Source organism: Paenibacillus sp. P36, assembly GCF_045866505.1.
Classification (GTDB): domain Bacteria; phylum Bacillota; class Bacilli; order Paenibacillales; family NBRC-103111; genus Paenibacillus_E; species Paenibacillus_E chondroitinus.
Genome location: NZ_AP038372.1, coordinates 626314 through 741656 on the forward strand (window position 1 = coordinate 626314; position 115343 = coordinate 741656).

80 protein-coding genes and 3 pseudogenes (2 of these 83 only partly in view) are annotated in these 115343 nt (G+C 44.2%); 65 read left to right on the top strand and 18 right to left on the bottom strand.

Annotation, left to right across the window (positions count from 1 at the left end):
* From purN to purD, 3 genes are all read left to right on the top strand, one after another.
* Nucleotides 1-299, top strand: the end of a protein-coding gene (gene purN, locus ACKTT9_RS02895; protein WP_407870420.1) for a phosphoribosylglycinamide formyltransferase. 319 nt of this gene lie to the left of the window's left edge; 299 of the gene's 618 nt are visible here — the last part of the coding sequence; the start codon falls outside the window, past its left edge; its stop codon occupies nucleotides 297-299.
* Nucleotides 300-333: 34 nt separating this feature from the next.
* Entirely contained in the window at nucleotides 334-1881 is a 1548-nt protein-coding gene (gene purH / locus ACKTT9_RS02900) for a bifunctional phosphoribosylaminoimidazolecarboxamide formyltransferase/IMP cyclohydrolase (RefSeq protein WP_127455587.1), read from the top strand.
* A 70-nt stretch (nucleotides 1882-1951) separates the two neighbouring features.
* Nucleotides 1952-3211, top strand: coding sequence for a phosphoribosylamine--glycine ligase (purD, locus tag ACKTT9_RS02905; protein ID WP_407870421.1), 1260 nt, complete (start codon nucleotides 1952-1954; stop codon nucleotides 3209-3211).
* 63 nt (nucleotides 3212-3274) lie between these two features.
* On the opposite strand, the gene ACKTT9_RS02910 is transcribed toward purD, so the two are convergent.
* The gene (locus tag ACKTT9_RS02910; RefSeq protein ID WP_407870422.1) at nucleotides 3275-3400 is read right to left on the bottom strand and encodes a hypothetical protein; all 126 of its coding nucleotides are present in this window, start codon (nucleotides 3398-3400) and stop codon (nucleotides 3275-3277) included.
* Nucleotides 3401-3492: 92 nt separating this feature from the next.
* Between ACKTT9_RS02910 and ACKTT9_RS02915 the strand changes: the two genes are divergently transcribed.
* Both ACKTT9_RS02915 and ACKTT9_RS02920 read left to right on the top strand, forming a co-directional pair.
* A complete protein-coding gene (locus tag ACKTT9_RS02915) occupies nucleotides 3493-4416 on the top strand; it encodes an N-acetylmuramoyl-L-alanine amidase (protein ID WP_407872947.1) in 924 nt (307 codons plus the stop codon).
* 414 nt (nucleotides 4417-4830) lie between these two features.
* Nucleotides 4831-5631: a DODA-type extradiol aromatic ring-opening family dioxygenase gene (locus ACKTT9_RS02920; protein WP_407870423.1), complete on the top strand. Its 801-nt coding sequence runs from the start codon at nucleotides 4831-4833 to the stop codon at nucleotides 5629-5631.
* Between the two features lie 20 nt (nucleotides 5632-5651).
* Here the strand turns inward: ACKTT9_RS02920 and ACKTT9_RS02925 are convergent, their stop codons facing one another.
* A complete protein-coding gene (locus ACKTT9_RS02925; RefSeq protein WP_407870424.1) occupies nucleotides 5652-6065 on the bottom strand; it encodes a thiol-disulfide oxidoreductase DCC family protein in 414 nt (137 codons plus the stop codon).
* Nucleotides 6066-6367: 302 nt separating this feature from the next.
* On the opposite strand from ACKTT9_RS02925, the gene ACKTT9_RS02930 reads away from it, so the two are divergent.
* Together ACKTT9_RS02930 and ACKTT9_RS02935 are read left to right on the top strand one after the other, a co-directional pair.
* A complete protein-coding gene (locus ACKTT9_RS02930) occupies nucleotides 6368-7453 on the top strand; it encodes a DUF3048 domain-containing protein (RefSeq protein ID WP_407870425.1) in 1086 nt (361 codons plus the stop codon).
* A 93-nt stretch (nucleotides 7454-7546) separates the two neighbouring features.
* Nucleotides 7547-8938, top strand: a complete 1392-nt coding sequence (locus ACKTT9_RS02935) for an ABC transporter substrate-binding protein (protein WP_407870426.1) — start codon at nucleotides 7547-7549, stop codon at nucleotides 8936-8938.
* 35 nt (nucleotides 8939-8973) lie between these two features.
* On the opposite strand, the gene ACKTT9_RS02940 is transcribed toward ACKTT9_RS02935, so the two are convergent.
* On the bottom strand, nucleotides 8974-11127 hold the full coding sequence (locus tag ACKTT9_RS02940; RefSeq protein WP_407870427.1) for a helix-turn-helix domain-containing protein: 2154 nt from the start codon (nucleotides 11125-11127) through the stop codon (nucleotides 8974-8976).
* A 315-nt stretch (nucleotides 11128-11442) separates the two neighbouring features.
* On the opposite strand from ACKTT9_RS02940, the gene ACKTT9_RS02945 reads away from it, so the two are divergent.
* Both ACKTT9_RS02945 and ACKTT9_RS02950 read left to right on the top strand, forming a co-directional pair.
* Nucleotides 11443-12627 carry a HupE/UreJ family protein gene (locus ACKTT9_RS02945; RefSeq protein WP_407870428.1) on the top strand — a complete coding sequence of 395 codons (1185 nt, stop codon included), beginning with the start codon at nucleotides 11443-11445 and terminating at the stop codon, nucleotides 12625-12627.
* Nucleotides 12628-12657: 30 nt separating this feature from the next.
* A complete protein-coding gene (locus ACKTT9_RS02950; RefSeq protein WP_407870429.1) occupies nucleotides 12658-18093 on the top strand; it encodes an S-layer homology domain-containing protein in 5436 nt (1811 codons plus the stop codon).
* 268 nt (nucleotides 18094-18361) lie between these two features.
* Here ACKTT9_RS02950 and ACKTT9_RS02955 read toward each other — a convergent pair whose 3' ends face one another.
* On the bottom strand, nucleotides 18362-19042 hold the full coding sequence (locus ACKTT9_RS02955; RefSeq protein ID WP_407870430.1) for an aminotransferase: 681 nt from the start codon (nucleotides 19040-19042) through the stop codon (nucleotides 18362-18364).
* A gap of 235 nt (nucleotides 19043-19277) precedes the next feature.
* Here ACKTT9_RS02955 and ACKTT9_RS02960 point away from each other — a divergent pair, with 235 nt between their 5' ends.
* From ACKTT9_RS02960 to rlmD, 4 genes are all read left to right on the top strand, one after another.
* Nucleotides 19278-19568, top strand: coding sequence for a YerC/YecD family TrpR-related protein (locus ACKTT9_RS02960; RefSeq protein ID WP_079414635.1), 291 nt, complete (start codon nucleotides 19278-19280; stop codon nucleotides 19566-19568).
* Nucleotides 19569-19715: 147 nt separating this feature from the next.
* A complete protein-coding gene (locus ACKTT9_RS02965) occupies nucleotides 19716-20483 on the top strand; it encodes a sirohydrochlorin chelatase (RefSeq protein WP_407870431.1) in 768 nt (255 codons plus the stop codon).
* A gap of 17 nt (nucleotides 20484-20500) precedes the next feature.
* Entirely contained in the window at nucleotides 20501-21505 is a 1005-nt protein-coding gene (locus ACKTT9_RS02970; RefSeq protein WP_157317282.1) for a diacylglycerol kinase, read from the top strand.
* 51 nt (nucleotides 21506-21556) lie between these two features.
* Nucleotides 21557-23122, top strand: a complete 1566-nt coding sequence (gene rlmD / locus ACKTT9_RS02975) for a 23S rRNA (uracil(1939)-C(5))-methyltransferase RlmD (protein ID WP_407870432.1) — start codon at nucleotides 21557-21559, stop codon at nucleotides 23120-23122.
* A 34-nt stretch (nucleotides 23123-23156) separates the two neighbouring features.
* Here the strand turns inward: rlmD and xerC are convergent, their stop codons facing one another.
* Nucleotides 23157-24512 carry a tyrosine recombinase XerC gene (gene xerC / locus ACKTT9_RS02980; RefSeq protein WP_407870433.1) on the bottom strand — a complete coding sequence of 452 codons (1356 nt, stop codon included), beginning with the start codon at nucleotides 24510-24512 and terminating at the stop codon, nucleotides 23157-23159.
* A 168-nt stretch (nucleotides 24513-24680) separates the two neighbouring features.
* On the opposite strand from xerC, the gene ACKTT9_RS02985 reads away from it, so the two are divergent.
* From ACKTT9_RS02985 to ACKTT9_RS03110, 26 genes are all read left to right on the top strand, one after another.
* Nucleotides 24681-24836: a hypothetical protein gene (locus ACKTT9_RS02985; RefSeq protein ID WP_407870434.1), complete on the top strand. Its 156-nt coding sequence runs from the start codon at nucleotides 24681-24683 to the stop codon at nucleotides 24834-24836.
* Between the two features lie 940 nt (nucleotides 24837-25776).
* Complete coding sequence (locus tag ACKTT9_RS02990) at nucleotides 25777-27483, top strand: type I restriction-modification system subunit M (protein ID WP_407870435.1); 1707 nt, start codon at nucleotides 25777-25779, stop codon at nucleotides 27481-27483.
* Nucleotides 27473-28879, top strand: a complete 1407-nt coding sequence (locus ACKTT9_RS02995) for a restriction endonuclease subunit S (RefSeq protein ID WP_407870436.1) — start codon at nucleotides 27473-27475, stop codon at nucleotides 28877-28879. Before ACKTT9_RS02990 ends, ACKTT9_RS02995 begins: the two co-directional genes overlap by 11 nt.
* Nucleotides 28880-28881: 2 nt before the next feature.
* Nucleotides 28882-29895: an SIR2 family protein gene (locus ACKTT9_RS03000; protein ID WP_407870437.1), complete on the top strand. Its 1014-nt coding sequence runs from the start codon at nucleotides 28882-28884 to the stop codon at nucleotides 29893-29895.
* Nucleotide 29896: 1 nt separating this feature from the next.
* Nucleotides 29897-33052 carry a type I restriction endonuclease subunit R gene (locus ACKTT9_RS03005; protein WP_407870438.1) on the top strand — a complete coding sequence of 1052 codons (3156 nt, stop codon included), beginning with the start codon at nucleotides 29897-29899 and terminating at the stop codon, nucleotides 33050-33052.
* 222 nt (nucleotides 33053-33274) lie between these two features.
* Nucleotides 33275-33625, top strand: a complete 351-nt coding sequence (locus ACKTT9_RS03010) for a DUF2357 domain-containing protein (RefSeq protein ID WP_407870439.1) — start codon at nucleotides 33275-33277, stop codon at nucleotides 33623-33625.
* 50 nt (nucleotides 33626-33675) lie between these two features.
* Nucleotides 33676-34176 carry a nuclease domain-containing protein gene (locus tag ACKTT9_RS03015; RefSeq protein WP_407872948.1) on the top strand — a complete coding sequence of 167 codons (501 nt, stop codon included), beginning with the start codon at nucleotides 33676-33678 and terminating at the stop codon, nucleotides 34174-34176.
* A 1052-nt stretch (nucleotides 34177-35228) separates the two neighbouring features.
* Nucleotides 35229-36875, top strand: a complete 1647-nt coding sequence (locus tag ACKTT9_RS03020; protein WP_407870440.1) for a patatin-like phospholipase family protein — start codon at nucleotides 35229-35231, stop codon at nucleotides 36873-36875.
* A 925-nt stretch (nucleotides 36876-37800) separates the two neighbouring features.
* The gene (locus ACKTT9_RS03025) at nucleotides 37801-38673 is read left to right on the top strand and encodes a dsDNA nuclease domain-containing protein (protein WP_407870441.1); all 873 of its coding nucleotides are present in this window, start codon (nucleotides 37801-37803) and stop codon (nucleotides 38671-38673) included.
* A complete protein-coding gene (locus tag ACKTT9_RS03030; protein WP_407870442.1) occupies nucleotides 38633-43744 on the top strand; it encodes a hypothetical protein in 5112 nt (1703 codons plus the stop codon). The genes ACKTT9_RS03025 and ACKTT9_RS03030 overlap by 41 nt, the downstream gene beginning before the upstream one ends.
* 1063 nt (nucleotides 43745-44807) lie before the next feature.
* Complete coding sequence (locus ACKTT9_RS03035) at nucleotides 44808-47036, top strand: hypothetical protein (RefSeq protein WP_407870443.1); 2229 nt, start codon at nucleotides 44808-44810, stop codon at nucleotides 47034-47036.
* Nucleotides 47037-47067: 31 nt separating this feature from the next.
* Nucleotides 47068-48237 carry a HEAT repeat domain-containing protein gene (locus ACKTT9_RS03040; protein ID WP_407870444.1) on the top strand — a complete coding sequence of 390 codons (1170 nt, stop codon included), beginning with the start codon at nucleotides 47068-47070 and terminating at the stop codon, nucleotides 48235-48237.
* Nucleotides 48238-48252: 15 nt separating this feature from the next.
* Complete coding sequence (locus ACKTT9_RS03045; protein WP_407870445.1) at nucleotides 48253-49701, top strand: glycosyltransferase family 2 protein; 1449 nt, start codon at nucleotides 48253-48255, stop codon at nucleotides 49699-49701.
* Between the two features lie 33 nt (nucleotides 49702-49734).
* A complete protein-coding gene (locus ACKTT9_RS03050; RefSeq protein WP_407870446.1) occupies nucleotides 49735-50550 on the top strand; it encodes a PleD family two-component system response regulator in 816 nt (271 codons plus the stop codon).
* Between the two features lie 31 nt (nucleotides 50551-50581).
* The gene (locus tag ACKTT9_RS03055) at nucleotides 50582-51937 is read left to right on the top strand and encodes a nucleotide sugar dehydrogenase (protein WP_407870447.1); all 1356 of its coding nucleotides are present in this window, start codon (nucleotides 50582-50584) and stop codon (nucleotides 51935-51937) included.
* Between the two features lie 32 nt (nucleotides 51938-51969).
* The gene (glmS, locus tag ACKTT9_RS03060) at nucleotides 51970-53799 is read left to right on the top strand and encodes a glutamine--fructose-6-phosphate transaminase (isomerizing) (RefSeq protein WP_407870448.1); all 1830 of its coding nucleotides are present in this window, start codon (nucleotides 51970-51972) and stop codon (nucleotides 53797-53799) included.
* Nucleotides 53800-53823: 24 nt separating this feature from the next.
* Nucleotides 53824-54585 (top strand): NTP transferase domain-containing protein, encoded by a 762-nt coding sequence (locus ACKTT9_RS03065; RefSeq protein WP_407870449.1) that lies wholly within the window; start codon nucleotides 53824-53826, stop codon nucleotides 54583-54585.
* Between the two features lie 24 nt (nucleotides 54586-54609).
* Nucleotides 54610-55968: a phosphoglucosamine mutase gene (gene glmM, locus ACKTT9_RS03070; protein ID WP_407870450.1), complete on the top strand. Its 1359-nt coding sequence runs from the start codon at nucleotides 54610-54612 to the stop codon at nucleotides 55966-55968.
* Entirely contained in the window at nucleotides 55949-57232 is a 1284-nt protein-coding gene (locus ACKTT9_RS03075) for a copper amine oxidase N-terminal domain-containing protein (protein ID WP_407870451.1), read from the top strand. Before glmM ends, ACKTT9_RS03075 begins: the two co-directional genes overlap by 20 nt.
* A gap of 35 nt (nucleotides 57233-57267) precedes the next feature.
* The gene (locus ACKTT9_RS03080; RefSeq protein ID WP_407870452.1) at nucleotides 57268-58146 is read left to right on the top strand and encodes a hypothetical protein; all 879 of its coding nucleotides are present in this window, start codon (nucleotides 57268-57270) and stop codon (nucleotides 58144-58146) included.
* 263 nt (nucleotides 58147-58409) lie between these two features.
* On the top strand, nucleotides 58410-59159 hold the full coding sequence (locus ACKTT9_RS03085) for a response regulator transcription factor (protein ID WP_407870453.1): 750 nt from the start codon (nucleotides 58410-58412) through the stop codon (nucleotides 59157-59159).
* Nucleotides 59150-60628 (top strand): ATP-binding protein, encoded by a 1479-nt coding sequence (locus ACKTT9_RS03090; RefSeq protein ID WP_407870454.1) that lies wholly within the window; start codon nucleotides 59150-59152, stop codon nucleotides 60626-60628. Before ACKTT9_RS03085 ends, ACKTT9_RS03090 begins: the two co-directional genes overlap by 10 nt.
* Before the next feature lie 333 nt (nucleotides 60629-60961).
* On the top strand, nucleotides 60962-61921 hold the full coding sequence (locus ACKTT9_RS03095) for a tRNA dihydrouridine synthase (RefSeq protein WP_407870455.1): 960 nt from the start codon (nucleotides 60962-60964) through the stop codon (nucleotides 61919-61921).
* A 302-nt stretch (nucleotides 61922-62223) separates the two neighbouring features.
* Complete coding sequence (locus ACKTT9_RS03100; protein WP_407870456.1) at nucleotides 62224-62829, top strand: hypothetical protein; 606 nt, start codon at nucleotides 62224-62226, stop codon at nucleotides 62827-62829.
* A gap of 79 nt (nucleotides 62830-62908) precedes the next feature.
* Nucleotides 62909-63268 carry a hypothetical protein gene (locus tag ACKTT9_RS03105; RefSeq protein ID WP_407870457.1) on the top strand — a complete coding sequence of 120 codons (360 nt, stop codon included), beginning with the start codon at nucleotides 62909-62911 and terminating at the stop codon, nucleotides 63266-63268.
* A gap of 338 nt (nucleotides 63269-63606) precedes the next feature.
* On the top strand, nucleotides 63607-64335 hold the full coding sequence (locus tag ACKTT9_RS03110) for an ATP-grasp domain-containing protein (RefSeq protein ID WP_407870458.1): 729 nt from the start codon (nucleotides 63607-63609) through the stop codon (nucleotides 64333-64335).
* Between the two features lie 250 nt (nucleotides 64336-64585).
* On the opposite strand, the gene hxlB is transcribed toward ACKTT9_RS03110, so the two are convergent.
* The 3 genes from hxlB to ACKTT9_RS03125 form a co-directional block, all read right to left on the bottom strand.
* Nucleotides 64586-65137, bottom strand: coding sequence for a 6-phospho-3-hexuloisomerase (gene hxlB / locus ACKTT9_RS03115; protein WP_407870459.1), 552 nt, complete (start codon nucleotides 65135-65137; stop codon nucleotides 64586-64588).
* Between the two features lie 5 nt (nucleotides 65138-65142).
* Nucleotides 65143-65775: a 3-hexulose-6-phosphate synthase gene (hxlA, locus tag ACKTT9_RS03120; RefSeq protein WP_407870460.1), complete on the bottom strand. Its 633-nt coding sequence runs from the start codon at nucleotides 65773-65775 to the stop codon at nucleotides 65143-65145.
* A gap of 178 nt (nucleotides 65776-65953) precedes the next feature.
* On the bottom strand, nucleotides 65954-66349 hold the full coding sequence (locus tag ACKTT9_RS03125; protein WP_127455617.1) for a helix-turn-helix domain-containing protein: 396 nt from the start codon (nucleotides 66347-66349) through the stop codon (nucleotides 65954-65956).
* A gap of 321 nt (nucleotides 66350-66670) precedes the next feature.
* On the opposite strand from ACKTT9_RS03125, the gene ACKTT9_RS03130 reads away from it, so the two are divergent.
* The 12 genes and pseudogenes from ACKTT9_RS03130 to ACKTT9_RS03185 form a co-directional block, all read left to right on the top strand.
* The gene (locus ACKTT9_RS03130) at nucleotides 66671-70960 is read left to right on the top strand and encodes a cadherin-like beta sandwich domain-containing protein (protein ID WP_407870461.1); all 4290 of its coding nucleotides are present in this window, start codon (nucleotides 66671-66673) and stop codon (nucleotides 70958-70960) included.
* A 138-nt stretch (nucleotides 70961-71098) separates the two neighbouring features.
* Nucleotides 71099-72004 (top strand): NUDIX hydrolase, encoded by a 906-nt coding sequence (locus ACKTT9_RS03135; RefSeq protein WP_407870462.1) that lies wholly within the window; start codon nucleotides 71099-71101, stop codon nucleotides 72002-72004.
* Nucleotides 72005-72025: 21 nt separating this feature from the next.
* A pseudogene (locus ACKTT9_RS03140) lies at nucleotides 72026-72436 on the top strand (NADAR family protein); the annotation flags it as partial.
* Between the two features lie 94 nt (nucleotides 72437-72530).
* On the top strand, nucleotides 72531-72995 hold the full coding sequence (locus ACKTT9_RS03145; RefSeq protein WP_407870463.1) for a macro domain-containing protein: 465 nt from the start codon (nucleotides 72531-72533) through the stop codon (nucleotides 72993-72995).
* A 42-nt stretch (nucleotides 72996-73037) separates the two neighbouring features.
* Nucleotides 73038-73917 (top strand): annotated as a pseudogene (locus tag ACKTT9_RS03150) (TIGR02452 family protein).
* Nucleotides 73904-74782: an ADP-ribosylglycohydrolase family protein gene (locus ACKTT9_RS03155; protein WP_407870464.1), complete on the top strand. Its 879-nt coding sequence runs from the start codon at nucleotides 73904-73906 to the stop codon at nucleotides 74780-74782. The pseudogene ACKTT9_RS03150 and the gene ACKTT9_RS03155 overlap by 14 nt, the downstream one beginning before the upstream one ends.
* A 793-nt stretch (nucleotides 74783-75575) precedes the next feature.
* On the top strand, nucleotides 75576-77297 hold the full coding sequence (locus ACKTT9_RS03160; protein WP_407870465.1) for an ATP-dependent nuclease: 1722 nt from the start codon (nucleotides 75576-75578) through the stop codon (nucleotides 77295-77297).
* A 375-nt stretch (nucleotides 77298-77672) separates the two neighbouring features.
* Nucleotides 77673-78740, top strand: a complete 1068-nt coding sequence (locus ACKTT9_RS03165; RefSeq protein WP_407870466.1) for a type I restriction endonuclease — start codon at nucleotides 77673-77675, stop codon at nucleotides 78738-78740.
* Between the two features lie 156 nt (nucleotides 78741-78896).
* Nucleotides 78897-81647 (top strand): MrcB family domain-containing protein, encoded by a 2751-nt coding sequence (locus tag ACKTT9_RS03170; RefSeq protein WP_407870467.1) that lies wholly within the window; start codon nucleotides 78897-78899, stop codon nucleotides 81645-81647.
* Nucleotides 81619-84024 (top strand): DUF2357 domain-containing protein, encoded by a 2406-nt coding sequence (locus tag ACKTT9_RS03175; RefSeq protein WP_407870468.1) that lies wholly within the window; start codon nucleotides 81619-81621, stop codon nucleotides 84022-84024. Before ACKTT9_RS03170 ends, ACKTT9_RS03175 begins: the two co-directional genes overlap by 29 nt.
* A gap of 19 nt (nucleotides 84025-84043) precedes the next feature.
* Nucleotides 84044-84925: a restriction endonuclease gene (locus ACKTT9_RS03180; RefSeq protein ID WP_407870469.1), complete on the top strand. Its 882-nt coding sequence runs from the start codon at nucleotides 84044-84046 to the stop codon at nucleotides 84923-84925.
* A 12-nt stretch (nucleotides 84926-84937) separates the two neighbouring features.
* Nucleotides 84938-85024, top strand: a pseudogene (locus tag ACKTT9_RS03185) (topoisomerase DNA-binding C4 zinc finger domain-containing protein); the annotation flags it as partial.
* A 48-nt stretch (nucleotides 85025-85072) separates the two neighbouring features.
* On the opposite strand, the gene ACKTT9_RS03190 reads toward ACKTT9_RS03185, so the two are convergent.
* A complete protein-coding gene (locus ACKTT9_RS03190; RefSeq protein ID WP_407870470.1) occupies nucleotides 85073-85294 on the bottom strand; it encodes a helix-turn-helix domain-containing protein in 222 nt (73 codons plus the stop codon).
* A 112-nt stretch (nucleotides 85295-85406) separates the two neighbouring features.
* Between ACKTT9_RS03190 and ACKTT9_RS03195 the strand changes: the two genes are divergently transcribed.
* Both ACKTT9_RS03195 and ACKTT9_RS03200 read left to right on the top strand, forming a co-directional pair.
* Nucleotides 85407-85679: a hypothetical protein gene (locus ACKTT9_RS03195; protein ID WP_407870471.1), complete on the top strand. Its 273-nt coding sequence runs from the start codon at nucleotides 85407-85409 to the stop codon at nucleotides 85677-85679.
* A gap of 664 nt (nucleotides 85680-86343) precedes the next feature.
* Nucleotides 86344-87465 carry a hypothetical protein gene (locus ACKTT9_RS03200; RefSeq protein WP_407870472.1) on the top strand — a complete coding sequence of 374 codons (1122 nt, stop codon included), beginning with the start codon at nucleotides 86344-86346 and terminating at the stop codon, nucleotides 87463-87465.
* A gap of 94 nt (nucleotides 87466-87559) precedes the next feature.
* Here the strand turns inward: ACKTT9_RS03200 and ACKTT9_RS03205 are convergent, their stop codons facing one another.
* Nucleotides 87560-87982, bottom strand: coding sequence for a hypothetical protein (locus tag ACKTT9_RS03205; RefSeq protein WP_407870473.1), 423 nt, complete (start codon nucleotides 87980-87982; stop codon nucleotides 87560-87562).
* A 54-nt stretch (nucleotides 87983-88036) separates the two neighbouring features.
* Entirely contained in the window at nucleotides 88037-88468 is a 432-nt protein-coding gene (locus tag ACKTT9_RS03210) for a hypothetical protein (protein WP_407870474.1), read from the bottom strand.
* Nucleotides 88469-88566: 98 nt separating this feature from the next.
* Here ACKTT9_RS03210 and ACKTT9_RS03215 point away from each other — a divergent pair, with 98 nt between their 5' ends.
* Both ACKTT9_RS03215 and ACKTT9_RS03220 read left to right on the top strand, forming a co-directional pair.
* Complete coding sequence (locus tag ACKTT9_RS03215; RefSeq protein WP_407870475.1) at nucleotides 88567-89055, top strand: DUF6843 domain-containing protein; 489 nt, start codon at nucleotides 88567-88569, stop codon at nucleotides 89053-89055.
* A 274-nt stretch (nucleotides 89056-89329) separates the two neighbouring features.
* On the top strand, nucleotides 89330-89989 hold the full coding sequence (locus tag ACKTT9_RS03220) for a CPBP family intramembrane glutamic endopeptidase (RefSeq protein ID WP_407870476.1): 660 nt from the start codon (nucleotides 89330-89332) through the stop codon (nucleotides 89987-89989).
* A gap of 358 nt (nucleotides 89990-90347) precedes the next feature.
* On the opposite strand, the gene cntE is transcribed toward ACKTT9_RS03220, so the two are convergent.
* The 6 genes from cntE to nikA are packed head-to-tail and all read right to left on the bottom strand — an operon-like array spanning nucleotide 90348 to nucleotide 96744.
* Nucleotides 90348-91679, bottom strand: a complete 1332-nt coding sequence (gene cntE, locus ACKTT9_RS03225; protein ID WP_407870477.1) for a staphylopine family metallophore export MFS transporter CntE — start codon at nucleotides 91677-91679, stop codon at nucleotides 90348-90350.
* Nucleotides 91676-92506, bottom strand: a complete 831-nt coding sequence (gene nikE / locus ACKTT9_RS03230) for a nickel import ATP-binding protein NikE (protein WP_407872949.1) — start codon at nucleotides 92504-92506, stop codon at nucleotides 91676-91678. Before nikE ends, cntE begins: the two co-directional genes overlap by 4 nt.
* 5 nt (nucleotides 92507-92511) lie before the next feature.
* On the bottom strand, nucleotides 92512-93342 hold the full coding sequence (locus ACKTT9_RS03235; protein ID WP_407870478.1) for an ABC transporter ATP-binding protein: 831 nt from the start codon (nucleotides 93340-93342) through the stop codon (nucleotides 92512-92514).
* An 18-nt stretch (nucleotides 93343-93360) separates the two neighbouring features.
* Nucleotides 93361-94182, bottom strand: coding sequence for a nickel ABC transporter permease subunit NikC (gene nikC / locus ACKTT9_RS03240; protein WP_407872950.1), 822 nt, complete (start codon nucleotides 94180-94182; stop codon nucleotides 93361-93363).
* Nucleotides 94183-94190: 8 nt separating this feature from the next.
* Nucleotides 94191-95141, bottom strand: coding sequence for a nickel ABC transporter permease subunit NikB (gene nikB / locus ACKTT9_RS03245; protein WP_407870479.1), 951 nt, complete (start codon nucleotides 95139-95141; stop codon nucleotides 94191-94193).
* Nucleotides 95128-96744, bottom strand: coding sequence for a nickel ABC transporter substrate-binding protein (gene nikA, locus ACKTT9_RS03250; RefSeq protein ID WP_407870480.1), 1617 nt, complete (start codon nucleotides 96742-96744; stop codon nucleotides 95128-95130). The genes nikB and nikA overlap by 14 nt, the downstream gene beginning before the upstream one ends.
* 167 nt (nucleotides 96745-96911) lie before the next feature.
* On the opposite strand from nikA, the gene ACKTT9_RS03255 reads away from it, so the two are divergent.
* The 7 genes from ACKTT9_RS03255 (at nucleotide 96912) to ACKTT9_RS03285 (ending at nucleotide 108026) form a co-directional block, all read left to right on the top strand.
* Complete coding sequence (locus tag ACKTT9_RS03255) at nucleotides 96912-98528, top strand: helix-turn-helix domain-containing protein (RefSeq protein ID WP_407870481.1); 1617 nt, start codon at nucleotides 96912-96914, stop codon at nucleotides 98526-98528.
* A gap of 71 nt (nucleotides 98529-98599) precedes the next feature.
* A complete protein-coding gene (locus ACKTT9_RS03260; RefSeq protein WP_407870482.1) occupies nucleotides 98600-99427 on the top strand; it encodes a protein-glutamine gamma-glutamyltransferase in 828 nt (275 codons plus the stop codon).
* An 81-nt stretch (nucleotides 99428-99508) separates the two neighbouring features.
* Nucleotides 99509-100135, top strand: a complete 627-nt coding sequence (locus ACKTT9_RS03265) for a hypothetical protein (RefSeq protein WP_407870483.1) — start codon at nucleotides 99509-99511, stop codon at nucleotides 100133-100135.
* Nucleotides 100136-100356: 221 nt separating this feature from the next.
* Nucleotides 100357-101268: a sulfate adenylyltransferase subunit CysD gene (cysD, locus tag ACKTT9_RS03270; protein WP_397371103.1), complete on the top strand. Its 912-nt coding sequence runs from the start codon at nucleotides 100357-100359 to the stop codon at nucleotides 101266-101268.
* Nucleotide 101269: 1 nt separating this feature from the next.
* A complete protein-coding gene (locus ACKTT9_RS03275) occupies nucleotides 101270-102898 on the top strand; it encodes a GTP-binding protein (RefSeq protein WP_407870484.1) in 1629 nt (542 codons plus the stop codon).
* 336 nt (nucleotides 102899-103234) lie between these two features.
* Nucleotides 103235-107245, top strand: coding sequence for an S-layer homology domain-containing protein (locus tag ACKTT9_RS03280; RefSeq protein WP_407870485.1), 4011 nt, complete (start codon nucleotides 103235-103237; stop codon nucleotides 107243-107245).
* A gap of 439 nt (nucleotides 107246-107684) precedes the next feature.
* Nucleotides 107685-108026: a DUF805 domain-containing protein gene (locus ACKTT9_RS03285; protein WP_407870486.1), complete on the top strand. Its 342-nt coding sequence runs from the start codon at nucleotides 107685-107687 to the stop codon at nucleotides 108024-108026.
* Between the two features lie 528 nt (nucleotides 108027-108554).
* Here the strand turns inward: ACKTT9_RS03285 and ACKTT9_RS03290 are convergent.
* Complete coding sequence (locus tag ACKTT9_RS03290) at nucleotides 108555-109250, bottom strand: YHYH domain-containing protein (RefSeq protein ID WP_407870487.1); 696 nt, start codon at nucleotides 109248-109250, stop codon at nucleotides 108555-108557.
* A gap of 396 nt (nucleotides 109251-109646) precedes the next feature.
* Between ACKTT9_RS03290 and ACKTT9_RS03295 the strand changes: the two genes are divergently transcribed.
* From ACKTT9_RS03295 to ACKTT9_RS03305, 3 genes are all read left to right on the top strand, one after another.
* Entirely contained in the window at nucleotides 109647-111737 is a 2091-nt protein-coding gene (locus ACKTT9_RS03295; RefSeq protein ID WP_407870488.1) for a TerD family protein, read from the top strand.
* 303 nt (nucleotides 111738-112040) lie between these two features.
* On the top strand, nucleotides 112041-113306 hold the full coding sequence (locus ACKTT9_RS03300; RefSeq protein ID WP_407870489.1) for a class I SAM-dependent methyltransferase: 1266 nt from the start codon (nucleotides 112041-112043) through the stop codon (nucleotides 113304-113306).
* A gap of 3 nt (nucleotides 113307-113309) precedes the next feature.
* Nucleotides 113310-115343, top strand: the 5' portion of a protein-coding gene (locus ACKTT9_RS03305) for a metallophosphoesterase (protein WP_407870490.1). The gene runs 552 nt beyond the window's last position; only the first 2034 of its 2586 coding nucleotides appear in the window; its start codon is at nucleotides 113310-113312; its stop codon lies off the right edge, out of view.

Genomic DNA, 115343 nt, shown 5'->3' on the forward strand with positions numbered 1-115343 from the left:
TGATTAACATCCATCCATCGCTGCTGCCGTCCTTTCCGGGCGTGCGCGCGATTGAGCAAGCCGTCGAGTACGGCGTGAAGCAAACCGGCGTCACCGTGCACTTCGTGGACGGCGGGCTGGACTCCGGTCCGATCATCGCGCAGCGTGCCGTGGAGATCCACGAGCATGAGACGGCGGAATCGCTCGCGGAGCGGATTCATGCGGCTGAGCACGTGCTGCTGCCGCAGGTCATTCGATGGCTGCGCGAGGGCCGCGTGAGCATGGATGGCCGCAGGGTGGCATTCGGTTGTAGGTTTTAATATATATAAAATTAATTTTCTGGGAGGAAGAACCGTGGCAATCAAAAGAGCACTGATCAGCGTGTCCGATAAAACGGGGATCGTTGAGTTCGCAAGCGAATTGGCGAAGCTGGGCGTTGAGATTATTTCTACTGGCGGTACGCAAAGTTTGTTGAAGGATAAAGGGGTTCCGGTTATCGGGATTTCCGAGGTTACAGGCTTCCCTGAGATTATGGATGGCCGCGTCAAAACGCTGCATCCGGCTGTTCACAGCGGTCTGTTGGCAGTTCGTGACAACGAAGAGCACCAAGCGAGCATGAAGAAGCTAGGGCTGGATTATATTGATCTGGTTGTCGTGAATTTGTATCCTTTTGCTGAGACGATTGCGAAGCCGAATGTCTCTTACGAAGACGCTATCGAGAACATCGATATCGGCGGTCCGACTATGCTACGTTCAGCGGCAAAGAACCATGCATTCGTATCTGTTGTTGTCGATGCAGCGGACTACGCCAAAGTGCTTGAAGAGGTCCAAGAGACTGGCGATACAACACTTGAAACGCGCAAACGTCTTGCGGCCAAAGTATTCCGTCACACTGGCTCATACGATGCTTTGATTGCTGACTACTTGTCCAAACAAATGGGCGAGCCTTACCCAGAGCGTTACACAGTTACTTACGAGAAAATGCAAGAGCTTCGCTATGGAGAGAACCCGCATCAAAGCGCGGCTTTCTACCGCAAGCCGAATGCAGCTGCTGGCAACATTACAACGGCTGAACAGCTGCACGGCAAAGAGCTTTCTTACAATAACATCAATGACGCTAATACGGCGCTTCAAATCGTTAAGGAATTCAGCGAGCCTGCCGTTGTTGCAGTTAAGCACATGAATCCTTGTGGTGTAGGTATCGGTACGAATGTGCTGGAAGCTTATCAAAAAGCGTACGCCGCTGACCCTACGTCCATCTTCGGTGGTATCGTAGCTGCGAACCGTACGGTTGACGAAGCAACAGCGCAATTGCTGCATGAGATTTTCTTGGAAATCGTCATTGCGCCAGATTTTACACCAGAAGCACTTGATATCCTTTCTAAAAAGAAAAATATCCGTCTGCTGAAAGTAGTCGGCTTAGATACAGTTGCTGGCCGCAAGGCAGAGCCAGTTGTTACAACCGTTGAAGGCGGCATGCTCGTGCAAGACAGCGATGCTTACCAACTGACGGAAGCGGATCTGAAGGTTGTTTCCGAGCGTCAGCCGACAGAAGAAGAAATGAAGCAGCTACTTTTTGCATGGAAAGTAGTTAAGCACGTTAAATCTAACGCAATCGTACTTGTCGCTGATGACATGACGGTTGGTGTCGGTGCGGGGCAAATGAACCGTGTCGGTGCGGCTAAAATTGCGATCGAGCAAGCTGGGGACAAGTCGAAAGGCGCTGTTCTTTCCTCCGATGCTTTCTTCCCAATGGGCGACACGCTTGAAATGGCTGCGAAAGCAGGCATCACAGCGGTTATCCAACCGGGTGGATCGATCAAAGATGAAGAGTCCATTCGCGTAGCGAACGAGAACGGAATCGCGATGGTCATGACGGGCGTTCGTCACTTCAAACACTAAAACAACTGAGAATGCTCACGATTCGAGTGCGGACCGTGGGCATTCCCCATGAAAGGGACTGGTGGCATAGATGCGTGTATTAGTAATTGGACGAGGCGGGCGCGAGCATGCCATTGTATGGGCGCTGAGTAAAAGCCCGAAAATCAGCAAGCTTTTCTGCGCACCGGGGAACGGCGGCATTGCGGGGTTGGCGGAATGTGTGCCGATCACGGAACTGCAATTCGAAGAGATCAGCACATTTGCGAAAGAGCAAGCGATTGATCTGGTTATGGTAGCTCCTGACGATCCGCTCGCTGCCGGCCTTGTGGACCACTTGGAGTCCAAAGGGATTGAAGCGTTCGGTCCTCGCGCAAATGCGGCGATTATCGAAGGAAGCAAAGTATTTATGAAGGAGCTCCTGAAAAAATACAGCATTCCTACGGCGGCTTATGAAACTTTTGACGCGTACGAACCGGCACTCGCTTACTTGCGTTCGCAAAAAGCGCCAATCGTTATCAAAGCTGATGGATTAGCTGCTGGTAAAGGCGTAACTGTTGCGCAAACGATGGAAGAAGCGGAAGCGGCGCTTCGCGATATTATGGTGGATCAAGTATTCGGTAAATCCGGCGCGAGCGTCGTGATTGAGGAGTTCTTGACGGGGCAAGAGATGTCGCTGCTTGCTTTCGTGGATGGCTCAACGGTTCGTCTGATGGTGCCTTCGCAGGATCATAAGCCGGTCTTCGATAACGACAAAGGGCCGAATACGGGCGGAATGGGCACTTACTCACCGCTGCCGCATATCCCGGAGTCCATCGTGCAGGAAGCGCTTGTGAACATTGTCCAGCCGACGGCTGACGCGATGGTGAAAGAGGGCCGACCATTCAAGGGCGTGCTCTATGCGGGACTGATTTTGACTCCGAACGGTGTGAAAACAATCGAGTTCAACGCGCGTTTTGGCGATCCGGAGACGCAGGTCATTTTACCTCGCCTCAAAACAGATCTGCTGGATATTTTCCTTGCCATCAACAACGGAACGTTGGCTGAGCAGCCAATCGAGTGGAGCGAGGATGCAGCGGTTTGTGTGATCGTGGCTTCCGGCGGTTACCCAGGGCCATATCCGAAAGGATTGCCGATTACAGGGCTGGAGAACGTGCAGGACTCCTTGGTGTTCCACGCAGGAACGGCGTTGGAGAACGGTCAAATCGTGACGAACGGCGGACGCGTTCTGGGCATCACGGGCATCGGCAAAGACATCGTTGAAGCTCGTCAGAAAGCTTACGCGGATGCGGACCGGATCCATTTTGACGGGAAGCATTACCGGACGGATATTGCGATGAAAGCTTTGAAATAGAACAATGAAAAACACAGTGTCTTTCTTGCGGGAAAGGGCTGTGTTTTTGTTTTTTTATGGGTACTAATCCTTGCCGCCGCGGATGTATTTGTCTTTGTTTTTGTATTCGTACCAGATGGCGAGGATCACGCCGACGATGAGCGCTAGCGATATCCAGTGATCTACGATAAAGTTCCAGAGGGTGTTCATGCGATTGCCTCCTTGGGATGCCTTTCGACTAGTTTTGGCTGCCGCTCTGCGTTTCATGCATGGTTAGATAATAGATAGGAGAGAACGGTGTGATGATGGTGGGAAAAAGGGCGATGCCGTTGGTCGCCATGGGTATGATGTTCTTGGTAATTGGTTTGCTGGTTGCTTGTGGTGAGCGGGCAGGTGTTGAAGTGAATGACTTGCCGGCGGAGGAGACGCCGGCTGTAGGCACGAGGCCGACGCCTGAGCCGACGGCGGTTCAAGAGCCTGAACCAGTGTTAACGGTGCAGGGGAAGGAAGCGGTGCCGATACCTACGGAGCAAATGGCGGAAGCAGAAACAGATGCAGCGCCTGTGGAGTCGCTGGCTGTGGTGCGCAAGCTGGTGATGCTGGATCCGGGGCATCAGCGTCATGGCAACAACGCGCCCGAGGCCGTAGGCCCGGATACGCGAGAAGTGAAACCTAAGGTCAGCTCTGGCACCGTCGGCATTCGTACGAAGAAACCGGAATATGTACTAAACCTGGAGGTTTCGCAGTTGGTGAAGGCCGAGCTCGTGAAGCGCGGCATTGAAGTGGCAATGACTCGTGAGTCGCACGAGGTCGATATCTCTAATAAACAGCGCGCGGAGATGGCGAATGAGGCCGGCGCAGCGCTGGCCGTACGTATCCATGCGGATGGGGATAACTCGCCGAAAACGAGCGGATTTTCGGTTTTGTATCCGTCAGCTGCTTCGGCGGCGCTGAAGCCCATTGCAGCAGAAAGCCGGCAAGCTGCCGGTTTCATTGCCGAGCAGTTAAAGGCGGCGACAGGGACAGCCGGCAGAGGGCTGTCGGCGCGCAGCGACTTGTCCGGTTTTAACTGGTCCAAGGTGCCGGTTGTGCTGGTTGAGCTCGGTTTCATGACTAACCCTGAAGAAGATGAGCGGCTGTCGGAAGCGGAGTACCAGCAAAAGCTCGCCGCCGGGATTGCTGACGGGATTGAGCGGTTTTTGAATGCTGGGTCCCCAGCAAGGTAGGGCTGGTCCATCAGCCATTCTTGGCCACAAGCTCTCGGCACGCAGGCTACATCCACTGAGCCCAGTAACTTTCAGGCAACGATCAATCGGCCACCAGGCCTCCCAGCCATCCCGTTGGACAAAATCCAACAGAAAGACGGATTTAGCAGCTTAAATCCCTATTTCATTGGACGAAATCCAACGGGGTGGTCTTTTTTTGGCTCTAAAAGCCGATTTATCTAGACCCCATTGGAATTTGTCCAATGTAATGTAAGAGGAAAGCCTCAAATGTGCCCCTTCATTGGATTTCATCCAACGGGCACTCAACAAAACAGATCTTACGGATGACAATCCGCAGGTTTTATTTCGTTACACTGGAGAATACTGTAGAATATTGGTAAAATGTTTCCAATCCGGAAGAAGGGGTGATTCGTCATGCTGCCAGCCTTTTTTATCGCACATGGAACACCGAACTTGGCTATTGAGCAGCATGCATACACCGAGTTTTTACATAAACTGGCGAAGAGCATTCCGCGGCCCAAAGCGATTGTTGTATTCAGCGCGTATTGGGAGAGTCCTGTGCAGGCGATTAGCTCAGCGATTCATCCGGAGACGATGTATGATGTTTTGGGAGCATCAGATAAGGTTTATAGCATTAAATACCCAGCTAGAGGCGATTTGACGCTGAGCTTGCATATTCAGCAGCTGCTCCAAGAGGAAGGTATCCGCTGTGAGTTGGATGATGAGCGAGGATTGGATCATGGGGTGTGGGCTCCCTTGTACCTCATGTACCCGGAAGCGCAGATTCCCGTAGTGGCGCTCTCGGTGAATCCGAGACTGACGCCGGAAGAGCATTACCGCATCGGTGCGGCGCTCGGCACCTTGCGGGAGGAGGAAGTCCTCATCCTCGGAAGCGGCGGCACCGTGCACAATTTGGAACGGCTAGACCGGAATAATCCGGTGCCCCAGTTGTGGGCGGTAGAATTCGATGAGTGGCTGGCGGAGCAGCTCGAAACGTGGAATCTTGAGGCGCTCGTGAGGTACGACGAAAGAGCGCCACATGCGGCTGCGGCGGTGCCGACGCCGCAGCATTTTGCGCCATTGCTGCTCGCACTAGGTGCGGCAGACGGTGGACGCCGGGCGAAGCTGCTGCATCACAGCTTCCAAATGGGCACGCTCAGCCTGTGCTGCTGGATGTTCGGCGGCTTGAAAAAGCCTGAGCGCTTCCTGGATTAAGCGCGTGCTGTGTTGCAGCGCTATTCAAGGAAGCGCTGCTTGAACTCAGGCTTCGGCAGCATGCAATGCTCAGCCTTGCCGAACCAGCGATAGCGATTGCTCGCGATGTAGGCATAGCCGAGATTCCGCAGTGGAGGCGGAATGAGGATGGCCGCATACGCCAGCGGATAAGCGCCGCGCAGCCGCCGGGCAATGCGCAGCGCCGCCGTCGAGCGGGTGTAGGCGCGCCCGTTCTCGATCAGCACAATCGTGCTGATATTGTCCGTGGGCAGCCGCTGCTGCTCTAGCAGCTTTTGCCCGGCAGCCGACTGCAAGGACGCGAAGCGGAAATGGCCCTTCGGGTCGTTCCGCAGGATGAACTGCACAGCTCCGCTGCACAAATTGCAGACGCCGTCGAATAGAATGACGGCCTTGTCATCAGTTGGCTTGGTCATGGGCAACGCCTCCTTGGGGTGTGCATCGAAATTTACTGTATTTTTTACATGATGTTCGTCCGCAACTTACTGTCACCACATCGTTCTCCCTCTACTATATCTAATTACGTTGAAATCCTCCATCATGTAAAGTAAGAAGGGGGAGGAAGTAGATGTCTGATGAATTCCTCCGACATATGAAGCATGAAGGTTGTGAATAGTTCTCTGATACAACGCCCCCCACTCAAAAAGTCTTCTATTTCTCTCTTGCCTAGCATATACATTTTCATAGAACAATAGATGAAGAGAAGAGGTGCCTATTGATGAAATCATTGTCCCTATCCCGCCGCAAAAAAACGCTCAGCGCCTGGCTCGTCCTCGGCTGCTCGGTCATAACCCTTGTCGGCTGCAGCGATACGCCGGTTTCTCTGCCAACAACGACGCCGGATACCGCAGCAGTAACGCCATCAGCTTCAACGCAAGCCACGAAGCCCGCAAACACAGCCATAGAAACGGAGCTGCCCTACAAATTCCCGCTGACTGGTCTTCCTTCGGCCAAAGAAGTGAAGAGCCGTCCTTTCATGGTCATGGTCGAAAATGCTCCGCAAGCCAGGCCGCAAACCGGCCTTGATCAGGCTGACATCGTCTACGAAATTCTCGCAGAAGGGGAGATTACTAGATTTGTCTCCGTGTTCCAAAGCCACGAGGCCACAACGATCGGTCCAGTGCGCAGCATCCGGCCTTATTTTGTAGAGATCGGCGATGCGCTGGATGCCGTTATCGTTCATGCCGGTTGGAGCCAGGAGGCGATGGACATGATGGCCGGCCGCAAGCTGGCTCATCTTGATGAGGTCTACGGCGATGGCGCCTACTACTGGCGCTCTACGGACCGCAAAGCTCCTCACAATCTCTATACCTCTGTGGATAAAATGAAGAAGGGCGCCGAAGCGCGCAAATTCCGCTCGGAGTGGAATGGACCGCTGCTTACTTTTGCCAAGGATGATGGACAAAGTAAACTTACCGGCGCAGCCGTGCATTATATTCTTATTCCTTATCTCCAAGGGTATTTCGTTTCCTATGAATACAATCCTGCGGAAGGTGTGTACATGCGCAGCATGGAGGGCAAGCCGCATCTCGACAAGGAAAGTGGCAAGCAGCTGCAAGCCAAAAATCTGCTCGTGCTGGAGAGCAAGCACAAGATCGTAGACAAAGAAGGGCGCCGCGAGGTCGACGTGTTCGGCCCTAACAAAGGCGTCATCCTGCAAGAGGGCAAATCCCAGCAGATTACATGGGAACGCAAAAACGGGATGCTGCGCGCCTACGCGGAAGATGGCAAAGAAGTGCCGCTGTTGCCTGGCAATACATGGGTGCAGATCGTGCCCGAGGGAACCGCACTTAAGATGGAGTAGACGTAGTTCACAGATTTAACAATCTCTTAACATTCCAATAATCATGTTCATACATTGATCCCCTATGATTAAAAGTCATGGGGGGGGAATATCATGAATAAATTTCAACGTAAAGTTTCAGTACCCATTTATACGATGTTTATTTTGCTGCTGTTTGGCATTTTTGGAATTAGCTATACAATCTGGGGGAACCAAAGCGGTGTTAGAGGAGGCAAAGCTGGGGCTGCAGAAGCCGTCTCGGAGTCGACCGTTGGGGTTACGAAAATCGTCTGGTGGCACGCGATGAGCGGCGAGAACGGCAAAGTAGTGGACAAGCTCGTTTCTGCGTTCAATGCATCGCATAAAGATATGAAGGTAGAGGCCGTCTATCAGGGCTCTTATTATGATAGCCTGACGAAGTTGAAAGCGTCCATCGGTACAACAATTGCACCTACCATGGCACAGGTGTATGACATTGGCACCCGGTTTATGATTGATTCGAAAGCCATTACACCGATTCAGACGTTTATCGATCGGGAGAAGTACGACACATCTCAGATGGATGAAGCTATTATTAATTATTACACAGTGGATAATACGCTGTTTTCGATGCCTTTTAACGCATCCAATCCGATCTTATACTACAACAAAGATTTGTTCACGGCAGCAGGACTGAATCCTGATCAACCGCCCGTGTTGTATGAAGACGTTAAGAAAGCAGCAACTAAGCTGACAAAAGGCGGCGTAACGGGCGCTTATTTTGGCACACATAGCTGGTATATGGAACAGTTTGTCGCCAATCAAGGCGCAGAGTGGGTAAATAACGGGAATGGTCGCGATGGACTAGCTACCGCTTGGCAGTTAAACGGCGCAGAAGGCGTTAAGGCGCTTGCTTGGTGGAAGGAGCTTGTGGACAACAACGTAGCGATCTACTCGGCTGGTAAGGGTGATACCTCGAAGAAAGCGTTCGCCGAAGGTAAGGTTGCGATGATTTTTGATACAACGGCCGCATTGCGTGATATCCTGGACTCGGTTGATGGCAAGTTCGAAGTGGGGACAGGCTTCTTTCCGAAACCAGCTGAGACAGCGAGTGGTGGAGTAGGAGTTGGAGGCGGCAGCAACTGGATTCTGAACAGTAAGTCCGAGGAGGAACAGAAGGCTGCTTGGACGTTCATGAAGTTTTTGTCAGAGCCTGAACAACAAGCCATTTTTCATGTAAACACGGGCTATTTTCCAATCACGAAGAAAACCTATGAGCTGCCAATTGTGCAGGAAAACATGAAGAAATATCCACAGTTCAAGACAGCAATCGAACAACATCATGCTTCAAAATTAAATAAAGCGACGCTAGGCGGCGTTCTTGGCGTATATCCTGACGCAAGGAAGCTTACGGAGGAAGCCGTCAATCAGGCACTTAGCGGACAGCAGTCGCCGCAGGCCGCACTTGATGCGGCAGCAGCCGAAATTAACGCCAAAATAGCAGCGTATAATCAGGCATTACAGTAAACCTAAAAAAGCACCCCGATTCGGGATGCTTTTTTTTATAGCTTTGTTTTGCGGTATTCGCCTGGGGAGGAGCCTGTGCGGTTTTTGAACATCCGGTTAAACGAGGAGATGTTGCGATACCCCACTTGAATACTGATTTCTTGGATATTCAAATCGGTCGAGTGCAGTAATTCCTTCGCATTGCTTACTCTTCGATCATGCAGATGTTCCATGAAGTTGGCGCCCGTCTTCTCCTTAATATACGTCGAGAGGTAGGAGGTGCTTAAATTCAGCTGATCGGCTAGGACATCGAGCGAGAGATCCTCTGCGAATTGCTCATGAATCACGCGAAGAACACGGTCAACGATAGGGTCGTTGGCTTCTTTTTTCTCACGGATAATCTGAGTAACAGCTCGGAAATAAGCTTGGAAAGTGATTTCGTATTCCGCGAGTGTGCAGCATTCGTCCAGCTGAAGCAGAAGGGGTTTAAGCTGCCATAAGGCCTCTGTTTGGACTTTGTAATGCTCCAGCACCATCTTGGCCTTGTCCGTCACAGCAAGTGTCATATGCCTAAACACATCAACTGACGCTTCTTTGTGGTTAAGTTCTTGTAACCATGGGAGGAAGAGGTCCAGTGTTTCCTGCTCTTTGCCAGCCTTCAGTACGGCGGTTAATTCTTGCTCCTGCGAAAGCGTTAAAACATACGTAGAGCGGTCCGTGCGGAACTCGGTTATCGGTTGTGTTTCGTCCAGCAGTCTGGCTTGCATGGCCATTTCATTGACTTGGCGGTAGGCATAGCCAAACTGGATCGAATGTTCGAAAGCAGAACTTACGGCCGCCGTTACCAGACAGTAGCGTTTATCTTGATCCAGAACCTGCTTCAGCTGCCCTAGCATGGCTATGATGCGATCTCTTTCATTACCAGGAAAAACAGACAGAAACTGATGATGCTCAATTTGAAAAGTATGGGAGCCAGGAATCGTTTCATCCGCAAACTGTTTGAGCTGCGCACCGACCGACTGTGAGATCTGCTCTTTGCTCAGCGGGACATCTACAAAAGCAGCTGCTCGATAGCGAAGCTCGTACAGAACGATGGTGTAGGTTTCTTCAGTACCTTGAATGTGCGGCCATTCGCCTGATTCCAGATTGATATTTTTTAACTTATTGATGAAGTGGTAGTTGGTCAGCTCGGACTGCTGCTCCTTCAGTTCTTGTTGAATTTGCCCTTTTTCCTTCAGCAGCTGGCGTACAGGATTGTTAATCCTTTTGCTGAAAAAGATCGAGACCACGAAAGCGATGAAAATCGAGATACCTAGCAGGATGATCATGAGATTATCCAAACGAAGGATTTTACCTGCGAAATCAGGATTGGTAACTCGCATGATGAAATGCATGCTGTCTTCATTTTGATAATCGACGTAATAAATCCCTTTTTCCAGTAGATAGGCACGCTCAGTAGGTGGAGATGAGAATAACGTCTCTGGCAGCTTAGCAGCACTACTACGATTCGTTTGATAAATGAGGTCTTGTCCCGGTCCCACAATGGTTAAATCCAGATTGGGATACTCCTTGAGCATCGCGTCCCGCAAACGATCGGCGTCGATCATGGCGATCAACATATTATCGGCTAGTGCAGGTTTGATGGAATAAGGAATCATGGTTTTGAACGTTGGATCAGCTTGTGTAGCACCAAATTCAGCAGCCGGATGAAGCACAAAATTCTCTGTACGTTGAAACTGTGACTGCCAATAAGAAACCGGGTATGGTTTACTGACATACAGTCCTGCAAACAATTCTTGATTCGTTCCCGGACCAAATTTATTAATGGCCAGATTCGCAGAACGAAACAGAAGGATCATATTATCCAGATAAAGCTCTGAATCCCCTACGATACTTTGGATGTCCAGAACAATGGGACGAGTAGTCAGCGACTCGGCATCTTTTTTAAGATTCACTTGATTGTTAAGAGTAATGACATCTTTATCTGTGAATTGCTTGAAAAGGGCCTCTCTAATTTTATCCAACTGAAACTGATAACGCTCCGCCACTTTCTGCAAAGTGAGGTGATTCTGTTCGATCATCTCGCTGCGAAGGTGGCTTTTTAGCATCCAGAAGATGAGTAGGCTGAAAGAGGAGAAGATCAGAATCAGAATGATGAAGCTTGTCAAAACATGTCGAAACAAGGATTTATTCAATGAAAAAATAGTCATAAGTCGCAGGCCCCTTTGATCGTTACGCTGTTGACTTCCGGCGAGTTATATACAGTCAATTGTAGACGATTATCCTCGGTAAGGGTATGGGCTTTTTTTTGGAAGCTTTGCATTTTTACTGATCAGGCGGTTCATAAAAGCTTAAAAAACCAATCGAAACAATGGGGAAGTATCGAAAATCATGTGTATAGGCAAGGCAGCGGCCCCCCGGATATGATGGGCAGGTAACAAGCGAGGCTCATGGGAAGGAGAGGCGGCTTAAGGTTCGAAAGAGCAAGATCAGTTGATGAAGACGAATGAGGGGATAGGAACGAAATGAAACACATGCGTGATAGAACCGTGACCAACATCTATAAGAGCTTTTTTGCTATTGCTTTGGCGGTAATCGTAAGCATGACCTTTGCTGGTTCGGCGGGAGCTCATTTCTCCTCAACCGGGTATTCCGATATCAAGGTGGGTGCAGATACAATCCAATACCACCTGTCGATTCTGGAGAGCGACTTTGTTCATATATTCCCGGACAAGCCGGACGGCGGCGACAAGATCAGCGATAAACAATTGTCAGCATCTATGGATGCCTTAACAAGGCTTGTCGATGACGGCCTGATTGTAACGGGAGACGGGAAAATCGGATCTGCGGTGATTACCGGTGCCAAGCATGAGAAACGAGCCAGCATGGATATGATCGGTATCGATATCCGATATAAATTCGCTGCCACTGTGAAGCAGTATCTGATGCAATACAATTTCTTCTGGTACAGCGGGGTCGATGTCAACCATAGTAACTATGCCACGATTCAGGTCGGTGGCCAAACCATTCAGCAGGTACTTGGCAGTCAGAACTATATTGTACAGATTCAAGGGCCGGGCGCAGCAGCCGGGAATCCGTCAGCAGCGGCACCACCTTCAGCCCTGGATGCAAAGCCTGCTGTTCAACTGGAGGCGGCTTCTTGGCTAAGTACGCTCAAAACCTACGTTCTCATGGGGATGCAGCACATCTGGTCGGGTCTGGATCATATGCTTTTCGTGCTGGGACTCCTGTTAGCTGCTGAGCAAAGGGTATGGAAAATCGTGCGACTGATTACCGCCTTTACAATAGGTCACTGCATTACGCTAGTCCTATCTTCTCTAGAGGTTGCTTATCTCTCACCTAAAATCGTCGAACCCTTAATCGCCCTCAGCATTCTGTATATTGCAGTAGAGAATATATGGAAGCGAAAAGAGAGTGCACGTGTAATCGTTACGTTATTGTTTGGCCTTGTGCACGGATTCGGTTTTGCCGAGGTGCTGCGAGGAACGTTGTCTGGACATATGGCCCTTCCTTTATTTTCATTCAACCTGGGGGTAGAAATTGGACAGCTTGTCGTCGTAGCGATTGTGATTCCAGTGCTTCTATGGATTAAAAATTTGCCGTTAAAAATCAAATGGAATCAATACGCTTCGGGGATCATTGGCGTGTTCGGGCTTTACTGGTTGATTGAGCGCATTATTAGTCAATAAAATTTTTTATGATGAGGGGACGTTATCAAGTTGGTTAAAAAGAGTTTCAAACGATGGATATCCGGCGCGACCGTAGCTGGGATGATGTTCAGCATGCTGATGCCTATGGCGGCACATGCGGATGAAACGCAAATCAGCGCGGTGGACTATTCGAAATTGCCTAAGCTGATGATTACGGAGCTTGTTCCGGATACAGCGAATATCAGCAGTTCAGACGCTTATGAATTTATTGAAGTTTATAACAATACGAACAAAACGCTGGATTTTAAAGATTATAATCTGGTGTACCGATATCCCGGAACGAGCACCGTTTGGGGATCTTATCAGAATGGGAATCCCAATGGAAGCATGAAGATTCCTGCGCAATCCTCCATCGTCCTGTGGGTGATGAATACGGATAAAGGAATTAATTTAAATCTGCAAGCATCGGACTTCAATCAGAACTTCCATACGACTCTGCAAGAAAATGTGAACCTTTTCCGTGTTGACGGCGGCGGCGGTATGCACAACAGCAGTCCAAGAGATTTGGTCATTCAAGAAAAAGACGGCACGGATATCTCGGTTGCCAGCTACCAAAACGATGAACAAACGAAACCGGAAAAAGGGATCTTCTATCGCTTCCCGGCGGATGGAACGAAGAACATGGTGATGTATGGCTCGGGCGCTGACACGACTGCAGCCGCTGCCACCCCAGGGACTATCGACCCTACTCAGGTTCCGCCTGTTCCGCTGTACTTCTCTGATCCACCTGTCGTCGGCCACACGCCGGTTGCCCAAGCTGATCAGAAGAACGACTTGATCTTGCAAGCTCAGATTGCTAACACAGAGCAGAATGAAACGGTATCTGCTGCCGTGTATTATCAGTTGGCATCGCAAACGAGCTATGAATCCGTACCTATGACAGTAACGGGCAGCAATCAATATCAAGCTGTTATTACGAAGGACAAGCTAACTGAAAGTCAATTGAATTACTACATTCAAGCGAATGACGGCTTCAGCACGGTGAGATCGAACGTTTACAACGTAAATGTTACGCTAGATCAATCCGACTATTCGAAAGTTCCACCACTCATGGTAACCGAAGTTGTACCGGATTCCACGAATGTGGGCTCAGCGGACGGTTATGAGTTCATTGAAGTTTATAACAATACGGATCAACCCGTTAACTTCAAAGACTATAAAGTCGTCTACCGTTACACGGATTCGGGTCCGGATGCAGACGTTCCATGGCCTGCGGACAAAGAAGATATGATCATTCCTTCAAAAGGGACGCTCGTCTTCTGGATTATCAACAACCAGAATGGGAATTCGACCGCAGCTGACTTCAATGCCAACTACGGAACGAACCTGGTAGAGGGCACTAACCTTGTGCGCGTGCACAGCGATGGGATGGCGAACGCCTCCAACCGTGGTCTTGTGATTGCTACGAATACGGGTGTTGAGCTTTCTACAGCCTACTACATCAACGGCGATTCAAAGGCTAATAAAGGGATTTTGTATAAATATCCGACTGACGGCGGCAAAACGATGATCAAATACAGCTCGACCGTTGCAGCAGCAACACCGGGTTCCGTAGATCAAGTTCAAGTGCCACCACAGACGGTGAAGGTTACACCGGATACTCTTAAGCCTACGCTTAATGATTTAACGAAAGAGAGCACGCTCGATCAAGCCTTAGATCTAGAAATTATCGGAGAGGCTAAAGATGAAACATCGCTCAAAACAGTAGCGCTCTACTATAAAACAGACAAACAGTCCCAATATAACAAGAGGTACTTGAAAGAAAGCTTCGCGGATACGTTGTACCATTATATGGTTTATTCGCCTGAGCTTATCGGAAACTCTTACCTGGATTATTATTTCACAGCGTCTGACGGCACGAATGAAACGATTACACAGACGAAGCGTGTTCAAATTCAAGGCGGATCAGATCATTCCAGCTTGCGCTTGAATGTGAAAGACGGTGACGTCGTTTCGCAAACGAAAGCGTTGAAAGGGACCGGCGAGGGTGTTAGCCCGGACAGCCTGAAACTGGCGATCGACGGCAGCGAGCTGACACAGTCGACTTATCATGCCGTGGAGCATGATGCGTTCTTCGCTTTTGAAGTCATGGGCGTGAACTATTATTTCAAAAACGGGATTACCCAAGGGCAGGAAATTCTTTCGATTTTCCAAGATCCAATCAATAGCTATAAAACATTGTCCATTCCATTAAAAGCCGAGCGCCTTAAAGAAGGCAGCAACGCATTCCAGATTCGTGCGGGTTCCAAGGCTTCACCGTTCGATGATCGTCCGGAAGAAAATAAAGACAATTTTGAAGTGAAGAATGTTCGTCTTGTCTTTGCAGACGGTACGGTTGTGTATGACGCGAAATATAGCGATCCGAACAAGGTGATCAAAATCGGGGATTCCTCCGGTCTGTCGCCAGTGATCGATTTCAATTTCGTCATTCCGTCAACGCAATTGGCTTCCAAAGCTTATGATTGGAACACGACTTCTGTGAGTGACGGCAATCATCAGGTTACAGTAAGCAGTACCACATATGGTTCGGTTACTTCCAACATAAAGGTGGATAATACAGCTCCTGTTGTGGTACCTTCCATTGAGGAAAAAATGTACCGTGGTAACTTCACCATCGATGCGAACGTAACGGATGCATTGGCCGGTGTAGACAAGGTTGAGGCTCTGTTAGACGATCAACCAGTTACGCTGCCGATGGCTACTTCATCCGCACAACTGCCGGGCGGAGCGCATGTTTTCAACGTCAAGGCTACGGATAAAGTGGGGAATGTGAAGGAAGTCACCGTTCATTTCGAAGTGCCTAACGAGGCACCGGATATGCCGGTCCAAGTCGGTCCCGGTCAAGGTGCATTTGGCTTGGAAAACTCAGCTTCACTTAGTGTGAAGGTTAGTGATCCGATGAACGACGACTTGAAAGTTACGTTCAACCAAGGATTTAAATACGATGCAAGCACACAGGGAACTTTCACAGGCTATCGTGGCGCGGCGGATACAGAGCCTCCGAAGCAGGAAAAGCCTGCAAGTGAAGCGGCCATGACGCCTGAAGATTACAGTAAAATTAGCAGTGTTGACGGCAACTATCTCAACGATGAGGCTAACGATAAATTTCCTTACCAACGTTTTGAGATAGCGTTAGATCCTGCGATTCAAAGTACAGACGAAGTTGTCATTGACTGGAAAGGGAAGTCCCTTGAAGGGCGTAAAGTTTCTTTGTACGCTTGGAGCCCAAGCAAGTTGGAATGGAGTCAACTTAAGACTGTTATCGCTGGCAGCGAGGATTTCGAGCTCAAAGCGAGTGTTCAAGCTGGCGATTATGCCAATAACGGGAAAATTCAAGTGATGGTGCAGGACGAGATTGCTATTACTCAGGATCAAGCGCCTAGTACCGACTATGATTTCTCCTTCGTGTGGATGTCCGATACCCAGTACTATTCCAAGAGCTATCCATATATCTATCAAAAAATGGTGAAATGGATCGCCGATCACAAAGAAGACAACAAAATTAAATACGTCATTCATACTGGCGACATCGTCGATAACGCCGATCAAGAGTACCAATGGATTGAAGCTGACAAAGATATGAAAGTTTTGGAGACGGCAGGAATCCCATACGGGGTGCTTGCAGGTAACCATGACGTAGGCCACCAAGACAATGATTACAGCTATTATGACAAATGGTTTGGTGAGGATCGTTTCAAAAACCAACCAACCTATGGAGAATCTTACGATAACAACCGCGGCCACTATGACTTAGTTTCCTCGAATGGTAACGATTTTATCATGGTTTACATGGGCTGGGGATATGGAGACAAAGAGATTGATTGGATCAACGAAGTGTTGAAAAAGTATCCGAACCGCAAAGCGATTCTGAACTTCCATGAATTCATGCTCGTTTCCAATAACCGTGCGCCGATGGCGGAAAAAGTGTTCGAGCGCGTTATTAAGCCGAATAAGAACGTTATTGCCGCTTTATCCGGTCACTATCACGACGCTGAGTTGAAAGTCGATCCAATCGACGATAACAACGACGGCATCCCAGACCGTAATGTGTATCAAATGTTGGCGGATTACCAAGGGGCGCCTGAAGGCGGACTTGGGTATATGAGATTGATGCAGTTTGATTTGAAAAACGGCAAAATCAACATGAAAACTTACTCGCCTCATTTGGACGATTACAACTATTATGATCCGAGTGAGTATCCTGGGAAAGACGAGTTCAGCCTGGATCTGAATCTGGATGCTGTAACTAAACGCGTAGCTACGGATTATATCGGTGTCAGTGTATATACGAACAAAACGATCGGAAGCGTGGATAATGTGAAGAGTGGACAGACGGCAACAGTGGTTTGGCCGAACCTTACTCTAAATAAGACCTACCAATGGTACGCTCTCGCCGAAGATCAATATGGTGGATCGATTCAATCCGATATTTGGAAATTTAACACTAGTCATCAAGAAGAATCAAGCGACAATGGTGGTGGAAGTGCGCCAGCGATTCCTTCGGGATCAACGATTCCGGTGGACGGTGGTACAGTAACTTTGGAAGGCGCTAAGATTGTCATTCCACAAGGTGCGATACCAAGCGACATTAAGGTTACAGTAGCTAAAATTTCCGATGCAGCTTCGCTGCCGGTAGACCCATCATCTAAGCTGATTAGTGATGTTTTCGAAATTAAGAAAGATAAAGATGGTGCATTCAGTAAAGCTATCGAAATCACATTGCCTTATGATAAAAGCAAAGTGGATCTAGAAAAGTCAGACGTAAGCTTGTACTGGTTTAATGAAACAACCAAAGCTTGGGTTCAATTAGATAACATTGTTGTTGATAAAGTGAAAGGTACTGTAACCGGTTCTGTCACCCACTTTACGAAATTTGCCGTTATCTCTAACCCGAAACAAGAAACAAAACCTGAGTCTGGTAACATTAATTTGACAGACATCAAAGGCCACTGGGCAGAATCTAACATTCTAGAACTAGTTAAAGCGGGTTCCATTAACGGCTATGAAGATGGCACATTTAAACCGGAAAACCGCATCACACGCGCTGAGTTCGTTTCAATCATTGTGAAATACCTGAAATTGAACGAGCAAGGAAGCAGCACTAAGTTTGGTGATGTAGCGAACCACTGGGCGAAGAATGCGATCGCCACTGCTGCAGCGCAAGGCATTATCACAGGTTACACGGATACAACCTTTGGTCCGGATGATTTCATTACCCGTGAGCAAATGGCGGAAATTATGGTTCGTGCCGCTCATTTGGACAAGGTGGCAGGGAATACGAGCTTCTCCGATAACGCTGCGATTTCTGAGTGGGCACAAGCGGCAGTAGCTACGTTAACCTCCAAAGGGTTCATGAACGGTTATGAGGACGGTACGCTGAAGCCGCAAGGATTAACAACGCGCGCGGAAGCATCTACCCTTATCCTTAGAGTGTTGAAAAAGTAGAAATAAAAAAGGCTCCTTCGTCTGAAAAGACGGGGAGCCTTTTTTTGCTCACAGAGTCTCTCTAGTGGGCAGGTGAAGAGGAACTACAGGGCGCTATTCTGCTCGAAACAGCTCTACTAGCGGGGGAGAGGGAACTGGGGTCCGCTAATTAGCTTATCTGGGCAGGTTTTGTGGCGAAGGTGGCGAAATAAGAGCCTGTAGTTCCCGTTCGACCAGTGAAACTCCACGTTCCCCCTAAATAAGGGAATGGAGTTCCCTTATCATCCGATTATCTGCGTTTGCGCTTCGCTGTTCCGGATTTGGAACCGCCTTTGCGTCTGCGGGCAGTCCCAGATTTCTTACGGCGTTTGCGTTTCGGTCTGAATACCTCAACCGAATCTCCCGAGGCGACTTTACCTTTGCCGAGAGCGCCAAAAATCGTTTTCACCATCGGAGCCATTTGCTGGAAGCTGGACATGAACTTCTGAACCTTGCCCATCGTGCCGAGGATGCCATCGATGCCACCCATCCGCTCAACGAAGCCGGAGATTTGCTTCATGTTGAGGCCGCTCAGCGGGTTGGAGCTTCCGCCAGTTGCAGCGCCACCACCGCCACCCCCAAGGAGGTTGCTGAGGAAATTGCCACCACCGCCACCGCCTCCTCCTGTGGCACCGGCATTTCCGCCGCCGCCTCCGAAGAAGCCGCCACCACCACCACCGGTGTTACCACCGCCGCCAAAAAATCCACCGCCACCGCCGGCATTGCCTCCGAAGAAATCGCCGCCTCCTTGGAAAGGAGTAGGGAACCCTCCGCCTTGAGAGAAATCCGAGAACGGATTGCCGCCGCCTAAGCCTGGATACTGGCCGAATGCGCGATCATCACCAATTTGCGGAGGTAAAGTGGTGAGGCTTCTTGTATGCACTTCAGGACGGTTACCGCCATTACCAATGATTTGTCTAGGGTTAGTCACTGGGATTCACGATCCTTTTTATCAGATTTGTCTCCTACAGGATATGTCACTTGCCTATCATTGGTATGGACGAATGTCACGGGTCCTAGATATTTGTCACAATTCAGCTCATTAACGCATAGAAATTTTAACGTTTCGCAATCCTAAAGGCAGGATTTAAAGCGGGCGTGTCGAATGATACTCTGGAGCTTACTATAATAAGCTAACATGCATTTCTACCAGGAGTTGATAACGTATGCAATTAAAAAAATTAAATGATAAAGCTATAGACCAACTTTTTGAGGCCATACTGACCCTTAAGGATATAGAGGAGTGCTACGTCTTTTTTGATGACCTGTGCACCGTGAACGAGATTCAATCGCTTTCCCAGCGTCTGGAGGTAGCTCGCATGCTGCGCAAAGGCTGCACGTACAATCAGATCGAAGCGGAAACGGGCGCATCCACAGCCACCATCTCCCGAGTTAAGCGCTGCTTGAATTATGGTAATGACGGCTATGTATTGACATTAGATCGTTTAGGTCGTTAAATATTTGTATCATAAAAGAATTCAAGATCCTGCATTACCAAGTGTAATGCGGGATTTTTCCTGTTTATGGAGAGCTCAATTGACATGTGGGAACACATTCGTTAGCATAGGATTGTAGCCATGGATAGAACGGGTGGGGAGAACATAATGAGTAAGGTTGGTGTCCTGGTCATAAGCCATGGATCTAGGGATAAAGGCTGGGTTGACCTGGTCGACGAAGCTGTATCTGCGGTTCATATGCCGGAAGGAATGCCAATCTATGCCTCCTATCTGGAACTGGTGGAAGGTCGGTTGATTCAAGACGGTATTTACAGCTTAGAGGCGCAAGGTGTGACGGATATCATCGTCGTTCCCTTGTTCGTGTCTTCTGGGAGTACACATATCGATGAAATCAGCTACGCTTTAGGCGTTATCGAAGTGCCGCTGTTGGAAACGGACATGGAGCCTTTTGAAATAAAGGCACGAATTCATTTTACATCCCCGATTGATGACGATCCTGTAATTGCAGAGATTATGTATGCCAAAATCAAGGAACTGTCCGAAGAGCCAACGCAGGAAATCCTTCTGCTGATTGGGCACGGAAGCCAAGAAGAGGGCTTTCATCAGAAATGGCTTCAAGGCTTGGAGCAGCTCGCGGAGCGATTGAAAGCTTTGGGTGGCTTTGACGAAGCGGATGTTGCCATGCTGTTGCCGGATCAAGTGCATGCCAAGATGACAGAGTGGGCCGTGAAGAAGCCTGGACATGCTGTTATTGTGGCGCCGCTTTTTCTGAGTGAGGGCTATTTCACGAGACAAGTAATCCCTTCCCGATTGAAGGGATTTGCATATATATATAATGGACGGGCGCTGCTGCCAAGTCCGCTAATTTCCAAATGGATGGAGAAGCAGATCGCTTCCGCAAATTCGAGACGGTGAACAGGTGATGAGACACAATGGTCAAAAGAGCAAGACTGATCTATAACCCGACTTCCGGCCGGGAAGAAATGAAGAAACGCCTGCCAGAAGTTCTTCAGCGCCTAGAGCGCGGCGGCTTCGAAACATCTGCTCACGCAACAATCGGTGAAGGGGATGCCACGCTTGCCGCGGCTGAAGCTGTGAACCGTGGCTTTGATCTCATTATCGCCGCTGGCGGAGACGGCACGCTGTGCGAAGTCGTGAACGGTATGGCCGAGAAAGAGGGGCGGCCGCCGCTCGGCATTTTGCCGCTGGGGACGACCAACGATTTTGCCCGCGCGCTTGGCATTCCCAAGAACCTGGAGCAGGCATGCGACCTGATCATCCAGCAGTACAGTACAGATATTGATGTAGGCAAAATCAACAACCGCTACTTCATTAATATTGCCGGTGGAGGCTCGATGACCGAGTTGACGTACGAAGTCCCGAGCAAACTCAAAACCATGATCGGCCAGTTGGCCTATTATATGAAGGGACTCGAAAAACTGCCTAGGCTCAAGCCTATCGAACTGTACGTTAAAGCAGGCGATCTCGAGTTTCACGATGAAGTGATGATGTTCCTTGTCGGCAACACGAACTCCGTCGGTGGCTTCGAGAAGCTCGTGCCGGAAGCCCGAATGAATGACGGATTGTTTGACGTTTTGATACTGCGTAAGTGCAATCTTGCTGAGTTTATCCGAGTGGTCACACTCGCGCTGCGCGGGGAGCATCTGAATGACCCGAATCTGATTTATTTTCAGACGAATCATATCGAAATTAATTCTCCGGACTACGTCCAGTTGAACTTGGATGGCGAATTCGGCGGCACGCTGCCGTGCGTCATGACGAACCTCAAAAGCCACCTTCAAATCATCGTCGATGAGTCCGGTCAGTCGATTTATAAGAAGACGCTGATTGAGACGTTGACGACGCCGTTTCAGTTGAAGGAGCGGATCGGGGATGAGGAGCATGACGGGCATCATCCGCATCAGCCTAGGGAGTAGTGGACGGAACACTTTTGCTATATAGGGAAAGAACAGATAAGTGAGGGTATTATGAGCGTAAAAGATAAAAGGGCTACGAAGTCCAACGGGAAATCTGCAGATCGAAGAGCGGGGAATTCTGCAGAACGTTCTAGGGAAAGAAGAGCAGGGAATTCTACGGGGCAAAGAGTAGGGAATTCTGCGCCCAAAGCGGCGCCGGCCTGGATGGCGGATCTGCCGGTGCAGATCGGACAGGAATACGAGGCTGAGATCATCGGGATCAGCCATGATGGGGAAGGGGTGGGCCGTGTGAACGGCTTTACCCTTTTTGTCGCTGGTGCGCTACCAGGTGAGCGTGCTCTGGTGCGGGTGGAGCATGTGAAGAAGCAGTACGGGTATGCGCGGCTGCTGCAATTGGTGGAAGAGAGTGCGGAGCGGGTCATGCCGGTTTGCAGCATTTATGAGGAATGCGGCGGCTGTCAGCTGCAGCACCTGAGCTATGAGGCGCAGCTACGTGTGAAGCGTCAGCAGGTTGTGGATAATTTGCAGCGGATTGGGAAGCTGGATGTGCGCTCGGAAACTTCTGATGGCATAGTTGTCCATCCCACGCTGGGAATGTCCGAGCCATGGCGGTACCGGAACAAGGCGCAGGTTCCTTTTGGGGAAGAGCGCGGCGGCCTCATTGGCGGATTTTATGCACAGGGAAGCCATCGCATCATTGATATGGAGGAGTGCCTGATCCAGCACGAAGCGAACGACGAAGTTGTCGCTCGGGTGAAAGAGATCGGTGCGCGGCTTGGTATTACCGCTTATCGGGAAGAGACGAATGCCGGACTGCTGCGCCATGTCGTCGTCAAAGTCGGCTTCCGCACGGGCGAGATCATGGTCGTTTTGGTGACCAACGGTAGCACGATTCCGCGTGTGGACGAGTGGATTGATGGGATTAGGGCTGCGCTGCCTTCAGTGAAGAGCATTTGCCATAACATTAATGTGAAACAGACGAATGTTATTTTTGGGGATGAGACTCGCGTCCTGTGGGGCAGCGAGGTCATCTATGACTATATCGGCGATGTGAAATTTGCTATTTCCGCGCGATCCTTCTTTCAAGTGAACCCCGTTCAGACGGAAGTCTTGTACGGGAAGGCTTTGGATTACGCCGGATTGACCGGCGATGAAGTCGTCGTCGATGCCTACTGCGGCATCGGGACGATCTCCCTGTTCCTGGCGCAGCGCGCGGGACAGGTCTACGGCGTTGAGATCGTCGAAGAGGCGATCGCGGATGCACGGAAGAATGCCGAGTTGAACGGCATGACGAACGTGCATTTCGAAGCGGGCCCAGCGGAATTGGTCCTCCCCGAGTGGACACGTCAGGGCATTCGCCCCGACGTGATCGTGGTGGACCCGCCCCGCAAGGGCTGCGACGCCGCGCTGCTCGCGACGATCTTAGAGCTGCAGCCGCACCGCGTCGTCTATGTGTCGTGCAGCGCATCGACACTGGCTCGCGACTTGCGCGTGCTGGTTGATGGGGGCTACGGCGTCGCGGAGGTGACGCCGGTGGATATGTTTCCGCATACGGTGCATGTGGAATCTGTTGCGCTGCTTGTAAGGAATGAAACAGATGCTGAAAAGCCTTGTTAATACTGGGTTTTTTCGATGCAACAGTTTGCTGAAATTAGTTATACAGCAGTGATTTTTTAGCCATTGGGGTAAAATTGGTGTAAAAGTACAACACAATTAAACCAAAATCATCGGAAATCATCAGAAAAAAGCCTAAAACAGGGCACATTTTGAATAAACTGTTATAGTCCTTAAGAAAAGAACCCGAACGATTGGTACACAAATCGTTCGGGTTCTTATGCTTCTTTACGCTTTTAAATGGAATGATCTGATCGAATTTATTTGCAGCTTCTTTATCCGCCTTCGATAAAACATGACCGTAGATGTTCATCGTTGTCGTGATGTTGGCATGTCCCAGACGTTCAGAAATAATTTTGGCATGGACACCTTGGTTAATTAGTAAAGTGGCAGAGGTATGGCGCAGATCATGAAATTTGATGTATTTTAAATTGTGCTTTTTTAGAAAGCCGCGAAACCATAAATAAGGGCTTTCCGGATAGAATGCTCTGCCATATTGATTAAAGAAAACGAAGAAATGATCATTATCTCTGGTCCTCTTCAATTCACACCATTGATGCATACAGTACTCATGATATTGTTTCAGTTCTTCCCAAACAGCATCAGAAAGGTTGATTTTTCGTGTGGATTTTTTTGTCTTCGGTTCTTTGATAACCGGATTACCATTAATGAAATCGGAGATGCTTTGTTTTACGTATATCGTGCCTTGTTCCAAATCAACATTTTTCCATTCAAGGCCAACTAATTCGCCGCGGCGAAGTCCTGTGGTTAAAGCAAGGGTGATCATCATCCGCCAATGATAAGCTTCTTTTTCTAGTACCTCAAACATCAGCTGAATTTCATCTTCATCGTATACTTCACTTTCCTTATATACGACCTTGGGCGACTTTACATCTGCAACAGGATTAAATTTAATAACTCTCCACTCCACCGCTCTAGAGAAGATATTTTTCAAAACGCGATATACGTATTGAATAGTTCCGGAAGAAAGCTTACCATCCTTCCCGTCCTGTCTGTTGCCTTCTTTACCTAATTCACTTATTAAGGAAGCGACATGCAAAGGTTTAACTTGATCTAACCGTAAATGTCCAATTGCCGGTAGAATTCGTTTGTTTAAGATTCTGAGGTAAATGGATAATGTCTTTTTTTCAAGTTCTTGTACTGCATACTTGTCTTTCCACTCATCTACGAAAGCGTGCAGAGTTAGTTTCTCAGGTGCGATGTAAGCTCCAGCATGGACTTCGACCTCGAATTTTGCAAGTTCAATCTCAGCTTCCTTTTTTGTTCGGCAATGGACTGTTTTACTGTGACGTATATATTTACCTTTTGCATCTCTTCCCACGCTAACGATTAATCTCCAGGAGTTTTTACCTCTTTTTTCTAAACTCGCCATACTTTATGACCTCCAAAATTAAAGGAATATTTATTGCAATTATTCCCTTTAATAAGTCGGAGAATACTTTAGTAAAATGGAAACGTATATTCGCTGACAATGATTAGACATTAGTTTTGCCAATATTAATTAATGAAAGGAAGATTTAAGGGGAGGGAGTGCATTTCGATGAACATTCAAAATATCATGATCACTGTTTTTGGCGCTTATCTTGGAATAGGACTTTTTTTGGTATATCGCTCTACCACTAAGGAAGTGCCAGAGATATTTGATGAAGAATTGGATAAGGAAGAGGATAGGGGAGCTGGTTCAAGCAAGAAATGAGTTTTACGATACTTTGTACAATTTAGATAAAATAGTGGGCCGCAAGGGTATTTCCATTATTCTTTTTATAACGATTTATCGCAAAGAGCAGTGCGAGCAAAGACGCGTCTGTATGAAGTTAGGCTGCTGTTTAAGAAAGATTCTAAAGAAATCGTTGATGATGATGAGGGAACGGGCATGGAAGTTGCGGCTGCAAGGCAGATGGCGTGATAGCATGATTCGTTAACACTGTTTATCCAGAAGGTGTGAACAATTTTCTATTTTAGGAAGAGGATTGTTGGGTAATCGTTGATTTTAAGGTGGATCACTTTGACTCGGAGAACGAAGAAACTTTGCCCGGTTTTATCGGCCGCTAGTGGTGGCTTAAGCCAGGGAGTGGACTTTTGACTACAAGGCAGAAAACCAGAAATATGTCGATCTAAAATAATGGGTTTGCTTAAAAGAGGAATACTTCCAATTTTGTCGAATATTGTCCAGATACCTAGAACCAGTTCTTTAGTCACAAAGGGGTGCTAAATCATGACTAACTTATCTATATGGTTTATCAAATTACTAAACGCTGGGCACGAGTGTCATTTCCAAACGACAATCGTGTCCTTTTAATCCATAGGAACATACGTTTTCTGATAGCTAGCTGTCAAAGCAATGAAGATATACTAATATATAATCAAGCTATTGAGAAGAAGTGTGAGAAGAACTTGAAAGCGGAAAAAGAGTTGTTTTCTTTTATGCAAACTGGGACATCAAAATCGTGCTACTTAGGCGGCTAGTATTGAGCGAAGTGTTAAGATTATACTTAAGGTAGCAATAAAACAGAAAAAAGTGTTTGGCTGTATGGTCAAGAAAATGATTCAGCCACACTCAGATCTGTAAGGTATACTTATGCATGATTAAGATTCTAATAAGTAAAATTTTAGCCAATAAAAGAGGGGATTAACCAATGAACAACACCGAACAGCAATTTTTAAAAGAGCTTGATGACAAACTATGGAAAGCAGCGGACAAAATGCGTAATAACCTAGATGCCGCCAACTATAAACATATTGTCCTGGGGTTGATTTTTCTAAAATATGTCTCAGACGCGTTTGAAGAACGTCAGAACGAGCTGAAAATTTTGTTCCAACAGGATGATGACGACAATATTTATTTCATGCCTCGTAATGACTACGAATTGGATGAAGACTACCAACAAGCGATCCATGAAGAGTTGGAGCTTATTGAATATTACCAGGAGAAGAATATATTCTGGGTGCCAAAAGCAGCACGTTGGAGCACATTTAAAAATATAGCTACCTTGCCCATTGGCTCAGTAATCTGGCAAAACGAACAGGGTGAAGACGTAAAATTACGTTCAATCTCTTGGCTAGTCGATAACGCCCTAGACGAGATTGAAAAAGCTAATTCCAAACTTAAAGGTATTCTTAACCGTATTAGCCAGTACCAATTGGAAAATGACAAATTGATTGGTCTAATCAATAGTTTTTCAGATACTAGTTTTAGAACCCCTGAATATAATGGGCAAAAACTGGAATTACATAGCAAGGATATACTGGGCCATGTTTACGAATATTTCCTTGGACAGTTTGCACTTGCAGAAGGTAAGCAAGGTGGCCAGTACTATACTCCAAAAAGTATCGTTACATTAATTGTTGAGATGCTCGAACCATACAAAGGCCGAGTATATGATCCTGCTATGGGCTCAGGTGGTTTCTTTGTGTCTAGTGAAAAGTTCATTGAAGAACATGCCAATGAGAAGCAATACAACGCGGCAGAACAGAAAAAAAATATTTCTGTCTACGGCCAAGAGAGCAATCCTACTACTTGGAAATTAGCAGCGATGAACATGGCGATCCGTGGTATTGACTTTAATTTTGGAAAGAAGAACGCCGACTCCTTTCTGGATGACCAGCACCCAGATCTGCGGGCAGACTATGTGATGGCTAATCCCCCGTTTAATGTCAAAGACTGGTGGCATGCAAAGTTGGAAGGTGATGTGCGCTGGAAATACGGTACACCGCCACAAAGCAATGCAAATTTTGCCTGGATACAACACATGCTACACCACCTCAACGACAATGGTTCAATGGCACTCTTGCTTGCCAATGGCTCAATGAGCTCCAATACAAATAATGAAGGCGAGATACGTAAAGCATTGATTGAAGCCGATTTAGTCGAGTGTATGGTGGCCTTACCAGGGCAACTCTTTACAAATACTCAAATCCCGGCTTGTATATGGTTTCTTACCAAAAATAAAAGAGGTTGTAATGGAAAAGTTGATCGAAGCTGCAAAACTTTGTTCATCGATGCTCGCAACCTCGGATATATGAAAGATCGTGTATTACGTGATTTTGATATAAAAGGGGATATCGGTAAAATTACAAAAACCTTTCATAAATGGAAATTCGGAAAGGGATATGAAGATCAACCCGGCTTTTGTTACTCGGCAGAACTAAAAGATATACAAAAAAATGACTACGTCCTCACCCCAGGGCGATATGTTGGCGCAGCCGAGCAAGAAGACGATGGCGAGCCTTTCCCAGAAAAAATGGCAAAACTCACGGAACAACTGATAAACCAGTTTGAGGAGAGTGACCGCCTGGCAGCAGAGATTAAAAAGAGTATGGAGGAGTTAGGTTATGAGTGTTGATTGGCCAGTTCTAACGCTTGGTGATGTTTGTGAAAAGATAACCGATGGTGCTCACAATAGTCCCAAATCGGTAGATCATGGAAAACCTATGGCCTCGGTTAAAGACCTTACTCATTTTGGTGTTGATTTAAGTGACGCAAGGCTAATTTCGCATGAGGATTTCGAAAAGCTAGTGAAGCAAGGTTGTCAGCCAGAAGTTGGTGATGTGCTTATCGCTAAAGATGGTAACACTGCGTTAGATACAGTTTGTACCGTCGATGAACCGCTTAACGTTGTAATGTTATCTTCAGTTGCAATACTAAGACCTTATAAAGAAAAATTAGATTCTGATTTTCTAAAATACTACTTTAGCTCTAAACAAGTCATTGAATATCTAAAAAATAACTTTATTTCTGGTGCTGCTATTCCAAGAATTGTCTTAAAAGACTTTCGCAAGGCAGAAATAAAAGTTCCACCTTTATATATTCAAAAAGAAATTTCTAAAAAGCTAAGGGCTTTGGATGATAAAATCAAACTCAACATCCAAATCAGCCAAACCTTAGAATCTATCGCTCAAATAATTTTTGAAAGTTGGTTTGTCAATTTTGACCCTGTAAAAGCAAAAATTGCAGTGTTGGAAGCTGGCGGTTCTGAGAATGAAGCTGAACAAGCAGCTATGTGCGAGATTTCTGGTAAGGATGAGTTGGCACTAACTCAACTGCAACAACAACAACCTAAAGCTTACGAAAAGCTTGCTAAGACAGCAGCGTTATTCCCTTCTTCCATGCAAAAATCTGATTTGGGAAATATACCAGAGGGTTGGAAGATTTCTGAAATTGGTAATGAAGTTACGGCTGTCGGTGGAGGTACACCATCTACGAAAAATAATGAGTTCTGGGATGACGGAAGCTTTCACTGGGCAACTCCAAAAGATATGTCTAGTTTAAGAGAAAAAGTTCTGATAGAAACTGAAAGAAAAATTACAGAGGAGGGCCTAAGAAGAATCAGTTCTGGGTTACTTCCAGTTAATACAGTTTTAATGTCCTCTCGAGCTCCGGTAGGTTACCTTGCCATTACAAAAGTACCTTTAGCTATAAATCAAGGCTTCATAGCAATGAAATGTAATAAAACATTATCACCTGAGTTTGTTTTACAGTGGTGCAATTTTCAAATGGATGAAATTAAACAAAGAGCAAGTGGTACTACTTTTGCTGAAATTAGCAAAAAAAGCTTCAATTCAATACCTGTTGTAGTACCAAAGCATGAAATAGTAGAAAAGTATACTAACCAAGTGAAGTCTATTTATTCTCATATCGAACAGAATATCCTTGAGTCTAAGACTCTCTCACAATTAAAGGATTCTCTTTTACCCAAACTTCTATCTGGCGAAATTGAATTAATTGATGAGGGGTATTAATTATGGACTATTTAAAATTACAATTTCATGACTTCTTAAACGAACAAGGAGAAGTGAAAATTGCTGGGCATACTTTTTACCGGGACATGATTCTTAGGGATCTAGGGGGGGAGGGTTATCAATTAGCTTTTAATGAATGGCTACAACAGAGACAAGAAGAAAACTTATCTCGTGCTGACGAAATATTATCTCGGTATGATAACGAAGGCAGATTTAGAAAGCTTAAGGAAATCCACCAACGTGGCGCAATTATACCATTCGTTGGTGCAGGTTTATCAATACCGAGTGGTTATGCAAGCTGGACAGGTTTTTTATATAGAGTTCTTAGTGAAACACGCATCTCCAAATCTGATTTTGATGCACTCATTACAGATGGATTATATGAGGACGCTGCTCAGATATTGTTTGATAATCTGCCAAATGGTTATTTTCTTGAACAAGTTGAAAATGAATTCGGTACAAAGAGAGAAATTACAGGTCCAGTTCAACGTTTGCCCTATCTTTTTAAAAATGCAGTGATTACCACTAATTTCGATTCAATTATTTCTGAGTGCTATGCTAATATTGCACTTTGCTTTGATAAAGAACTGCTAGGTGCAGATGCGCAGTACTTGCCTCGAGAATTAGGTGAAAACAAGCGTGTTTTAGTTAAGCTTCATGGCGAAGCAGATTCATCACGACACCGCATTTTTACAAAATCTGAGTACGAGCAACATTATTCTAATCAATCTTTCTTGGAAAATGTAATCGAGGCCATAAGCAATAGAACATTACTTTTCATTGGGTGTAGTTTATCTGTCGATAGGACAATACAAGCTCTAACAAACATTGTTCAACGAAAAGGTAGTGAAAATGTTCCAAGACACTATGCCCTTCTTCAGCTTAGAAATGAAGACGAACGTTTAACACGTCGCGACGTTTTGGCAGCAGCAAATATTTATCCAATTTGGTACTCAGATGATCACAATGACTGTATCGAAGCGTTGTTAGAAAAATTAGCAGAGGGAGTAAACTAATATGAACGAAGAACAATTAGAAGACCTCTGTCTAGAATGGTTCAGAGAAAATGGTTGGGATATCTTGCATGGGCCAGATATTGCTCAAGATGGTGATTACCCCATGCGAAATGACTATGGCCAAGTTCTGCTCGAATCTGACTTGAAAGCCTCATTTTCTCGCATTAACAATCACTTGCCATCAGATTGCTATGAGCAAGTCTTGATAAAATTGAAGAATCCGGAAACCTTAGATCTAGTGACTAATAATCGTAATTTCCATCGATTCTTGCTAGAAGGAATTCCTGTTGAATATAAGCGTGATGATTGCCTTATATATGATCATGCATTTTTAGTTGATTTTGATCATGTCGACCAAAACAGATTTGCTGCTGTAAATCAGTTCACCATTACTGGTACAAAACAGCCACGCCGCCCGGATGTCGTTTGCTTTATTAACGGCATTCCCTTTGCGGTACTGGAACTAAAAAGTCCAAGTGATGAAAACACTGATATATGGGATGCATATAATCAGCTACAAACCTACAAGGATGAAATTGCCGATCTATTTATTTTTAATGAAGCTTTGGTGATAAGCGATGGTTACACCGCATGTATTGGATCATTAACAGCGATTCAAGAACGCTTCCAGCCCTGGCGTACAATCAAACAAGAGGACGATAAGCCGATACTAGAATGGCAGTTAGAAACTTTAGTGCGTGGTTTTTTCGACCGTGAACTCTTTTTGGATTACATACGCTTCTTTGTGTTGTTCGAGGCAGACGGCGAAAAGATTATTAAAAAGATTGCAGGCTACCACCAGTTCCACGCCGTTCGTGAAGCTATTAAGGCAACTTTGATTGCTGCTAAAAAGCCCGCAGAAGATATAATTGAAGAAACAAGAGCAACCTACGGAAAAGAGATTGTTCCAGGGTGTAAAAAAGCCGGTGTTGTCTGGCATACACAAGGATCAGGGAAGAGTATCTCGATGTGCTGTTACGCGGGGAAACTGCTGCAGCAAACGGAGATGGATAATCCGACAATTGTAGTAGTTACAGACAGAAATGATCTGGATGGACAACTCTATGCGACTTTTTGTAACGCACAGGAGCTCTTAAAACAAATGCCTGTAAAAGCTAATGATCGTGACGAATTACGTCAGTTATTAGCTGAGCGTGAATCAGGTGGCATTATTTTTACCACGGTTCAAAAGTTTGCCATATTTGAAGGAGAAACGGAACATCCTCTTCTGAATGGTCGCCATAATATTGTGGTAATTTCAGATGAGGCTCACCGTAGCCAATATGGTTTGAAAGCTGTTTTAACTAAAAATGGCGAGTACAAGTTCGGTTATGCCAAGCACATGCGTGATGCATTGAAAAATGCTTCTTTCATTGGTTTTACCGGTACTCCCATTTCTCAGGAGGACAAAGATACCCGCGCGGTTTTTGGTGACTATGTGTCCATCTACGACATTCAAGATGCTGTAGATGATGGAGCAACTGTACCTATCTACTATGAATCTCGTCTTGCCAAACTAGATCTTAATCATACTGAGATTAATGCCTTATCAGAGCGAGTTGATGAGATAGTCGAAGATGAAGAGGACACTGCTAATCGTGAAAAAACCAAAGGCGAGTGGAGCCGCCTTGAGAAGTTAGTTGGTGCTACACCACGCTTGAAACAAGTAGCTGCCGATTTAGTGGCTCACTTCGAAGAAAGAACCGAATCTATGGTAGGTAAAGGAATGATTGTTGCAATGAGCCGTGATATTTGTGCGCATTTATACAATGAAATTATTATCCTTCGACCAGAATGGCATGATCCCGATCCTGAGAAAGGTACCATTAAAATTGTTATGACAGGGTCGGCTTCAGATAAACCTTTGTTACAGCCTCATATCTACAATAAACAGACCAAGAAACGTCTGGAAAAACGCTTTAAAGATGTCACTGACCCTCTTAAACTCGTAATTGTACGCGACATGTGGCTGACTGGTTTTGATGCGCCTTGCTGCCATACGATGTATGTTGATAAGCCAATGAAGGGTCATAACCTTATGCAGGCCATTGCACGAGTGAATCGGGTGTTTAAAAACAAACCGGGTGGCTTGGTCGTGGATTACATTGGTATTGCAAATGAATTAAAGCAGGCTTTAAAAATTTATACCGACTCGAAGGGAAAAGGCGTGCCGACGATTCGAGCGGAAGAGGCCTATGCCATCTTTGCTGAAAAAATGGATGCTATCCGTGGCATGTTTAGCAAAACGCCTCAAAGTGATGGAATTAACCTTAGTAGGTTTGAAACTGAGGCTCACAAACTTTTAGTACATGCCGCTAACTATGTACTAGGTCTGAAAGATGGCAAAAAGCGGTTTCTTGATTTGGTATTGTCTGCAACAAAAGCCTTTTCACTCTGTAGTACCCTTGATGAAGCAAAAGAGCTTCGTAAAGAAATTGCTTTTTATTCAGCTATCAAAGCAGCTATTAATAAGTTCACCTCAGTAGATAACAAACGCACCTTAGAGGAAAAAAACTCGGCACTTAAACAGATTATTGATAATGCTGTGGTGGCGGAAGGAGTAGCAGATGTATTTTCCCTTTGTGGTCTTGAAAAACCAAATATCGGCCTGCTTTCTGATGAATTTCTGGAAGATGTTCGCCAGATGCCACATCGAAACTTGGCAGTTGAATTATTAGAAAAACTACTTAAAGACAGTATCAAGTCTAAAGCCCGTAACAACGTTGTACAGGAGAAAAAGTTCGCAGACCGTTTGCAGGAGACATTGCGTAAGTATAATAACCGCGCAATTGAAACGGCTCAAATCATTGAAGAACTAATTCAAATGGCAAAAGATTTTCAAGCTGAAATGACTAGAGAAGCTGAGCTAGGGTTAAAACCTGACGAGGTGGCTTTTTATGATGCACTAGCAAACAACGAAAGCGCAGTGCGTATGCTCGGTGATGAGACACTGAAAAAGATCGCTGTGGAAATTACAGAGAAACTGCGTCAGTCCACTACTGTTGATTGGCAGGTTCGTGAGAGCGTACGGGCTAAATTAAAAATTCTAGTGCGTCGCACTCTTCAAAAGTATAAGTATCCACCAGATAAAGCTCCTGAAGCCATTGAACTTGTAATGAAACAAGCAGAAATTCTTAGCAACGAATGGAGTAAATGATGCTTTCCTCCGTCGCCTTATATTTGGGAAACTTTTATAAAAAACTCAGAAAAAGATAATCGGGTATTTGCTATTATAGCAAATACCCGATTCTTTCTTTGACGAAATCCAAATTACTATTTTCTCAGTCTCCCGACAGTAACTTTTAGTATTCGTAGAACGTTAACATAAAATAATATTAATGATCATTAGCAGCGTCTCCAAGCTTAGTCTGGAGACACATTGAAAAGTGTTGTGAAGCGTATACTCGAGCAGCCCACTCGAATGCTTTTTGCTCAAGAACAACATATGAGGCGAGAGCACATCAAGACGCTGGATACTCAGACAATGGGGTGGCTGGAGAGATATATTGGCCGGAGTTTGTCTGGTAACATTCCGGAGATGATAAGATATACAATTCGAGAGGATAGTTTCAACACCTATGAGAATAGATTGATAAAAAGGCAGCTTATTGAGCTTAGGCATTTATTAAAGCTTTATGCGAAAATTCGACAGGATGAACGTACGCAAAAAACAGAGGCATTTGCAGATCATTTGGGATATTGGTTAAGAGATCCCTTTTTCAAGCAGTGACGCCTCATCAAGGCACAATCCGTATTTCTCAAGTATTTCGCAAGCGTCCCGTGTATCGCCAGTGCTATCAATGGTTCGATCTCTTGTATAAGCATGGAAATGAACGGATAGGGTTTCAATATAGTTATCCATTAAAAGAGACTTATGCACTCTATGAAATATGGTGCTACATGCAGTTAGTGAAGGTTTTTCGAGAGAAGGGGTTGCTCAAAGATAGTACCGGAATATTCAAGACAAATCAGAATGGGTTGTTTCTCAATTTCTTAGAACATAACGAGAGTGTAGTCAAGCTAACCAATGGAATGAGCTTATATTATCAACGAGTGTATCAATATAATTCATCTCATTTTTATACGTTCACACAACAAATGAAGCCTGACATTGTGATCGAAGCAGGTGATCGGCTTTATATTTTGGATCCGAAATATCGAGATTCACATCCAGTAATCATAGTTTGTGCTAGAGATATCGTAGATATTTTACGCAATGCTGGAATAGTTACTATAGAACAAATGCAAAATTGGCTACAAGCGTTCTCGAGACATCGTTAATTTAATGAAATGAAAATTGTTAAATCTGAGAGAATAAACCAACCAACTCATCCCATGTAAGCGAGGCGATATCCGGATTCCCATGGCGAATATCAGGATAAAGATCGTGGAGGTGTTTCCATATAGATAAACGGTCTTTCACGATTATAGGCTTACCCCGAACAATATTACTGATGAAGACGACATTAAAAGTGCGACCAATTTTTTACGACAATCCCCCGCAGTAAAGATTCCATAACAGGGAGTGCACGGACAGCATCCTTTCGAGCTCTGAGACTATCTTGTTGAAGAAGATTAGAATGGAATTGTTTTAAATGCTCCGTGGTGTGCTGGAATATCGATGACCATGTTTTCAGTTTCCTCAATGCTCAATTCATCTAATGGGAAATATAATCCTACACGTTATCAGTCGTGGTTGCTTCAGATATCGATTAATAAAACGTTCTGCGAGTGTCTATATTGTCCGGGGCCTCTCGGCGAATGTTTGGTGATGACACCTTGAATTGGCACGAGGATGTCTATTGTGATGGTTGTCATATGAAAAGTCATGATGTCCCCCATAAGTAAAAAGAGTGAGATCTGAGGAACCCGGATCTCACTCTTTTTTTCTTTTCGCCAGGGTAATTATAAGCGATTGGTTAGAGGCGTAGGATTTTTACCGCGGCACCGGATGATATCTCACACTAAAGCTTTTCCCAATCCTGTCCTTGGCCTATATAAACTTTGTTACTAGACTGAATACTATAAAAAGTTGAATGAGAAAATGGGCGATTCATAGTAGGACTATAATTATACGCGAAACGATTAATAATAACAGGATCGTGAAAGCGAGACAAACTTTATTTCATAGGGTATGAAATTGAATAGACGATGGCGGACACAGCAGTATAATTACTATATTTATATGAACTTTATTAAAAATTTCTGAGATACTTACTGAGATATTTTGTTATATTTTGGAGGATTTTAGATTAATTCGTTGAATTTATATTACAGATACTAATATTTTTCAGGAACTCGATATTAAAGTATTCAAAAGAAGTGGAGATTGTATGGAGCAATTATCAGTAAGTCAACTAAAAGCAAAAGAAAAACTAGGTCTTGCTCTTTCAGGTGGAGGATTTAGAGCATCTTTTTTTCATTTAGGAGTGTTAGCAAGATTAGCACAGTTGGGTGTTCTTAGACATGTTAAAGTAATTTCAACTGTTTCTGGTGGCTCAATAATCGGAGCATTATTTTACCAAGAATTATTAAAAGAAATAAGTTCTAAAGAAGGCAAGTTGAGTAATACAGACTACATTAAAGTTGTGCAATGCGTAGAAGAAAAATTTGTTTTAGCCGTAGATAAGAATATACGAGGGAAATTGTTTTTAAATCCTTGGTATGAAACACTCTCTTTGTGTAAGGGACGTGAAAAAGTGTTAAGTAATTTTTATAATAAATACTTCTATAATTCAGATATGGAAATGACGCAATTACAAGATAGTTATGGAATTGCTCCAAATTTAATTATTAATGCAACATCTTTGAATAACGGTCAACATTGGTTTTTTTCTCCGCATCAAATGGGGCAATATGAAGTGTCAGGTTCGAACTCGAAAGGGATTATTGGTTATGAATATAATCGAGTTAAATTAAGTGATGCAGTGGCAGCATCATCAGCCGTACCTGGGTTATTTAATTATGTTAATTTCGAGTGCCTAGATAATATAAAATTGGTTGACGGTGGAGTTTTTGATAACTTGGGTATATATGCACTACAACAAGAAAAGGTAGATTTTATGATAATCTCAGATGCATCAAGACCACTTTTATTAGATGATCACGTACCCAGAAGAAGATTGTCTGTACTTAAAAGAGGGTTCGATGCTTCACTTGTGTTTTGCCGAAAGCTACTTTTAGATAAGATCCCAGCGAATGAGAAGCTTTATATTAGTATAGAAGATAATGTTGAAGAATTGCCAAAAGCATTAAGTGACAATCTTTCTAGAATAAGAACTGATTTGGATAACTTTCATAGGTTTGAATCAAAAACCTTATGCTTTTTTGGTTATCACGTTACTGCAAAGTACTTTAAAAGTTGCCCAAGCCTCGACAAGAAATCTTACATATTTCAAGATATTGAGAATGAGGTAACCAAAGTTGAGGATGAGTACCTTCTAAGGGTTCTTAAATCAGGTTCTACTCTCTCTAGAACAGATGGCAATCTATTGTTTCGAACTAAAGGGTGGTTAGCAAAAATTGAAGGTTTAATAGAACTTTGGCGTGATTTTTTTATAAGTATAATTACTTTTGCAATAGGCTTAATTTATCTATTTAATTTTGCATTAATACAAGGGATGGTTAAGAGTAAGTTTAGAGTTGAAAATGAAACAATTTTAAGCATAGGTCTGATTATTTTTTTAATTAGTTATATTTTACTTTTTATTTTTATTGTAAGGAAATCTTTGGGTGATAGTTTCAGCCGAAAAGCTGACAGCATTCTATTGAAAATTCTTCATGGACTCGGAGTATTTTTATTATGGTTAACAATTTTATTTGCGGTGTTTTTTGTTATTGGAGTAGGTTCTTATACATTAAGTCATAGTCCAATCGTATTTATCTTTTCTGTTTTAATAATTGTTGCTTTACTAGTCTTTGGGATTAACTTTAAGAAAAGAACTTCATATCATTGGCCGAGAAAATCGAAAAGAGGATAGATGAGTATCTACTAATATTTCGGTTACTATACTATTTACTCCGTGAGTCATCCGAACGATACAAAATTATTTCAGGGTATGTATCGCAAATATGTCTGCACTCTATATACCCAAATAAAGATGTTTTCCAATTACCCAAGCAATTATCGGGTCTAATACAAATGGCCGTCTTAATTGCGATGGTCATTTGTATTGAATGAACGGGTTTATAAGATAAGGTCCTTAATTATGCGATTGCGGTACGTTCAGATATGGAGTTAGAGCTTATGACAGAAGGTTTCGACTTATATACAATTCACCGGCAGTTGAGGAACAAAATAATAGAAACAATCTGGAATATTTAGGGTCGTTGAATTATGATCCGCACCCCTAATATCCCAAATTGAGAATTCTAAAAATAAGTAATTGTTTAAATACAGAAAATTAAGGAGGTCCATGAATTTTATTCATGGGCCTCTTATAGGATTGGATGTGCAGTTCGGGAATACTCCTCTTCTATCCCCAGGAGTATGATGTTTATCGTGGTATAGGATATGTTTTGTGAAACGGTGCATAGCGGGTTTGAGGGCTGTTTTTTAGCAAAGGTTTATTTGTTCTGAACAAAATGAAACTAAGAGCGCCAAGCCTTAATATATAAGGGATCGTAGGCCAATACGAATTCTTAAGTAAGAGTGTAATAAGGGAGTTCGCAGTTGGTTGCCGTAAAAATATGAATGATGATGTAAAGATTAAAGAACTTAGAAAGAAGCTGGTCCTGGCGACCCAACGTCTTTTTCATTTTTCTGTCTTTAAGTCATTATCATCAAAGCCGTTTTTTTGCAGCCGAAATGTATGGTTTACCGGTATATAAGGAAATTTTGGAGGATTGGTCCAGTTATTGTTGAATTTAATTATAGGGCTTTGACATTAATGAGGTGACTACTAATTGAAAAACTACGACTCGGGTTCACACGATCCTTATTGGTATGAGTCTTATGTAGGTCTCAAGTATGTTCTGGAAATGCTCGACACAGATTCGGGTATTGAGGCGGTCGCCTTTCAAGTCAGAACGATTAACAAATTAGATGATGTTGTTGTGAAATATAAGGATGGTCGCTCACTTTGTATTCAAGTTAAGCATACGAGAGCGGAAAATAATTTAACTTTAAGTGATCTTATTAGACCATCAAGTAAAAGTTCATCCTCCCTGCTTCAGGATATGGCAGTTGCGTGGCAGGAAGGCTTAAAGAATGTTCCAAACTGCATCCCAGAACTTTACACAAATAGGCGCGGGGGAAAGAATTGGTCACGAACGGCAAATGATTCAGCCTATCCTCCGCTGCCTGAATTTTGGAAAGCACTTAGGGAAGAGATGAAACGAGCAGGGGACCTTTCTGGTATCCACTTGGATTCAACATATAGAGCGGCGTGGACTGATCTTCTTACACAACTAGGTGTGCTCAAAACAGATATAAACAAATATGAATTCCTAAGAAAATTGCGTTTACGTTTTAGTAGCCCCGATTTAGAAAAACTTGAGTCACAGATGCACGAACAAATCGGTCGAATATTTGGGGTATCTTCATCATCTTTCCAAAGAGAAATTTTTGAAAAGCTCGCAGCTAGTTTACGATTTTGGACAACTTCGATACAAGGCAAGGTTGATTTCGTCTATCCGGAGGACGTGTATAGTCGGTTATCTTTGCAAGTAGAGGTCGATGACAGAGATCATTTGATTCGCCCCCCCGCTTCCCTTTTTCAAATCACGGTTAGTCTTTATGGAACGATTAATAGAACAACTTGGTTCTCGAAAACATAGTATTATTTTCTTGAAAGGTAGCCCCGGTAGCGGCAAAAGTAGCCTAGTAAGCCAATTGGCATATGAAGCACCAGCCATCATAAATCTTCGTTATCACGCTTTCAAACCAATTACGCCCGAAATGAAAGAAATCCCTCCCGATGCAGGACGAACTGTAGATCCTCGTGTTTTCTGGACGGTGTTGATAGATCAGATTCGAACAAAATTTATAGGTAAACTCCACCAATATAAAGTTCCAATTCGTTGCGATTATCTGACGGTAGGTGAAATCCGTAATCATACATTACGACTGGCACAGGAACTGTCGAACATTACCCAGAGGCCGACTGTTATTGCAATAGATGGAATCGATCATGCAGCTAGAGCAGGATACATCTCTCATAAGCCCGAGGATACGTTCCTTACATGGTTGGTTCATCCGGAAGAAGTTCCTAGTGGTGTTCTTTTTCTGCTGGCGGGACAGCCTCCGGAAGGATATCCGGCCTACCCACAATGGCTAAAGGAGGACAGAACTGAGGTTCTTCATCTTGAAGTGCCAGTTGTTACAAAGAGTGACATCGGGCAGATACTCCCGCATGATTTTCCAAGGGAGTTCATAGAGCCGGCAGTAAATGTGATTCATGAGATTGCAGTAGATAATACGCTTGCCGCTGCATTTGCGGTTAGAGAAGCAACAGACTGTACAACGGTCGAAGCATTGATTGAAAGACTACTGGCGAGAAAATTGCATGATGGTATTCATGCTTACTATGATCATATTTGGATTCATGCAATACAAAAAATCCAGACAAAGGTCAATTACGAGATTGCATACTTAAACGAGAAACTATCGAGTTATTTTTCGCTGTCAAGCGAACGTCTGGATGGTGCGACACTAAAAGGGATCTTTAAGGAACTATTACTTACAGAATCCGATTGGAATCACTTGTTAAAGGATTTGGAGCCACTGGTTATAGAGCAGGACAGAGGAAAGTTCGTATTATTTCATAATGATGTTCGAGTCTATTTCATGCGGTATATTCGAACTCGCCGTGATATTCTAGAAGACATTGCTGGCTCTCTTGCGGATTTTTACGTGGCTGAGCCCTCTTACAAGATCGCTCGTCATGCTGATTTGTTTTCCTTATTAGGACAAAGTGGACGAATAGAAGAGATCGTCTCTATTTTCAATCCATCGTTCATTATGGAAGCGTGGACGATAAGAAGACCTATCGATGAAATCAAGGAACAGTGCAGGGACATGTTGGCCGTCGTTAAGAAGCGGAAAAACTGGAATGATGCAGGTGGAGTGCTTGAGGCACTTCGTACTGTTCAACAACTTTTAATATCGTATGATAAAGCAAATGAACGGAATTATTTCGTTGCGGAAGATCAACGTGTACCTGCTTTCGTACCATCTGAAGGAATTATTAAGCCACCCCAGACATGGAAGATTAATCTGTTAAATCAAGTATTCAATGATGTTGGACGACTAGTAAAGCTCGGAGAGTATGACCGTGCTCGTCAAATCATGGAACGGTGGTTCAAACGAAATAACGTGACTCCCTTTCAATTGATCCATCTTCTCGAGGAATACTATGTTTTTGAGTCAAGTTTCAATCGTGATAACTTGGGTAAGGGGTTTCTTGAATTGATTCGTGAATGGGGGGAACTGGCAGGGGTTACTTCAATTGATGAATGGGGAATTGAAAAAGAGGAGGTAAGGAACAGTTTAGAAGAACAAGTGGCAAGTGCTTATTCTGACGGATTTCTTCACGGATCATTCAACCGAAGCGGATTCTCATTTTTTAGATGCTTGAAGAGGTATTTACAGCATCTTGTGCCAGAGAAAAGAGAAGTTTTAATCGAACGGATGGTTGATGAGCAGAAATGGACAGAATTACGCTATATCCTTAAGAGAACAGATCATCTTGTTCCATCTTTCCAGCATCGAATTAAACTAGCCATGTATAGTGCCATAGCGAATTTCGAAACTGAGCGCTTCGTTCATCCTGTTGTAGAACAGGGATATGAAATTTTAGAGCATAAGAAAATGAACTATGAAACCGATGCAAAGCTCTATTCTTTTATCTGTTTTCTTAGAGGATGGTCTTACCCAGAATCCGATTTAAAACAGCACGCTGAAGAAGCGATTCAAGCTTATTCCTCCTACGACCGAGATCCGAGAACTATGGATATGATTCGTCTTTTATTTCATAGTACCTATCGAATGGGAGCTTACTATTGTCTTTCAATGCAGGAAGGATACAGACTTTCCAAGCAAGACATAACGATGATTCTTTATCTGCTGGAACGCCTCTATTTAATGGATCAGTCTGTCTATCACCATTTAGTCGGTTACATAGAAGTTCGTTCTTTCTTTATGCGAATGGCAATGTTTTTATCTCGAAATGATAAGGCATTGGATAAATTGTTGTACCCTGTTGTAAGAGACAGCATGATTGAGGGCGATATTTTTTATTTGGATATGGAACTTATTTGGGGGTTTTTAGATAGTCATGGAGATCGAACATCGATGGCACTCATTTTCGAACGCTGGACGAATGAGAAAGGGATAATTTGGGATGACAATCTCCAAAGAGTAACATATTGGGTCGAGAAGCTAGCTGCACTTGGTGAAAAATATCAATTACAGGAGAAAGCACGGCATCTTAAGGAGCAATTTGCAAGGAAATGGTTCGGCATAACCGCAAGACAATCATCCCTAAATCATGTTGTACAATGGGTAGAGATTCTGCTGCATGCTAAGCCTTCATTATGGAAAGGACAAGGGAAGCTACTACTTGATCTGTGTAGACAACTGGATAGTGAGTCTAACCTAGTAGCCGATTATGCGGTAAGTGTTGTAATGGCTGAGGCGCAAAAGGATGGAGTCGAGAGGCTTTGGGTAGTTCTTAACGAAAATAACATGCTTGATGTGGATGATTTTTCAAAATATAAAGTGACTTTCGATGTGTTAATCCGTGTGCTAAGGGATACTTTCTTTACAGAAGAAGATCTAGCAGCCCTATGGATACTAACAGTTGGTGGGATGAGCTGGAGAGATAGAAGTAGTAGGGCATACATAGAAGATATGAGAAAATGCATTTTAAAAGTGGCGCATAGACTCGGGTACTCGAGTCTATGCGTTTACATGAAACGCTCGACTCCATATCATTTCGACATTCATAATAACAGAGATCGTGACAACAGACCGAAACGATGGTTTATAACACGTAGAGAACGTCGCCCGTACTGGGAAAGTACTTGGAAACGTGTCGAACGTAAAATCAGAAAATTATCTATGGACGAAGCTTTCGATGATTTTCAGCGTGTAATCAATAATTTAGCTCCTTATGGTGGAAGTATGGATCATGTGGCAGCTTTTAATTATGCTGAGATTTTAGTCCACAAATTAAGTACAGAGTCTTCTTATCGGTATAAGGAATATACCAATATTTTGTTTGAGTTTGCAGAAACTCATGCAGTAGAGAGTTACCACAGAAATGAGCAGTATATTCAAGACTTTTATTCTGCATTTATAAATCTCACTACGGACGATAAGACAAGATGGAGACTGCTGGATCCACTTATACCGGAAAGTATAGACAATAGGGAGCTTGCGTATTTCATTGTCAAACTAGAAGAAATGCTTCAGGCAAGGGCAATGAAATTAGGTGTTGAGGAAATTGAAGAGGCTACTGATCGGGTTCTGAGCACATATAGGCAATGGCTCGACTGGAATGAGGATGTGACATCATCTATCTATTCCCCATCACATCCACTGAATCGGATATCATGGAGACAATTCACCTTGAACGTCTTGCTTAGAAATTTATCAAGCCGTAATGAGCATCAAATTGAAGCGGCATTGCAGGGGTTATGGCAGTTTGTTGAATTGGATCATACAGTTACTCATGATCTGATTTCCGGCTGGGGAACTGTAGGAGATACCGGAACGGAATGGCTACTAATATTATTCGAACGTATTGCTGCAACGTATCCTTCCTATTATGAAACAATGAAACCCTTGCTGGCTAAGTTAAAATCCAGCGGGGAATTACAGATTCGCACACAAGCAGAAGTAATCATTGAGACGTTTGAACGTGGGCGGTGTACTGCAAGAGAAAATTCTAAACCGAGGGTGATACAAAAGCTTAGAGCATTTATTTCCCGGTTTGCTCGCAGCAATGAAAGAAAAGGGATACATATTATTGATTACCCGTCATTCCAAGACCGTCACTTTAATCAACGATTATATCAAATCGCCAGTATATTTCCTGATTTTGTAAATGAACTTCTTGGTGAGATGGAAGCTTCAGAAGATCCGAATTCCAATCCGGAAATAATGTTGTTAAATATCATAGAGAAGCGGGTTGAGAAAGGAACTTGGGAGCAAACTTCTGTCTATAATGAGGTACAGGCTTACCTTCCTAGTGACGATCCCTTCCTGCTCTTGAATCCCCCGAGAGCATTTAGAAGATCATCTGGATGGTTGAAACTCGGTTTGATGGGGATGTCGCAGTTTGATCCGGAGGATGCTTGCTCACAGTTCATGAAGCAGGCTCGCAAAGGGATACGGGGCGATCAGGAGTTGCTCGGGGCAGCCCTATTTCATTTCAACATCGTCGAAGGTTACTACTTTACTTGCGGTTTATCAGAAAATTGGGATTTTAGCAGACCAACGGCTAGTGGAAGATCGTTCTTGTTCTACAATAATAAAGTAAACGTTAAAGAGTCGAATCCAGAGCTGTTCTACACGTTTAATCATATTAACGGACAGAAAATTCCTTATAGTAGTACGATCCACTTGGTTCCAAGCCCAGTATTTCGGTTGCTGGGTTGGAAGCCGTCAATTGCGAACCCATTAGTGTGGGAAAAAAAGGGTAAAAAGATGATGTGGATGGAGCAGATTTTTGGCCCTTTTGAGGAGGGAGTACACCCGTTTCTCCAGCGCTGGGTCTGTACGCAAGAAGGGTTTGTAGAAATCACAAGGACAAAGCGGAATCTTCGCTATATGGTAACATTTGAGCCAATGAGAAACAATGTTTCAATGATGGATTTTCCGAATAATGTGAGGGTTTTTATGTAAGAGTTGCGTTGGCTGTTTGGCTTCTGATGTTTATTTCAGAGTGAAATAAGACAAAGTTCAACAGAAATTCCCCATTACTACAATCCGGAATAGCGCAGCGAAGTTGCCGTAAAACTGCTGCAAAAATTCGTGATAAGGCACAGTAAATCAAGCGAACAGAAGGTGACTCATTTGCTAAAACCTTGATTCTGAGCAACATAAGGCAACTATAACAGATACCGCGGCAGAGAGGTCGCCTTCCGCATACGACACATATCGAATCAGTAGTTTTATTGGTGATGGATGATGTAGATAATAAATAAACCCTTGCTATAACAAATAATGTCTTGCCAAAATCGTAATAAACTCCTGCTATTCCCTATCGAGAGCCGGAACAAGAGCAGGTAAAAGATCCTAATTTTCTTCTCAAGCATTACCCCAATCCGATCGTTACTCAGGCTTTACCTCCTGATCTCGCTCGGCTTTTTTATTCCCATCATAAGAATAAAATGATTCGCCGCGGCACCGAAACCCTTGATAATCCTATGTTTACCCCAGGCTTATTCTCATCCAAATACTTTTCCTAATTAATCCCTAATCATTTACTCAAACGCATTTCCCCATGGTTTTACCCGATCAATTATCCTGGTTCCACTATCTCTTCCTCAATCTTTATCTCTGCCTAGCACAAAAACGAAAATATAAGAGGAATAGCAATTCTTATTGAATGATGAGAGTAAATTTGTTGGGGGACATGCTCATTCAGCTTTAGATGACATAAAAATGTTTTGTAAGTAGTCACGCTTCAGAGATATCTCTGAGGCGTTTTTTTATTGAGGGGGTGGGTGGCGATTAATCCCAATATTTACTCTTTTATTTTTCTGTAACTATTCTATTTTAGTAAAATTATTTAATTTTAATGATTTGCTCACAATCTGTTAAATCTTTGATAACAAAATTCAAATATGGAACACAATGATTTTGAAATGATCACAATGTTTAACACTTAGAAAACAGACAATTGCACTTTCCTGTCGTACCATGGCAATAGACAGCAGAATTAAGCAAACTATCGAAGGTGAATATGATGCGCAAGTGGCTCAAATTGTTGTTTAAGATAGGTCTTGTCATTGCGATTGTAGCCGGTGCGCTTTATTATTGGCTGCGTCCGCTTTTGGTCAGAATCGAAAGCACGACGCTGGCTAGCGGTATACATGTAAAGTTTAGGACCCAAGGAACGAATGTAGAAGAATACACGAATCAAGCCTGGCAGCCCTATTTTGCCAAGGGGATTAATATGGGGGCGACGATCCCCGGACATTTTCCCGGTGAATTGGCCATTTCGGAGGATGAATATGAGAGATGGTTTGGCATGATTCAGGACATGGGCGTGAATGTGATTCGGGTGTATACGATCATGATGCCCGAGTTTTACGAGGCGCTCTCCAAATACAACATGAAGCATCAGAAAGATCCGCTTTTCTTCCTACAGGGCATTTGGAGCCCGGAGGAACAGCTGATTGAAGGGCAAGATGCCTTCGATCTCAAGATCAAGGAGAAATTCGAGCAAGAGATTAAAGACGCGGTTACGGCGGTTTATGGAAAAACGACACTCACGCCCGAGCCGCATTCGGGAAAAGCAGGAGGTGCTTATAAATATAATGCAGGTCCTTATCTGATGGGCTGGATTGTCGGGACGGAATGGGACCCGAAGATGGTGAAGGGGACGAATGACGGGCACGCGGACACACCGGACTATGCAGGGAAATATTTCCGTACGAAGCCGGGCGCGAACGCTTTTGAGAAGTGGTTGGCCCTGATGGTCGACACGGCGGCACAGACGGAAATTCAGTATGGCTGGCAGCATCCGATGGCCTTCGCCAACTGGGTGACGACGGATCCGATTGCGCATCCGGGCGAACCGCTCGTTGAAGAGGATCTGGTGAGTGTCGATCCGACGCATATTGAGGCGGTGGATTGGGAAGCAGGCTATTTTGCCTCGTATCACGTGTATCCGTATTATCCGGATTTCTTTGCTTTCGATAAGTCGTTTCAGGAAATGACCAACAGCAAAGGAGAAGCCGATAGTTACCTCACCTATCTGAATAAGTTAAAAGCAGCGCACCCCAATATGCCGGTCATGGTTACGGAGTATGGCGTGCCGGCTTCCTTGGGCGTAGCCCACTTGGGCACGCTCGGCCGCAATCAAGGCGGTCATAACGAGCAGCAGCAGGGAGAGATCGATGCGGACTTGCTGCAGGAGATTCACGGAGCCGGCTATGCTGGTGCGATATTGTTCACGTGGCAGGACGAATGGTTTAAGAAGACGTGGAACACCCAACGCTACGATGAAGCGGATCGCCGGGCTTACTGGTATAACACGCTGACGAACGAGTCTTTCTTCGGGGTACTCGGGATGTTCCCGGGCAAAGACGAAGCGATTCACATCGATGGGGATGCCTCGGATTGGGACAAACTGAAGGATAAGAAGAAGCTTGATGTGCAGGCTCCCGGCTTTGAGGAGATTTGGGCCACGCATGACGAAGGCTACCTTTACTTGATGGCCAAGCTATCGGAGCCGTTCGACCCGTCGAATGAAAGCATCTACTTCGGGGCAGATACGCTGCCTGGTGGCAATCGTCATGGACCCGAGCTTCATGGCATGACACTTGATGAGGGGCTGGAAACCTTAATTGAGCTGTCGGATAAAAATAAAAGCCGTATGACGATCGCTTCCAATTACGATATTCATGCCCGCTTGTATGAGCGTTCCGGACTACCGGACATCGATCCGAAGGAAAAACAGGATGATTCGGGGATTTTCAAGCCTTGGAAGCTGGCAGTCAATTATCTGCTGGAATATCCCGATTCCCGGGTGAACCACCCCTTTGGGGATGTCGAGGTTGGCCTTTTAGAGAAAGGTTACAGTGATCCGGCGCGTCCCGACTACAATTCGAAGGCGATGTGGCAGGTTCAAGGGCAGGTGCTCGAAATGCGGATTCCGTGGATGCTGCTGGGATTCAGCGATCCAAGCTCTCTGAGCGTATTCAATTACAACGCCCCGAGTAAGAATACTTTTGAAGTGAGACATGTGGAAGGCGTCCGTTTTGTTCCTTGGATTGTGAAGAATGATCAAGTCGTTGGTCGGGATAGCTCGGCAGCGGCGCAGCCGGTGCAGGTAGCCACGATGCCGCTATACACCTGGCAGGGCTGGGAGGATAAGGTGAATTATGTGGAACGACCGAAGCAAAGCTACTACATCATGAAAGAGGCGTTGCATAAGATCAATGGCCCCGTTATCTCTACCAATTAATCGGGTAGCTGAAAAAGAGGAGAGTGCAGGTGTGTACACCAATCTTCATACAGCCATACAAGCGTTATATATCATTTTAGCTTTTAATCTGGTTTGTGTGGCTGTTATTTATGCCATTAAGTTGAGAAGTATTAGAAGGAGAAAGCTGAACGATCGCTTCAAAACGAAGTTCAAGGATTACCTGACGTATGTACAAGCCAATTTGGATGGGATGGAGCCATTAAGGGTCCCTCCCTGGATGATGGACCCAGTGGAAAGAGAGGCGATGCAGGAAAAGCTGAATGATATGATGGAAATCTTCTCGGGCGAACAGCGGCACAAGCTGGTTCAGCTTTGCGTAGATCTAGGGCTCGTGCAGCACCATCTAGCGCGCTTTAATAGTCGAACTTATCGGGTGAAGCTGGATGCCGCTTATCATTTGGGGTGCATGAGGGTGAAGGAGGCAGTGCCGGCATTACTGGACATGTTAAAAGAGCATCCGCTCAATTCGGCGCTGTTTGTCGTCGCCCGAGCGGTCGCCAAGTGCGCCCGCAGCCAGCAGGAGCTCGAAGCCATGGTGCAGATTCTCCTTCAGCACAACAAGAACTGCTACGAGCTGATTGTGGATATGATCGCAGATTCGGAAGTGGATGCCGGCTCTTTGTACACGGGCTATGTGACTCACAAGAATCCGGCTTACGTTCGGATTGGGTTGATTGGGCTCCATGTCTACACCGATCCGGCAGCGGCCTCTGCGGTCTACCGTCTCATGGATGCCGAGCAGGAAGACATTCAAATCAAAGCAGTGGATTTGTACCTGAAAAGCTCCCGCCTGCTGCCTAGAAACGTCGTTAGCAAGCTGCTGAGTCATCCCAATCTGGACATTCGCCGATTGACGATAGAGACTTTGGCCAACATCAAAAATCCGGCTTACGTCGAACTGATGGAAACCAGTCTGGGTGACACCGATCAGCGCATCGTGTATGCGTCGGGCCGAGGCTTGCTCCGTATGGGAGAAGAAGGTATGGTAGCGCTCTGTGAGCGTGCAGCAGCGGTGCAAGGGACGGATCGTGGGCAATTTATGCAGCAGCTGATTGAGGATGAGATTAAGCAGCTGTCTATGCAGCTCCACAATTGGGAGAAGCTCACGCAATATAACCTACTGATGTATACCTATGACAAAATTTTTCGCAAGTCTACACGTATCTATCGTGTCGTATAGGAGGGTTGTGTAAACATGTGGGTTTTCGGATATCAAGTGGTGTTGGATTCATTTCTGAACGGGCTAAGGGAGTTTTTGCTCTATTACAGCTACGCCGCTCTCTTTTACGTTGTTCTCGTTACTCTGCTCTATTATTTTATCTTCGGATTTTCGATTCGGCATATTTTCTCGATCAAGCGGGGAATCCAGTACAACCGGATTAATAAGCTATCCAGTTCCAGTCAGCTCCCGCCGGTTTCCCTCTTGGTGCCGGCCTATAACGAGGAGTTAACCATCATTGAGAATGTAAGGTCACTGCTGGCGCTCAATTATGCGGAATATGAGGTGATCGTCGTCAATGACGGTTCACAGGACCAGACTTTGAAGGTCATGCTTGAAGAATTCAAGCTGGAGCTCATTCATCCGGTGCTTTCCAGCAGCATTAAGACCGGAAAAATCAGAGGGGTGTACCATAATCCCGAGTATCCCAATCTTTTTTTCATAGATAAGGAAAATGGAGGGAAGGCGGATTCGTTAAACGCAGGCATCAACCTTTCCCACTTTGCGTTGATCTCGACGATTGACGCAGACTCTTTGCTTGAAAAAGACGCCCTAACGCGGATTGCTCGGGTTTACATGGAGAACCCCGAGGAGACGATCGCCGTTGGGGGCAATGTTCGAATCGTGAACAGCTGTACGGTGGAAGACGGCATTGTGAAGGATGTTCAATTTCCTCGTAAGCTGCTGCCGGCACTGCAGCACGTCGAATACACGAAAGCCTTTCTCGGCGGCAGGATCGGTTGGGGCGCCGTCAATGGACTCATTATTATCTCGGGAGCCTTCGGCGTGTTTCAAAAGAAGATGGTCATCGCTGTCGGCGGTTACCGTGGGGGCTACCCTGGTGAGGATATGAATATTGTGATTAAGCTCCACCGTCACTGCTTGGATAATAAAATCCCATACCGGGTAGCGTTTTGCCCGGATGCCGTTTGCTGGACACAAGCCCCTGATTCGTACCGAATCTTGAGCAGTCAGCGCAAGCGCTGGGGGCGGGGAAATCTGAAAAATATGATTGAGGAAGGGATTTACATGTTGCTGCGCCCGAAATATAAAATATTCGGGATGCTGACCATTCCCTATAACATCGTGTTTGAAACACTGAATCCGTATTTCCGACTCAGCGGCCTGTTGGCGATATTGGGCTACTGGATGCTGAATATGACGGATTGGCACACCATCGTTATCTTTTCGTTAGTCAATTTCTTATCCTGTTTTGCCTTAAGCCTGGGTGCCTTGTTTATTGAAGAGACGGCCTTTAGCCGGTATCCCAAGCTGGGTGACCTGAACAAAATGATCTTGTTTTCGATCTTAATGTTTGCGGGGTATCGGCAAATTGGTGTTTGGTGGAGGTTAAACGGACACGTCGAATTCCTGCGCAATAACAACTCGTGGGGAACGATGGTCCGTACCAATTTTAATAAATAGCAAATCTAAACAAAGACAAGAGGAGTGGAGAAGATGGCTGTATTAGTGCATGATCCGATTCAAGAAGCAATGTTGCAATTAGCAGAACAAGTTCAGGCTTCGTATGAAAAGGGTGCTCCATGCGGGATGATTCTTGCGCCAAGCGCAGAGGTGGGCCAGAAGGTACTGGAACACATGCAGTCCTATGTGAGCAGCTTTGAGCCTGAAGTACCCCTTCATGGCTTCTACTTGAATCCCAGCGGCCTTCTCGGAGTCGTTCTGTCCGGGCAAAAGCTGATCAACACGCATTATACATCGCTCGTGCTCAAAGAGTTCCTGGAACAGCAAAATTTGCTCGAAGGTCAGATGGTTGTCGCCAGCTTCCCGGAGAGTGGCGAGCTGACGGAACAGTCGATGTCACAGCTACTTCATACAACACTACAAGGGAAAGGGGAGAGCAGAGACATTCACCTGTTCATGCATCATGGGGTTCAACAGGGAATCACCTCGATTCTCATCGCCGATCCGGACGAGGTGAGCAGAGAGTTTGTCAAGCTGCGGCTTGAGATAGGCGGTTACAAGGTCGAAGAGGCCAAGGACGGCAGTGAAGCGCTCGAGAAATTTGAGAAAACCATGCCGGACCTGGTGATTACGGAGCTAAACCTGCCGATTCTTGACGGATACCAGTTGATCGACAAAATCCAGAGGGACCATGCCGGCGAAGGACAAGTTATCGTGCTTACGGATAAGCAGTTACCGAAAAGTATGGACCGTGCCTTTGAATTAGGCGCATCTGATTATGTGACGAAGCCCTTCTCCATTTCAGAGTTGGAGTGGAGAATCAAAAAGCTGGTTTCCCGTCTGGGCTAATCCACGTGAAAACATAGGAGGGAGAATTACAATGAACGCATATACCAATTTAAAATATAAATTCCAGGCAAAAACAGCCGAAATCGGGGTCATCGGTCTCGGCTATGTAGGGCTGCCTCTCTGCATGGAGATGGCGAAAGGCGGGTTTACGGTATACGGCATCGATCTCGATTTCCGGAAGGTAGAGTCGCTTCAAAGCGGCCAATCGTATATTCAGGACGTTCCGAACGAAGAAGTGGCGAAAGCGGTCGAGTCCGGCCGGTTCATTCCGACCGACGACTACCATACCGTTCAAAGGCTGGATGCGATCTCCATTTGCGTACCGACGCCGCTCAGTGAAAACCAAGATCCGGATACCTCTTATATTCAAAGCGTTGTCCGGGAAATTAAGAAAAATCTCAAGCGCGGAGCCCTGATCATCCTGGAGAGCACGACCTATCCGGGAACGACGGAGGAGCTCATCCAGTTCGAGCTGGAAGCGCAGGGACTCAAGGTGGGCAAGGATTTCTTCCTCTGCTTCTCGCCGGAGCGGGTCGATCCAGGTAATCCCAAATTCAACACCTTTAATACGCCTAAGGTGATCGGTGGTACGACGGAAGCATGCATCGACCTCGGCGTCACCTTATACAGCCATGTCGTGAAGGACGTCGTACCGGTCTCCTCGCCAAAAGTAGCGGAGATGTCCAAGCTGCTGGAGAATACGTTCCGCAGTATTAACATTGCGTTCATTAACGAAATGGCCATGATGTGCGACAAGATGGAGATTGACATCTGGGAGGTCATTAAAGCGGCGTCGACGAAGCCGTTTGGCTTTATGCCATTCCATCCGGGGCCTGGCATCGGCGGTCACTGCATCCCGCTGGATCCGATGTATTTATCGTGGAAAGCCAAGGAATTCCGCTTCTACAGCAAGTTTATCGAGCTGGCGCAATCCATCAATGATAATATGCCGGAATATGTTCGGTATAAGGCTTCGCAGGTGCTCAATATGTATACGAAATCTATTCGCAATTCGAAGATTCTTATTCTAGGCATGGCGTATAAGCCGGATGTAGATGATCTCCGTGAATCGCCGGGACTGGAGCTGTACGAGCTTCTTCGGGAGAGCGGAGCTCAAGTGGACTATTACGATCCGCATGCCGTTTCATTCTTCGATAAAGTTGGGGATACGGTACAATCCGTGAACTACGATCTGTCCGCTTTTGCCGAGTATGACTGCATGGTGCTGATCACGAATCACCGCAACTTCAATAGCCGTGAACTCGTGGAACTGGGCGTGCCGATCATCGATACGCGCAATGCATTTGCCGACATCCAAGGGGACAATATTTATAAATTAGGTACAGGTATTCGCAAGCAAGAAGTGAGGATCGCCGTAGGCGTTTAAACTCATCCTAGAAGAGAGAGGAGATAACAACGATGTGTGGCATTGTAGGGTATATAGGAAAGCGAGATGTACAGCCGATTCTACTGAACGGATTAAGCAAGCTTGAGTACAGAGGGTATGATTCCGCGGGGATCGCGGTACTGGTGCAGGATCAGGTCAAGATTAGCAAGGCGGAAGGACGGCTGGCCAACTTATCGGTTCAGCTGGATAAACAGCCGTTGATCGGATCGATCGGTATCGGGCATACGCGCTGGGCTACGCACGGCAGACCGTCGGATGCCAACTCCCATCCGCATACGGATATGTCGGGTAAATTTACTGTCGTGCACAACGGCATCGTGGAAAACTACATGGAGCTGAAGAAAGAACTGGAGGATAAAGGCGTCACCTTTACTTCCGAGACCGACACTGAGGTGATTGCTCACTTGCTTGCCGAGCATTATGAAGGCGACATCTACACCGCCATGCTTGCGGTCATTCAGAGATTACAAGGGGCTTATTCGCTTGGTGTCATGACGGAGTATGAGCCGGATAAGCTTGTTGCAGTCAGACAATCGAGTCCGCTTGTGATTGGTGAGGGTCAGAGAGAGTACTTCCTTGCATCGGATATCTCGGCTCTAATTGAGTATACCCGTAAGGTTTATATTTTGGAGGATGGCGATTTGGCTATCCTTACGCAGGAGGGTATCTCCATCACGAAGGTCGAGACAGGGGAGCCGGCGGCGTGTAAGCTGCTGCATATCGATTGGAGCGCGGATCAGGTGGAGAAGGGACCGTTTGAGCATTTCATGCTGAAGGAAATTCACGAACAGCCGTTAACGCTGCGGAATACGATGCTCGGGCGCATCAACGACCAAGACGAAGTGAGTTTCCCGGAGTTGGCGCACGCAGTAGGCGCGTTTCAACAGGTGGATAAAATCTTTATCGTGGCTTGCGGCACCGCTTATCATGCCGGACTTGTCGGCAGCACGGTCCTTGAGAAGCTAACGCGAATCCCGGTGCAGTGCGATATCGCATCGGAATTCCGATATCGTGACCCGATTATCACGGAACGAACGCTCGTCATCGTCGTGAGCCAATCCGGGGAAACGGCGGATACGCTGGCTGCCCTGCAAGAGAGCAGAAGGCAAGGCGCTAAAGTATTGGCAATTACAAATGTGCCAACCAGTTCAGTTGCGCGAGATGCGGACTATGTCATCGCAACGAAGGCCGGACCGGAAATTGCAGTGGCATCCACGAAAGCGTACACCGCTCAGCTGCTCGCCTTCTATTTGTTCAGCATTTACTTGGCCCAGGAAAGAAAGACGCTGTCTGATGAGCTTCATACGGAGCTGATCCAAGGCTTGAAGTCGCTTCCTGTTCAGGTGGAGAAGGTGCTGGAAAACGCCAACGAAGTGAAGCGGTATGCGGAATCGATCAAGGATGCGGACAGTCTATTCTTTATCGGCAGGGGCTTGGACTATGCCGTTGCGCTTGAGGGTTCTCTCAAATTGAAGGAAATCTCTTATATCCACTCGGAGGCTTATGCAGCCGGAGAGTTAAAGCACGGTACACTGGCGCTGATCGAGAAGGATACGCCGGTGATTGCGCTGGCTACGCATATGGATTTGTACGAAAAAATAGTTAGCAATATTAAAGAAGTCAAGGCCCGTGGAGCCCATGTCATGGGGATTACGGTGGAAGGCAATGTGGGGCTGCTGAATAGCGTCGATGAAATCTGCTTCATCCCGCCGACCCTCCAACTTCTGGCACCGATATTGGCTGTCGTGCCGCTTCAGTTAATCTCCTATTACGCCTCCCTATCTCTGGGGAACGATATTGATAAACCGCGAAACTTGGCCAAAAGCGTGACGGTTGAATAACCATTCAGAGGGGAGCTGAACCACATGGAAGCATTCGCTATTCTGTTAGCTGCAGGCAAAGGTACACGGATGAAGTCGGAGCTGCCCAAAGTGCTTCATCCCGTCGGAGGCGTGCCGATGATCGGCCGCTTGGTGGGCAAGCTGGAAACGATGCCGATCACCCGTATTGTGGCGGTGATCGGGCATCGGGGAGAGCTGGTGAAAAAGTGCTTGGGAACGCGGGTCACCTACGTCCAGCAGGAGATTCAGCTTGGAACGGCACACGCCGTTCATCAGACGGAGCCTCTGCTCCGTAAACGCAGCGGGTCTACCTTGGTGCTGACTGGCGATACGCCACTCATCCGACAATTGACCATCGAACGGCTGCTTGCCGCCCAGCGGGCAAACATAAGCGCCGGTGTAGTGCTAACCGCGATCGTTCAGGATCCAACCGGCTATGGAAGAATTATTCGAGATCCTGCAAGCAGCGAGGTTATCGATATCATTGAAGAGAAGGACGCGACGCCTGAGCAGAAATTGATTAATGAAATTAACACAGGGATTTTCTGTTTCGATAATGATAGCTTGTTTCAAGCGCTCCCTGGCATTACCAGTGATAATGCGCAGCAGGAGTACTATTTGACTGATATCGTGAAGGTGATGCGACAGGCCGGTATTTCCGGGGGCAAGAAGCGATTTGAGGCCATCATCCTCGAGGATCCGACAGAGGTGATGGGGATTAACACTCCTGAACAATTGGAGGAGGCGAATCGTGCCTTCTATGAACACATGGGGATTTTTGCATAACAAGTCATAGGGAGGAAAGCTGATATGGGAACTATTTTCGGTACGGATGGCGTCAGAGGGGTTGCCAACCGCGAGTTAACGCCAGAGTTGGCTTTTGAATTAGGGCTTATTGTTGGTTACATGCTATCCCGCAGCTGTGGAAGTATTCGGCCTACCGTCGTCATCGGACGGGATACCCGCATCTCCGGGCACATGCTGGAAGCAGCTTTGGCTGCCGGGTTGTTATCCACTGGGGCGGATGTCGTAAGACTGGGCGTACTACCGACGCCGGGTGTGGCTTATGTCACACGGCACTCAGGTATAGATGCAGGGGTGATGATCTCGGCATCTCATAATCCGGTGGAGGACAACGGGATTAAATTTTTTGGCAGGGACGGATTCAAAATGCCGGATGCGTGGGAAGCGGAGGTAGAGAGCCGCCTGGAGGGTGACGAACATTGGATTTCCCGCCCTACGGGAGCGGGAATTGGCACCCTGCGTGATGATCCGCAGGGCGCGAAAGACTATGTGAGCTACTTGAAGTCGACGGCTACGGCGCCGCTGTCAGGCTTCAAGATCGTGCTTGATTGCGCGAACGGGGCTGCTTCCTTGCTAGCTCCACAGTTATTCGCAGAATTGGGTGCAGAGACCATTCTTTTGTATCATCAGCCGGACGGTTTAAATATTAATCAGGATTGTGGCTCAACGCATCCGGAGCATCTGTGTAAGGCTGTGCTGGACCATCAAGCCCATGCGGGACTCTCGTTCGACGGTGATGCGGACCGGTTGATTGCGGTTGATGAACGGGGCGAAATTCTGGACGGGGATCACATCCTCTATATCCTTGCCGCTCGTCTGGCCAAGCAGGGACGGCTAAGGCAAAACACCGTCGTTTCTACCGTCATGAGCAATCTTGGCTTTCATCAAGCGCTGCAAACCATCGGTCTCAACTCGTTAAAGAGCAAGGTCGGAGACCGGCATGTCATGGAAGCGATGCGGATAGGCGGGTACAACTTGGGCGGTGAGTCGTCCGGACATATCATTTTACTGGATGAATCGACGACAGGGGATGGCTTGTTATCGGCTGTTCAGCTGCTGCAGGTCATGCTTCAAGAAGGAAAGCCTTTGTCGGAGCTCGTGTCCCCTGTCGTAAAATACCCACAGCTGGTGGTAAATGTACGAGTGATGAATAAATACAAGCTGGAAGGCAATCGCCGAATTGATGCCGCAATCCGTCGGGTGGAAAGTGAGATGGCCGGTCGAGGCCGTGTATTGGTGCGGCCTTCGGGCACGGAATCACTGGTGCGTGTGATGGCGGAAGGACCGGATGAAAGGGAGTTGTCCGGTTATATTGAAGGCATTGTAGAGGTGGTAAAGGAAGAGCTTGAATATAGCATGGTTTAATCCGTTAGTCCCTATGAGAAAGATGATTGTATGCTTGGTCCTTGTACAAATTTTAACAAGTGGTCCTTTATTTCTCCCGGCATACTCTCTTATCACTGAGCTTGAGGTGGAGGTCAACGGGGAAAAGATTGCCTTTACGGATGTCCAGCCTTACATCGATGAACAGACGGGTAGTACGATGGTGCCGGCTAGAGAAATTGCCGAAAAACTAGGTGCTGAAGTGGAATGGGATCGTTCCCTGGAACAGGTGACCTTTCGCAGTCAGCACGCTACAACATTATTAACCATTGGTCAGAAGGTGGCTTCGATTGATGGCAAGCAGGTGGAATTGGAGTCTCCGGCTGTCCTTAAAAATGACCGAACCATGGTTCCGCTGAGAGCTGTTAGTGAGAGCCTCGGAGCCGATGTCGATTGGGTGGGAGAACGGAATTTGGTACTGATAACTTCGGCGGACAAAGCGCAAAGGTCCACTTGGATCTGGGACAGCAAGTTAATTGAGACGGATGGTGACCGCATCCTCCAGTTTGCGGCGGACCAAAAACTGACTTCCATTTATGTGCGCTATGAAACGTATCCAGGTCAAGACGTTTATCGGAATTTCATCCGCAAAGCGAGTGGTCAGGGCATCAAGATTGAGGCGCTGGCCGGCAAATCAGATTGGATATATGAAGATAACCATATTTATATCCGGCAATGGATTGCAGCGGTTACGCAATATAACGCTTCGGTAGGTGCGCTAGAACGCTTCCAAGGCTTTCATTTTGATATTGAGCCCTACACATTGGACATGTGGAAGAACAATCAGACCTGGGTGCTCGAACGGTGGATGGATACAATCAGATTCATTGAATCGGAAGTGAAAAGCTCTGATCGCAGCATGACGATGGCCTTCGATATTCCCTTTTGGATCAACAGCTGTACCGTTCCGGGATCCAGCTACTCCTTTAGCGCTTGGCTGCTGGAAAAGGCGGATACTGTCGTCATTATGGCTTATCGTAATACGGCACTCGGCAACAACGGCATCATTGCCAGAGCCAAATCCATCATTTTAGAAGCAGCTACGCTGAAAAAACAGGCAGTCATTGCAGTGGATACGTTGCCCAGTACGGAAGCCGATTATACGACCTTTTATAAGTCCAACTCTTCGCTTATGGAGTCGGAATTGAAACAGGTCAAGGAAAGCCTCTCCCTTTATCCGAGCTATATCGGCATCGCTGTCCATGATTACGTGAGATGGATCGAGCTATTGAACGCTAATCGTTAAACGGGTTCGATGAACAAGAAGGAGGAGGATGCAAAATGAAAAAAGCAGGTTTGGTGATCACTCTGTTGGCTAGTGCGGCGCTCGGCGTCTCAGGAGTGGCTTTTGCTTTCGCAAGTGGCCATGAGACAGCTGGAACCTTTCAGGAATCGTCTTTACCGGGAGGAGGACTTGAGGTCCCTCATAATGATCGGATTCATCTTTCTACCGATAAGCAATGGATCTCCTCGGAAGGCCATTTGTCGGATCTCATTCGGCTGCAGTGGACGAAAGACCGAGCGAAGCCGGCCATCGCTTGGCTGGATGAGAATGGAAAGGACAAGGCGGCTATCATTGCTCATGCCAAAGCGAATAACCCGGAGCAGCACGATCATAATCATATGTCGTTCGAAACGACGATGGCACCTGACGGCAAAAACGCAAATGAGCTGTTTACGCGTCTGGAAATTCCGTTCGATCAGGATGTGGCCGAAATTCGCACGCATTCCTCTAATTTCAACGTAATGGACGGGATTTTACGGATAGCCGGAACCGGTGGCGTCAATCGTGATCTGACTTGGGCCAAATCGGATGATGGGAATGTGACGACGCCTCGCTGGGCGATGCGTGCAGATACCTCCGAGGAAACAGGAGGAAATGCCGGCTCCAATCTGCAAATTATCCGTTATTCGGATGACGGTAAAGCACTCGACAACCCGTTAACGATTAACCGCAGCAACGGCAATATCGGTATTGGAAATTCGGACGCCAAGACCAAGCTGGACGTCAGTGATGACAGCATTCGCATCAGGAAATCTATGACGCCGGCTTCGTCTACTGCCCCCGGAGAAGTGGGGGAGATGGCATGGGATGATGGGTATGTATATGTTTGTGTAGCACCTAATACATGGAAAAGAACGGCACTATCCTCGTGGTAAAATAACTCCTTTCTTTCCGAAACATTCAAAGCATTTAGCCTTAGCGACTCATTTTTCATTCATATTAGTTCAGAAGGTAAAGCCCTCTATTTCATAGAGGGCTTTTTTTGAGCGATAAGCGGAAAATGCCTTGTATGACGCGGGGGCTGACGGCATTTAACGCGCTTCCAAAGCGGCTTTTTGACACATTTCTTGAAGGTTGTTATGTGGTTTCTATTATGCAATATAAATCATACAACTTCGAATACCCCCTTAAAATGTAAATGATTTCAGAAGTCTATGAGAGGATCATAGAAAGGTGTGAACCGCTTGTGACTTGGAAAGTGTTGATTGTGGATGATGATCCGAATGTGAGAGAAATCATCCGGCTCTATTTCCGTCAGCAGCTCATCGAATTAATCGAGGCCCCAGATGGCGTCTCGGCTCTGACCATGTTAGCGGAAGTTAAGCCTGATATCGTGATACTAGATGTGATGATGCCCGGACTCGACGGTTATGAAACGTGCCGGGAGATTACCAAGCGTTATGATGTGCCGGTCATTATGTTGACGGCGAAGAACGATGAGTTTGATCGGGTGCTGGGTCTTGAGTTGGGCGCCGACGATTATATGACCAAGCCCTTCAGTCCGAGGGAGCTGGTGGCGCGCATTAAAGCGATTTTTCGCAGAATGCAGAAGGGACAGTCGATTATTGAGGTGGATGCACCCGTCCAATATGAGTTTGATAATTTAGTCATACATGTGAACCGCCGAGAGGTACTCTCGGGGAGTATGAAAATTGACATGCGCCCCAAGGAGTTTGAACTGCTCGCATTTTTTGCGAAATCTCCAGGCAGCGTGTTTACAAGAGAACAGCTGCTGGAGCAGGTGTGGGGATATAATTTTTTAGGCGATATGAGAACGGTGGACGTTCATATTAAAAAACTTCGTGAAAAGCTAAGTACGTGTCATCAAGTTTGCATTCATACGATCTGGGGAGTGGGCTATAAATTTGAGGTAGCAGCATGTACCTAAATCCAAATAAAAGCATTCTCCGCAAAATGTTGACCAGCTCCATCGTTACGGTGCTTCTTGGGCTATGTGCGGTAGGAATCGTTATTTCGTTGTTTGCCAAGGATTATATCGTCAACTCCAAAAGTAATGAGATGATCCGGCAAGCCAAGCAGGTTAATCTCGCCATTCAGAATCAGACGGAACCGAATGATAGATTTAAGGAGCAGCTGCGTTTTTTCGATCAAGCCTTTGATTCGCGTATTTGGATATTTGACTTGAACGGAAACATCGTTACTACATCTTCAAAGGATGAGGTGAACGTAGGCAAGACCGTCAGCACTGAAGTTGTAAAACAAGTCCTGAATGGTGAACCCGCCATATGGAATTTATCCGAAGGTTCTAAGGAAGGCATGCTTTCGATTGCCGTCCCATGGGGAAAAGACAACGACGTATACGGTGGTATTGTACTGCATTCGCCTCTTAAAGGGATGAATGAGACCATCGCTCAGCTTAGAGAAACCATCCTTTGGGTTACCTTGCTCGGTATATTCTTTTCATTTGGTGTATCCTCCTATTTATCCTGGTCCATTACCCGACCCATCCAACAGATCGACAAGGCGGCAGCCAAGATTGCCGTCGGTGATTACAGTGAGAGAATTCAAATAGATTCCAAAGACGAGATTGGTGAGCTGGCGACAACCATTAATCACATGGTGGAGCAACTTGCGCGCGTTGATCTGGAAAAGAGACAGCTGAATCAGCTGCGGCATGACTTTTTGGCTAATGTTTCCCATGAGCTGCGAACGCCGCTTACGGCGATGCAGGGTTTTTTGGAGGCGCTTCAGGATGGTTTGATCGAAGAAGGAGCGCGGGAAAAATATTACGAGATCATGGTTAACGAAACCCTTCATATGAATCGGCTGGTGGATGATATTACCGATTTAATGAAGCTGGAAAATAAGGAAATCGATCTTGTGTGGTTGTCGGTCGATGTTCAGGCGATGCTGTCCAAGCTGTCCTTTAAATTCCAACCGGAAGCAGAACTCCGCGGGACGGTTATTCACTGCCTTGAAGATGAAAATTCGCCACAGGCTCACGCCGATCCGGATCGACTGGAACAAATTTTTAATAATTTGATCAAAAATGCAGTTAAGTTCACCGAGAACGGAACGATAGAATTGAAGGCGATGGCGGTTCCGTCGGAAGGGTGTGTCCTCATCACGGTAACCGATACGGGAATCGGTATATCACCGGAGGATCAAGGGCTCATCTGGGAGCGCTTCTTCAAAGTGGAGAGAGGCAGACCAGTGAAGCATAAAGGCTCATCCGGCTTGGGGCTCGCCATTGTGCGAGAGCTTGTAGAGCTTCACAATGGAAGCATTCGCGTGCGAAGCGAGCTGGGGATCGGAAGCGCCTTTGAAGTCAGAATTCCGCTTTATGACAGCCGTCAGTATGTGCGGCCGTTGGTAAATTTGGCTGATGTTGGATAAGTCGTATCCACCTATCGTTAGAACCCAAAAATCCATTAAATAAATAATGCATGAGCCTCCATCTCCTTCACAAAGGGTTGGAGGTTCTTTACTTAAGCAGGCGTCCTTGCAAAATTCGAGCTTCTTAGACGAGTTAAAAAGAATTCGCGCCTGCACAGTGGAACTATCTATATCAAATGTTCTAAAATATCGAGAGAAGCTCATTCCACTTAAGCAGGCGAAGGCAGCTAATTTTATTTTACGTTGCCCAAGGTTGACAATGGAACGGATAGCTAATAAATGAGATGAATTGGGATATTGAACAGTCCTGATTTCCATAGAGAGGTTTATGAGATGATCAATAATTTTTGGCGCGAATTGCCACGACCTTTTTTTGTATTGGCTCCCATGGAAGATGTGACGGATGTTGTGTTTCGTCATGTCGTGAGCGAAGCGGCAAGACCCGATGTTTTCTTTACGGAGTTTGCGAACACGGAGAGCTATTGTCACCCGGAAGGGAATCACAGCGTTCGCGGGCGTTTGACTTTCACAGAGGATGAACAGCCTATCGTCGCGCACATATGGGGAGATAAGCCGGAATACTTCCGTCAGATGAGTATCGGCATGGCGAAACAAGGGTTTAGAGGTATCGATATCAATATGGGCTGTCCTGTAGCCAACGTTGCGGAGAATGGGAAAGGAAGCGGCTTGATCTGTCGTCCTGAAGTTGCAGGGGAGATCATTCAAGCAGCCAAAGTCGGAGGACTGCCCGTAAGCGTAAAAACAAGGCTGGGGTTCAGTGTTATAGACGAATGGCGCGATTGGCTAACCCATATCTTGAAACAAGATATCGTTAATCTATCCATTCATCTGCGGACAAGAGAGGAAATGAGTAAAGTAGACGCTCATTGGGAACTAATCCCGGAGATTAAGAAGCTTCGCGATGAGGTGGCACCGGATACGCTGTTGACCATTAACGGTGATATACCTGATCGTCAAGTCGGGTTACAGCTCGCACAACAGTATGGTGTAGATGGAATTATGATCGGGCGCGGTATATTCAATAATCCTTTCGCCTTTGAGAAGGAGCCAAGGGAGCATAGCAGTGGGGAATTGCTTAACCTTCTACGGTTGCATCTGGATCTCCATGATCACTACTCAGCACGGGAGCCGCGTCTGTTCAAGCCTATGACTCGCTTCTTTAAAATCTATGTCCGTGGATTCCGAGGAGCTGGCGAATTAAGAAATAACTTAATGAATACGAATTCAACGAGTGAAGTGCGTGCATTGCTCGATGAGTTTGGAAGCAAGTAATAACTCTTGTTCTCACTGATTACTCCATACATGTGGAGTCGGTAGCTTTATTGGTTAGGAAAGGGAACAACGAGTGAGAAATCAATGTGGGTTGTCCTCTCATATTAAGTATTGGTATCATCGGGAAAGGTATTTCTTTTATTAAACCGATAATGACTCCAGATGTTAAAAAGCCCTTTTTAGAGGGCTTTTTTTTGTTTTAACAGTGAATATCCTGAATTTGTAAATTGGTGATATAATAAGGCGGTAGTTGCAAGTTGTTAAGAAAAGAATGATTTTATTGGAGCAAAGGGGGCTTTAATATGCTTCAAAACATGATAGATGCCATAGATAATGAACTAATTGAAGATGATGTTTATTTAAGCTTAGTAAGCTTTGTAGTTAATGGAAATAGTATAATACTCACTCTTGAACTTACCTATCAGGATGATGAGAACGTACTTCAAAAATGGGAAATTCAATGCAATGATTTTGGTGAACACAAACTTGAACTGTTTTACTTTTCTGATTTTAAGGTTTTAGATGAACATGTATATTTGTGGGACTACAATAAAGACTATTTTGAACTATATTTCAATGGACATGTAAAAGATAGCAAGAAGTTAATTGGGGAACTTTACATTGCCCATAGAGATATTACAAATAACCTAATACCTTTTGGAACATATATGAATGGAAAAATAGAATGGTTATTAGGATTTGATCTAGGTTTGTTCGCGAAAGCCCCAGTAAATCTTATTAAGGAATATTGTAACGTGCTGGAGGATAACGGTTTGAAAGGCACGTTACTTCCAACCAAAAGTGATAAGCAATGGAACGGTAAGCAAACAGATTACAAGGTCTTAATTTTTGGTGATTCGTATGTGGTTGCCAAAGAATTTATTGCAATTCAACTAGATAATAGTTAAATGCACGATTTTATGGACTGCTTTGGGGAAAGAGATGAAGGCTGAAAAAATATATCTTAGGTGCTTGGAAGATAAAGTCATGTCAATAACATTAGCGATTAAAAAGAATGGGATAATAGATGGAGTGTTCTACCTTTCAGAAATTGTTACTAAGGCAACGCAGTTTATTATTGACGTGCCAACACTTTCAGCAACTGTTCATCCTTTTAATGGAAATATTAATGATAGTCAATTTAAATTTACCTTTACAGGTAAAGCTCGATCTATTAATCCATCGTGGAAAGACCCATTTGATGGCGTAGTATGGATTGGCAGGTTCCTCCAAAGTAAATTGATACTCAATGATGGAGAGTACAATGGGGAGTATCTGGAAGGGACACTTGATGAATATATAACTATGCTTAATGAATTGAGTACAGCAACATTAAATATCAAATGAAAGAGCAATAATAAAAAGAAGTTTGATTAACAGCATCATCACCGGATAATGCTTTTTTAATGCTCATGAGAGCTTTTAGGAACCCATAAGGGAATATGTATTTGGTGACGAGTAGTAGTCAAAACAACTCAGTATGATGGGGCTATAAGAACGAAAAGTTTGATTGGGAATAAATTTTGGATTAGCTGAAATATAAGTTGCTTATAGAAAAGAGGGAAGAAATGAAAAAACTAACCTTTGTAATTAGCGTATTATCTTTAACTTTAAGCTTGGTAACACTGTTTATATTATTGGTGAAATGGTAGTGATATTTTATAACGGATGAGTAGGTGATATCTATGAAGGTATATATTAAAAGAGGTTTTGATAACGAAATTGCCAATCATAATTTTTACGCGGCTTTTGATGGGTTTAAACAAATGGGATTCGAAATTCAATATTTTAATGAAATCAACGACATATCAGATCATAACAAGGAAGATATCATTGTTGGTTATGTTGATGATGTTAGAACAGTATTTTCACAGTATAGAATAGTCCCGCCCGAAATTGATTATCCAGAAGAATTACAAAGCTACTTGGGTAGGAAAATTTGGAAGTCCAAGCTAAGCTTAATAGCAAACAACCCTGAGAAATGGAATGTATTTATCAAACCGGTCGAGGATAAAAAGTTTACTGGAGTTGTAATTAGAGGTACTAAAGATTTAATGGGGTGTGGTGTATACGGTGAAGACCCGGAGATTTTTTGTTCAGAAGTAGTACATTTTGTGGCGGAATGGAGATGTTTTGTTAGGCACGGTAAGATTTTAGATATCCGTCGGTATAAAGGGAATTGGAGAGTACACTTTGATTATAAAATAGTTGAAAATGCTGTATCACAATTCACATCTGCTCCTCACGGGTACGCTATTGATTTTGGACTAACAGATAAGGGAGAAACGTTATTAATTGAAGTCAATGACGGGTATGCGTTAGGGCATTATGGATTATTTTCTTTAGATTATGCAAAGTTACTATCAGCCCGATGGGCGGAGTTAACCAATACGATTGATGAATGTAATTTTTAAGCAAGTAATAATTGGGTACATATAAAAACTTGGTGGAAAAACCTCTCCTAAACTAACAAAATGAGCCTACGCGAGCATAAGGTGAACACTAAAAACCCATTAAAATCAAGGCCTCAGCGGTAACTGATTAATTTGATTGAGCAGAGTAGACTATAGAGTACTAGATGATGTTTAGATTTAAGCGCAAAAACTCGGCCTCCTATCCAAACGGTAAAATACCGATGGAAGGGTACCGAGTTTTTTGTTGCTTTTATTCCAGATTGGCATGATTCCTAAACATAGTCGTACCTTGAAGTTTCTTTATCTCCATAAGGCTTAGTACGACCGTATCCAGCAGCAGCAGGAGGGTTTGTTCGAATAAGCTTCCCATAGGCTGACTGGAGCTGCCCGATGTGCTTTCTTTGGTAGAAGCGGGAATGCGTACGACCGTAGAAGATAATATACCTAAGGTTGATTCTGATACAATTGTAATGGCAGCAACCGAGGCGCCTGTGCTTTTGGCTTTGGATGCCATTGCCGTCAAGCTTTTGGTCTCGCCAGACCCTGACCCAACCAGAAGTAGGTCACCTTGGGTAATACCTGGTGTTATGGTCTCTCCTACCACATAAACACGGAGTCCCATATGCATAAGTCTCATCGCGAATGCGCGCATCATCAGCCCAGAGCGTCCTGCTCCTGCTATAAAGATCGTTTCAGCTGTTAAAATCTGATGAGCAAGCTCATCAATCTCATTTGGTTGAATACCTTGAAGCGTGCGCTCCAGTTCATGAAGAATAGAAGATACAGATTGCAGCGTACTCATTTTCATTATCCCTGTCTGATCAGTTGATGCATTTGAGCTGCAACTGCTGGTTTGTCTTCAACGCCGGTAATACCGCCGCCTACGATAACCAGATCAGGCTGTGCGTGGATGACTTCAGGCAGTGTCTGAAGTTTAATGCCGCCAGCGATTGCTGTTTTTGCCTGTTTTACGACACGCTTAATAGTAGCCAAGTCCTGAAAAGAGTTTTTACCCTCTGCTTGATGGTCGTAGCCGGAATGTACACAGATGTAGTCAACGCCAAGGTTGTCGATTTCTACTGCACGTGCAGCAATATCTTTCACATTAATCATATCAACCATAATTTTTTTGTTTTGTTTCTGAGCTTCTTCCACAGCGCCTCTAATCGTGGAATCATCGGATACACCAAGCACAGTAATGATATCAGCTCCTGCTTCGGAAGCTTTCATTACCTCATAACCGCCGGCGTCCATGATTTTGAGATCGGCAAGTACTTTAAGCGATGGGAATTCTGCTTTGATTTCTTTAACGGCGCGAAGCCCTTCGTTGATCACAACAGGAGTTCCAATTTCCACGATATCGATATAAGGTGCTACCTCTTTTATAAGTTGTTTTGCCTCAGGGATGTTGACCAAGTCGAGTGCCAGTTGAAGTTCCATATAATGAAATGTCTCCTTTAGATGAATTATTATTTTAGGGCTGAGTTCATAGTAGGACGATACCGAAATTTATGGAAGTACGCACTTTCAAGTAAGTCAGTATCCTGTAGGATACTGTAAAGCGCAAAAAAGCAGACTCCATGCGGAGTCTGCCGGTTTGTAATAGATATATGCTCGTTTATTTTTCAGTAGCTTGAAGTGGTATTAGCTCAGAATTAGAGGTTCTTCCGAGCACTTCTTCGCCATAATTTTTCCCCCAGTTGTACATCAGCTTAAGAATCGGGACGAGGCTTTCTCCATATGGAGTCAGCTTATATTCAACCTTTGGCGGGACAACCGGATATACGGTTCGCTCGACAAGCTGGTCTTCTTCCAGCTCGCGGAGCTGGTTGGTTAAAATCTTTTGCGTGATATGGGGAATGAGCCTCTGAAGCTCACTAAATCTCTTAGTACCGTCGATGCCCAGATGCCAGAGGATAATAAGTTTCCATTTGCCTCCTATTAACGCGAGAGTGAGTTCTTTCTCACAGTTAATTTGATCAATTTCAATTCTTGAACGGATATCTTTCGCCAAAGCTTAAGCACCTCCACATTCCTATAGTGTCACAATAGATTACAGGATTATGGGGCACATGTCTATGTAAGAAGATGTCGAGTATTATTCAGGAAGATCGCGGTTTGTTAGATGGACTCCGAACTGAGAAAGCAGTTGTCGCAGAGTATCCTCTGTGATGGCTGCTTTTTCTTCTAGGGCTCCGGCCATGATGAGCTTCTGGGAAAGATTTTTGCTCAGAATTTGCTCAGAACGGTGTGCTATGGTTAATGGGTATGACAAAAAAATACACAATGCGACAGAATTAATAACTGGGCCTTGTGCAAAGGATTGGGGATATCAATGAAGAAAGTGTCTGCGTTTCTTATCATGGTTGCCATGTTATTTGTTAATTGTTCTTTTGTATCTGCTGCTGTAAAAACGGGGTGGGATATAAATGCTGCTCGTGGCGTGGCGGTTGACGCAAGCGGTAAAATATACGTCGCGGATCTAGGGAATCATCGAGTTCAAATTTACAATAGTGACGAAAGTCTATATAAGACGCTTGGTGTTAAAGGAGTACTCGGTTCAGACAACAGCCACTTTAACTCGCCGAGGGCAGTTGAAGTCGAGAGGACGACAGGGGATATCTATGTCCTAGATAGTACCAATAATCGTGTACAGGTGTTTGACACTCAAGGTAACTGGTCGCGAACCATCACGCTGCCGCCAAATGCTAGCAAAACACCAATACCCGAAGCCATGACACTGGATGGCAATGGGCATCTATTCGTGTCCGATCAAAATATTAATATCGTATACCGATTCGACCTCGATGGGACGAATATGATCGTCGTTGATTCTACCGGGGTTAGTGGAAGGCCTATGGGGCTAGCCGTTGATGATTTAGGAAATCTGTACGTCTCACAATATAATTCTCAAGTTGTGTTCAAATACCAATATAACTCAGGTTCTGGTACGTACTCAAAAGTGAAAACGATTGGGGTTCTGAACGCTCCAGGTACAGACAATAGCCATTTTAATGGTCCTTGGGGTTTGTACACGGATAGTAGCAACCGACTATATGTTACAGACCAGACTAATAAACGCGTGCAAGTTTTTAATAGTGACGGCAGCTATGCGTTAACATTGTCCGATACAGGTTTTATGACTCCGCATGATGTAGCTTCAGATAGCAGTGGGAATGTATATGTGTTGGATAGAGGGGCTAATAAAGTATTTTTATTTAATTCGCAAGGCAGTTCTGGTACAGCACTTGGTCAAAACATAGTTCCGACTTTTATTGGAAGTGTCACAACCCTGACAGTCGATCAAAATTCCGGTGCTGCCGATATCTCAAGCTTATTGCACGTCAGCGACACGGATCTCGGTCAGATCGTGACATGGACAGCCAGTACTTCACCTTCCCATGGTACGCTGAGCATCATCAATGTGGCAGCTCCCAGCGGTGGTGTCGACATCGCTCCAGGCAGTCCGATTACGTATACACCGACGGTGGGATACTCCGGTACTGACAGCTTTACGGTACAGGTAAGCGATGGCGTCGGCGGAACGGTAACCCGTACCATCTCAGTGAATATAAGAGGGCAGGTTGCAACGCCGACAGCCAATCCGGCAAGCGGCGCTACAGTAGCGAACAATAGCAAGGTGACTTTGGGATCCACAACAAGCGGAGCGACGATCTATTCCACGACCGATGACACGACGCCAACGACAGGCAGCGCGAGCGGAACGAACGTAACGATCAGCGGTGAGCCGGGCGCAACCGTAACCGTCAAAGCGATAGCAGTAAAGGCAGGCAGTTTGAACAGCAGCATGGCAACTTTCACGTATACGATTCAAGCTCCTGCGCCAACAAACTTGACCGCGGAAGCAGGAGACGGCCAAGCGACGTTGAGTTGGACAGGGGTTCAGGGAGCAAATACGTATAGTCTTTATCAAGGAACGGCTAGCGGTAATTACGATACGATTCCAGTGGCAACGGTGAACGGTGCGCCTTATACGGTAATGGGATTGACGAATGGCAGCACTTATTACTATGCAGTCAAAGCTAATTACGCTGGAGGAAGCAGCGGCTACTCTAACGAAGCCTTTGCAAAGCCTAGATCAGGCGATGCGAATTTGAGCGTCCTGGCATTATCGAGAGGTACGCTGAATCCGATATTTGCACCGAATATAACGAGCTATGAAGCAGACGTAACGTACGACGTGACCAGCGTCACGGTAACGCCGACGGTATCCGATGTCGGCCATGCTGCGGTAACGGCGAGCGTCTATACCAGCAGCGGTAATCTTAAGGGAGGACCGTTTACTTTGACGAGCGGTACGGCTTCTCCGTCAATTACCTTGGACGAGGGAAGTAACGTTATTAAGGTAGTTGTGACAGCGCAAGATAGCACAACGAAGACGTATACGGTGACGGTGTCAAGGGCTTCCGCACCTGCGCCGACCAATTTAACTGCAGCAGCGGGAGACAGCCAAGCGACGTTGAGTTGGACAGGGATTCAGGGAGCAGTTACGTATAGTGTTTATCAAGGAACAGCTAGCGGTAATTACGATTCGATTCCAGTGGTTACGGTTGGCGGTGCGTCTTACACGGTAACGGGGTTGACGAATGGCAGCACTTATTACTATGCAGTCAAAGCTAATTATGCAGGAGGAAGCAGCGACTACTCCAACGAAGCCTTTGCAAAGCCTAGATCAGGTAATGCGAATTTGAGCGGCCTGGCATTATCGAGAGGTACGCTGAATCCGATATTTGCGCCGAACATAACGAGCTATGAAGCAGATGTAACGAACGACGTGACCAGCGTTACGGTAACGCCGACGGTATCCGATGCGGGCCATGCTACGGTAACGGCGAGCGTATACACAAGTAGCGGCAATCTTAAGGATGGACCGTTTACTTTGACAAGCGGTACGGCTTCTCCGTCAATTACCTTGGACGAGGGAAGTAACGTGATTAAGGTAGTTGTGACAGCGCAAGACAACACAACGAAGACGTATACGGTGACGGTGACCCGCGTTGGGAGCAGCAATGCGAACTTGAGCGGCTTGAGCCTTTCGAGCGGGGTGCTTAGTCCAGTGTTTGCATCAGGTACGACGAACTACAGTGCGACTGTGCCTAATGATGTATCAGTCACAACAGTCACCTACAATACTGCTGATAGCCATGCAACTGCGGATTTACGGCTTAATGGAGCTTCGGCTAACAATCCAGTTAATCTGACCGTGGGCTCAAATATCATTAGTCTTGTTGTTACTGCGCAGGATGGAACTACGAAAAGCTATTCAGTGACAGTTACACGTGAAGGTTCAAATAACGCAGTCTTAAGTTCGCTGAACTTAAGCGGCATTACGCTAGATCAACCGGTAACAGGAAATGTTTATGCGTATACCGCGACCGTGCCTTATGATGTTTCTGTTACTACAGCTACGTACGCAACTACGGAAAGCCATGCGACCGTTGCTTTGAGTTTAAATGGAGCACCAGTTAATAATCCGATAAGTTTACAAATGGGGTCAAATATCATTAGTTTTGCAGTGACTGCACAGGATGGAACGGTGCAAACCTATACAGTTAATGTTACACGGGAACCCCAACGGGTTGCTAATATCTCAGTGTCCAGTGCTAGTGAAACCATGTACGTCGGAGACTCTCTACAATTTAGTGCAAGTGTAACTCCTGACAATGCAACGGACAAAACAGTTAGCTGGTCGGTAGTTCCAAGTACGGGCGCGGCAACAATCAATGAGGATGGTTTGCTGGTTGCAACTCAAGTGGGTATGGTTACCGTTCAGGCAACTGCTCAGGATGGTTCCGGTATTGTAGGAAGCAAAGTTATTACGATCTCTAACAGATCTACTAGCGGCGGTAGTCATTCTGATTCTCATACAGATACTCAATCGCCACCTGCACCTGTACAGACTCCTGAACCTGTAAAGACACCGGATTCGAACCCAAATCCTGCAACAGATGTGTTTAGGTCGAATGTAGTACAAGGCGACAATAATGTTGTTAAGAACATAGAAACACGGATTCAGGAAGCTAAAAAAGACCCGACTATAGCTAATCTTTCGGACACTAAAGGACATTGGGCAGAAAAGACGATAGATATTTTCGTAAAACTACATGTGATTGATGGTTACGACGATGGTGCTTTTAAGCCGAACGGTAATATCACACGCGCTGAATTCGCAATGGTTCTGAGCCGGGTATTCGATATCAATGGCGGCGACAATACCAGCACTGTCTTGAAGGACGTTGGCAGCCACTGGGCGAAAGGCGCAATCGAGAAATTTGTAAAAGCAGGGGTAATTAGCGGCTACGAGGATGGTACGTTCCAGCCGGATAAAACGATTACTCGCGAGGAAATGGTGGTCATGTTGTCCCGCATAGTAAACCTTAACAACGTGGCGAAGGACACTTCCAAAGGCAATTTCAGTGATCTGGAGGGGGCTTATGCAACAAATGAGATCAAAGCTGAAGCTCAGGCAGGAATCATTAGTGGTAAAGCGGATGGGAAATTTGATCCCAAAAATAATGCCACACGCGCCGAAGCTTTGCAGATTATATTGAATACGCTGAAGCTCAACCCGCAATTGAAGACGTTGTTGGATTCGTTTAATTAAAAAGGAATTTCCACTCTTAAGTCCGAGAAATCGGGCTTTTTTCTTTTCCATGTATTGACAATGGGACGCAAAATTATATAATAACAATTAGATATTAACAAAATGTTATTAACAAAATAGAAACAACAGGTGATTAAGATGACGGAAATAATCATGAGAGACCGCAACGGGTTGACGGAGCGGGAATTTTTGCAAAAATATGATGCCAGTATATATGAACGTCCTTCGGTTACCGTGGATATGCTTATTTTTACTGTTTTTGATAAAGATCAGGACAACTACCGGAAGCTGCCCGAAAAGTCTTTGCAATTGTTGCTCATTAAAAGGGGCGAGCACCCTTATTTGGGTCAATGGGCACTGCCAGGAGGATTCGTATCTGTACGTGAAAGCATTGAAGAAGCCGCACAAAGAGAATTGAAAAGCGAAGCCAATATCGAGAACCTCTATATGGAGCAGCTATTTACATGGGGCGACGTGGGGCGTGACCCGAGAACGCGGGTCATCAGTTCCTCTTATATGGCGCTTGTGGACCGGACGTCTCTAGATGTTAAGGCAGGTGACGACGCAGAGGACGCGCGTTGGTTTGAAGTCAAACATCAAGTTTTTCAAGAGAAAAAAACGATTCTGGAAGATGGTTACGAGTTTGAGCGAATCATAAAAATAACGCTGAACCATGAAGCGGAGCTACTAGCCGCAACGGTGAAGATAACGACGATGATTACTGGCCGGACGAGGAGAATCAGCCGTGAAATTGTCGAGTCGCAGGGGCTTGCTTTTGATCATGCCAAGATTATTGAATACGCCGTAGAGCGGTTGCGCAATAAAATCGAATACACCGACATCGCGTTCCATCTTATGCCTCCATTATTCACGCTGTCAGAGCTTCAACAGGTTTACGAAGTCATTCTCGGAAAAGAGCTGCTTGCTGCAGCATTTCGAAGAAAGATAGCGCCTATGGTCACAGAGACGAATGAATTTACAAAAGATGCCGGGCATCGACCCTCCAAGCTATATCGTTTTAACCCCAATTGGGAGAACACTTAACCATGTGAGGACGGATTTAATATGGAAAAATTCACTTTTTTCTACCGGACGGAATCGCCATTTTCACAATGGCATCCTGCTCCTTTTCAAATAGACGGAATAACCTTTAATTGTGCAGAACAGTACATGATGTATCAAAAAGCTAAACTATTTCAAGACGAGAAAATCGCGGCAAAAATCTTATCCGCCCAAACTCCGCGTGAGCAGAAAGAGCTTGGACGAGCGGTGCGCAACTTTCAGCACGACAAATGGGAAACTTCCTGTCGACAATTCGTGTACGAGGGGAGTTACGCAAAATTTACCCAGAACCAATCACTGCTCGAAAAGCTGCTCGCAACAAAAGGCACCACACTGGTGGAAGCAAGTCCGACGGATCGCATATGGGGTGTAGGATTGCTAGAAGATGATCCCCGGATCTTGAACCGGAAAACATGAAGAGGGACTAATTGGCTGGGTGAAGTGCTTACGAATTTAAGGGAAGACTTGCTCTCTACGCTACGATGAATAAATGAAAGAAGAAAGTGAAGTGAGTACGGTGGTTAACTTCGTAATAGGGGACTTATTTCAAGCATCCGAATCCATTATTGGTCATCAAGTCAATTGTCAGGCCGTAATGGGCTCGGGTGTAGCCAAGCAAGTGAAGCAGCTCTATCCTGAGGTTTTTAGAGAGTATATTTCATTTTGTAACCAATATAAAGGGAACCTGCTGGGATCGTGCCAAATTGTCGAAGTTGGTAAGGGAACAAATAAATACGTAGCAAATTTATTCGGTCAGCAAGCTTTCGGTAGGGATGGCAGGAAATATACGAACGATGACGCTTTAAAAAATGCTCTATCCCAGTTGTACGAGTTCGCCAAGGCAAAACAATGTTCAGTAGCACTTCCCTACAAAATTGGCTGCGACCGCGGCGGTGGGGACTGGCATGTTGTTTTAGGAGTGATTAGTGATGTTTTCACGGATGTGGACATTACACTATATAAGTTGGAATAGAAGATAAGATTAAACGGAAGTTCAAATAATGGAGTGAGTTGTATTAATCTACAAAACAGTAATAGAGAAATAAGATCAAAAGTAGCGAAAGAAACGTTAGCCATTCTAGAAAGGGGCTACTACCTTAACACTGAAGGGAACACAATTACAATACAACTAGAGGTAGAGACGGCTATACGTAACTCAAAGCTTTATTCACCAAACGAATTACCTGTAATAAAGCAGGGGGCTGGATCCCGGATAAATCATCATCAGGGAATTCAAACAAAAATTGAAGTGACGGACGAATCTACTTTAGCCGCCGCCCGAAGACTTGTGGTACAGGAAGGGTTGCAGAACACCTTGTGTCTTAATTTTGCCTCTGCGAAGAATCCGGGCGGGGGGTTCCTTGGGGGAAGTCAGGCTCAGGAAGAAAGTTTGGCTCGTTCCTCTGCTCTATACCCCTGCATTTCACAAATGGATGAGATGTATACCTATAACCGAAATCTTAAGACTTTGTCTGTATTCAGATTATATGATTTATTCCCCTAGAGTTCCTGTCTTCCGAAGCGATGATTGTACACTTTTAGAGAATCCGTATTCAGTTTCCATCCTCACAGCACCGGCTGTTAATGCTGGGGTTGTCCGCGAGCGGGAACCGCAGCAAGTGAGTATGATTGAACCGGTCATGCTGGAGAGAATCCGATATATTCTTTCCGTAGCGGCGAAACATGGGGAGAAAGCCATCATTCTAGGGGCATATGGATGCGGCGTTTTTAGAAATAATCCTAGTGATGTTGCTAGAATATTTAAGCATGTGTTGATTGATGAAGGCTATCGGACGTTATTTGATCATATTGTTTTTGCGATCCTGGATAAGACTGACGAAAAGAGAGTTGTTAACCTATTCAAGCGGGAGATGAGATTCTATGAGTCTGAATAGCAAAATTAAAGGCGGTCTCTACGGAGTAGCAGTTGGCGATGCATTAGGCGGGACGACGGAATTTATGAGCAGCCGGGAAATCCAGAAGAAATACGGATATCTCACCGATATCGTCGGTGGCGGCGTTTGGGATCTCACGCCAGGAGAAGTAACGGACGATACCATGATGACTCTTTGCGTGGCGGAAGGAATACTAATTGACCCTCACGAACCCAAGCAGGCGATCGGCGAGAAGTTCCTCGAGTGGTACAGATCGGATCCCAAAGATATAGGAAATATCATTAGAAGATCTCTAAGTAACTATCAAGGTAACTGGTTTGAGGCCGCGTTCCTAGCTGACTTGGATTTAGGACAAAGTGCAGGTAACGGTTCTCTTATGCGCTGTCTCCCTGTTGGTTTGATCTACCCTAATCTTTCGGATATTGAAAGGGTATCTCGTTTGCAATCGAAAATGACCCATTACGATGAACGTTGCAATCAGGCGTGCGAGATATACAACCGAATCGTTTGGAGATTGCTGCAAGGTGAAAAGCTTACAGAGGCCATTCAAAGAGAGATCATGAACACGGAATACGAGGATATTTTAAATGGAACTCCTGATTGTGAGCCAAGTGGTTTTGTCGTCCATACATTTCGTCACGTTCTCCATTTGTTGCTGACAAGTCATTCATTCTCGGATGTTGTTGAGCGAGCGGCTAACCTGGGAGGAGATTCGGATACCATTGGGGCTATAGCAGGAGGTCTTGCTGGAGTCCACTTTGGATATGAGGGGATACCTGAGCGGTATTCGGGTGTGATTCTTATTAAGGATAGGCTTGATGTTTTGTCGGAACGGATTTTTGAGTTGCGTAATAGGTTGGTTTGAGTTGTTAAGGTAGATTTGCAGGTAGAGTGATAAGTGGATATGGAGTTTTAGCAGGTATTTATACAACAAAACCCAGCCTTTATGAGGGCTGGGTTCTTTGGTGACTGATTAATTAGAGAGAGCGGAGAACATTTCTATTTTTTTAGATCAATGATCATTTTACCGCTTTTTAATAGGTCGAGACCAAACAATTTATTAATATCATTAATCTTTTCATGATAAACACCAAAATCATTAGGTATATCCTTTAGAACTAATTAGATATTATTTAATGTGATCTATACGTCTCTGAAATGAATACTCGTCCCCGCCGATACCAAAACTTCTTACAAGGTTGTCCCATTTACAAGTTTAATAAAAATTTGTGATACGAGATCTTAGAATAGGAGTGTAGACGCAGCACCGGTATTTATCACTAAATTATCGATTTGTATAGAGATTACTTTGTAACAAAGCACTATTGATGTTTGGAGTAATGGTCAATTAAATAAATTTGCATTTCATCCATCTCTATAGAAATCACTTTTTCTAATTTCTATAGTGATTTAATCTTGACCTTATCATAAACAATAATGTTTTGTCTGCATTGTAAAAGTTCCTTTGTTGCCTCATCTAGCTCTGCAATAGCTTTAATCAAAGCAACTTTATTAACTTATAGAAAACATCTCATCGTTGACTAAAGTCCTTTATTGATTCCGAATGATTCCTAAGACCTAGGTACGTTTTATTTATCCTACAAATTAGCTAGTAATATGGTATAATTTAACTATTGTGTCAAGGAGGGGAATAACTAATGAGATTAATTAACTTCAGTGTGACAAATTATAAGGTTTTTAAGGAAATGTTTACGATTGATTTTTCTAAAGACTCAATTGCTATTTTAACAGGAAGAAATAATACAGGGAAATCAACCATTTTAGAAGCTATCAATTGCTTTTTTCAAAAAGAGACTAAGGCAAAAACTATTCCTAATGACTGCTTTTCAGAACGGGGGCAGAAGATCGTCCTAAAAGCGGTATTTGAATCTAGTGATGATAAAATCACTATTGTGAAAAAATATAAAGAAGAATCTGCACCAAGTTTTTATGATGAAAAAGACGCCGAGATTAGAAATACACACGAATTGAAAGAAAAATTGGAAGAAATATTAAGTAACAAGCCCTTTTACATAACCCCATCTATGTTACCTGATGACATCAGCGATCTAATTCAGAATATTTATTCTGAAATAATAAAAAATGATTTGCAAAAGCTTGAAAATTTTGCTGGAGATCCGGAAAAAGAAAAGGAGCTATTCGAATTAGCGGAGGAATACTCTCAAATTAGAAAGGCTTATCCAAAGTTTTTAAGAAAGATTAAGTTAAATACGGATAAAATACTGGAACAAGTTAGTAATGATGTTTCTGATAACTTACGAGTTCTATTTTCAAATGACCATTTATCCTTAAATGTGGTAGGTGGTGAAAGCGAAGGTTTTTCATCAGCGGAGATACTAAAGTCTACAAATTCGAGTGTTCATATAGACAGCAATAAACAATCTAAAATGCCTTTGGCAAATCAAGGTACTGGTTTACAACGAATGAGTCTAATATATCTTATTCAAAATATGATTGAAAAAAAGCTTTTAGGTGAGAATGAAAATAAATTGTTGCTTATTGATGAGCCAGAAGCCTTCTTGCATCCAGAAGCAGTTCGAGCATTAAGTCGTTCTCTTTATAAGATTGGCCAAAAATTGCCACTGATGATTTCGACTCATTCGCCAATACTTATAGACCTATCCGAAAGACATACCTCTATACAAGTTTTCCGTGTTGGTGAAAAAGAAGCAATCCAATTGTATAAATCCGTTAGTGAACAATTTGATAATGACGACATTAAAAATATGAAAATCTTAAACTATGTAGACTCGTATGTAAACGAATTTTTCTTTGCAAATAAAGTAGTAATTGTTGAAGGTGATACTGAGTATATTGCTTTTAAACATCTTGCTAAGTTAAAAAATTATAATGTTCACATAATTCGTGCTAGAGGTAAAGCTACAATTGTAACCTTAATGAAAGTTCTTAATCAGTTTAACTCTCATTATGATGTTTTGCATGATGTAGACAATCATGTTAAACATTCCTCTTCAACATTAAAAGCTCAACTGACAAATTGTAAAAAAATCCATAGTCTTAAAAAGAGGGATAGCATTAGAATTTTTTGTTCTATATCACACTTTGAAAATGCTATTGGCATTGGAAATGTAGCGAATGATAAAAAAACTCAAGTAATCTACCAAATATTACATGAACATGAAACGCCCAATGTGGATGAATTTCGTAATGCCAGAATACTGGTAGAAAATTTATTTGAGCAAATAATAAATCGTGGCGAAGAGATAGCCTTAGATACGGGATTTTGTAGGATAAATAATGAAAATGATTATGATGTATTATTTTCCGAGTTGATAGAGAGAAAAACTAAAGAAGAAATGGAAAAAAAGGGGGAAGAAGAGAGGGCTGTTACTTTTTGAAATTGTAAATAACCACATATGCATTTATTAGTAGAGTCTCCACAAATTGATTCTAGATTTATATGGTTAAAAAAATAAGCAATTTTTAAGATATTGTTATCTTGACTAATAAGTCTGTGTCTCAAAACATGTGGAGTTCATCGCGTTGCTTGCTTGAACGAAAAATAACGATAAGTAACACCGAGTTTCCCTCCCTTATTTTTAGCGGAGGGCTTTTGCTTTTGACAAACATCAGATATCTGTTGAAAAAATGCATTGTGGGTCTATTAGCATATACAGACAGAATAGGAAAATAGTTTTCCATAACTATGTAGGAAAAAAGAATCAGTTGTCGAATATTGGATAATAAGAAATTTGAAGGAGAGAGTAACTATAATGGACAATTTTCCAGAACTTCTACAGTCGTTGTCAAAAAGAGTAATAAAATTAAGAGAGAGCATTTTAACGGAAGAAGCTACTAAAACTTCTGTAGTAATGCCTTTTTTTCAACTCTTGGGGTATGATGTGTTTAATCCTGAGGAATTTCTTCCAGAGTATATAGCAGACGTTGGTATAAAAAAAGGGGAGAAAGTAGACTATGCTATCATGCAGGATGGTAATCCAATAATTCTAATTGAGGCCAAGTCAATTCAGGAGCCACTTACTAAACACGATTCTCAACTGTTTAGATATTTCGGAACGACAGATGCTAAATTCGCTATATTGACAAATGGAATTGTCTATAAATTCTATACCGATCTAGAACAACAAAATAAAATGGATACTGCTCCTTTTTTTGAATTTAATCTTTTTGATCTCCGTGACAACCAAGTTTCAGAATTATATAAATTTAGAAAAGATAATTTCAGTGTTCAAAGTATCCTAAACACAGCATCTGAGTTAAAGTATACGAAGGAAATCAAACAATATTTAGCTAGTCAATGGGAAAATCCTTCTGAAGAGTTTATGGTTATGATACTTAACAATGTATATTCTGGAAAGAAAACAAAGCAAGTCATTGAAAAATTTCAGGGACTAATTAAAGGTTCGCTAAAGCAATTTGTTAATGATCTTCTGAATGATAAGCTAAAAGCTGCATTAGCGAACACTAATGCAGAGCAAGTGATTGTTCCAGAAAGTACAATAGAAGTGGCGGCTGCTATCGAGCAGGATAGTCCTGAGATTGAAACTACACCTGAAGAAATTGAAGGCTATGTAACTGTGAGGTTCTTGCTTAAAGGAATTGTAACCGCGGATAGAGTTGGATACCGCGATAATTTGAGTTACTTTAATATTTTGTTAGATAATTCAATCAGAAAGTGGATCTGTAGACTTGGCTTAAATGGGAACAACAAATGGCTTCAATTTAATGATGATGAGAAAACAACTGTAAATATTGAATCTATAAATGATATTGAAAAATATCAGTCTAAGATCATTGAAGTAACTAAAAAGTTCGCATAAAACTAGCTATTAGGGCTAATTATTCAATCATTCTCTTCATTATTTCGACTGTCCCTTCTTTTATAAGCATGCCCTTTGTGATGCTGAAAGAAGGGACTTCTTCTATGATAAGCAAAAGTAATCTTCAAGACTCATTTAATTAAGTAGGTGTAATCTATGACTCTACCGATAGAATTATCAAATATCTTCTCCAACAAACAAAAATCCTACAAAATGGTGCTAATAATAGCACTATTAACCGAAATACAAGCCTCAGGAAAAAGAGAGGCAACTTTACTGCAAATAAAACAACGCTTCCTCTCACTCCTACAGGAGAGAGAATCAAACGGCCTTCCAGTCGATCAACCACCAGAAAAAGCCGGAACAAGCTGGAATAGCATGACCGTTACTAACGTACAGTCCGTCATCTCAACCCCGATCACAGCACTTTCCACCATTTTGGAGCAAACGAGCGATTCCATAGGTTTCAAGAAAGAGCTATATGAGTCGTGGTCTGACGATGTATTAAGTGAACTTTATCACTACGCTCAATCTGAGCTGGAGAACTATTATAATCAGCAGAACCAAAGCACTTTATCATTAAAAGAAGCACTAACCGACATTTTATCCACCTACCTAGTCGCGAAAAGAGAAACCTTTGCCGCACATAGACTAGGTAATTTAGTACGCCAATTAATCCCCAGTGAGCTCAGGAAACTCTCATTCATGCACCCTGATTTGAAAATCCAAGGATCAGTCGGCCAAGGTAACTGGGCAACGATTCCGTGGATCGCTATCATGGATAAGCGAATCACCGAGACAACACGTCAGGGTGAGTATCTGGTCTATCTTTTTTCAGAAGATATGAGTTCGGTCTATCTTACTTTCAATCAAGGAGTAACTATCCCTATTGAAACAAAAGGGAAACAAGCAGCCTACCAATACTTCAAGCAAAAAGTTCAAGAGATCCGCGACCTACTCCCACTCGAGGGAATGACGAAGGATGATGCTATTTATTTAACATCTGGTGGTCTAGGTCAGGACTATCAAGTATCTACCATGGCGTATTATCGGTACGATATGGATCATCTGCCAGAGGATGAGCAGCTAATCTCTGATCTTAATAATGCTGTCACCAACTATAACGAGTATGTAAATAAGAGCATCAACTCCAATGAGGAAGCAGAACGATTAGTAAGCTTCAACTACACAATAAGCCATCTATACGCCGGGCAAGGTATCATCCATTACCTATATCACAACGGACTAGAAGCGGTCACATTAGATGAACTAATTTCAAACCAAGGCTCAATCCTTCTCTCTGGAGATGATGTAAAACATCCAAAAGAGCGAATCCGCCATTTAGGACGAGCACTACAGGACTTGGGTTTACTAATTATAAATGAGAATAACTTTTCATTAACTGAGCTAGGAAAAGAATATGCCAACCATTTTAACGATAATAAATGGGAACTTAGTGATCATCAAATTCGGCTAATTCGTGATCAACTAACGTATGCTGAAAACCAAACACCACTTGTAAGAAGCATCAATAAGGTTATAGAAATCTGTCAGCAGCTAGGCACTTTTACTTTAGATCATTTCGTGCCGATCTTCATTGAGGCTCTCGGTATGCAAGAAACTTGGGGCGAAGTGACCCAGAAGCAACGCTCTATTTTCATGCTCAACTGGCTAGAGATTCTAAAATTTATTTCAAAATCAAGTCAGATGTACACGTACACCGAGTGGGAGGAGACACCTCTTGTGGATTCATTAACCGTAAGTGGGCGAGTAGTTACGATCAAAAATTTCATAGCGAGCAAAGGGTTCATGTACCCAGACCATTGGATCGAAAACTTTTTCTTATCGCTAAAAGCCAAGCCTTTCGTTATACTGGCGGGGGTATCCGGCACGGGGAAGACGAAGTTAGTCAAGCTGTTCGCTGAGGCAGTAGGAGCAACAGCAAGCAATGGTCAGTTCACATTGATTCCTGTAAGACCGGATTGGAGTGATCCTTCGGATCTTTTGGGGTATAAAGATTTGTCTGGTGTTTTTCGTCCAGGGAAGTTAACGGAAGTTTTGGTTGAGGCCTCCAAGCCAGCCAATCAGCATAAGCCTTATTTTATATGCTTGGATGAAATGAACTTGGCCAGGGTTGAGCACTATTTCAGCGATTTACTGAGTGTGCTTGAAACACAAGAATGGCATAATCAACGGATTGTGACAACGCCGCTCATACATAGGGACTCACTACAAATTGAGTCAGATAAGCAACTGTACGGCAACCTCTATTTGCCAGACAATGTGTACATCATCGGAACGGTAAATATGGATGAGACGACGCATCCTTTTAGCAAAAAGGTATTGGACCGCGCCAACACCATCGAGTTCAATTATATCGAGCTTGGTCAATATCCATCTGTGGAGGAAGCAAGTAATACCGAAATGGCTACAGTTCCCCCTAATTCAGTCCTACGAAGCGAGTATTTGCAGCTTATTGATGTGTATCGTGACTATAAGCTACTGACGGAAGAGACAACGGAGTTGCTGGTTAAAATAAATAGCATATTGGAGCAGATTCACTCCCATGTTGGATTCAGAATTAGGGATGCAGTGTGTTTCTATATGATCTATAATGAACGGTTTGCGTTGCTTAGCAAGGAAGCAGCTTTTGATATGCAGTTGTTACAGAAGATTCTGCCCCGTATTCAAGGAAGTAACTTATCGGTGAAAAAAGCATTACTTCAACTCATGCAGGTTGCACAGGAGCGCAGTTTGCCTATCGCGGAGTACATGGAGGATGCCTCCAAATTGTATCTTTCATACGAAACATTGGCAGCATCCAAATATCCACAAAGTGCAAGGAAAATCGCCTTCATGCTACGGAGGTTAGAAGAAGATGGCTTCACTTCATACTGGCTCTCCTAATCAAAGCAGAGAATTGCTGCGGATCGAGACGAATTTGTTTAACCTCTATATTCAGGGCAAACCTTTTCATCCAACTGTGGAGACTCTGAACCTTCATCGAGATGAGAATGAGGCTTGGGTGGATGCGCATTTTCATGCTGCTACGTTGAAAGAAGTGCTTTCGATTGAGTCGATTTCGCTATTTTCGCAAGAGCATGCGGATCTAAGAAATTGGAATTCAGGTGACGCATGCGCGCCGACTTTTTACGAAACTCAAGCTTACGAGCTGGTAATTGAGAAAAAGGCAGATATCTCGCTAACTTTTTATCATGACAACATGAATGTGAGACAGGCTATTAAGCCACTGGGGAAGATGATTTTATCAGGGATTCTTAATTTTCAAAACGAGGTTGGTCACTCGGAGCTTGAGCTTCGGTTGAATGGGGAGGCCGTTTTTCGTCTTCAGTTGGAGATCTTCCCCGCAAAAATTGATTATAAAAATGACTACCAAATGATTCTTAATGACGTTAATGAACAGATATATAATTTATCATTCGACTTTCTACGCAAAACTTATAACATGACCGGGTTGAAAGAGACGAATCATCAGAGTTTAACAGAGTATTTTACAATTCTTCAGCATATTTTTACGCTGCTTGTTCAGGCTGTTGAGCGAATTAAGCTTTCACCTCATTCCAAGCTTCAGAGAGAGAACCGACTTGTCGATGCTGCACGCGTAAAAAGAGCCGGAAAAGAAAACATCGCGTTTCTAGGCAAGCGACCACATCTTTTGGCTAAGGATCCGGTGACTGGGGTTGTTGAGGTAGCAGGACAGCGGTTTACGCCAACCCATTTGTTGGAGAGTAGACGTCATGTTGATTACGATACGGCTGAGAACCGTTTTGTAAAATGGGTTCTTGCTCGTGTTAACCAGAAGCTGAAGGATATCAAAATCCGTCTAGCCGAGAAAGGACGTACCAAAGACCCCGAGCTTATGAATAAGCTCAATCGGATGCAAAGCCAAGTGCAGCGGTCGTTACAGCATGATTTTTTGCAAGTTGGTGAGATGCGGCAGTTTTCGATTTCGTTGGTATTGCAGATGGCGTCGGGCTACCGAGAGGTGTATCGATATTATTTAATGCTGTTAAAAGGTTTGTCGATCCAGAATGATCTGTTTCGTCTATCAATGAAAGATTTGGCCCAACTCTATGAGTATTGGTGTTTCTTAAAGATTCATCATCTTTTAAGTAAAAAGTATGAGCTTCTCAAACAGGATATCATCCGCATCAATCGGAGTGGTCTGTTCGTAACACTAGACAAGTCGCAGCAGGCGAAAATGGTGTATAAAAACCCGGTGAATGGGGAGATTTTCACACTGTTTTATAATGCACTGCCGAAGGGCGATAGGAGTCAGACATTGGCGCAGCGGCCGGATAATGTTCTGACTTTGAAGAAGAATGATGCCGCGGCTGAGTATAAGTACATTTTTGATGCTAAGTATAGGATTAATCCGGCCTACGAGGGAACGCCTTATTATGAGAAGTACAGGATTCCAGGACCGGAAGAGGATGATATTAACACGATGCATCGCTATCGGGATGCCATTGTGTATTCAGAGGGACAGGGCAAAGAGTACGAACGGAGCATGTTTGGAGCTTATGTGCTATTTCCTTATCATGACGAGAATCGTTTCGAGCAGCATAAGTTTTATAAAAGTGTGGAGCTCATTAATATTGGAGCTTTTCCGTTTTTGCCGAACTCTACTAGTTTGATGGAGAAGTTTTTGGACGAGATCATTATGGATAGCCCGGAAAAAGCTTACGAGCGGACAACGCGGCCGCGTGGGACGAAGGAGTATTACGGAAACAAACTATCTGGGAAAAATGTGCTGGTTGGGGCTTTAAGTAAACAGTCTCAGTTGGACGCTGCTTTGCGGCACGGTTTTTACCATACACCACTTCGTAATATAACCGATCATAAGGTGCTGACGAGACTGGAGTTCGTCGCTTTGTATCAGTCGATCCGTTTGTTTGGTGCGGAGGAAGCCGGGATCTCTTGGTATGGAAGAGTGAGGGATTGGAAGGTTGTTGCACGCTCTGCGATAACAGAGATTCCTTCTAGTAGGGGAGCAACGGATGAGCTTTATGTTAAGTTTGAAGTAGAAGAATGGGTTAAAAAGAAGAAGGCGATAATTCCCGCGGGGCATGGGATTTATCGGATTTTGTATACGACGGATTATATGCTTAGTAGAGCCAATGAGGTTTCGGAACTGCGTTTGGAAACGGAAGAGGAATTGAGTGAGTGGAGAGAGAAGCGGCGTTCAGGGAGGGTTCGCGTGACGCTGGATCGAGAGCATTTGGATTTGGGTAGTGCGGTTTTGGGGATTGAAGTGGAGTAAGATGGAGGAAACTACAAGAATGAATAGTGAACTAGGGCAATTGATGAATCAAAGTTTGCTTTATCCCTTGATATTTATCGCAGTATTTATTGCAGTATTTTCATTAATAGGAGTAATTATTTATTCTCGAATATTTGTCAGGTGGGTACCAGTGAAACTTGCATCAATTTTATGGTTTGTAGGTGCTGTTTTCATCTTATTTAAATGCGTGAATTACTATACTGAAATACAAAATATGACTAAAAATTGGTCGATGTCAGGCATCGTTATAGGATTCATTGTCTTTATTGTCATGATAATTACCTGTGGAGTTTTAATTTCGAGTAAGAAAAAAAGTAAGGTAAAGAAATCTGCGAATAAATATGGTAGCTCCAGTAAATCTCAACAGCCGCGAGTGTTACAAAATAGATCAGATGATGAAATCTTAAATAGCTCATTTGATCACTTGTCTGGTGCAGAATTCGAACGGTTGCTTGCATTGTACTTCCGTGATCAAGGTTATAAGGTTCATGAAGTAGGTGTGGGAGGTAAAGATGGTGGGGTAGATCTTGTAATTATTGACCAGCGTGGAGAGAAAACTGCAGTACAAGCAAAATGCTATGCTAACCACAACAATGTAGGTGTTCAGATCGTACGGGAGTTGGTTGGGGCAAAGAGAAATCATGACTGCATCCTTTCCCTGCTGGTCACTACATCGGATTTAACGGAACCAGCTAAAAAAGAGGCTGAGCAATTCAAGGTTGATTACTGGCATGGAGCTTTATTGGAACAGAAGCTAAAAGCATGGGGAAAATGGCAACCAACCAATAAAAAGCTGAAAGCACAACCAGTAAAACAGACCGCACAAGTTGAAATACAAAGATCTCAAGCGCAAGTTTCTACTTCGAAAGAAACAATTTGATCTTGTGGTGCCCCTATGGTTCTGAGAAAGGGCAGAGAGGGTAAGCAGTTTTTTGGTTGTTCTACATTTCCTAAATGCAGGCATACGAAATCCGTTTAAATTTGAACCCTAGGAGCTTAACGCTTCTAGGGTTCGTTTCATTATTTCTTATTCATCGACCTCGACCATATCAATAATATCCCGAATATCCTGAATCTCTAGAGCCTCAGCGATCCTCACAATATGACTGAAGTTAATATTCTCCCGTTTCCCATTCGCTAACTCACTTAGGGCTGCATGTCGCACATCTGAAAGCCTAGACAACTCACGCATGGAAATTTTGTGTTTTTTAGTAAGTTCAGATATTTTAACGATTACCTTTTTTGCCATGGTTAGATCACCTTTCGAGCAATCATGTTTAGTTATTGACTATACGCAATAACGTACCATATAATGTTTTTATAACTGGTACGCATACACGTAATAATGTGAGGTGGCAGCCATGCAAGAAGTCCAAACCAAATATGAACAAGCCCTACAAGAAGAAGACACTCTAACTCAAAGAATCAGCCTCTGCAAAGAATTCATCGACATCATACTAGAGTATATCTCCCATAAAGCGGATTCTATTCATATCCTCACAGCAGAGGACATTGTCACAGCAGTGCATACCATTGGCCAGGATCTTGAAACAGAACTGCTCCATCTAAGGTTGGAGAAGAGGATGCTAGAGAACAAGCTCAAGCTAAAAGGCCTAAGGGTGCAACATGATTAGGTTCTATCTAATCATGTTTGACTTAGTTACATCATGCCGCCCATTATTCCCGACTTTTAAACATCAAGAAAACCAATAGGGAAATTTAATGGAAGAGCTTAACTTTTATGAATGTACATGAGAAAAATGGGATCAAGTAGGACCTTCCAAGAAACCTAAGTCCTGTGCTACACTTCACATTTGCCACATGCTTCAGAATAAATCAACCGCATCCATTAGTCCTATGATATTTCATCCTTACAAAATACAATGAAACTATTAAAGAGAAATAAGTACTCATTTAAAGAATTAACGAGTGCAAAGATTTCGTAGTCGTTATACTAACGTACATCTCCGAGAAGGCAGACTCTATTTATATACTTATGGCAGAGGATATCGTCACCGCGGTACATGCCATCGGGCAAGGTCTAGATACAGAATTGCTCCATTTAAGGCTGGAGAAGGGGATTTTATACAATAAGCTCAAAGTGTTAAGGGATGAACAGTGTCTTCAAAACCTCTCAAAATGAGAGGTTTTTTTTACTGCTGAAATGAACACATCCCGACAATACTTTCAATATCAACTCTAGTATGTTAACGTAGAAAACAGATGTCTATGTAGGAAATATATGTATTTGCATCGTGCGGATGATATCCAAAACTAAATAATCTTTGAGGTGACAACATGAAGAATGTGCTCGCTATTTTGTTGTTAGGTTCTCTTCTAGCTATTAGTGGAACATTGGCATACAACCTGTATGGGAAAATCACGGCCCAGCCTGTCTACGTAAGGTCAGAACCACCTTCCCCCATACCTCCTGGCCAGAACGCCAATGAACCGGTGACGGATATCGCCTCCAAGTCTGGAGAAAATGGCGCGGAAACTGCCAGCATGCCAGCGACTGCATCGTCAGTGCCTGCCAAAGCGGATAAGCCTGGCGCTGCTGTGAAAGAAATGACGGTCAAAATGTCCGATAAAACATACAAATACATAGGTGAGTTAGTAAATGGTGTAGCGCATGGACAAGGGACAGCGTATTACCCGAACGGACAGAAGCGTTACGAAGGCGAATTCGCGAATGGGAAAGTAATTTTGGTCGGCAAAACATTTTTCGAAGATGGGAAACTACGCTCAGAAGGAAAAAGAGTGAACGGAGTCATTCAGGACATAGGCTACAATGAGGACGGCAGCGTGTATTCGGAAATGACACGTCCGGAGAATAATAAATTGGGGGATGCCAAGATTTATGCGCCCGAAGGTTATCTGCAATACGCTGGACAGGTTACTTCAGATTCGGTCATTCCTGAGGGAACGGGAACTGAATATCATTCGAATGGAAAAACAAGATATACGGGAACGTTCAAGAACGGTACATACAACGGAACGGGTACATTTATTTCCGACGATGAGCGGGATAAGTATGTAGGCCAGTTCACAACTGGAGCCATGTCAGGGAAAGGCAAGTTCTACGAATACGGAACGATTTATTATGATGGAGAACATCAGGATGGTATTTATCAGGGTAAAGGTAAATTTTATATGAATGGCGCGATTGCATACGACGGCGATTTCGTGAATGGAAATGCCAACGGAACCGGCAAGATGTACGATAATGGCAAACTTGTGTATGAAGGAGAGGTTGTAGACAATATACCAACGGGCAACGGAACAAACTACTTGGGAAGTAACAATCTGAAGATCAGCATTACGATACGGAATCCTGGCGTGCAGCAGTCCTCCGGTGTATCTTCATTTAATATGCCTCAGGGAGTCCGTATTCCGACAAAGGGTGATATATTGAAATAAATGAATTTTTTGCTTTCTAATATCAGTTTCAACAAAATGAAACCTCCAATTTCCACTTTGACAGTGTGATTTGGGAGGTTTCTAAAATTTGTTTCTACTCTATTATATAATTGGCTGTTTTATCATTTAAATATAATTCAATTTTCTTAGGTTGGGTTTTTAAGGTTATTATTGCTAATGATTCTTTTTTTACGAATTGATCGTTTGATGCCATTTTATCATTTAAATATATACTTAAAGTCCCATTTTCTAATTTCGATTTAGTTACTCTGTAATCATAGCTAAGGTCTTTTCTTGAATAAATTAAGTAATTTATTTCTTCTGTTTGGTCATTATTTTCATTGATTTTTTTTATGTAAATGCCAATTTCTTTTGAGTTGTTTTGTACCCATGTTTGAAGGCTTTGATCTAGATCAGAAGTATTAACATCCTTTGTAGTCACGTTAGTTTGTTCATTTGAACAAGCTATCAAAATAAATAAACATATAGAACTGATAACTCTTTTTGCAATAGTCATATATTCTCCTTAATAAGTTAGTTGAAGAGAGAGGGTGGAGGACCTTTTTATAAATCACATCGGTTTATTATGATAGTTCTCCGCTACTGATGAACAAATTGAAAATATTGCGGATGTTCCTATAAAAAACGAATAAAGTATGATCGCAAATTCCGAAAAGAAAAATTCTCGTGTTCCTAGATACCCAAAACCACCAAAGATAAAAGGCACCATAATGGCGGAAAACAGGCTAAACACTACTAACACAGCAGTCTTTAGAATTGTACTTGTTACCATTGAACGAAACTTGAAAAATCGGAGAAACAAATTTAATACATAGTAAATCGGAAGAGCAAAGAAAATAAAAAAGATAGTAATCCATGGGTAAAGTAAATCAATTTCGCTATTTTTAGGTATGGCAAGTAGATGCATCGCTGCTTTGTAAAAGATAACTCCGGAAAGGTAGCTTATACCAACAATTAACGTGTGTATCAGAAACCCTTTCATTCATAATGACTCCTTTCACCAAAACCTCTTTTTGTGATATTCTCACTTGAAATACATATAATTCCATAAAACCCATATTACCACGAATGAGGTATTCGATGAAGTGGTGGCAGAAATTAGAAAGTTGGGAGATAGCTATGAGGAAGATTGTAGGAGTTACATTTGCAGCTTCAGTGCTTGTATGCTTAGTGATCGGCTCATTATTTCTATTAAATAAATCAGAAAATCCCACTAATAAATTTTTATTACCAAATGATTATGCAGGCTGGGTAGAGGTAACTTTCGACCAAGTAGATTCCGCATCTTTAAAACATGAAGGAAATACTATTATTTTTAAAGTCCCTCCATCCGGAAAAATAAACACTTCAAATACAAACGTAACGGGTCCTATGAGATTTTATTATGTTGATGAGAAGGGCACACAAAAAGAAATTCCTACTAATGTGGAAATGATTCATGGTGTCTCTACTACCTCCGGAACAATAGGAAAGGCAGATGGTAAATCAGAAGATATAAAAGAAAAACTTAGCTTTTATGTAGGTACAAAGGAACAGTGGGATCAAGTAAGACCTTCCAAGGAACGATAGTCCCTTCATTAACTAAAAATAATAGGAGCCCTTAGGGCTCTCCTTTTTTTATTAACAAAAGAATTAAATCAACCTTTTTCTTTGTCATTAAAGTATTTGGTGAATTTTATTAAGTTTGGACAAAGTCAGAGGGAAATCCTTCATTCTGACGAAGTCATTAGAGTTGGAGTTGGACTGTGTTTTAGCAAATAGTTAAAAGGGAGCGAAATGGTATTAGATAGCAAAAGAATCTTTGTTAGTTATACTCCATTAACGAAGCTCGAGGAGAACTGAGATGCTAGACTTTGAGGCAAGAAAAAGGTTAATGTGCTTAATTATTGTATTGCTTTTTGCAGTTGGATGGCCGATTATGAGTTCAACATATCTTCTATTTCATCCTTCCTACGGAACAGAAGATAATAATTTAAGTTTCGGTTTTAGCTTGGTATTGGAACTTCTGGGATTAATCTTATTGAGAGTGGCACTCAAAAGCCAGGGGAGAAGTTTTAAAGAACTTGGCTGGACCTTCAAATTTACCGATATTGGTCATGCGTTATTACTATATCTCTGCTTTTATGTGCTTGAAATTGTATTGATTCTATTCGTTCCACACTTAAGGTCTGAGCCCGAGAACATTGGATTCTTAAAAAGCAACATCACGCTATTTTATGTTCTTTTCATTATTGTGAATCCTTTCTTTGAAGAATTAATTGTTAGAGCGTATGGAATAACCGAGTTTCTTCACTTTTTTAAAAAGGAAGAGATTGCTGTGCTAGCAAGTACGCTGATCCAAACTTCTTATCATTTGTACCAAGGTGCAGTACCCGCGATATTAAACGGATTACTATTTTTTATTTTCTCTATTTATTTTGCTAAAAAGAAGCGTATTATTCCTATTATTCTGGTTCATGGATTTTTGGATATTTATGCGATGTTTCAGTTGCATGGGACGTGATGGAACTGTACTTTGAGGGTCAGTTTGGCAAGTTGAAGGAGGATCAAATGGAATTAATTAATGTATGGTTCCCTCTAATCCTTATTATGATAGTATTCAACTTTATTATTAGGCTATTGATTCGCTATAAATTCAAGAGCATGTCTGGGCGTTTTGAAAATATTTTAGTGTGCGTTGGATTGCTCCTTATCCTTTATTTCTACGCATGTTACGTATGCTATACGTAAAAAAGCAGGCAAAAATGATGTACAGCCAGAATGGAACATGCTCTGGTGCAGCAAATAGAAGTTGCAACTCTTTAGTATTATAAAAAAAGCCCCCAAACAGGGGCTTTTTGCATGTCTAATCGTATTCGAGATTATCCTGAATGGGAAGCACGGTGTTCTTGGAAAACCACCAAACGCCGCCCACCTATAACCACAACCGCAACAACGCCAAGCAGCAAACCAGCGCATATGCCATACATAAAAGAGTAGGACAAGTAATCGGCAACCGTCCCCATGACGATATTGCCAAGCACAGAACCAAGATCAGATACAGCAATAAATACACCGATTAATGTATTCCGAGAGGCCGCTGGCAGCACGATGGTCAAATACGTCACCAAATGGGGGTAGAGCAGTGCCATGCCCAACCCTATCAACATAGAGCCCGCGTACATAAGTAATGCACCGCCAAATACAGCTAATGCCAATAGATTCAGCCCAACTGCCATACTTAGCAGCAGCCCGGTGAGAAAACGGGGATGCCACTGGCCGTCTGAAGGAACTTTTTTACGTAAAGCGAATCTGCATAAAACCATCACGCCAGCTTGAAGCATCAAGTAAACGCCGGCATGACCGACACCGCTTTGCTGCGTATAGAGCGCAATGAACGTCGTAACAGCCCCAAAGGAGACAGAGGCAACCAGCATGGCTGTACTGCATATAAGAAATGCCCGATGAGTCCACAGTTGACGCAGCTGAGAGGACAGAGAGGTTGTTTGTTGTTCAATGCCTTGGCTTGTTTTTTGCTCCATACTTTGGCCTGCTCGTTGCTCCTTATCTTGACCTGTTTGTTTTTCCATACCTTGACCTGCCAGTTCCCCCGCACCTTGACCTACTTGCTCCTGCTTATCCATAGCCTGCGAGCCAGAAGGCAGCGGAGCCGTGAAGCCTATGAGACCTGTAGCAACGGCAATAACGATCATAGCTACGGTGAACGCAGACATTCCGCCCCAGTCCCACAAGCTTAAAGCCAGAATAGGACCAATTACGGTAGGCAGCATGCCCGCTAATAAATACAGTGATATGCCCTGAGACCGATCATTGTGGGCCAATTTATCAACAATACCTAGCTGCAGGGCTAAGGAGAAAAATGCCGTCGTTACTCCCTGCATAGCACGAAGAACGAAATACCACTCCAGTCCGGATATCGTATACAGAATTAGAATAAGGCCATTTGCGAGCAATAAAACACGTAAAACAGACAGCGGCCCGAAGCGCTGAACGACGTTGCCCGCCCACGGGCGGAAGAGCATGCTCGTTATCATATAAGCGCCCATCATGACGCCGATTTCTGCATTGGTTGCGCCACCAGCTTCACTGCGCAGGGGCACAATAACATTTAAGATGGGATTCGCGCTAAAAAATAGAAAAGTGATGGCATATAGCTTTATAAAAGGTAAAGATAAAGGACCGCTTTTGTTCATAGCGACCGGCATTCCGCTCTAACGGATTTGATTTTCCGTTCCCGGGGATGCTCGGCAAGGACGGATTGCAGCAAAAGTTTGACGGCAGGGTGTGACGATGTGAAAATCGAATCCTTATTTTCAAACTGTTCCACGAGTTTTCCCTGTTCCATGACCGCGAGCCGATCCGAAAGGGTGTAAGCCGCCTTGATATCATGGGTGATGAACAGGTAGGAAAGCCCAAATGATCGCTTCAAGTCATGCAACAAGGCCAAAATTTGGCTTTGATTTACCATATCCAAGCTGCTAATCGGCTCATCCAGCACGATGAGCTTCGGGTTCAGCGCAATCGCCTTGGCAATGTTGATTCTTTGCAGCTGGCCGCCGCTGAACTGATGGGGATATTTCGCCATGTCCGCTGCCTGCAGACCGACCATTTCTAGCAGCTCACAGATCGCTCGCTTTTGTTCAAGTACGGACATTGTCATGTAGTTGCTAAGAGGCTCTCCAATGATCTGCTCGGCACACATGCTTGGATTGACGGCCGAATAGCAGTCTTGCAACACAACTTGCAGATCTCGACGAAGTCTCCTGCGTGCTGCTGCATTCATGCTGTACAAATCGTGCCCTTTAAAGAGGATATTACCTTGCTGTGGTTTCTCCAGCCCAAGTATGACTTTGCCCAGTGTGCTTTTTCCAGCGCCGCTGCTTCCTAATAAACCTAGGCAAACTCCTTCATCGATCGAGAGGGAGATGTTGGAAAGGATTGGCGCTGATGCGCGCGATGAGCCAAATAATCTATTTTTCTTATAGGTGTGGCTGACTTCCTGTACTTGCAACAAGCTCATCATTGTTACCCCATTTGTATAAGTTTGCGCTTGCTAGAAGGGTCGGGCAGCTGCAACCTCGCGTTTAGCAACTTCTTGGTATAAGCATTGGTTGGGTGATCAAACAGTTGAAAGACACTGGCTTGTTCAACTATTTTGCCATGCTGCATAACCATAACCTCATCAGCCATCTCCGCAATGACGCTTAAGTCATGGGAAATCAACAAGATGGTTGTGCCGCATTCCGACCGCAGCTGTTCTAGCTGCCTTAACACCTGCAATTGATTGACCATATCCAAGGCGGTAGTTGGTTCATCGGCGATGACGACGGCAGGTTTCAAGCACATACACATAGCAATCATCACCCGCTGCAGCATGCCACCACTGAGTTGAAAAGAGTACTGCTTGAGAATCTCATGAGGTTTCGGCAAATTTACTTTTTCTAGAGAAACGGCAGCCAGCTCGTAGGCTTCTTTTTTGCTCAATCTACTATGCGTACGGATGGTCTCAATGAATTGATTGCCAATGGAATACACAGGTGTAAAGGCGTTCATCGGATTTTGCATAATAAAACCTATTTCTTTGCCTCGAATGCGGCGCATCTCTTTCGGTTCCAAGCCGTTAAGCTCTCGGCCACTCAGTTGAATGCTGCCTTCGACGGTTGTCTGTTGATTCATCAGTTGCAAAAGAGTATTGCACGTAACGCTTTTGCCGCTGCCGCTTTCGCCGACTAGACCAAGAATTTGACCCTCAGCTAAATCAAAATGAAGATCGTGAAGAAGCTGAAGTTGGCCTTGGTTTGTAGTTACTTTGACGTTTAAACCACTTACCTGCAGTACTTTGCGGGGGGTGCCCATTCTAGCCTCACTCCTTGTTTAAAAGCGTTTTTTTACCCCGAATTTATTCGAAAGAGCTTCGCCGAGCAGATTGAAATTAATAACGACAAGTAAAATGAAAAGTCCCGGGTACATCATCAGTTCGGGATGGCTCCGAATGTAACTTTTGCCCTCATGAATCATGGCCCCCCACTCAGGAGTAGGCGGCTGAATGCCTAAGCCAAGGAAAGACAGCGCAGATATATCCATAATCGCCCAGCCAATCTCAAGTGTCCCGATCACGACAATAGGGGGCAGGACGCCGGGAATGATGTGTTTCCTCATAATGGTCCAAGGTGAAGACCCGCTGATCATGGCAGCCGTAATAAACTGGCGCTCTCTTAAACTAACAACAAGGCCGCGGAACATGCGAGCGTAGGTTACCCATTGAACAAGAAGCAGGGCAAACACAATCTGCATAATACCGGGGCCAAGCATCGCTACAATTCCAAGAACAAGTACGAGATTCGGAAAAGCCATAACCCCATCGCAGAAGCGCATGAGGCAGGTATCGATCCATCCGCCTTTGTATCCTGCAATGGTTCCAACGATTAACCCTATGGTTAATGACATAATAAACACCAGGAAAACTAAGCCTAACGATATGCGAGCACCGTAAAGCAGTCGGGATAAGAGATCGCGCCCCAGATGATCCGTCCCTAATAAATACTCCGAGGATGGAGGCTGCAGCTTTAATGCTAGATTGACCTTGATCGGATCATGTGGTGCCAGATAAGGTGCCAGAAGCGTGATTAAGAAAAAAAGCAGCAGGAAGCAAGAACACGCGATGATGGTCTTCCTACCTGTGAAAATATTCTTCATAGGTTTAATCACGTATCGGTTCTTCCTTTCAAAGAAATTCGAGGGTCCATATACATTTGCACTAAGTCAACGATCAGGTTGCATAGCAGGAAGGCGCACGCAGCAAGAAGCACATAGCATTGAACGACAGGAATATCTCGATTGAAGATAGCTTCAATGAAATATCTGCCAATCCCAGGCCATGAAAACACTTGCTCGACAATAATCGTACCCGTGAGCAGTTTGCCGAAATTCATACCTAATCCCGTAATGACGGGGGAAATGGCAATTTTCAAAACATGCTTAAACATAATCACGATTTCATGAAGGCCACGGGTTCTGGCGTACACGACATAGACTTCTTGCAATTGCTCCAAAATGCTTGACCGCAATAGTCGGCTATACACAGCGATAAGTGCAAGGGACAGGGTCAGAGAAGGGAGGACTAGATGTTTCCAACTTCCCATGCCATTAACGGGCAACCAGTCCAATTGGACAGCAAAGAAAAAAATCAATAAATAACCAAGCCAGAACTGCGGTATGGATGCGCCAAAATAGGAAAGTGCTTTGCTGAAATAATCAACCCAGCTACGGGTGTAGACCGCTGACAAATACCCGAGTCCTACGCTGACAACGATCGTTATAAGCATGCTGCTGAAAGCAAGCTGCAAGGTGGCGGGCAATCGAAGAGTTACCTCATCCCAAACGGGTTTGTTGGACAAGTAGGATGTCCCGAAATCAAGTCGGGCGATTTGGGTGATAGATTGCCAATACTGCACGTAAAGCGGTTGATCCAGCCCCAATTCTTGTCTCTTCTCAGCCAATAGTTCCTCTGTCGGTTGAATATGCGAAGCCGAGAAATAAGCTTCCGCCGGGTCCACCGGCGAAAGCTGAGTTAAGATAAATGTGAGCAGTGTGGCGAAAAGGACCAGAGGAATAATGGCGAGCAGTCGCTTCCCAATATATCTACTTAATTCCATCGAAAGGGTGGTCCCAACGGCTTGCAGGGAAGGTAACATTGGTTAAAGATTTATTGTAAACAACGGTTTGTTTAATATAAGAAATCGGTACGATGACGGACTGCTCATGCAATGTTGTCAAAATTTCCGTGTATAGCTTCTTGCGTTCAGCTTCATTCGTGGAGGCAAGTACGGTCTGTATCTTCTTGTCCAACTCCTGCTTCATAGGTATACGTGAATGGGCCTCAGCTACACCAAAGCTTGGTTCTTTAACGGCATTAATAAGCGTATGAGGATCATAAGGCACCCCGGAATTAAACCAGAAGCGAACGTCGAACTTTCCTTCACGCAGCAGTTTCGTTGCTGTTGTTAATTCCACACCGGATATGTTCAGCTTAACGCCGATCTCTCCCCAAGCCGCTTGTACGGCTTCTCCCATCACCTTTTGAATTGGATCTGTTTTGTCGTACACTAATTCCAATTCTAATTTTTTGCCGTCTTTTTCCCGAATGGTTTGTCCCGGCGCCAGTTTCCAACCGGCTTCGTCCAGGTAAGCTTTGGCTTTGGCTTGGTTGTACTCGATTGGGTTCACTTTCAAATCCACATAGGGATAGTTGGCTGATAAAATAGTATCGGCTTTTTGTTCTACACCGGCTGTAATCCCATCCACAATGCTCTGTTTATTCACGCCATGTTGGAGAGCTAGACGGACCCGTAGATCTTCAAGTTTCTCGTTGGAGGAGTTCAACAATATATTTCTAGTACCTACAGGATCCGAGATTGCAGTAGCATATTTCCCCGTGTCTTGAAGTTGTTTATAAGCATCCAAGCTAATTGCACCTTCACCAAAAATCATATCCAGCTCGCCTTTTTCAAAAGCAAGCACACGTGTCTCGCTGTCTGGGATGATTTTAACCGTTACCTTATCAATCTTAGGCTGTTCGCCCCAATAGTTCGGGTTTCTAGTGAATACCGTATATTGATCTTGTTTATACTCCGTTATCATCCAGGGTCCGGTACCGATCGGCGCTTTGAGATCCTTTAAGGTATCATCGCCTTCCGGGAATCCGGCTTCACCAAGAAAGCGGAAAGGCCGTACTGTCGCCAAATCTTGTAACGCTGGGTAATACGGCTCAGAGAGAGTTAACTTAATTGTATGCTCGTCAACAATCTCTGTTTTTTCCAGTACCTTGGCGATGCCAAGCCAGCTGTGCGTGCTTTTGTTTTTCATGATGGCATCGAAATTTCTTTTCACGATAGCAGCATTAAATGATGTGCCGTCCGAGAATTTAATGTTGTTGCGAAGCTTGAACGTGTATTCTTTTCCATCTGTGGAAATGTTCCATGATTCGGCAAGGTAAGGCTTAAGCTCTCCACCTTCGTTATAGCTGACAAGCGGCTCATAGAGCATCGACTGTGAAAATAATTGATTAGGATAGTAGGCATGAGGGTTCGATGGCCCCAAATCTCTCATCCAGGAAACGGTGATCTCCTTAGGTTTCTGCACCGGAGCTGTTTTATCGGTGGCTGCCGGTCCTGCATTTGTACAACCTAATACGGTGATAAGCAGTGCTAAGAGCACAGCTATTTTTGGTAGGAAGCGAGTTGCTTTTTTACGGATCATCTGAGGTATCTCCCTTGTATTGATAATGATTATCATGCTCGATAATAATATTTTTTTTTGCTACACTTAACAATGGAGAAATAACTGTTTTTTTATTGGACAAAAAAGAGCGCATAGCTATTCCTGAACATGAGCAGGCATGGACGGAGAAGGAGGGGCCCCATGACATGTATATATACGATATTTTAGAGGTTAAAAGTGTAGATCTGCTGTCAAACAAGCTGGTTGTTCCCACGGATAGGACGGGCCATCGGCTTATTTGTTTTGCCCGAGTGGGAGGCAATCTGCGTCTGGCGGGGCATGTGCTATATGCGGAACAAGGATCTTGTATGCTTCTGGCCCCAGGAGACAAGGCAGAAATAGAGATTAGCGGCGAAAGTGACCTGCTCGGAGCTGTGTATATTCTTCGTTTCCATGCCTATGGCATGGGGGAAACAGAACCGTCGATGGATATCGGGCCCTGTATTCCGTATGAGACGAAGATTGATGTGATGCCATTGTCGCGGTTGGTCGATTTGCTCGAACAGATTGCACATCGAGCTACTGATGCCCTGAGAGAAGAGTACGTAGAACGGTGCAAGCAGCAGATTTATCTGCAAGAGCTTCTGGTCTTGCTTATGGAAAATGTCCAAACCATGCTCTCTCTCACGGATGCCACATCAGCTGTTCAGCAAACCATCAACTATCTCGATCACAATTACCGGGAAGAAATTACGGTTGAGCTGCTGTCTCGCATGTCGGGTGTAGGCCGTTGGAAATATAGTGATTTGTTTCAGTCGTTGATTGGCAAAAAACCACTAGAATACTTGACGGAGGTGCGTATTAACAGGGCCAAAGAGCTGCTTCTCCAGACGGACGACCCTTTACGAGAAATTGCTCGCTTAGTCGGTTTTAAGGATGAATATTATTTTTCCCGCAAGTTTCGGCATGAGATGGGGATGACGCCCAAACAATATGTTCTCCGATCGAAAAGCAACGAACTGATAACAAACGATAGCGGCGCAAGTTCCTTTACAAGGATTGTAGCCGTGGGGGCTGTACTCGGTGATTTATTGGCTCTTGGCATCAAGCCGGTTGGTGCGGATATGACAGTCGTTGGCAAGAAGGTCGTGTACCGCGAAGAATTAAACAACATAGCCGATGTCGGGCTCTTGGGCGAACCGGGTAAGGTGAAAGCGTTGAATCCCGATCTCATTGTTTATAGTGCTTTCAGACTGGATTGGATCGATAAGCTGTCTAATATTTCTCCAATCGTAGCGATAGATCGGTTTGCTCATACGTATGACCGGATTTTAAAAGTTGCTGATTTATTCGGTAGAACCAACCAAGCGCGAAATTGGGTGGAGAGCCATCAACAGAGATCCGCAGAGATGTGGGAGCAGTTGTTTGCGCATACTAGGGACAAAAAGAAGCAAGCTACCATTTTCGTCGTGAACGATGGCGTTATCTATGTAATGGGAATGAGAGGGGTAGCGTATACGCTGTATCATCCACTCGCTTTTGAGCCTTCCGACAAAGCGAAGGAGTTGATTGCTAGGAAAATTCCGTTCTATGCGATTGAACCCGAGATGATCAAGGATTACGAGGCTGACCATCTGTTTCTACTTGTAGATGAGTGTAAACGTTCTAAGCGTAAGGCACAGAGTGTAACGAATCACCCTTATTGGCAATCACTAGGGCAAGATCACGTTCATGTCATGGAGGGGAAATGGAATTTCGACGATCCGATCACGATGGACCGACTTCTCCCTTTATTGCCGCGCATTATCAGGATTCATACATGATTCACATAACCCGGAATCTCCACATATAAAAATAGGTGAATCACACTTACTTCATTTATGAGGAGAAGTCCATGATCGTAATCGAAGGTATCAACTATATAACCTTTGGGGAAGGTACATTGTCTGAGCTGGAACTAGCCATTTTCCAAAAGAAGCAGGCCAGTCCTTATGAGTATCGGTATGACTCCATTCATGATTTGCTTTTTGAACTGCACATGCGTACGCAGCTTATGGAGTCGGCGAAGGAGCTGAGTAGAGCCGGTGTCTATTTTGCCGGATTCCAAAAAACGCTGTGCAACCCGACCTATTGGCATTTAACGAATGAGGGCAGGTTCCAGTTGAATCGAGGAGTTAAGCCGCGAGACGCGATAAGGGATATTTTTGAAAATGGCGGTTCCTACGGGTTCGAGTGTTCGATGGCTGTCATCGTTGTTATGTATCATGCCCTGTTACACGCCATAGACCCTGGTCAATTCGACCGTTTATTCGCGGGTCTTTTATTATTTGATTGGCATTCCAATGGCAAATTGAACCTCATCGACCGATTCAATAAGGAGGAGGCGGTGGTGGGGGATGTGCTTTATTTTGAAAATCCCGACGTTGAAGAGCTGCTTCCCTGGTGGAAGGGGGAGAATGTCGTGCTGCTGGAGAACGAGCTCTATTATGGACATGGACACGGTCTCGGAATTGCATCTGGGGAAGAAGTTATTCATGTCCTAAATAAATATAGAATGCCTGGCAGTACAAAATCAGCATTTCTGACGGATCGTTATGTTCATCCGGATTTCTCTTACTTCGCAGAATTTCAGCATCCTTTACGGGAGAAGCCCCTTGTTACGAAAATAGGAGACTGGATTCATGTCCGTAAGGCTGGGTTTTTCACGACGCTGGGTAAATGAGCCCATTTTCTATAGACATATATCCTAATGGCGAAACGATGCATAGGATGACGTATGCCTACTTCAGGAAGGGGAAAGAAAATGCCAAAAGACAGTCTGCGGGCGGAGGATAGCCTCCCTATTTATCAAGTTGGAACAAGAACAGAGAAACTGCCAAAAGCTCAACCGATTCAACCCGTTACACCAGCTCAGCCGATTCAACCCATTCAACAAGCTCAGCCAGTTCAACCGATTCAACAAGTTCAACCTGTGCAACCAGCTCCACAATGGTCCGGAGATAACCTCCCGATCTACCAGCAACCTATCGTAGCGCCAGTAGGCCATGCTCCAACGCAAGCCCATCACGCACAAGCACAAGCTCAAGTTCACCATGCCCAGCCTCATCACGTTTACCATCCGCAGCATCATTATGCCTATCATCCACATCATGTTTATCATCCTATGCATCATATGGCTTACCATCCGCAGCATCACTACGTTGCTTATGTTGCACATCCCTACCATGCTTACATGCATCATCATCCGATGCACCACCTTCAACACCATGTTCAACACCATCAACATACCGGACAACAAGGCCAGCAACATCACACGGGCCAGCATCACAACATGGGGCAACACCACAACACAGGGCAACACCACAACACAGGGCAACATCACCAAACTTGGCAAAATCAACAACATTATACGTCTACACAAAATAATTAATACGGTCGCCGAATTCAAAATAGACCCTGGAGGCTTCAAGCATCCGGGGTTTATTCCTGTTCGCTGATGATTTGTTCCGACAATATTCGAGAAAACTGATATAATTATAGAGATTTTCACTTTCTTCCACTTTGCATAAAAGCTAGAATCTGATAGTATATAATAAAATACCGATGGATTTAGTAAGAATTAAAAGGAGGCACCTTTCCATGCAAAAACTGATGCTTGATTCCATACAAGAAATGACGCATCTGGATCAACTCGAAGCTGAAGCGATTTATATTATCCGAGAAGTAGCCGCGGAATGTGAAAATCCCGTGATGCTGTATTCGATCGGGAAGGATAGTTCCGTGATGCTGCATTTGGCGCTCAAAGCTTTTTATCCCGAGAAGCCGCCGTTTCCTTTCATGCACATTGATACAACGTGGAAGTTCAAAGAAATGATCGAGTTCCGCGACCGCAAAGCGAAAGAGTTCGGAATCAAGATGATCGTTCACTCCAACGAAGAGGGGATTGAACAAGGGATTAACCCTTTTGATCACGGTTCCGCGTATACGGACATCATGAAAACCCAAGCCCTGAAACAGGGATTGGACAAGTACGGATTTACGGCTGCGTTCGGCGGCGGCAGACGTGACGAGGAGAAGTCGCGTGCGAAAGAGCGGATTTTCTCCTTCCGCAATAAGAACCATGCCTGGGATCCGAAGAACCAACGCCCGGAGATGTGGAAACTTTTTAACACGAGAATTAATAAAGGTGAAAGCATTCGCGTATTCCCAATATCCAACTGGACGGAAAAAGATATCTGGCAATACATTCGCAGAGAAAATATTGATATTGTGCCGCTCTATTTTGCCCAAGAAAGACCTGTTATCGAACGCGATGGCCATCTCATCATGGTGGATGATGATCGCATGAAGTTGGAGCCGCACGAGAAAATTGAAATGAAGAAGATGCGATTCCGCACATTAGGCTGCTATCCTCTTACTGGTGGGGCCGAGTCGGAAGCGAATTCGTTGGATGCCATTATTGAAGAAACGCTTGGTGCGGTTTCATCCGAACGGACAACCCGGGTTATTGACCAAGAAGCGGCGGGAAGTATGGAAAGACGCAAACGGGAGGGTTATTTCTAATATGAAAAGTCTGCTTAAATTTATTACATGCGGAAGCGTGGACGACGGGAAATCCACTCTAATTGGGCATATGCTTTATGAGGCAAAGCTTTTGTTCGCCGATCAGGAAAAAGCGCTTGAACTCGACAGCAGACTTGGCAGCCGCGGCGGCAAAATTGACTACTCCTTGCTTCTTGATGGATTATTGGCTGAGCGTGAACAAGGGATCACGATTGACGTAGCCTATCGATATTTTACGACGGATCACCGTTCCTTCATTGTAGCGGACACACCGGGGCACGAAGAGTATACGCGGAACATGGCCGTAGGGGCGTCCTTTGCGGACCTTGCCGTCATTCTTGTGGATGCAACCAAAGGGATCATCACTCAAACCAAACGCCATACTCGCATTTGCGCACTTATGGGCATTAAGCATCTTGTTTTAGCTGTGAATAAAATGGATTTAGTTCATTTTGAACAAAAGATTTTTGAGCAGATTAAAGATGAGTTCTTCCAAACAGCTGGTGAGTTCCATTTCCAAAGCATAGAAGTGATCCCTGTTTCGGCAACAGAAGGGGATAACATTACGAAGAAATCACAACATACCCCTTGGTATGAGGGCCTTCCTTTATTATCTTACTTAGAAAATGTAGACGTTCTTGAAACGAATGACACGAAACAATTCATGATGCCGATCCAGCGTGTATGCCGGCCGGACCATACGTTCCGCGGTTTTCAAGGCCAGATTGAGGCTGGCAGTATCGCGGTCGATGATGAGTTGACGATTCTGCCGAGTCGTGAGAAGGCGAAAGTCAAACGCATCTTAGTGACAGACAAAGATAGGGAATCCGCCTATGTTGGACAACCCGTAACAATCCAGTTGGATCGTGAAGTCGACGTTTCTCGCGGTTGCGTATTCACGAAAGACAGTGAAATCAAAGAAGCTGATCGTTTTAGCGCGACGATTCTGTGGATGGATGACTCCGTACTGACTCCGGGTAAAAATTATTTGGTCAAAGTAGGAACGAAAATCCTGCCAGGTACCGTGACAGCGATTAAGCATAAAATCGATATCAACACAGGAAATACAGTTTCAGCCGATCAAATTGTCAAAAATGAAGTGGCAAAATGTGAATTTTCCTTATCCGACGACATTGTTTTTGATTCCTTTGAACAATATAAAAGCATCGGCGGATTTATCCTGATCGATCGTGTTACCAACATGACATCCGCTTGCGGAGTGATTGAAGAGGCCCTGCAAAGTTCCGACAGCGTTGTAAGTTTAGATGCGGAAGTCACTAGAAATGTTCGTGCTGAGCAAAAAGGACAGAAGCCTTTGACCCTTTGGTTCAGCGGTTCGGTTTCGGATAACTTAGCCCTAGCTAAGGAAGTCGAGAAACGTTTGGTGTCGACAGGCTACCATACGATGTTACTCGAGAATAGCCGCGGAGAATCGTCGCTACGAATCGCGGAAGTTGCCAAATTGATGAACGATGCGGGACTTATCACCTTGGTCGTGAATGAGAATGACAATGACCAAGCAACCGTGCGAGACATCATTGGCGAAGAGCTGATGGAAGTTGATTCAAGCAACTCGATTGAAGAGGCTGCGGGTGTTGTGAAGCGGGTTGTGCGGTTTTTGATTAATTAGTGGTAAATTTCAATGAAATAAATAGTTTTGAGAAAAGAATCTCTACATCAGCGATGTAGGAATTCTTTTTTTTTTTGTTCCCATAGCATAGTCAGAGACTTATTAATTCATGTGTTTTACAGAACGTGTGAAGCTAAAGAAGATTATTAAACTGAGATAGGTCTTGTTTGAAGGAAACTGGTGGTTCTATTTATGAGCATATTAATGAAAGTAATCTAATTATTAATGTTCTGTTAAAATGTCGAATGCCGTGAATTTATCGTGGAAAATACTGGGTTCCTATAGTATGATTCAATTTAGTAGAAAAATAAACAAAATATAGAAGGGACATCGTACATGACACTTGGAAGAAAGAAATGGCATCTATTCGTGTTATTTTTATTAATGTTGTTTAACTCATGGGCAATTGTTGCACCTGTAGCCAGCGCGGACACACCAACGGCTGCTCTAGAGCTTTCGCTCCCGAATGACTTGACAGACTGGATTTTAGATGAAAACGCGGGATATATATATGCAATCTCGAGCACGTCGAATAATCTTTATTTCATTCGACTTAGCGATTTGAAAATTGAAAAAACGCTTAATATTGGTTCAAACCCTTATTCTCTTGCGAGGGATGGGCAGTCTCTGCAGATTGCACTTTCTGGAGCGACTATGATCAAGACGGTTAATCTTGCGACTCAACAAATTTCCGATACGATTATTACCAGCACCATTCCATACTCAGTAGCAGCCTCTTCTAACTATCTTTTTTACGGGAGTAGAGACGGGAAGATCTACAAATATAATAAGGTTACTCGTACAAGTAGTTTATTATTTAGTAATTTTATATCTAATGATTTAGCTCTATCGTTTGATGAATCAACGAACACACTTTACTTTGGCAATGTGTCCTCTTATGGTGGTATAACGGCTATTAATGCTGATACCGGAGCAAAGCTGAGTAAGGACATAGACGATGATATGGAGATTGGTGGCCCTTCATTATCACTTAAGCATATTTTTATAGACGATCAATCCGTATATTTTGGTGGACATCAATTTAATAAAGCGAACCTCTTGGAAACCACTGGCACCTACTCAAGAACGAACAACGACTACACCTATCTTGAATCTGTCATACTGGGTGTAACAGACGCTTATGTACTCACAACGAAAGGGGTATATGATAAAAATACTTATACGCCTTTGGTTCTGTTCCCTTCTAACAAGAGGTTTGCCCTGCTTGACTCGCAAGGACATGCCTATCTTGCAGGTATTGAGAATTGGTTTACGGATGCAAATAAAATTACTCGAATCGATCTTTCTATACCACCGAGGATTACCGCTAACTTTACAACGGATGCCTATTCGATCAGAAGCGATCAAGCGATTAAGGATTGGGCTACCACAGACAATTTACCTTATATCTATGCCATTACGGCAAGTACCAACGAGTTGGTCATTATTCGCAAGAACGATATGAGTTTAGTCAAGAAGATGATTATCGGTTCTAACCCGAGTGAAATTAAAATCCTAAACAATAAGGTTTATATTATTTTTAATGGTGAAAACCATATAAAGGTAATGGATATAAATGACGGTATTCTCACAGAAGCTAACTCTTCCAAAATCACTACGAAGAACTATCCGCTTCATGTTTATCCGGATAATAATAATCGGATATTGTACAATGGGGGTGCTTTTGCTGGTGGCATCAGCGTGACCTCTTCAGTCTATACCTCTGTTACGGATACGGTATATGAAAAGAATACAGGAATTTGGACCCCTGACACTTATACGTTAGACCCGAATAGGAACATTCTCTACGGCGGAGATGGTTCTAGCCTATATAAATATAACAGCCAGAACTTTAATTTAATTGAAAGAAGAAACTTGAACAATTCATCCAATTATTACAATATCTTTTTAGACGATAACTATCTGTACTATGGCAATCGCAGGTATGATGCGACTGTAACTTCCACCGTATACGGGACATATCCAGAAAGCGTGATTTACGCACGCGGAAGTTATGTGTTCAGTAATAGTGCAATTTACGACAGAGACAGCTTTAAGAATACCTATAATTTGTTAACGTTCATCACACATGCATATGTTGACACAGATCATAGCATTATCGTTTCTTCTGAAAACCGGTTATATAAATTTAATAATATCGAAGAGATGCAGCGGGTTATGACTGAGAATCGCTTGCCTTCTAATGCTGTTTTCGTAGATGAAGATTTGACATCTGATCGCATAGACGGGTACTTGACCTTTGATCCGCCGACCGATCAGGATGGTCTTAAGGGGTATTCCGCGTACTATCTTGATCAGAATGGCAATAAACTTCAACAGATCGGATTATATAAGAATGCGGAATTGTCGACTGATTCACGCTTTGTTTATGAGATAACATATTCGACCCTTCCCAGCGGTGCAGTTAACATTGGGTTGTATCCGGTCGTTTCTGTTACTAATGGAATCGATCGTATGCTGGACGTCCACCTCTCGGTTCCCATCTATGATGCACCCAACTATTTGCCTGTAGACATGTCACTGACAGATATGAATCCGGACCCGAACAAGTTTGCGGGTGTAGTTACATGGAAGCCGGGAACTGCTGAATTACCAAATGCCCGTTATTACCTGTACTTTATTAATGAACATGGTCCTATTGGAGATAAGATAGTCGTTGTGAATGGTGGGCAAAAGGTGTATTCCGTTACTATTTCAGAGAAGGATGTGCCCACGGAAGCGTTAGGGATTGGTCTTTTCATGGAAAATGATGACTTTGCATCACCATTTTATAATAGAAAACTATTAGAGGATAAACGAACACCAGCAATCCCGTCATCATCTATTACTGTTCATAAATACATGGTACAAGCGGACAATATTGTCGTGAACAATCTTGCGCCTGGGGATATTATTCGTGTGTACAATGAGGGACAAACCGCCATTATAGGGGGCGGGATCGTTGCACCGAGCCAAAATTCCATTATAGTTACCATTGGGAATCTAGGAAACCCAGGAGACAAACTGCTTATAACTCGACAAACTTCCAATAGGGGTGAGAGCACGGGGACATTAGTTGTTGTACCACCGCTTACGAATGATAATAATGGTGTTGGTGGTATTGGTGGTGGTGGAGCTGGAGGCGGATTCGGCGGAGGAGGCGGTGGAGGCGGTGGCGGTGGCAGCACAAGTCGTCCGTATACTGATCCTAATGGCAAAATGACGTACGAAGTGCAGCCAGGTCACGTTGACATGCTAATTGCCCTTAGCACTGATGCGAAGGAACTTGTATTGGACGCTACAGCTAAACAACATCTTGATATCACTACTGTTAGCTTTGATGGAGACATTGTGAATAAAGCGGCATTGAAGGGGAAAGCAATTGTTATAAAAGCGAACGAAGTTCAACTCAAATTCCCTATTAATGCTATACCTGTAGCAAACGAAAACAACATGGTGAAGTTCAAAGTATCGTCTGAAGCTGCACCTGTACTCAGTAATTTTAATGCTGTATCTTCGGTTTTGGAGTTCACATTGGCTGAGAAGGACTCGAAAATTACAAACTTTAATACACCGATTGAAGCCACTTTCCACTATGACCTGTCCAAAGTGAAGGATGCAAGTAATCTTGGTGTTTACTGGTTAGACGAGACAACGAACACGTGGACTTCCATAGGAGGGAAGGTAAATGGCGATGGAACTATTACTGCTAATGTGCCACACTTCTCCAAGTACGCCGTCTTAGAGAAAACAGGAAATGCACCAACTTCCTCAACCGATGCAAAAACATTTGATGATATTCAAGGGCATTGGGCACAAAAGGACATTGAGGAGCTTGTAAGTAAGCAGATTATTGATGGTATGAGCGATCAGCTCTTTCAACCGAATCTTGAGATGAACAGAGCACAATTAGTTACGATTCTTATGAAAGCAATGAAACTTCAGGACCCGAATATGTCCAAATCCTTCGATGATGTTGCATCTGATGCTTGGTACAAGGATGCCGTGTACGCTGCTTACAATGCCCAAATCGTAAGTGGGGTTACCGACAACTCTTTTGCTCCGAATGCGAACGTAACTCGTGAGCAGTTAGCGGTTATGATTGTAAATGCGTACTTGAACGTAACTGGTAAAAAGTTGAGCGATGTCGAACCGGCACAAGTACCTGGTTATGTTGACGCCATTACTATTAGCGATTGGGCTAAGCCATATGTGAGCGCAGCTACGGCTCTCGGACTGCTGAACGGAGTGGATGACTCTCACTTCGCACCAATGGAACAAAGCACAAGGGCACAAGTTGCTGCGGTTATGGTACGTATGCTCGGGATGCTCGCTGAAGACAAGTAAGTCTTAAAAAAGCCCCCTACATCACAGTGATGTAAGGGGCTTTTTTTCTTGCCTCTGCATGGGGAGGAATAACTCTTAGATCAAATCCAAAACGGTAGTCTCATTAAGGAGAAGAGCTGATTGTAACTCGGCAGAGGACATCGTCACCGCGTGTACACCTAGCTAAAAACTAATTCCACCCAGTAATCCCCATTTTTTAATCATCAAGACAACCCTCACCCAAATACATATAAGGGCATAGCATTTTGGAAATGTGAATGCCCGTGACCCACAGACAAATTTGACGGTGGCTTTGTTCGGGGAGGTGGAGTGGGAAAATGCAAACATTCCAAAGGGGGGCAGAGTCTTTACATGGTTAATTGATTACATACGAATGTGAGGGAAATGGCAAAAAGGCTTCTTATCAATCTAAGTTGGTAAATATGAAGGAGGAATACACATGGAATGGTATTCTAAGGTGTTGAAAAATTACGTAGGATTTACAGGCAGAGCTCAACGCAAGGAGTACTGGATGTTTGTGCTTTTTAATCTGATTATCTCCATCATCCTTGCCATATTGGAATCTTTATTGGGGATTACAAATGTTTTGACTGGCCTTTACTCACTGGCGGTTCTATTGCCGTCCTTGGCCGTTGCATTCCGGAGGCTTCATGATACCGGGAGAAGTGGTTGGTGGATTTTGATTGGTTTAATTCCACTTATCGGTGCTATTATTCTTATCGTATTTTACTGCCAAGATAGTGATCCTAATGAGAACCAATATGGTCCTAATCCTAAGTAGTAAGCTGGAGCAGTGGCTTAGAACAGAACCCCATCCTAAATAGGTGGGGTTTATTTGGTGTTAGCTTATTTTGAAATATAAAAAGTGTTGTTTTTATAAATTAGATCGTAAAGTAGGCAAATAATGATCCCACAAGAATGAGGGTCAGGCATACAAAAAAGTTTGCTTTTTTTCACTTAGCTTTGTCTTTTCAAAAATAAAAATAACTACTCCTACTAGAAATAAATATTGAATTGATGAAAGAATATTGTTATTTGGAAATATGAAAAAGATATTTTTAGATAATTGAGCTAACGCTGCAAAGACGCATAGTACTAGGAAAATTAAGGGGACACGAAGTTTCTCTCATAATTTAGGAATTTATAATTTTAAAAGCGTGTTATATATATTTAAACCATAATATCATATAATTTCCAGTTCAAGCGGAATCCCAAAACAAAAAACACCCGTGTGGGTGTCTTTTGTTTTCCTCTCTTTTTCCCTTACCAACCCCACTTATGCTGAAGTTTCGAACTGACAAATTTAGAATTATTTAGAAATATAAAAAGTGTTGTTTTCAAACTTTATGGATAAACCAAGTTCATCAACAGCATAATGCCATGTCATTGGAAAATAGGTTACATCATTTAGCACCAATAGCGGGTATTCCTCGGAACCATTATCAATCCAAGCATCATTTACATAGATATTAAAATCAGGTTGACTTGCATACAGGTTAGAACTAGTACTGCCATAGTCCAATTCAAGCTTTCCAGCCTTATTGGAAGTCTTGCGAATGACGAATCCAGTTTCAGCGTCCCATACTGTTTCTAGTGCAAGTGCTTGAGTAAACTTAAAGGTCATTGGAAAATACGTAATGTCCTTATAAGAGATGACGGGATATTTAAGGGATGAGTTGGTGATTGAAGTGCCATTTACGTTAATTGTGTATGTTGGCTTTTCCACTTTGACATATCCACTTGGAACTGTTTCTACTGGAGCTGCTGCTGGTTTAGTACTGGAAGTTGACCCACCGGATGATGTTGATGATGAACTGCTACCGGAGGAAGATCCACCATTGTGATAGTGGTATCCCGTACATAATCCTTTGGCCTTGGAGCTGGCTGAGCAATTATGCCCTCCGTTTGCGTCTGTTCTACCTGAATGTGCATAAGCGGATTGTGAGAAAGTCGTTATTAAAATGAATGATAATAATAGTAGTCCCAAATGCCTAAACTTCACCATAGTCCATCTCCTAAATATAGTATTTTTTACCTAGGTGATAATACCAGATATTTCAAGGGTTTTCAAATATTATTTTTATGTTCTATTTAACTAGAACACTAAACGTGGTCCTATGAGGAGTGATGATATTCGGAATAAAAATCAAAAAAATCAAAGTCGTAATACTTTCGCCATGTTCGCGCCATCCAATTTGTGGGAAGATAACACCAAGAAACATCCCATCGCTTCAGGCTATTGCCGTCCTTCCTTCTACAACATTCCTAGTATCTTCTAGGGCGGCAGCTTTCCTGAACAAACAATCAGGCTATTGCATCTCTTCCTTCTAAATCATTGGTCGATATAGAGATGCAAATTACCTGATTTTATTAAAATCCCAAGAGGAGGCGTTATACCGCAATGAGAAATACCATTTATTTAAGAAGAAGTAGGAAGCTCATTGTACATCATGGTCATAGCCGCCTTCCTCGAACATACATCGCTACAGCAATGAAAAACATAGAGTACTTAGGATTTACTTTTTCCAAAGAGCTAGTGGAAGTACTTCAGACTTTATCTATTGAGACGTTTACTGAGCTCTACCAACAGCTTGTGCTGGATTTGAAATCGCTCGTAGGAGCGAACGTCATTTTCAAACCAATGTACCCTAATTTTCCTAAACAAGTGATGCTGGCAGGTGAAGCAGAGCTTTACCTGAAGGCCGTTCTTCACTATTTAACGTTTCAGTTGCCTGAGCATGTAGCTTTGGATAGATTTCCGCTATTGGATCAAGTTGATCTGGAAACTATCGATCTCGGAAGCCCAGCGAACTTTGATCAAAGTATTCGTAATCTCATAGAGGCAAAAGGCTCGATCTCCGAAACAGACAAGGAAGATATTGAATGGGTAATATCAACGTTTGATGATCTAAGCACGATACTGCCGGATGAAATTCCCATGAAAGAAAATGTCGGGTTCGTCGTGGGAGCGCTCCTCAAATATCAAAAGGCCAATATCAAGCACATTGCCAAGTACATGAAGACTGCAACGGATGTATTGCGGTTAGCTGTTGCTCTATCTGATGGCGATGTAAGTCTTGCCACGAACACAAAATTTCGGAAGTTTAAGCGCCCTGAAAGGCGGTTGCTTTTGGAGCTTCTGGAGCAATGCGGCAATAGGGTTGAAGATATGCTGCGCTATAAGAATCGGTGGATACGTATCGGTGAAATTCTACACCCTGCTGAGTACAAAAATAAATATGAAGGCTGCAAGGAAGCCTTTGATATCCTTCGAAATAATAAGCCTTTTGCAACATTCGCTGGCAGGGTTGAACATGCGCTCCGCATGCAAGATACGAAATTGGCTGCCGATCTATTGAAAAATCGCGCAGGAGAGTTCGCTAGACGTCTGGACCACTTGCTTAGAATCAACAACGATTTCACGCCAGTTGTTGCAATTTTTGCTGAAGTTGCAGGACATATTTCAACTCCCGTATTACTTCAAGTGATGGCTCATTTCGACCATAGGAAGGAAAGGCATGTCCTGAGGACCTTTTTTCCTAAGGGGAATGTAGCAAAAGCTGTAGCTATCCCTAATACACTTCCCGAAATTGAAGATAAAGCGTGTGAAGCGATCGTACAGACGTGCAAAAACACGTTAATGGCTCGGTTCGCCGAGCTTCCCTCATTGGGGGACGTGTATGTGGACGCCAGATTGAAGCAATATGTGATGCCTTTTTCACAAAGATCGGCAAGTAAGGCGCTTCGCACGATCGTTCGTGGCAGCCGGTTAGAGATGCCGGAAGGCGATACAATCCGCTTTTTCTTATGGTGGAAAGAAGGAACGGTTAGTAGTGGAAAGCATACCGGAAGAGTCGATATTGACCTCTCGGCTGTCATGTATGATGAGCATTGGCATTATGTCGAACATATCTCTTACACGAATCTGCGCTCGTATAAATATAACGCTGCTCATAGTGGGGATATTACATCTGCGCCTTTTGGGGCATGCGAGTTTATAGATTTGGATATTCCCTCTGTTATTAACTATGGTGGACGTTATGTAGTCGCCTCATTAAATTCTTTTACGGAGCAGCCTTACTGTGATTTACCTGAATGCTTTGCGGGCTGGATGATGAGGAAGCATCCTAACTCTGGGGAGATTTTTGAACCTTCGACTGTGATGGATCGCATTGATATTGCTGCAGATACGAGAATTGCGATTCCTGTCATTCTAGATTTAGTGGAGCGGGAGATCATTTGGTGCGACTTAGCCTTACAAAACCATCCTAATTACTACAACAATGTGGAGGGTAATCAAAAAGGTATGGTTCTAATGGGGAAAGCAATGACCTCGTTAATAAAGCCTAACTTGCATGATTTATTCATGCTCCATGCTGCGGCTAGGGGGCGAATCGTGGAAGATGCCGATAGTGCCCAGACGGTGTTTTCAGTGAAAGAGGGGATTACTCCGTTCGATATCAGTAAGATTCTAGCCGAATTCATTGCTTAAGCAATTACTCATTGACAATATCTGGGGTTGTAGTTAATATTTCAGTAGCTAATAAGATAACGAAAGGAGCACGATGAAGATGAAGTTATTCCTTTTATTCAATTCCAAGCATAGTGAACAGAGTACTTGCAATTTGGTTAACGGAATATATCAATCATCTCTCATCGGCTCATCTGGTATTTGTGCGCGCGGATTCAACTAGGCATTTTTGCTGGTTCCTCTGTGTGAACGGTATGTACCTGGTCATGGACTCTTGAGTCCATGGCCTTTTTTTATATTTTAATATCCAAGGGGAAGATAACGATGGCTATTGTCCAAGTAAGATCGACCAACCCGCAGCTTTCTTTTATTATCAAAAAGAACCCGGAATCCGGCGTTATGCTCCGATCTATCCGGAAGGGAATGGCTTATGGCTGGTACACGGATGCCTCTGCGTTCAATGTGTATTTCAAGGATGCGGATAATGAAATCTCGTATAAACAGAACGAACAAGAGAACTTTGAATATCTCAATGTGTCTCGCTATAACACACCTTTATTTCCGTTAAATGCAATTAACGAGTTTTTCTCGGCTCCGCTTAAGACACAGGACGAGCGGGATGTCGAAGGGTATGAACATACGTTTTATATCAATATGATTCATATTGAAATGGTGCGGTATGTAGAATTTTTCCAAAAATATTTGAAAGACTTTACGTTTGAAATCGTGCATCAAGCTCACAAAAGCTACTCGCTTACGGTAACAACGCGGCGAAGCCTCTATCATCTGATGCATGCCGTGAGTGTGCTGTGCTTGTTCTTATCCATGTTTGGCAATGAATATATCGATATCTCAGATAGCATTTTGGATAAATATATCAAGAGTATCAATGTAATCGACGCGCCATTTTATATTCGTAGTTTGTTTGTTCGACATTTCTTATCTTCGAAAGAACGCTATAAGAATTACAAAACGGAGCTGGAGAGCACAAACCGGTACGATATTCGTTTTGACTATGGGGGAACGGGGCTGCAGCGTAGGAATTATATTGCTCGTTCGCTTCCTTTTAACAAGTCTATTCTGGACGTTGGTTGTGGAGAAGGCTTCTATGCGATTCCGTTCGCAAAGAAAATCGAAGGTACCTACTACGCAATTGATATTAATGAGGACCTTCTCGAAACGGTAAGTCGGAAAGCGAGATCCAAAGAGATCGACAATATCGTTCCCTTCAACTCAATTGATCGTTTCTTGGAGGCTTATAACGGGGAACAGGTCGATATTATTATGACGGAAGTCATTGAGCATATGAGCGAGGATGAGGCCAAGGAGCTGATTCGGCATATTTGTGAGCAGGTCGATTTTGACCATTTTATTATTACGACGCCTAATGCTGACTTCAATATCTATTATGAACTTCCAGGATTCCGGCATGAGGATCATAAATGGGAGATGGGGCAAGCGGCGTTTCAGCAGTGGTTGACGGACGTCATTCGTGAAACCGGACTGGACCATGAATTCGTTGCTATCGGGGACGGGGTCAATCATATCCAGACAACACAAGGCGTTATTCTTAAGAAGAGGGGGGCGTAGAAGGTGGAGATTCAAACCAAAGTTCATACGATTTTCATGCTGATTGGTTCGACGGAGTGCGGAAAAACGACTTTTGCGAAGGAAGTTTTGATTCCTGGGTTGAGATTCGCTGATGAGTCTAGGAATGTAAAAGCAAATGTGCAATATCTATCTTCCGATAGCCTACGCCAAGAGGTTTTGGGCTATGACTATGATAAATATGATCAGGTGATGCTGGAGGCGAGCGATCAGGCGTTTCATCTGTTGTTCGAAAAGCTGAAGATGGCGACTTCATTCCCGGTCAACGCAGAATTCGTGATTGTGGATACGACGGGGCTGGCCGAAGACTTCCGTGCTAAGGTTAGGGAGATTGCGCAAGCCAATAACTATAACTTGGAAGTGATTTTGTTTGATTATCGCAAGCGGGAGGACTACTACGCCTCGGATCGCTCGAAAAAGTTGATTACAAACCACATTAACCGGTTGCGAAAAGAAGTTTTAGGTTCACTCTCTAGAGAAGACTACGCCAAGATTCATAAGATCCGGTTTAAGGACTTTTACTCCGTGACGGAGGGGAGAGCGAATTCTGCCTACCAAGTTATTATTGATGATCGAGAAGAGTACCTTTCCACCATTCTTCCGCAAAATATGAAATATATTGTCATTGGCGATATTCATGAATGTGTGGATGAACTCAAAACGCTGCTGCTGAGCTACGGTTACCAAATCGAGGGCAACAAGCTAGTGGTGACAGATAAAGTGCGGAACACGAAAGTGATCTCTGTGGGAGACTGGATCGATAAGGGGAAGAAAACGAGAGAAATCATCGAGTTTTTGCATGACAATCAGGAGCATTTCTTATTCGTAATGGGGAATCATGAAAATTTTGTATATAAGTACATGCAGGGAGAAATCGGCGGGGTCGATCAAGAGCTGCTTCATACCTACTTCGATTCCACACAGGTGCTATCGCAAGATGCGGAGCTGCTTGAGAAGTTTAATGAACTGGTAGCGGTTGCTAAGCCATTTTATCGATTGAATGGGCTGAATACTCCCTCCTTCTATGTGACCCATGCCCCGTGTAAAAACAAATACATTGGCAAACTGGACGCGAATTCGGTCCGTCATCAGCGTAATTATCGCATTGATCGTAATGCGCCATTGGAGGAGCAGCTCACTTTTCTCCGGGATGAAGCGGTGAAGAATCATCCCTATCACATTTTCGGGCACGTTGCCGCCAAAAATGCGTTTCGTATCAAAAACAAAATTCATATCGACACAGGAAGCGCGCATGGTCATATGTTGACTTCCGTCAGTATTTCATACAAGCCGTTCATGAAATCGCAGAAGTCCGAGCAAACCGTGATGACTGATGCACTTCAAACTTTGTTTTATGAAGAGCGCAAGGTGTCGCTGCAAGATATGGGTGAGGATGAGATTCGCAGACTGCATTACGTATCCAGGAATAAGGTTAATTTCATCTCAGGGACAATGTCTCCGGCTGATAAGGATGAGGCTGCGCAGGACCTGGAATCTTTGCGCCGTGGCTTGGGTTATTTTGCGGAGCGGGGTGCTTCAAAGGTTGTTCTGCAACCGAAATACATGGGATCACGCTGTAATATTTACTTAAATAAGGAGATAGACGAGTGTTTTGCGGTCAGCCGTAATGGTTATCGCATCAACCAGATTGATTTGACGGAAATCTATGAGGCGCTGCAGCTTAAGTTCGGCGGCTATATGGAAGAGAATCAAATTGAAATGCTCATTCTGGACGGTGAGCTTCTGCCGTGGAAAGCGATCGGCGACGGATTGATTCAAAGGCAGTTCAAGCCAATTGAGAAGGCTTTGGAGAGTGAATTGGCATTTTTGCAGCAAAATGGGTTTGAGCAAGCATTTGGCAAGTTGACGGCCGATTATCGGGCAAGCGGGTTTGAGAAGGATCAGTACAACATGCCTAAGACCGCACTCAGCGACAAATACGGCTCACACTTATACCAAAACTATAAGAATATCCACGATATTCTGAACGCTTATGTTCCGTTGGAGCAACATGTTCAA

Excerpts from the sequence above, each read along its gene's own strand:
- ACKTT9_RS02995 (WP_407870436.1), top strand. The coding sequence starts at position 27,473 with ATGAGTGTTGATTGGCCAGTTCTAACGCTTGGTGATGTTTGTGAAAAG.
- ACKTT9_RS03110 (WP_407870458.1), top strand. The coding sequence starts at position 63,607 with ATGAAGGTATATATTAAAAGAGGTTTTGATAACGAAATTGCCAATCAT.
- cysD (WP_397371103.1), top strand. The coding sequence starts at position 100,357 with ATGCTTGATTCCATACAAGAAATGACGCATCTGGATCAACTCGAAGCT.
- ACKTT9_RS02990 (WP_407870435.1), top strand. The coding sequence starts at position 25,777 with ATGAACAACACCGAACAGCAATTTTTAAAAGAGCTTGATGACAAACTA.
- ACKTT9_RS03165 (WP_407870466.1), top strand. The coding sequence starts at position 77,673 with ATGGACAATTTTCCAGAACTTCTACAGTCGTTGTCAAAAAGAGTAATA.
- hxlB (WP_407870459.1), bottom strand. The coding sequence starts at position 65,137 with ATGAGTACGCTGCAATCTGTATCTTCTATTCTTCATGAACTGGAGCGC.
- ACKTT9_RS02920 (WP_407870423.1), top strand. The coding sequence starts at position 4,831 with ATGCTGCCAGCCTTTTTTATCGCACATGGAACACCGAACTTGGCTATT.
- ACKTT9_RS03080 (WP_407870452.1), top strand. The coding sequence starts at position 57,268 with ATGAAAAAAGCAGGTTTGGTGATCACTCTGTTGGCTAGTGCGGCGCTC.
- ACKTT9_RS03170 (WP_407870467.1), top strand. The coding sequence starts at position 78,897 with ATGACTCTACCGATAGAATTATCAAATATCTTCTCCAACAAACAAAAA.
- ACKTT9_RS03155 (WP_407870464.1), top strand. The coding sequence starts at position 73,904 with ATGAGTCTGAATAGCAAAATTAAAGGCGGTCTCTACGGAGTAGCAGTT.
- glmS (WP_407870448.1), top strand. The coding sequence starts at position 51,970 with ATGTGTGGCATTGTAGGGTATATAGGAAAGCGAGATGTACAGCCGATT.
- ACKTT9_RS03090 (WP_407870454.1), top strand. The coding sequence starts at position 59,150 with ATGTACCTAAATCCAAATAAAAGCATTCTCCGCAAAATGTTGACCAGC.
- ACKTT9_RS02935 (WP_407870426.1), top strand. The coding sequence starts at position 7,547 with ATGAATAAATTTCAACGTAAAGTTTCAGTACCCATTTATACGATGTTT.
- ACKTT9_RS03065 (WP_407870449.1), top strand. The coding sequence starts at position 53,824 with ATGGAAGCATTCGCTATTCTGTTAGCTGCAGGCAAAGGTACACGGATG.
- ACKTT9_RS03105 (WP_407870457.1), top strand. The coding sequence starts at position 62,909 with ATGTCAATAACATTAGCGATTAAAAAGAATGGGATAATAGATGGAGTG.
- ACKTT9_RS02945 (WP_407870428.1), top strand. The coding sequence starts at position 11,443 with ATGAAACACATGCGTGATAGAACCGTGACCAACATCTATAAGAGCTTT.
- ACKTT9_RS03190 (WP_407870470.1), bottom strand. The coding sequence starts at position 85,294 with ATGGCAAAAAAGGTAATCGTTAAAATATCTGAACTTACTAAAAAACAC.
- ACKTT9_RS03180 (WP_407870469.1), top strand. The coding sequence starts at position 84,044 with ATGAATAGTGAACTAGGGCAATTGATGAATCAAAGTTTGCTTTATCCC.
- ACKTT9_RS03260 (WP_407870482.1), top strand. The coding sequence starts at position 98,600 with ATGATCGTAATCGAAGGTATCAACTATATAACCTTTGGGGAAGGTACA.
- ACKTT9_RS02930 (WP_407870425.1), top strand. The coding sequence starts at position 6,368 with ATGAAATCATTGTCCCTATCCCGCCGCAAAAAAACGCTCAGCGCCTGG.
- ACKTT9_RS03030 (WP_407870442.1), top strand. The coding sequence starts at position 38,633 with ATGGAACGATTAATAGAACAACTTGGTTCTCGAAAACATAGTATTATT.
- ACKTT9_RS03210 (WP_407870474.1), bottom strand. The coding sequence starts at position 88,468 with ATGAAAGGGTTTCTGATACACACGTTAATTGTTGGTATAAGCTACCTT.
- ACKTT9_RS03215 (WP_407870475.1), top strand. The coding sequence starts at position 88,567 with ATGAAGTGGTGGCAGAAATTAGAAAGTTGGGAGATAGCTATGAGGAAG.
- ACKTT9_RS03050 (WP_407870446.1), top strand. The coding sequence starts at position 49,735 with ATGGCTGTATTAGTGCATGATCCGATTCAAGAAGCAATGTTGCAATTA.
- ACKTT9_RS03265 (WP_407870483.1), top strand. The coding sequence starts at position 99,509 with ATGCCAAAAGACAGTCTGCGGGCGGAGGATAGCCTCCCTATTTATCAA.
- ACKTT9_RS02940 (WP_407870427.1), bottom strand. The coding sequence starts at position 11,127 with ATGACTATTTTTTCATTGAATAAATCCTTGTTTCGACATGTTTTGACA.
- ACKTT9_RS02960 (WP_079414635.1), top strand. The coding sequence starts at position 19,278 with ATGCAATTAAAAAAATTAAATGATAAAGCTATAGACCAACTTTTTGAG.
- ACKTT9_RS03285 (WP_407870486.1), top strand. The coding sequence starts at position 107,685 with ATGGAATGGTATTCTAAGGTGTTGAAAAATTACGTAGGATTTACAGGC.
- ACKTT9_RS03085 (WP_407870453.1), top strand. The coding sequence starts at position 58,410 with ATGATTTCAGAAGTCTATGAGAGGATCATAGAAAGGTGTGAACCGCTT.
- ACKTT9_RS03160 (WP_407870465.1), top strand. The coding sequence starts at position 75,576 with ATGAGATTAATTAACTTCAGTGTGACAAATTATAAGGTTTTTAAGGAA.
- ACKTT9_RS03100 (WP_407870456.1), top strand. The coding sequence starts at position 62,224 with ATGCTTCAAAACATGATAGATGCCATAGATAATGAACTAATTGAAGAT.
- xerC (WP_407870433.1), bottom strand. The coding sequence starts at position 24,512 with ATGGCGAGTTTAGAAAAAAGAGGTAAAAACTCCTGGAGATTAATCGTT.
- ACKTT9_RS03045 (WP_407870445.1), top strand. The coding sequence starts at position 48,253 with ATGTGGGTTTTCGGATATCAAGTGGTGTTGGATTCATTTCTGAACGGG.
- nikB (WP_407870479.1), bottom strand. The coding sequence starts at position 95,141 with ATGGAATTAAGTAGATATATTGGGAAGCGACTGCTCGCCATTATTCCT.
- nikC (WP_407872950.1), bottom strand. The coding sequence starts at position 94,182 with ATGAAGAATATTTTCACAGGTAGGAAGACCATCATCGCGTGTTCTTGC.
- nikE (WP_407872949.1), bottom strand. The coding sequence starts at position 92,506 with ATGAGCTTGTTGCAAGTACAGGAAGTCAGCCACACCTATAAGAAAAAT.
- ACKTT9_RS03255 (WP_407870481.1), top strand. The coding sequence starts at position 96,912 with ATGTATATATACGATATTTTAGAGGTTAAAAGTGTAGATCTGCTGTCA.
- ACKTT9_RS02970 (WP_157317282.1), top strand. The coding sequence starts at position 20,501 with ATGGTCAAAAGAGCAAGACTGATCTATAACCCGACTTCCGGCCGGGAA.
- purD (WP_407870421.1), top strand. The coding sequence starts at position 1,952 with ATGCGTGTATTAGTAATTGGACGAGGCGGGCGCGAGCATGCCATTGTA.
- ACKTT9_RS03055 (WP_407870447.1), top strand. The coding sequence starts at position 50,582 with ATGAACGCATATACCAATTTAAAATATAAATTCCAGGCAAAAACAGCC.
- ACKTT9_RS02985 (WP_407870434.1), top strand. The coding sequence starts at position 24,681 with ATGAACATTCAAAATATCATGATCACTGTTTTTGGCGCTTATCTTGGA.
- ACKTT9_RS03200 (WP_407870472.1), top strand. The coding sequence starts at position 86,344 with ATGAAGAATGTGCTCGCTATTTTGTTGTTAGGTTCTCTTCTAGCTATT.
- ACKTT9_RS02965 (WP_407870431.1), top strand. The coding sequence starts at position 19,716 with ATGAGTAAGGTTGGTGTCCTGGTCATAAGCCATGGATCTAGGGATAAA.
- ACKTT9_RS03280 (WP_407870485.1), top strand. The coding sequence starts at position 103,235 with ATGACACTTGGAAGAAAGAAATGGCATCTATTCGTGTTATTTTTATTA.
- ACKTT9_RS03135 (WP_407870462.1), top strand. The coding sequence starts at position 71,099 with ATGACGGAAATAATCATGAGAGACCGCAACGGGTTGACGGAGCGGGAA.
- ACKTT9_RS03095 (WP_407870455.1), top strand. The coding sequence starts at position 60,962 with ATGATCAATAATTTTTGGCGCGAATTGCCACGACCTTTTTTTGTATTG.
- ACKTT9_RS03235 (WP_407870478.1), bottom strand. The coding sequence starts at position 93,342 with ATGGGCACCCCCCGCAAAGTACTGCAGGTAAGTGGTTTAAACGTCAAA.
- ACKTT9_RS03290 (WP_407870487.1), bottom strand. The coding sequence starts at position 109,250 with ATGGTGAAGTTTAGGCATTTGGGACTACTATTATTATCATTCATTTTA.
- ACKTT9_RS03300 (WP_407870489.1), top strand. The coding sequence starts at position 112,041 with ATGGCTATTGTCCAAGTAAGATCGACCAACCCGCAGCTTTCTTTTATT.
- nikA (WP_407870480.1), bottom strand. The coding sequence starts at position 96,744 with ATGATCCGTAAAAAAGCAACTCGCTTCCTACCAAAAATAGCTGTGCTC.
- ACKTT9_RS03275 (WP_407870484.1), top strand. The coding sequence starts at position 101,270 with ATGAAAAGTCTGCTTAAATTTATTACATGCGGAAGCGTGGACGACGGG.
- ACKTT9_RS03220 (WP_407870476.1), top strand. The coding sequence starts at position 89,330 with ATGCTAGACTTTGAGGCAAGAAAAAGGTTAATGTGCTTAATTATTGTA.
- ACKTT9_RS03005 (WP_407870438.1), top strand. The coding sequence starts at position 29,897 with ATGAACGAAGAACAATTAGAAGACCTCTGTCTAGAATGGTTCAGAGAA.
- ACKTT9_RS03020 (WP_407870440.1), top strand. The coding sequence starts at position 35,229 with ATGGAGCAATTATCAGTAAGTCAACTAAAAGCAAAAGAAAAACTAGGT.
- ACKTT9_RS02915 (WP_407872947.1), top strand. The coding sequence starts at position 3,493 with ATGATGGTGGGAAAAAGGGCGATGCCGTTGGTCGCCATGGGTATGATG.
- ACKTT9_RS03195 (WP_407870471.1), top strand. The coding sequence starts at position 85,407 with ATGCAAGAAGTCCAAACCAAATATGAACAAGCCCTACAAGAAGAAGAC.
- ACKTT9_RS02925 (WP_407870424.1), bottom strand. The coding sequence starts at position 6,065 with ATGACCAAGCCAACTGATGACAAGGCCGTCATTCTATTCGACGGCGTC.
- hxlA (WP_407870460.1), bottom strand. The coding sequence starts at position 65,775 with ATGGAACTTCAACTGGCACTCGACTTGGTCAACATCCCTGAGGCAAAA.
- ACKTT9_RS03035 (WP_407870443.1), top strand. The coding sequence starts at position 44,808 with ATGATGCGCAAGTGGCTCAAATTGTTGTTTAAGATAGGTCTTGTCATT.
- ACKTT9_RS03130 (WP_407870461.1), top strand. The coding sequence starts at position 66,671 with ATGAAGAAAGTGTCTGCGTTTCTTATCATGGTTGCCATGTTATTTGTT.
- ACKTT9_RS03000 (WP_407870437.1), top strand. The coding sequence starts at position 28,882 with ATGGACTATTTAAAATTACAATTTCATGACTTCTTAAACGAACAAGGA.
- cntE (WP_407870477.1), bottom strand. The coding sequence starts at position 91,679 with ATGAACAAAAGCGGTCCTTTATCTTTACCTTTTATAAAGCTATATGCC.
- ACKTT9_RS03205 (WP_407870473.1), bottom strand. The coding sequence starts at position 87,982 with ATGACTATTGCAAAAAGAGTTATCAGTTCTATATGTTTATTTATTTTG.
- rlmD (WP_407870432.1), top strand. The coding sequence starts at position 21,557 with ATGAGCGTAAAAGATAAAAGGGCTACGAAGTCCAACGGGAAATCTGCA.
- glmM (WP_407870450.1), top strand. The coding sequence starts at position 54,610 with ATGGGAACTATTTTCGGTACGGATGGCGTCAGAGGGGTTGCCAACCGC.
- ACKTT9_RS03175 (WP_407870468.1), top strand. The coding sequence starts at position 81,619 with ATGGCTTCACTTCATACTGGCTCTCCTAATCAAAGCAGAGAATTGCTG.
- ACKTT9_RS03295 (WP_407870488.1), top strand. The coding sequence starts at position 109,647 with ATGAGAAATACCATTTATTTAAGAAGAAGTAGGAAGCTCATTGTACAT.
- ACKTT9_RS02910 (WP_407870422.1), bottom strand. The coding sequence starts at position 3,400 with ATGAACACCCTCTGGAACTTTATCGTAGATCACTGGATATCGCTAGCG.